We start from the raw sequence: 97,146 nt of genomic DNA on the forward strand, positions 1-97,146 counted from the left end.
GGCAACGCCGTCGAGCTCGCCGGTCTGCACCGCGACCTCAATGTCTTCCCAGGGCAGGGTGACCGGCACGACGCCGAACTGCGCCAGGAAGCGGCCGGCGGTCGGGAAGGTGAAGACGCGCTTGCCCTTCAGGTCCTCCAGCGAGCGGATCGGATCCTTGGTGGCGAAGTGGCAGGGATCCCACGCACCGGCGGAGATGTGCTTGACGCCGACCTTGGCGTATTCCTCTTCCCAGATCTCCTTCAGACCGTACTGGTTGAACAACACCGGCACGTCCAGCGAATAGCGGCTGGCGAAGGGGAAATAGCCGCCGAAGACGGTCACTTCCGTCGGCGAGGCCATGGAATCGTCGTCCGACTGCACCGCATCGATGGTGCCGCGCTGCATGGCGCGGAACAGTTCGCCGGTGGGGACGAGCTGATCGGCGAAGAAGAGCTCGATCTCCATCTGGCCGTTCGCCGCCTTGTTGAAGGCGTCGATATGCGGCTTGATGACGTGTTCGGCCAGCGCCGGGCCGGCGTAGGTCTGCAGGCGCCACTTGATCGGCGCCTGGCCGAGGACGGCGGGCGCGGCCAGCGTCGAAGCACCGGCGGCGGCAACGGTTCCAAGGCCGGCCTTCTTGAGAAAATCGCGTCTGTTTGTCATGGCTTCAAGTCCCCTTTTTTGACTGCAGTTCCGCGCTTGAAAGCGCTTCTTCTTGTTGTCACGCCCGCTGAGGCGGGGTGAAGATGCGGGCGCCTCGGCCCGCCTCCCAGCGCCTCGGCGCGGCGCGCAAGGCGATGTCAGCGTCCATAGATATACTCCGGAAGCCAGAGTGCGATCTGCGGAAAGATCATGATCAGCGCGAGCGCCAGCACCATCACCGCGACGAAGGGCGCGATGGACCCGTAGATGTCGCGCAGGGTGATTTCCGGCGGCGCCATGGCGCGCATCAGGAACAGGTTGTAGCCGAAGGGCGGCGTCATATAGGCGATCTGCGTGGTGATCGTGTAGAGCACGCCGTACCAGACCAGGTCGAAGCCCAGCGCCTGCACCAGCGGCACATAGAGCGGCGCGACGATGACCAGCATCGCCGTGTCGTCGAGGAAGGTGCCCATCAGCAGGAAGGAGAGCTGCATCAGGATCAGGATCATCCAGGGGCTCAGGCCGAGTTGCTCGGTGAAGAGGTTCTCGATCGCCTTGACCGCCCCCAGACCGTCGAACACCGCGCCAAAGCCCAGTGCCGCGAGAATGATCCACATAAACATGCAGGAGATCGCGAGCGTCTGGCGCACGCAGGTCTCGAACACCGTCCAGGTCATCCGCCGCTTGAGAATGGCCGCTGCAAAGGCCGTCATCGCGCCGATGGCGGAGCTTTCCACCAGCGAGGTCCAGCCGTTGACGAAGGGCACCATCATCGCGGCGAAAATGACGAGCGGCAGGATGCCGGCGGCGAGCAGCCGGTATTTCTCGGCGGTCGAGACGTCGCGATCCTCCGGCGGAAGCGCCGGGCCGAGCTTCGGATTAAGACGGCAGCGCACGTAGATGTAGACGATGAACATCGTCGCCATCATCAGGCCGGGCACGACACCGGCAAGCCAGAGCTGACCGACAGGCGCGCGGGCGATCATCGCATAGAGCACGAGCACGACGGAGGGCGGAACCAGGATCCCGAGCGAGGACCCCGCCTGGATCACGCCGGTCACCATCCGCTTGTCGTAGCCGCGCCGCAAGAGCTCGGGCAGGGCGATGGTCGCGCCGATGGCCATGCCGGCGACGGAGAGGCCGTTCATCGCCGAGACGAGCACCATCAGTCCGATGGTGCCGATCGCCAGACCGCCCGAGACCGGCCCCATCCAGACGTGGAACATCTTGTAGAGATCGTCGGCGATCTTCGATTCTGACAGCACGTAGCCCATGAAGATGAACATCGGCAGCGTGAGGAGCGGATACCACTTCATCAGCTTCATGGCGGCGGAGAAGGGAATGTCCGATCCGCCGGTGCCGTAAAGGGTGAGCGCGGCCACGGCCGCGACGCCGCCGATGGCGCCGAACACACGCTGACCGGTCATCAGCATCAGCATCATCGAGGCGAACATGAGAAGAGCGATCATCTCATAGGACATCAGATCTCTTCTCCGCGAATGCGCACGATATCCTTGAACAGCTCGGACACGGCCTGCAGCAGCATCAGGAAAAACCCGAAAATCATGATGAACTTGATCGGCCAGAGATACGGGCGCCACGCCGTCGGGCTGCGCTCGATGTAGCCGATCACCTCCGAGGCCGCCTCCGGCCCGCCGGTGACGAAGGCGACGATCAGGTCCTTGAAGAAGACGAAGGGCTCGCTGCCGAAATAGCCGAGCGAATAGGCGGTCGAGCCGACGCCGCCGTAGAGAAGCACGCCGAGGTAGAAGATCAGCAGGAACACCGTGAAAGCGTCGACCCAGGCGCGCTTCCTGAGCGACCAGGAGGCATAGAACAGGTCCATGCGCACGTTGGAGCCGAGCTGGATCGAATAGGGACCGCCGAGAATGTAATAGGCGACCATCGCGAATTGCGCGAGTTCCAGGGTCCACATCGACGGCAGGAAAAAGGTCTTGGAAATCGAGGACCACAGCAGGATGCCGATCATCACGAAGATGCCGAACATGATCAGCCGGCCGAGCCGCCGGTTGAAGGCGTCCACCGCGCGAATATAGAGGCGCATGGCGCTAAGCATGTTCGCTCCCCTGCCTGGCGTGCAGATGGTCGCGCGCCGCGCGCATCGCCCGCTCGAGCCGCTCGGCCCACAGGGTCTCGGCCGAGGCGGTCGCAAGTTCGTCGTTGCGGATCTCGACCATCGCCGAGGGCAGGCGGCGCGCCTCGCCGTGGCGGGCGAGCGTGTAGTAGACCCCGTCGGAGGGCGCATAGGGCTCGTTGTCGCCAAGCGGTTCGACGCCCTGCCGGCCGAGATCGGCGAGCATGCCCTCGGCAAGACGGCGGTCGATGTTCGACAGGATGCCGATCGGCCAGGGCCGGGCAATACCCTTGTAGACGGGCGTGAAACTGTGGATGGAGACGACCGCCGTCTCCAGCCCCTCGGCGGCACGGGCGTCAAGCAGGGCGGCGATCGCGGTATGGAACGGCGCATGAACCCGGGCGATGCGTGCGGCACGCTCCGCGTCGCTCAGGTCGCGGTTGCCGGGAATCTCGGTGATTTCGCTGACGCTCGGGATCAGGTCATGCGCGGCCGTATCGCGGTTGCAGTCGATCACCAGCCGCGACATGTCGGGATAGACCAGCGGCGCGTCGAGACGCTGGCTCAACTCCCGCGACACGCCGAGCGCGCCCGGGTCCCAGGCGATATGGGCGCGCAGCGCGGCTTCATCGAGACCGAGATCGCCGAGGTCGTCGGGCACACGGCGCGAGGCATGATCGCAGAGGATGACGAACGGACCGCGCCCGCTGCCGTTTTCCGTCTGGATCACGGAATTCGCCTCCGTTTTCCCGGTCGTTGGCGACGCCATTCTCACCCCCAATGTTCCGTGCCTCCCGCACGGTGACCTCATGGTCGGACCGACGCTCGCGCCCTGTTCCATTTATTACAGAATTGCGTAGCGGAGATCCTTCTGTATGATTTGATACACTCGCGTGACGGATGTCAATCGGGTATCAAAACGGGAGGCGCCGCGAACCGAATGACCAAATCCCTGGCAGAGGACATTCGCGAAAAACTCGGGTCCTGCACGGCGACGGAGCGGCGAGCGGCACTCGCATTGCTGGCAAATTACCCGGTGCTCGGCCTCGGCACCGTGGCGCAATTCGCCTCGGCCGCCGGCGTCAGTTCGCCCACCATCCTGCGCTTTGCCGCGCGCATGGGATTTTCCACCTATGCCGCCCTGCAGACCCGGCTGCGGACCGAGCTGGAGGACCAGCTCAAGTCGCCGCTCGCCAAGGGAGCGGAGAGCGCGGCGGAACCCGGCGTTCTCGATTTCGCGGATATCGCCTGCACCAATATCAGCGATACGTTCCGCCAGCTTCCGCGCACCGAACTCGAGGCCGTGGTTGCGCTGCTCGGCGACGAAAAGCGCACGCTCTACCTGCTCGGCGGCCGCTTCACCGACGCGCTGGCGCGCTACATGGCGGCGCATCTGCGCATCCTGCGCGGACGCGTCGTGCATGTCGCCGGCCAGGAGGGCAACTGGCGCGACTATCTCGTCGACATGGGCCGCAAGGACGTGCTGATCGTCTTCGACATCCGCCGCTACCAGTCGGACCTTGCCCGACTGTCGGTCGCCGCCGCCAATCTCGGGGTGACCATCGTGCTCGTCACCGACAGCTGGCTGTCGCCGATCGCCAGCGTCGCCACCCATGTGCTGCCGGCGCGCGTCTCGGTTCCCTCGCCCTGGGACAGTTCTGCCGCGCTGATGGTGATTGCCGAAACGCTGATTGCCGGCGTCACCGCCGCCGACCCGGAGCGCAGCAAACGGCGCATCTCCATGCTGGAGATCTACCGGGACGACGACGATCCCAAGCGCCGCAGCGGCAGGACCGGCGAGGTCCCGCCAAAGGACCTTGCGGACCCGCAGGCGTAAGCACGGAGCAGCCCTCCGCCGGGCCGACGGTTAGCGTGTCGCCGACACCGCCGGGCGCACCTGCGCCACGACATCGCGCACCACTGCGGTGAACAGCACAAGGTCCGGGGCCGGCGCTTCTCCGGCCCGCGTCGAGATGCCGACCGGGCCGAGCGTGATCCGCGTGTCGACGGGCAGCGCATGCAGCGTTCCGTCGGCGAGGTCGCGGGCGACGACGCCTTGCGAGATGATCCAGACCGCGTCGCAACCGAGCGTGAAGGCCCGACCGAAGGCGTTCGACACCGTCTCGATCCGGCGCGGGATCTGGCCGATGCCGTTGGCGACCATCAGCCGCTCGACGAGCGGGCGGATCGCTGCGGTGCGATTGGGAAAGAGCACCGGAAACTCCGGCAGCCGGGCGAGATCACCCGACCCCAGCAACGGATGCCCCGGACGCACCACCAATGCGACCTGTTCGGTGTAGAGCTGCTGGAAGCTCAGCCCCTGCATCGCTTCGGGCTGGCCGAGACGACCGATGACCACATGCAGGGCGCCGGCGCGCAACTGGTCGAGCATATGGCCGTTCGGACCCGTCACGATGTCGAGCGTGGCGCCGCGACCGTGCTCCAGATGCATCTCTGCGGCGCGCGGGATAATGCTCGCGGCCACGCTCGGCAACGCCCCGACGCGCAACAGCCGGTCGCTGCCCATGCGCGCCTGTTCCAGCCCGTCGAGCCCCTCGCGTAGCGCGGCGAGCGACAGGCTGGCGTAGTGCCGGAAGATCTCGCCCTCCGCGGTCAGCGACACGCCGGCCCGCCCGCGCTCCATCAGCACCGCCCCCAGCAGGCTTTCGAGTTCCTTCAGGGTCTTGGAAATCGCCGGTTGCGTCACCCCCAGGTCGGCTGCGGCATCCGTCAGGCTGCGCAGCCGCGCGATCGCCAGGAACGCCTCGAGATGGCGGAGTTTGATGCCCGAGGCGATCCGCATGCCTTGCCCTTTTCAGTTATACAAATCCGCGAAAATCTCATTTTACATTACCAATCATCACAGTCATGCTGAACCGCAATCGCAAGTCAGACGAGGCTTTCTGTGGACGCAGTCAAGAGAAACGAACGGATCCTGCATGCCGATCACCGGCGCGCGGTCGGGCAGGCGCCAACGCTGGCCTTTTCCAATTCCCTGGGCACCGACCTGCGGATCTGGGATGCCGTTGTCGCGCGCCTGCCGAAGGATCTCGGCATCCTGCGCTACGATACGGCCGGCCACGGGCTTTCGCCCTCCGGGACTGCGATGTCAATCGACGATCACGCCGACGATCTGGCCGCACTTCTCGACGCCAAGGAGATCGACCGTGCCGTTGTCGTCGGTCTCTCGGTCGGAGGGCTGATTGCCCAGGCGCTGGCGCAGCGCGCGCCGCAGCGCGTTGCCGGGCTGGTCCTGTCCAACACCGGCATGACGATCGGAACGGCGGAGATCTGGAACGCGCGCGCCGAGGCGATCCGCGCGGGCGGGATGGAGGCGATTGCCGACGCAACGATGGAACGCTGGTTCTCGCCGCGCTTTCGCGCCGGGAAACCCGAGGCGCTGCAACTCTGGCGCACCATGCTGGCGCATACGCCGCCGGCCGGCTACATCGACCTCGGTCTCGCCATTCGCGATGCCGACTACCGGGACGCGGCCGCGCGGATTTCGGTGCCGACGCTCTGCATTGCCGGCGCGCAGGACAGCGCGACCACGCCCGCCGTCGTGCGTGCCATGGCCGATGCCATCCCGCAGGCGCGCTTCGAGGAGATCCCCGATGTCGGCCATCTGCCCTGCATCGAGGCTCCGGGCGCGATGGCGGAGCTGATTTCGCGTTTCGTTTCGGAGGCCCTCACATGAGCCAACGCGATCTGGACGAGACCGGGCTTGCCACGCGGCGCGCCGTTTTGGGCGAGGCGCATGTCGCACGCGCGCAGGCCGCCACGACGGCATTCGACGCGCCGTTTCAGGACTATATCACCCGTGGTGCCTGGGGCGGGGTCTGGTCGCGCGACACGATCAGCCACCGCGAACGCTCGATGATCACCATTGCGCTGCTTGCCGCGCTCGGGCACGACGAGGAGCTGGCCATGCATTGCCGGGCGACGGCCCGCACCGGCGCAAGCGCCGACGACATCTGCGAGGCGCTGCTGCATGTCGCGGTCTATGCGGGCGTTCCGGCAGCGAACCGCGCCATCAAGATCGCCAAGGCGGTCTTCGCCGAACTGGAAGACACCGCCCGCGCGGCGGACGAGACGAACCGGGGGGAAGAATGACGGGACCGGACTTCTACAGGCGCGACCGGAGCGCGCATCCGCCGGCCTATGCGCCGGGCTACAAGAGCAGCGTGCTGCGCGCGCCGTTTCGCCCGCTGCATTCGCTAGAGCAGACCTCGCTCGAACGCAGCGGCCCGGCACTCGGCCATGCCCCGCTCGGTCCGCTCGACCATGACCTGATCCGCAACGCCGCCGTCGACGGCGATGCGCTCGGCGAGCGCATCTATGTGTTCGGACGGGTGCTCGACGAAAACGCCCGCCCCGTCCCCAATGCGCTGATCGAGGTGTGGCAGGCCAATGCCGCCGGTCGCTATGCGCATGTGAAGGACGGCTATCTGGCGCCGCTCGACCCGAATTTCTCCGGCTGCGGGCGCTGCGTCAGCGATGCCGAAGGGCGCTATCTGTTCCGCACCATCAAGCCAGGCCCTTACCCTTGGCCCAACAACGGCTCCGACTGGCGGCCGGCGCATATTCATCTCTCGATCTTCGGCGAGGCCTTCACGCAACGTCTCGTCACGCAGCTTTATTTCGAAGGCGATCCGCTGATCCCGCTGTGCCCGATCGTCAACACGATCCCCGACGCCACCGTCATCGAGCGGCTGGTCGCGCGCCTCGACATGCGCAACCAGGAGCCCTTCGACTGCCTGGCCTATCGCTTCGACATCGTGCTGCGCGGGCGGCGCCAGACCCACTTCGAAACCCGTCCGGAAGGTGCGTGATGCGCGAGAAACTCTTCGAAACCCCGTCGCAGACCGCCGGCCCCTACGTTCATATCGGCACGGCACCGCAATCCATCGGCCGCCCCGGCCTCGTCGGCCAGCCCGGTCCGGTGATCGCGAGCGACACAGGTCCCGCGATCACGGTCGAAGGGATCGTCCATGACGGCGCCGGCGCCCCCGTGCGCGATGCCATGCTGGAGATCTGGCAGGCCGACGGCGCGGGCCGGGTCGGGCCGCACGGGTTTTTCGCACGCGCGGTCGCAGATTTCGACAGCGGCCTCTTTCGCTTCCAGACAGTGCGGCCCGGCGCTCATGCTCAGGGCCATGCCCCGCATATCGCCTTGCTGATCTTCGCGCGCGGCATCAACATCCACCTGCACACGCGGATCTATTTCCCGGAAGACCGCGAGCTGATCGCAAGCGATCCGGACTTCGCCCGGCTTTCCCCCGAAGCCCGCGACACGCTCGTCGCCACACCCGGCGAGGGCGGTAACTACCGCTTCGACGTCCACCTGCAGGGACCGCAGGAAACGGTGTTCTTCGACATCTAGGCTCAAGCCGTCCCGGAGGGTGACTCATGGCGATCTCGCCGCTGGAATCTCCGCTCTACGCCGACCTGTTCGGCGATCCCGACACCGCCTGCCACTTCGAGGCGTCGGCCGAGATCGCCGCGATGGTCGAGGTGGAGGTCGCCCTTGCGACGGTTCAGGCCCGGCTCGGCGTCATCGCGGAAGCCGCCGCTCGGGAGATCGAGGCGGGCCTTGCCGATAGCGCCCCAGCGCCCGATGACATTTGTGCAGGCACGGCGGCAGCCGGCGTGCCGGTTCCAGCCCTTGTGGCGCATCTGCGCAAGCAGCTGCCGAAGGAGTGCGCCGACCATTTGCATTTCGGCGCGACGTCGCAGGACATCGTCGACACCGGGCTGATGCTGCGGCTTCAGCGCGTGCTTCAGCTGTTCGAGGCGCGGCTCGCGCGCCTGACGCACACGCTGGCAGCGCTGGCGGCACAGCATCGCGCGACCCCGATGGCGGGTCGCACGCGCGGACAGGTGGCGACACCCGTCACCTTCGGCCTCAGGGTCGCGAACTGGACCCTGCCGCTCGCGCGCGCACACCGCGACCTGCAGGCCCTGCGCCACGCCGGACTGCCCGTCCAGCTTGGCGGCGCCTCGGGCGATCTGTCGGCGATGGGGCCGGATGGCAGCGCCGTCGCCAAGGCGCTCGCCGAAAAGCTGGGGCTTGCTCCCGCTCCGCCCTGGATGGCGGAGCGCTGGCCGCTGATGCGGATCGCCGGCACGCTTGCCGGTCTTCTTGGCGCTCTGGAAAAGATCGGCGCCGACGTGATGCTGTCCACCCGCTCGGAGATCGGCGAGTTGCGCCTGTCGGCCGCCGGCGGATCCTCCACCATGCCGCAGAAGCAGAACCCGGTTGCCGCGGAAACCCTGATCGCGCTGACCCGCCATGCGGCAACATTGTCGACACAGATCACCACGGCTCCCGCCCATGCGGAAGAGCGCGACGGCGCCGCCTGGATGGGAGAATGGCTGGTGGTGCCTCCGTTTTTCACCGCATGCGGGGCTGCACTGCTGCGCGCTCAGGCGCTGGTCGACGCGATCGAGCCGCAAGGTGAGCGCATGGCGGAGATCGCCTTCGGCGACGGCGGTCTGGCGCTCGCCGAACGGTTTTCCTTCGCACTGATCCCGCATGTCGGGCGCGCCGGGGCTCAGGATCTGGTCAAGCGGGCCGCCCTGGAGACACGCGCGAGCGGGAAACCGCTCGCCGAAACGCTGAAGGCGATCAGCGACGCGCCGCTCGACTTCAGCGCGCTTGCCGAGCCGCAGCGCATCTGTGCGGCAGCGGCCGAGATGACAGACGCGATCCTTGCAGAGGTCCGCACGCTCGTGTCCTGACGGGACGCCTCAGCGCTGGCCCTTGAAATAGGGCTTGAGCAATGCGCGCGGGTAATCCGCCTTGCGCGCCACGACGACGAGCGCGGCAATCGACAGGATATACGGCAGCATCAGGAAGATCTGGCCCGGAACGAAGGCCCCGACCTCGGTCTGCAGCCGCACCTGAAAGGCATCGAAGGCGCCGAAAAGCAGCGCGCCGATCAGCGCCTTGCCCGGTCGCCAGGACGCGAAGACCGTCAGCGCGATGCAGATCCAGCCGCGGCCGTTGACCATGCCGAAGAAGAAGGCATCGAAGGCCGACATCGTCAGGAACGCACCGCCGAGCGCCATCAGCGCCGATCCTGCCACCACGGTTCCCATCCTGAGCGCCATCACCGACAGCCCCTGCGCCTCGACGGCGGACGGGTTGTCGCCAACGGCACGGATCGCAAGGCCGAGCGGCGTGCGATAGAGCACGAAGCCGACCGCGACCACGAGTGCGAGCGCCAGAAAGGTGAGCGCGGTCTGCTGGAACAACGCCGGCCCGAGGAACGGAAGATCCGACAGGATCGGGATATCGAGCGGCTGGAACGCCTCGATGCGCGGCGGCGAGGAAACGTCGGGAAGCGCCGTGCGATAGGTGTAGTAGCTGAGGCTCGTTGCAAACAGCGTGACGCCGATGCCCGAGACATGCTGCGACAGGCCGAGCGGCACGGTCAGGATCGCATGCAGCAGGCCGAAGGCCGCGCCGGCAAGGGCCGCAACCAGCACGCCGCCCCACAGGCCGGCGCCGAGCCAGGCCGCCATCCAGCCGGCCATGGCGCCGGCGGTGAAAATCCCCTCGATGCCGAGGTTGAGCACGCCGGCGCGCTCGCAGATCAGCGCACCGAGCACGCCGAAGATCAGCGGGGTCGCGATCCGTAGCGCGGCCGCCCAGAAATTCGCGGCCAGCAGGATATCCAGAATGTCGCTCATGCCGTGCCCCTTCCCGTCCCGGGCCGCACGATGCGCACCTTGAAGCGCACGAACAGGCCGGACACGAGGACGCAGATCAGCGAGGTCGCGACCACGAGATCCGCCAGATAGTTGGAAACGCCGATTGCCCGGCTCATGCTGTCGGCGCCGACGAAGACACCGGCGATAAAGAGCGCGGCCACGACCACACCGACCGGCGACAGACCGGCGAGCATGGCAACGACGATGCCGGCATAGCCAAAGCCCGGCGACAGGTCGGCGGTGAGATAGCCTTTCAGGCCCGCGACCTCGCCGACGCCGGCAAGACCGGCGAGACCGCCGCTCAGGAGCGCGACGCGCAGGAAGGTCGCCGTGACGGGAATGCCGGCGTGACGCGCGGCCTCCGGGTTCTCGCCGACGGCGCGGGTCTCGAAGCCCCAGACGGTGCGCTTGAGCAGGATGTGAACGCCGAGGGCGGCCACGAGCGCGAGGATTAATCCGGCATGGACCCGCATGCGGTCCATCAGTTTGGGCAGCATCGCCTCGTCGAGCATCGGCTCCGACTGCGGCCAGCCCATGCCCATCGGATCCTTCATCGGTCCTTCCAGCATCATCTGCACGAAGAGGATCACGACAAAGTTCAGGAGAAGCGTCGTCACCACCTCGTCCGCGCCGAGCCGCACCTTGAGGAGTGCCGGGATCAGCATCAAAAGGCCACCGGCCAAAGCGCCGGCGAGGATTACCGTCGGGATCAGCAGGGGACCGGGGAGCGCCAGCGCCCCGGTGCCGACGGCGACCGCAGCCAGCGCCCCGGCATAGAGCTGGCCTTCACCGCCGATGTTCCAGAGCTTCGCGCGAAAGGCGACGGCGGCGGCGAGGCCGGTGAAGATCAGCGGCGTGGCGCGGGCCAGCAGCTCCGACATGGCAAAAGCCGAGCCGAAAGCGCCCTTGGCCATCAGACCGTAGGCCTCGAGCACCGGAGCGCCGGCGGCGGCAATCGCCAGGCTGGCGACAGCAAGCGCCGCGATCGCCGCGACGACGGGCGCTGCGACACGGCGCAGGGGCGAGACATGCTCGCGCGGTTCGAAGCGGATCATGCTGCCGCGTCCTCCGTATGCTGACCGGCCATCATCAGGCCGACGGCGGCCCGGTCGAGCTCCTCGGCCGGGCGCGGCGGGCTCAGCCGGCCGCGATGAATGACGGCGATCCGGTCGGACAGGGCGAAAAGCTCATCGAGGTCTTCGGAAATCAGGATCACGCCGGCGCCGCGCCCGCGCGCCTCCAGCAAGCGGCGGTGCACGTCTCCGGTCGCACCGATATCGAGACCGCGCGACGGCTGGGCGGCAAGCACCACCGAGGGACTGGCGTCGAGCGTGCGCGCCAGCACGATCTTCTGGATGTTGCCGCCCGACAGCAGACGCGCGACGGCGGAGCCGCCCGGACAGCGGATATCGTAGCTGGCGATGGCCTCGACCGCGCGGTCGGCGATCGCCCGGAAGTCGAGAAAGCCGAACCTTTGGTAACGGGACGAGCGGATTTCCTCGATCACGAGGTTTTCCGCCACGCTCATCGCGCCGACAACGCCGTCGCGGTGCCGGTCCTCGGGAATGCGCGCCACGCCGGCGCGGATCATGTCGGCGGCGTCATGGGCGCGGATCTCGCGCCCGGCGAGGCGGATATCGCCGCTCGTCTGGCGTTCGAGCCCGGAGAGCAGCCTGGCGAGCATCGCCTGCCCGTTGCCGGACACGCCGGCGATGCCGAGGATTTCGCCGGCGCGCAACGCAAAGCCGATGTCGCTGACCGTGTCGCGACCCTCGCCGCAGGTGACAGCGGAGAGAGCAAGCAGCACCTCACCGGCCGCCTGCGGCTCGCGCCGGCTCATCGTCACCTCGTGTCCGACCATGAGTTCGGCAAGCTTTTGACGGTCGCAGTCGGCGGCGGGCAGATCCGCAACCTTGCGCCCGAGACGCAGCACGGCGATGCGGTCGGAGGCGGCAAGCACTTCCGCAAGCTTGTGCGAGATGAAGACAATCGCCAGCCCCTGTGCGGCAAGCGCCTTCAGTGTTTCAAACAGCGTCTCGGATTCCAGCGGTGTCAATACAGCGGTCGGCTCGTCGAGAACGAGCACACGCGCATCGCGATAAAGCGCCTTGAGGATCTCCACGCGCTGTTTTTCGCCCACGGAGAGACGCGAAATCCGCGCATCGAGATCGACGACCAGCCCCGAGCGGCGCATCAACTCCTGAAGTTTCTCGCGCGCGGCGCGCGAGGCGAGGCGTGCGGACAACAGCGGGGCCGTGCCGAGCACGATGTTTTCGAAAGCGGTGAGATTTTCCGCCAGGGTGAAATGCTGGTGCACCATGCCGATGCCGGCCTCCAGGGCGGCATGGGGAGACCCCGGTTCCAGCGGCACGAGGGTCCCGTCGGGACCGGCCACGCGGACCTCTCCCTCGTCGGCGACGTAATGGCCGAACAGGATGTTCATCAAGGTGGTCTTGCCGGCGCCGTTTTCGCCGAGAAGCGCGACAATCTCGCCGCGGCGAAGATCGAGGTCGACCGCCTCGTTGGCGGTGAGCGCACCGAACCGCTTGGTGATCCCCGACAAGGACAGCGCGATCGGCGGAGCTTCTTCAGGCACCGTCATGACAGCATTTCCCCAGACCCCGGAAACGGCGCGGACAGGAAGGGTCCGCGCAGGCAATCAGGAAGACGCGCCGCCGCGACGACAGGCATTGCGGCGGCGCAGAGCATTACATCGTCGACTTGGGTTCCGCGTCGTTGACATTCACCCGGAACAGACCGTCGAGAATGTCCTTTTCGACCTTGCGGGCCGCCTCGACGGAGGCCGCATCGGCCAGCGCCTCGTCGACGACGAAGCTTCCGCCGCCATAGGACATGTAGCTGTACTGGCCGTAGTCGGAGGGTTCGAAGCTGCCGCCTGCGACATCCTCGATCACCCGGTCGATGGTCGGCTCCATATGCCACAGCGCGCTGGAAATGATCGTGCCGGGATAATCGGAGGCGGTGTCGATGACGTTGCCAACGGCCAGAATGCCGCGTTCCTTGGCGGCATCCGACACGCCGAAGCGCTCGGCGTAGAGAATGTCGGCGCCCTTGTCGATCATCGCAAAGGCGGATTCCTTGGCCTTGGGCGGGTCGTACCAGGAGTTGATAAAGGTCACGAGGAACTTGACGTCCGGATTGACCTCGAGCGCGCCTTCCATGAAGGCGTTCATCAGCCGGTTGACCTCGGGGATCGCATAGCCGCCGACCATGCCGATGATGTTCGACTTGGTCGCATTGCCGGCGATCATGCCGGTCAGATAGCTCGGCTCGTGGATCCAGTTGTCGAAGACCGCGAAATTCGGCTTCGCCGGACCGAAGGACGAGCCCATCAGGAAGGCGGTGTCCGGATATTCCGCCGCCACCTTGCGCGCCGCGCGCTCCACGGCGAACGCCTCGCCGACGATCAAGTCCATGCCGGCTTCGGCATATTCGCGCATCACGCGCTCATAATCGGTGTTGGCGACATTCTCGGAGTAGGTGTAGGTGACGTCGCCGCGCTCCTTGGCGGCGGTCAGCGCCTTGTGGATGCGGCCGACCCACTGCTGTTCCACCGGGACCGTGTAGATCGCCGCCACCTTGAGCGGCTTTTCCGCGGCCACCGCCGGCTGGCCGAAGCCCGCCACAACAACCGCCGCAGCAAGACCCATCACGGCACGGCGCGTCCATGCAATACGGTTCAGGATTTCCATCTGACTCCCCCTGGCATTGTTCGTATGCCGAGATCAGCCCGATGCGGACACTTTGCCCAAACGCGCAAGAGCTGATCGCTTCTGTCGTTTCATGCATCCGAAATAATGCCAGTGTCGACGGGACCCTGGACGCCGGACGCTGACGGAATTGGATCATAAATCGGGCATGCTCACAACGCAGGCAGCGGCCTGCGCGGCATTTTTTTGAACAAATGGACAAAGTTTGATCGTTTGGTCAAAAAATGAGCCGGCTTCGGTGCAGGGCCAGGCCGGACATGGCGGCCTGAGGCGGAATCCGCGGCAAGCGCCCTCAGCTCACGCGTCGCGACCGCAGGCCACGCAGCGCCGCCTTCAGGTCCACCGCCCCGGTCAGATGCACGAAGGCCGCAAACAGCAGCATTCCGGCAACAACCAGCAGCGCCAGGGCGCCGAACCGGCCGAGCACCGACGCACCTCCAAGCCAGGGCGCGAGCAGTTGCGCGCCGGCATATATGCCCGCCCCCATCAGCACGCTCGCCAATGCCAGCAGCGGAAGACGCTTCAACGATCCGGCATCGAGGCGGAAATGCCCCCGCCGCCACAGGGTAACCGCCAGCAGGCCGCTGTTGACCCAGCCGGCGAGCGTGGTCGCAAGGGCGATGCCGACATGATCGAGAAAGGGCGCCAGCGCCAGCGCCCCGGCCACATTGACCACCATGCCGATGCCGGCGAACCACATCGGCGTGACCGTGTCCTCGCGGGCGAAAAATCCCGGCGAGAACACCTTGTTGAGCACGAAGGCGGGCAGGCCGGCGGCGAAGGCGATCAGCGCCGCCGTCGTCGCGCTGGCGGCCTCCGCGCCGAAGGCGCCGCGCTGATAGAGCACGGAGACAATGGCGTCCGGCACCACGATCAAGGCCACCGTCGCCGGCAGGGTGAGGGCCAGGGCGAATTCCATCGCCCGGTTGAGCGTGTGATTGGCGCTTGCATCGGCGCCGGAGCGCAGGGAGCGCGACAGGTCGGGCAGAAGCACGACGCCAATCGCGATGCCAACGACGCCGAGCGGCAGTTGATAGATCCGGTCGGCATAATAGAGGTAGGACACCGCGCCGGCCTGACCCGACGCGATGATCGTGCCGACGGCGATGTTGATCTGGGTGATGCCGCCGGCGGCGATGCCCGGAACGCCGAGCTTCCACAGCCGCTTGACCGAGGCGGTCAGGCGCGGGCGCTGCCAGGGAATGGCAAATCCCATGTGACGCACCGCGAAGACAAGCAGGGCGAGCTGGGCAATGCCGGCCACCGTGACACCACCGGCAAGCAGGATGCCGAGCGTCACCCCCGGCTGGACGTCGAAATACCAGATGCTCGAAAGCACCGAGATCATCACGACATTCAGCACGACGGGCGCAAAGGCAGCCGCCGCGAAACGCCGGTAGGTGTTCAGGATCCCGGAGAGGAATGCCACCAGCGACATGCACAGGAGATAGGGGAAGGTGATGCGCGACAGCAGCACGGCGAGATCGAACTTCTCCGGATCGGCCGTGAACCCCGGGGCGAGCAGATAGACGAGCGCCGGCATGAAGACTTGCGCTATCAGGGTGACGGTCACCAGCGTCCACAGGAAGGCGGCGAGGATTTCGCCGGCAAATTTCCGGGCGCCCGCGTCGCCGCCGTCCTCGACCGAACGGGCGAAGAGCGGCACGAAGGCGGAGTTGAACGCCCCTTCGGCGAACAGCCGCCGGAACAGGTTGGGAAGACGGAAGGCGACAAAAAAGGCATCGGCCACCGGACCCGCGCCGACGAAGGCCGCGATCATCACGTCGCGGGCAAACCCCAGCACGCGGCTTGTCATCGTCGCGCCGCCGACGGTCGCGAAATTGCGCAGGAGGCTCATCGCCGGAGGCCGTGCCCGCGGGACGACCCGGAAAAAGCAGTCAACATCCGAACCATCACGCCGCTCCAAGGCGCAGCTTGCGCCGCTTCGCCGGCTCGTCGCCGGCCTCCGCTTCCACCGCCTCGCGCAAACGGTCCCGGATCAGCTCCTGACGACCGATGTTGCCGACCTTCTGGCCGGTCAGATCGGTGACATAGAAGACATCGACCGCGCGCTCGCCGAAGGTCGCGATATGAGCGGAATTGATGTTGAGATTCAACGCCGAAATTGCGCGCGTCAGATCATAGAGCAGGCCGGGACGATCCAGGCCGGAAATCTCCAGCACCGTGTGACGGTTCGACCAGGAATTGTTGACCAGCACCTCGGCCTCGACGCGGAACGGTTTGGCGCGCGTGCGGGCCGCCGCCTTGTTCGCGACCTTTTCCGGCAGTTGCTCCTGGCCGCGCAGCGCCTGCTCGATCAGCCGGCAGATGCGCTCGCCGCGGCGCAGCTCATCCGCATCGTCCGGCAACTCCCGGGACATGAAGATCGTGTCGAGCGCGAATCCGTCGGTGGTGGTGTCGATCTGCGCGTCGACGATATTCGCGCCCGCCACGAAACAGGCGCCGGCAATGGTGGAGAGAAGTTTCGGGTGATCGGCCGCCAGCACGGTGATCTCGGTGACCTCCTCGAAGGCATGGGCAACGACGCGGGAGGAAAACCCCGACTTGCTTGCATCGGCCTCGCGGATCATGCGCGCATCGGCGATCTTGCGGTCCAGCGGCACCCGCAGCCAATAGGCCGGATAATGGCGCTCCAGATAGGCCTCGCGCGCCTCCGCGGGCCAGTCCGGCAGGGCCTCGGCCAGTTCGGCCTTGGCGGCGGCGACGCGCTGGTCGTGCGGCAGCAGGCTGTGGCCGCCGGTCAGCAGCGGCTCGCATTCATAGTAGAGCGTGCGCAGCAACTGGCCCTTCCAGCCGTTGAAGACATTGGGTCCGACGGCGCGGATATCGGCGACGGTCAGGATCAGCAGCAGCTTCAACCGCTCCAGGCTCTGCACCTCGCGGGCAAAATCCTCGATGGTCTTGCGGTCCGCGAGATCGCGCGACTGGGCGGTCGTGCTCATGTCGAGATGGTGCTCGACGAGCCAGGCAACCGTGTCGGTTTCGGAAGACGACAGGCCGAGGCGCGGACACAGCCGGCGGGCGATGCGCGCGCCGGCGACGGAATGATCCTCGGGACGCCCCTTGGCGATGTCATGCAGCAGCATCGCCACGAAAAGCACCTTGCGGTTCTGGATCGACTTGATCAGGTCGGTGGAAAGCGGGTGATCCTCGCCCGCCTCCCCGCGCTCGATCTCGCCGAGCACGCCGATTGAACGCAACAGGTGCTCATCGACGGTGTAGTGGTGGTACATGCTGAACTGCATCATCGCCACGACCTTGCCGAAGTCCGGCAGGAAGCGGCCGAGCACGCCGACCTCATTCATCTTGCGCAGGATGGTCTCCGGGTCGCTGCGCGAGGTCAGCACCTGCAGGAACAGCCGGTTGGCCTCCGCGTCCTCGCGCACCGCCGCATTGATCAGCTTCAGCGAGCGCCGAACCTTTTTCAAGAGCTCCGGATGCAGCATGACCGAATGCCGGTCGGCGATGGCGAACAGGCGAATGAGGTTGACCGGATCCTTCTCGAAGACGCCGTCGCCGGCCAGGTTCAGCCGCCCGTTTTCAATGACGAAATCCGGATGACCGGAGAGCACGCGGCGCTTGTGCCGGCCGGTGAGCTGGCCGATCAGCCGCGACAGCGGTTGCGGCTGCTTGGCGTGCTGTTCTTCCAGCGCGGCACAGAAGATCCGGGTCAGATCGCCGACATCCTTCGCGACGAGGAAATAATGCTTCATGAAGCGCTCGACGTCTTTCATCCCCGGATGCTGGGTGTAGCCGAGGCGGATGGCGATCTCGCGCTGGACGTCGAAGGACAGGCGCTCTTCCGGCCGCCCGGTCAGGAAATGCAGGTGGCAGCGCACGGCCCAGAGGAAATCCTCGCCCTTGCGGAAGCGGTTGAGGTCCGCACGGGAGAACACGCCGGCCTTCACCAGCCCGGTGCCGGAGCGCACGCGATAGAAGTATTTCGAGATCCAGAACAGCGTGTTGAGATCGCGCAGCCCTCCCTTGCCCTCCTTGACGTTGGGCTCCACCAGATAGCGCGAGGTGCCCTGCCGGCGGTGGCGCGTGTCGCGTTCGGCAAGCTTGGCGGCGATGAACTCCGGCCCCGTCCCGGCGACGACGTCCTTGTCGAAGCGGGTGACGAGGTCATCGTAGAGATCCGTGTCGCCCCACACGTGCCGGGCTTCCAGAATGGCCGTGCGAATGGTCATGTCGGTCTTCGACAGCCGCAGGCATTCCTCTACGTTGCGGGTCGCATGGCCGACCTTCAGGCCGAGATCCCAGAGCATGTAGAGAATATATTCGACGATCTGCTCGCCCCAGGGGGTCTGCTTGTAGGGCAGCAGGAACAGGAGATCGACGTCGGATCCGGGGGCAAGCGTGCCGCGCCCGTAGCCGCCGACGGCCACCACCGACATGCGCTCGGCCGCGGACGGATTTTTCGCCCGGTAGACGTGATAGATGGCGAAATCGTAGATCACGCGCAGGATCTCGTCCTGCACGTGGCTGAGCCGGGCGGCGCACAGGGTTCCGCCACCGTCCTCGAACAGCCGCTCCTCCACGATCTTGCGCGCGCTGCGCATCGCCTCCTTGAGGCGGCCGAGCACCTGGGAGCGGATCGCCGGATCCGAGCCATCGCCATCGGACCTGGCCGTCAGGGCGGTCAATTCCTCGCGCAGCGCGGTGGAATCGATAAGTGCGGCGAACGCCTCCACTGACTTGCTCATGATCTCGGTTCGGTCCTTCGCATTCGGAAATGACGGTTTTGCATGACCCTAAGTGCTGGCCGGGATCGGGTCGAGTCCGGGCTGGCGGTCAAACGCCGTCGCGTGCCGCGGCGGCCTTGAGCTGGTGCAAGAGATGCGCCAGGCTCTCGCGCGACAGCCCGGAAATCTTGGCGGCCAGAACATTGGCCAGCTCGGTCGCCTCCGGTTGCAGCCCGCCCGTGTCGATGGAGATCTTCGGATCCGACAGTTCGGCCAGCCGCTGCAGCTCTTCCGCCTCGTCCCAGATGACGTTGAAGAAGGCAATGATGCGCTGAACCATGAACCACGTCGGCCGGCCGCGCTTGCCATGCTCCAGCGCCGACAGATAGGCGGGCGACACCGACAGCGCCTCCGCCATCTGCGACAGGGTGATCCCCCGTTTCTTGCGGTGTTCGCGCACCCGCGCGCCGAAGGGCGTCATGTCCGGCCTCGACCAGCTTTTCGCACCCGCACATAGAGCGCGCCGCCGCCGCCGTGGCCGGCATGGGCCTCCTCGAAGCCGACGACCAGCGGGCGGAACTCGGCGAAGGACAGCCACTGCGGCACCACGCGGCGCAAAATGCCGCGGCCATCCGCGGACAGGCTGCCGCCCGGCCCGCCCTTGCCGGTGATCACCAGAACCAGCGAGCAGCCTTGCGCCTGCGCCTGGGAGAGAAAGCCGCGCAGGCGCACATGGGCTTCGGCCTGGGTCAGTCCGTGCAGGTCGATACGGGCGTCAATGGCGCGGGTGCCGCGGGCGAGCTTGCGCCTCTGGCGGGGTTCCAGCGGGGCGAGGGGGGCAAGCGGCGGCGGAGCCGGCGGGGATTTCGGGCGCATGCTCGCGACCGCGCGCGGCGCGGGCGGCGGCTTGCTCCCGGCAACCGGAGGCGGCGGCGGCGCCTCTTCGGCCGGCACGGGCTTTGCCCGGCGCGACGGCTCCAGCGGCGTCACATCCGCCGTTACCTGCGCCCAGAGCCTGCGCTCGTCCGGAGATGGCTGCCGTGCCCGCCGGCGCCGTCCGGTCATGGTCGCGGCTCCGTTTCGCCCGGCTGCTCACGCGGCACAAGCACGATCATCGCGGCCGCATGCTGAACGCCACCGGCCGCACGCCCGGCCGCCTCTCCGGTGCCGAAAAAGATATCGCCGCGCGCCGGGCCGACGATTGCCGACCCGGTGTCTTCCGCGATCATCAGCCGGCGAAATCTCCGCTCCTGCCCATCCGCAAGCGCCGGCAAGGTCGCCGAGACATAGACCGGCGTTCCATAGGTGTGGAGCGACGCGTCGACCGCGAGGCTGCGTCCGGCCACCAGCGGCAGGCCGGCCGCACCGATCGGGCCGTCATCCGGGTCGAGGTCCTCGATCTCGCGAAAGAAGATATAGGAGCGGTTGCGGCGCAGGACGCCGTCGATCTCCTGCGGGTTTTCGGCAAGCCAGTCGCGCAGGACGGACATTGTCACGGTTCCGGGCTCCGCGAGGCCGCGCTCGATCATCACCCGGCCGATGGGCGAATAGGGATGCCCGGTCTTGCCGGCATAGCCGACCCGCATGGCACCGCCCTCGTCCAAGCGGATGCGGGCCGATCCCTGCACGTGAATGTAGAAGGCGTCGACCGGGTCGGCGAGCCAGACGAGTTCCAGTCCGCGACCGTCGAGGGCACCGTCCATGATCGCGCCGCGATCCGGCGCCTCGACCAGACGGCCGGCCGCGTCCCTGAAGGCGTGGGTGAGGCCGGGCGGCAGGTCTTGCGTGCCGGTCGCGTCTGAGAGGGCGACGAGAGTGTCCGGCTTGCGCAGGAGCGGCGTGCGGTGGGTGGCGTCGGCTTCGCGCGCGCCGGCAAACTCCGGCTCGAAATAGCCGGTCACGAACCCGCTGGCCGCGATCCTGTGCGGCTGGAACGCGGCCTCGAAAAAGCGCCGGGCGGCATCGCTTCCGCCGGTTTCGGCCGCCGCGCGGGCCTGATCGCACAGCGCGACAAGGGCCGCGCCGGAGACGCCGAGCGCTCCGGTTTTCGGTGGATTGGCAGAGGCAGACCCGGTCCCGCAATGGCGCAAAAACGCGGCAAGCGCGGCCGCGTGATCGTCGTCACGCCAGCCTGGAACATCGGAAAAGGATAGTGCTTGCAGGGGCATGCCCGTCTCCGAACCGCCGGCGCGGGCCGGGACCGGTCCCGCCGTCATGACGGCGATCGCGAGACCGGCCGGCAGGGCGACCGAAAGACGGACGCGGACAGCCGCAAGGCCCACACCCATTGCGTCAGTCGACCGATTCGGTCGCCACCAGCTTCCAGTTGGGATCGCGCGAAGTGGTGTCGCGGGCGAAGGTCCAGATGTCGGTCACATCGCTGACGGCATTGGGATCGCCGTCGACGATGGCGCCGTCCCGGTCGCGGGTCGCGGAAATCAGCTCGCTGCGGAACTTCACGGTCACCTGCGCCGTGTTGCCCTTCATCGCCGCCTCGACGATATCCGCCTTGTCGATGCCGACGAAGGTGGATTCAATGGTTTCGCCGCGCGATTCCCGATCCGAGATCGCCGCGACGAACCCGTCGTAGACATCCTTTGACAGAAGGTTCTTCAGCGTCTTGCGGTCGCCGGCGGCAAAAGCGGTGACGATCATCTCATAGGCCGCACGCGCGCCCTGCACGAAGCTCTGCGGATCGAAGGAGCGGTCGGCGGACAGGATCTTGCGCAGCGCCTCGTTGAGGGCCGTTCCTTCCGGCGCGACCTTGTCGAGGGTCGCGCCTTCGCTTGCCTGTGACGGCCCGGAGGTCGGCGCCTGTCCGGGAAGCGGGATGATGTTGTCATCCGCCCGTGTCGACGTCTCGGCGGCATCGGCGTCCTGGTTGCGCGCGGAATAGGGGTCAAAGGGAGGACGTTCGTGTCCTGTCCGCTTGCCCAGAACGCTCCGCAATCTCAGGAAGATCACGACCGCCAGAACCAGAAAGATGATTGTTGTGACGTCGAACATGTGACCCATTTCGCATCCGGCCGGTTACTTTCACGAAACGTCGCAACGGCCCGTTGCAACGACGACTTGCCCAAAGCGGCGACGCGACAGGCCGAGTGGCGCTCCGCTGACATCCCAGACAAAGGGGTATGTAAGGTCCTCTTGAACCAACATCCAGCCTTGAGCACAAGAGCGCGTCGACGTTTTCGCCCCCCGATCACACATATTGCTCGCATTCGCGTCAATTGTTTCCTACCTCTGCGGGGAGGCCAAGGCCGGCCCGGCACGGAAAAACGCCGGCCGGCCGGCGAAAAACGCCCGTCCATGGCGCAGGGCGATCCTGCGTCGCCCAGTTGATCGTCACCACACAAAACCGTGTAGAGCCATGCCTGTCGGACTTCTCATTCTCGCACTTCTCATCGGCGTCCCGCTTCTGGAGATCGCCGTCTTCGTCGAGGTCGGCTCCGAGATCGGTGCCGTTCCGACGATCCTCCTGACCGTGCTGACGGCGCTCGCCGGCACCGTGATGCTGCGGTTGCAGGGCATATCGCTGCTAATGAAGATCCGGGCCGAGATGGATGCCGGCCGGGTACCGGGATCGGACCTGGTGCAGGGCGCGCTGATTGTCGTCGCCAGCATCCTGCTGCTGATCCCGGGTTTCGTCACGGATGCGGTCGGCCTGCTGCTCTTCGTGCCGCCGCTGCGCAGCGCGCTGGCCAACCTGGCGATCCGCAACGCCCGCGTCACTGTGGTCAACGCGGAGGCCCGCCGCGGCGGGGCGGAAACCGTTGTGGACCTTGAAGAGGGCGAATGGTCCGACAAGCCGGGCGACACCTCGGGCAGCCATGCCGGCGGCACGATCCGGGTCACCGACGAGCGCGACCGGGACGACGGGCGTTCTCCCTGGCAGGACAAGACCTGACCGGGGCGCGACCGATCCAGCGTTGAGATTAACCGGATATACACGCCGCGCCCCTAGCATTCCCGCGTTCAATCCGGCTGGGCGGGGCCTTTACGGGAGCGGGACAAGATGGCGTTGGACGGTACGCAACGGGTCGACTGGGTCGACACCGCCAAGGGATTTTGCATCATTTTCGTGGTGATGATGCATTCCACACTGGGCGTGCAGAATGCCGCCGGCGCCGAGGGCTGGCTCGGACTTGTCGTCGAGTTTGCCAGGCCGTTCCGCATGCCGGACTTCTTCATGATCTCGGGGCTTTTCCTGGCCCGGGTGATCGACCGCCCCTGGCGGACCTATCTCGACCGCAAGCTCGTCCATTTCGCCTATTTCTATGTCCTGTGGCTGACCATCCAGTTCGCCATCAAGGCACCGATGATGGCCGGAGAGGTGGGCTATGGCGGCGCGCTGGCGCAATATCTTCTGGCCTTCGTCCAGCCCTTCGGCACCTTGTGGTTCATCTACATGCTGCCGGTGATGTTCGTGATCACCAAGGCCCTGCATGCGACGCGCCTGCCCTGGCAGCTGGTGCTCGCCGGTGCGGCGCTGCTGCAGATCGCGCCAATCGCGACGGGTTCCGTACTGATCGACGAATTCGCCTCGCGCTATGTGTTCTTTTACGCCGGCTACATTCTTGCCCCGCAGGCCTTCCGGCTCGCGGCCTGGGCGCAAGATCACCTGGCCCCGGCCTTCGCCGGCCTGCTGGTCTGGGGTGTCATAAACGGCTGGCTGGTGTTCGCCGGATATGCCGATCTTCCGGTCGTGTCGCTGGCGCTCGGGGCAGCCGGCGCGCTTGCGGTCATCCTGTTTTCCGCGGGCCTCACGCGGCTCAGCCTCAACGGGTTCCTGCGGGTGTGCGGTGAGCATTCCATCGTAATCTATCTGGCGTTCTTCTTTCCCATGGCCGCCACGCGGATCATCCTGCTCAAGACCGGGATCATCACCGACATTGGAACGATCTCCGCCCTTGTCACGGCCGCCGGCGTGATCGCGCCGCTGATCCTGTTCTGGGCGATCAACCGCGTCAATTTCGGCCATTTCCTGTTCCGCCGTCCGGCATGGGCCCGGCTTGAGACGGACCCGCCCAGGCGCGGCGCGGCGCAAGCTGCGGAATAAGCCACAAAACGGCGCGTGCGGGCTTTCCTCGCCGCGCCAACGCGGGCATGATCCGCGCCATGTCGAACAGCGCCGCCACACCCAAGCTCACCGCCGACGACCATCTGATCCTGGTCGACGGCTCAACGTTCATCTTCCGCGCCTATCACGCGCTGCCGCCGCTGACGCGCAAGTCCGACGGCCTGCCCGTCGGCGCCGTCTCCGGCTTCTGCAACATGCTGTGGAAGCTGCTGCAGGAAGGCCTGACGCCGGAGGAGGGCGACGAGCCCACCCATATGGCGGTGATCTTCGACCATTCCGCCAAGACGTTCCGAAACGACATCTACCCCGAGTACAAGGCCCAGCGCCCGGAGCCGCCGGAAGACCTGATCCCGCAGTTCGGGCTGATCCGGGAGGCGACGCGGGCTTTTTGCGTGCATTGCATCGAGCAGGAAGGCTTCGAGGCCGACGACCTGATCGCAACCTATGCCCGGGCGGCGGCCGCCGCCGGCGCGCGGGTCACTATCGTCTCGGGCGACAAGGACCTGATGCAGCTGATCGGACCGCGCGTCGGCATGATCGACACGATGAAGAACAAGATCTTCGGCGTCGACGAGGTGCACGAGAAATTCGGCGTCGGGCCGGAGAAGGTGGTCGAGGTCCAGGCGCTTGCCGGCGACAGCGTCGACAATGTGCCGGGCGTGCCGGGCATCGGGTTGAAGACGGCGGCGCTTCTCATCAACGAGTTCGGCGACCTGGAGACACTGCTTTCCAAGGCCGACACCATCAAGCAGAACAAACGGCGCGAGAACCTGATCGAATTCGCCGACCAGGCGCGGATCTCCAGGGAACTCGTTACCCTCAAGGACGACGTGCCGGTGGTCGAGCCGGTCGAGGCGCTCGCCGTGACGCTGCCCGATGCGACGCGCACGCTTGCCTTCCTCAAGGCGATGGAGTTTTCCACGCTGACGCGCCGGGTGGCGGAGGCGACCGGAACCGATGTCACCGACATCGAGCCCGCGACCTTCGCCATTCCCGGCTGGGATACGCCAGACGGCAAGGGCCGGCAGGTAAAGGATCCCGCCGCCGAGGACGCGCCGGCAACCGGCAACGACACCTCCGCGACGGGCGACGACACCGGCGAAGGCTGGCGGCCGCAGACCGTGGCCGAGGCGGCGGCCGACGCCGCCAAGGCGACGCCGATCGATCATTCAGCCTATGAAACCGTGATGGATCTCGACCGGCTCAAGGCCTGGGTCGCGGAAGCAACCGAGCTTGGTCACGTCGCCGTCGACACGGAAACCACCTCGCTCAACGCCATGCAGGCGGATCTCGTCGGCGTGTCGCTGGCCACAGCACCCGGCAAGGCCTGCTACATCCCGCTCGGCCATGTCGACGGGGAGGGCGACCTGCTCGGCGGTGGCGCCCTGGTGGAGGGCCAGATCCCGATGAAGGACGCACTCGCCGTCCTGAAGCCGCTGCTGGAGGATCCATCAGTCCTCAAGATCGCGCAGAACATGAAATACGACTGGCTGGTGCTGCGCCGCTACGGCATCACCGTCGCGCCCTTCGACGACACGATGCTCTTGTCCTATGCGATCGACGCCGGCAAGGGCGGCAACGGCATGGACGCGCTGTCGGAGCGTTGGCTCGGCCATGTGCCGATCCCCTTCAAGGAGGTGGCGGGCTCCGGCAAGTCGATGATCACCTTCGACAAGGTGGCGCTCGACAAGGCGGCGGCCTATGCGGCGGAAGACGCCGACGTCACGCTGAGGCTCTGGCAGGTGCTGAAGCCCCGCCTGGCGGCGGAACGCATGGCCACCGTCTACGAGCGGCTGGAACGGCCGATGGTGCCGGTTCTGGCGCGCATGGAAGAACGCGGCATCTCCATCGACCGGCAGATGCTGTCGCGCCTTTCCGGCGATTTCGCGCAGTCGATGGCCCGCCTCGAGGAGGAAATCCACGGGCTTGCCGGCGAGACGTTCAACCTCGGCAGTCCCAAGCAGCTCGGCGACATCCTGTTCGGCAAGATGGGGCTTCCCGGCGGCAAGAAGACCAAGACCGGCGCCTGGTCGACCTCGGCCTCGGTGCTCGACGATCTGGCGGCGGAAGGCCACGAGCTGCCGGCACGGATCGTCGAATGGCGGCAGATGTCGAAGCTGAAGTCGACCTATTCCGACGCGCTGCCGGGCTATATCAACCCGACGACCAAGCGCGTGCACACCTCCTATTCGCTGGCGGCGACCACCACCGGGCGGCTGTCGTCGTCGGAGCCGAACCTGCAGAACATTCCGGTGCGCACCGAGGCGGGCCGCAAGATCCGCAAGGCCTTCGTCGCGGCCAAGGGCCACAAGTTGCTCTCCGCCGACTACAGCCAGATCGAGTTGCGCGTGCTCGCCCATATGGCCGATATCGCCCAGCTCAAGCAGGCCTTCGCCGACGGGCTCGACATTCATGCGATGACGGCGTCGGAAATGTTCGGCGTGCCGATCGAGGGTATGGACCCGATGGTGCGCCGCCGCGCCAAGGCGATCAACTTCGGCATCATCTACGGGATTTCGGCCTTCGGACTCGCCGCCCAGCTCGGCATCTCGCGCGGCGAGGCGTCGGACTACATCAAGACCTATTTCGAGCGCTTCCCCGGCATTCGCGACTATATGGAAGAGACGAAGAAATTCGTGCATGCGCATGGCTACGTCGAGACGATCTTCGGCCGCCGCGCGCATTACCCGGATGTGAACACCAAGAACCCGAACATGCGCGCCTTCTACGAGCGCGCGGCGATCAACGCGCCGATCCAGGGATCGGCCGCCGACATCCTGCGCCGCGCCATGGTGCGCATGGAAGAGCGGCTCGCAGCCTCAAAGCTCGACGCGCAAATGCTCTTGCAGGTGCATGACGAACTGATCTTCGAGGTGCCGGAAGGCCAGGTCGACGCCACCATCGAGCTGGTGCGCGACGTGATGGAATATGCGGCCGAACCCGCTGTGGCGCTCAAGGTGCCGCTGCAGGTCGACGCCCGCGCCGCCCACAACTGGGACGAGGCGCATTGAGCGGTTGCCCGGTCTCCCGCGCCCTCGTCGCGTGACTGACGCGCGTCAGCCGGAAGTGACGGAAAACCGTGCCTCCACTGCCGCAAGGCCCCGTTCCAGTGCGGCGGCGGCCTCGGCGCCGAGGTCGTCCGCCAGCTGCTGCTGAAACGAACGCGCGAGCTCGGCGAGCTCGGCATAGACTTTGGATCCCGTCGCCGTCAGCGTCAGCCATTCGATCCGCCGGTCGGCCTCGTCGACGCGCCGGCTCAGCCAGCCGCGCTCCTCCAGGGAGGCAACCGCGCGGCTCACCTTGGTCTTGTGCATGGTCGACTGCCGGCCGATCTCGGTCGCGGTGGTGCGCCCCAGCTGTCCGAGGATGGCGAAGGTGCGCCATTCCGGCCGGCTGATGCCATAGGCCTCGCGGTAGCGCGCGGCAAACCGGCGGCTGACAAGCTCGGAGGCCCTGACGAGCCTGTAGGGAAGAAACTCCTCGAGAAGCAGGCAGTCGGTCATCGCAATCCCCATTGAAGCCCCGGAAACGCGGCGGCGGAGAAATTTCCCGCGATCGCGCGTTGATAGTTACAAACTAAACAGTTACACATGCAACTATCAACTGTCTGAATTCAGGAGGGATCAGACATGCCACTCGACTACATGCCGGGCTTCGGCAACGACTTCGAGACGGAAGCGTTGCCGGGCGCCCTGCCGCAGGGCCAGAATTCGCCGCAACGCGCGCCCTACGGGCTTTATGCCGAACAGCTGTCCGGCTCGCCCTTTACCGCGCCGCGCGGCACCAACGAACGGTCCTGGCTCTATCGCATCCGCCCGTCGGTCAAACATTCCGGCCGGTTCTCGCCGCTTTCCCTGGACGGATGGAAAAGCGCGCCGCATGTCGACCAGCATTCGCTGCCGCTGGCCCAGTTGCGCTGGGACCCGGTGCCGATGCCGACGACGCCGACGGATTTCCTTGCCGGCATGAAGACCATGACGACCGCCGGCGACGTCCACACCCAGGTCGGCATGGCAACCCATGTCTATGCGGTCAACGCCGACATGGGCGACGACTTCTTCTTCAACGCCGATGCCGAGCTTCTGATCGTGCCCCAGGTGGGTGCCTTGCGGATCGCCACCGAGCTTGGCGTCATGGAGGTCGCGCCCAAGGAGATCTGCGTCATTCCGCGCGGCATGGTGTTCACCGTCTCGCTTCTTGACGGGGAAGCGCGCGGCTATGTCTGCGAGAACTACGGCGCGAAGTTCACCCTGCCCGATCGCGGACCGATCGGCGCCAACTGTCTCGCCAATCCGCGCGATTTCAAGACGCCGGTCGCGGCCTTCGAGGACTTGGAAAAGCCCTGCCGGCTGATCGTCAAATGGTGCGGCGGCTTTCACGCCACGACGCTTGAGGCCTCGCCGCTCGACGTCGTCGCCTGGCACGGCAACTACGCGCCCTATAAATACGATCTCACGACGTTTTCGCCGGTCGGCGCGATCCTGTTCGACCATCCGGACCCGTCGATCTTCACCGTGCTGACGGCGCCGTCGGGCGAGGAAGGCACCGCCAACATCGACTTCGTGATCTTCCCGGAGCGCTGGATGGTGGCGGAACACTCCTTCCGTCCGCCCTGGTACCACCGCAACATCATGTCGGAGTTCATGGGCCTGATCTACGGCCGCTATGACGCCAAGGAAGAGGGTTTCGTGCCCGGCGGCATGAGCCTGCACAACATGATGCTGCCGCATGGACCGGATGCCTTCGGCTTCGAGAAGGCGAGCCGCGCCGAACTGAAGCCGGAAAAGCTCTCCGGAACCATGGCCTTCATGTTCGAAACGCGGTTTCCCCAGCACCTCACACGCTATGCTGCCGAACTCGACAGCCTGCAGGACACCTATCTCGACTGCTGGTCGGGGCTCAAGAAACGCTTCGACGGCACGATCGAAGGCAACTGGGATTGATCCACATGAAACTTGCAACCCTCAAGGACGGCACCCGCGACGGCAAGCTCGTTGTCGTCAATTCCGCGCTGACGCGCTGCACCGAGGCGACCCATATCGCCCCGACGCTGCAGGCAGCGCTCGACGACTGGGACAAGGCCGCGCCGAAACTCGCAACCCTTGCCGAGAGCCTGGAACACGACGCCGTGCCCTCCATGCGCTTTCACGAGCATGACGCGCTGTCGCCGCTGCCGCGCGCCTACCAGTGGGCGGACGGTTCGGCCTACGTCAATCACGTGGAGCTGGTGCGCAAGGCGCGCGGCGCGGAAATGCCGCCCTCCTTCTGGACCGACCCGCTGATGTACCAGGGCGGCTCCGACAGCTTCCTCGCTCCGCGCGACCCGATCCGCATGGCCGACGAGGCCTGGGGCATCGACATGGAAGGCGAAGTGGCCGTGATCGTCGGCGACGTGCCGATGGGCGCAAGCCTCGATGAGGCGCGCGACGCCATCCGCCTGGTGATGATCGTCAATGACGTCAGCTTGCGCGGCCTGATCCCGGCGGAACTCGGCAAGGGCTTCGGCTTCTTCCAGTCCAAGCCGTCCTCGGCGTTTTCACCCGTGGCGGTGACGCCCGAGGCGCTCGGCGAGGCCTGGGACGGCGGCAAGCTGTCGCTGCCGCTTCATGTCGACCTCAACGGCAAGGCCTTCGGCCGGGCGGAAGCGGGCGTCGACATGACCTTCGACTTCCCGACGCTGATCGCCCATGCCGCCAAGACGCGCCCGCTCGCTGCCGGCACGATCATCGGCTCCGGCACGGTCTCCAACAAGCTCGACGGCGGTCCCGGCAAGCCGGTCGCCGAAGGCGGTGTCGGCTACTCCTGCATCGCCGAGATCCGCATGATCGAGACCATCGAGACCGGCGAACCGAAAACGCCCTTCATGCGCTTTGGCGACACCGTCCGCATCGAGATGCTGGACGCAGAGGGGCATTCGATCTTCGGCGCCATCGAGCAGACGGTCGAGAAATACACCCGCGGCTGACGCATCCGGCGCCCGCGACCACAGACACGAATTTTCAGGAGCCAACCATGGCCAAGGCATTCGCCTCCCAGGGCGACATGAGCGAAAAGAACATCTCCTTCACCGAAATCGGCGACGGCCTGTGGGCCTTCACCGCGGAAGGCGATCCCAACACCGGCGTGATCATCGGCGACGACAGCGTGATGATCATCGAGGCGCAGGCAACCCCGCGTCTCGCCAACAAGGTGATCGAGAAGGTCCGTGAAGTGACCGACAAGCCGATCACCCATCTGGCGCTGACGCATTATCACGCCGTGCGCGTGCTCGGCGCCTCCGCCTACAATGCGCCCAATATCATCATGAGCGAAAAGGCCCGCTCCATGGTGGTGGAACGCGGCATGGAAGACCGCGAGTCCGAGTTCATGCGCTTTCCGCGCCTGTTCCAGGGCTATGACAACGTCAATGACATTCCGCCGCTGACCTGGCCAACCATGACGTTCAACGACCGCATGTCGGTCTATCTCGGCAAGCGCCGGGTCGACCTGATGTTCCTCGGCCGCGCCCATACCGCCGGCGACATCGTCATGTATGTGCCCGACAGCAACGTGATGTTCACCGGCGACATCGTCGAATATCACTCGGCCTGCTACTGCGGCGACGGTCACTTCCACGACTGGCCGGACACGCTGGAAGAAATCCGCGCCTGGGATGTCGACGCCATCGCGCCGGGCCGGGGCGACGCGCTCGTCGGCAAAGAGATGGTCAATGCCGCGCTCGACTCCACCAAGGACTTCGTCACCTCGACCTACCGTCCGGTGGCGCAGGTCGCGCTGAAGGGCGGGTCGCTCAAGGAGGCCTGGGACGCGGCGCGCGCCGAATGCGACCCGAAGTTCTCCGACTACGCGATCTACGAGCACTGCCTGCCGTTCAACGTGGCGCGCGCCTATGACGAGGCCCGCGACATCGACACGCCGCGCATCTGGACGGCCCAGCGCGACAAGGAAATGTGGGAGGCCCTGCAGGGCTGATCCTGCGGGTTCCGCTCCGGTGGGCACCCCGCCGGAGCGGGACCCTGCCGCCGTTTCTCGGGAGGAAACATGACGAAAATCTTTGAAACGCCGCTTTACCCCTATCAGCGCTCGCCCGATCAAGACGCGGCAACGCCCGTCCGCCATCCGGTCGTCGTGCTCGGCGCGGGGCCGGTCGGACTTGCCGCCGCCATCGACCTGGCACAGGCCGATATTCCGGTCGTCGTGCTCGACGAGAACGACAAGGTGAGCTGGGGCTCGCGGGCGATCTGCTTCGCCAAGCGGCCGCTGGAGATCCTCGACCGGCTCGGCTGCGGCGACGAGATGGTCGACAAGGGCGTCGTGTGGAACCTCGGCAAGGTGTTCTTCGACGAACGCAAGGTCTACGACTTCAACCTCCTGCCCGAGGACGGGCACAAGCGGCCCGCCTTCATCAACCTCCAGCAGTATTATCTGGAGCAGTATCTGGTCGACCGCGTGCGCGCGCTGCAGGCGGACGGCAAGGCCATCGAGCTGCGCGGCGGCAACAAGGTCACGGCGGTCAAGCCGGACGAGAGCGGCGTGCGCCTCACCGTCGAAACCCCGGACGGTCCCTATCTGATGGACGCGGACTGGCTGATCGCCTGCGACGGCGCCGGCTCGCCGACGCGCACCATGCTCGGTCTCGACTTCCAGGGCCGGGTGTTTGAGGACAATTTCCTGATCGCCGACGTGGTCATGAAGGCGGACTTTCCGACCGAACGCTGGTTCTGGTTCGATCCGCCCTTCAACAAGGGCCAGTCGGCGCTTCTGCACAAGCAGCCCGACGACGTCTGGCGCATCGACCTGCAGCTTGGCTGGGACATCGACCGCGAGGCGGAGAAGGACCCGGCGAAGATCGCGCCCAAGCTGGAAGCGATGCTCGGTCCCGACACGGACTACGAGTTCGAGTGGGTATCGATCTACACCTTCCAGTGCCGGCGCATGGAGAAGTTCCGCCACGGCCGGGTGCTGTTTGCCGGCGATGCCGCGCATCAGGTCTCGCCCTTCGGCGCGCGCGGCGCGAATTCCGGCTTCCAGGATACCGACAACCTGATCTGGAAGCTGAAGCTGGTGATCGACGGCACCGCTCCGGAAGCCCTGCTCGATACCTATGACGACGAGCGAGTCTATGCCGCGGACGAGAACATTCTCAATTCCTCGCGCTCGACCGACTTCATCACGCCGAAAAGCCACGCCAGCCGCGTCTTCCGCGACGCGGTGCTGGATCTCGCCGAGCATCACGCCTTCGCCCGTCCGCTGGTGAACTCCGGCCGCCTGTCGCTGCCGGCGATCTACGACGGTTCGCCGCTCAACGGTCCGGATGTCGACGGTCTGCCGATCCGCTCGCGCCCCGGTGCGCCGGCAAGCGACGCGCCGCTTCGCGACGGCTGGCTGATCGACCGGCTCGGCGGCGGCTTCCAGCTCGTCACCATCGACACGCAAGCCCCCGATACGCTCGACGTCGACGGCATCACCGTGACCCGGCTCGCGCTGTCGGCGAAAGACGATCCGTCCGGCGCGCTTGCCGAGCGTTATCTGGGAGAGGCGCCCGGCGCCGTCTACCTGATGCGCCCCGACCAGCATGTCGCCGCGCGCTGGACATCCTTCGACGCCGACGCGGTCGCTGCCGCCGTCAAAACCGCCACAGCCCGGGCCTGAGGAGCGCATCATGACCGCACAAACGCACGACACGCTCACGCTTGAGCCCAACATCAAGGATCCGGACGGCTTCTACGCCGAGCTTCTCGCCACCCACGAGGGGCTGGACCGGGACGAGAGCGAGGCGCTCAACGCGCGTCTCGTCCTGATCCTCGCCAACCACATCGGCGACCGCGACACGATCCGCGCGGCGCTTGAAGCGGCGAAGCCGGCACGCTAACCGCCCGACGGCGGCCCGGAAGGAGAGGGCCGGACCGCCGCACAGGGTTTCTGCACGAACGCGGACGGGGCGTTCCTTCACCGACACGGACCTGAAAGGACCACCCATGAAAATCGAGCAGATCCACCACGTCGCCTACCGCTGCAAGGACGCCAAGGAAACGGTGAACTGGTATGTCGACAACCTGAACATGGATTTCGTTCTGGCGATCGCGGAGGACAAGGTGCCCTCCACCCATGAGCCGGATCCGTACATGCATGTCTTCCTGGATGCGGGCGCCGGCAATGTGCTGGCCTTCTTCGAGCTGCCGACCAAGCCGGAAATGGGCAAGGATCCCAACACGCCGGAGTGGGTCCAGCACATCGCCTTCAAGGTGAAGGACCGCGACACGCTGATCGCCTTCAAGGAAAAGCTGGAAAAGAACGGCATCGAGGTGCTCGGTGTCACCGACCATTCGATCTTCCATTCGATCTATTTCTTCGACCCCAACGGGCACCGCGTCGAACTGGCCTGCCCGGATCCGGCGGAAGACGAGATGCTGAAGAAGCTCGACGCGGTGAAATGGGACATGCTGGAGGAATGGTCGAAGACCAAGCGCGCGCCGCAGCATGCCGCCTGGCTGCACGCCAAGGAGCTGGACAAGTCCGGCGCCGCCTGACGCCGGTCCGGATGATCCGCATCCTTTGCAGCCCCGGTGCCAAGCGCCGGGGCTGTGACGTTTTCGCGCAATGCAAGACCGATGCGCGAGCCATTATGTATCGAATATCGAAACTAAACCGAACCGGGAGATGCCCATGACCCTCAGAATCGGCGAAACCGCCCCGAACTTCGACGTCGAGACCACGAACGGCAAGATCAACTTCCACGACTGGATCGGCGACAGCTGGGCCTTCTTCTTCAGCCATCCGGCCGACTACACGCCGGTGTGCACCACCGAGATGGGCCGGACCGCGCAGCTTGCCGACGAGTTCGCCAAGCGCAACACCAAGCCGATCGGCCTGTCGACGGATACGGTGGAAGAGCACAAGACCTGGATCCTGGACGTCAACGACACCCAGAACACCAATCTGACCTTCCCGATCGTCGCCGACCCGGACCTGAAGATCGCCAAGCTCTACGAGATGATCCACCCCTCCGAGAGCGAGACGGCCGCCGTTCGCAGCGTCTTCATCATCGATCCGAACAAGAAGATCCGCCTGACCATGACCTATCCGATGTCGGTCGGCCGGAACTTCGACGAGATCCTTCGGGTGATCGACGCGCTGCAGCTCGGCGACGCCAAGCGCGTCGCGACGCCGGCCGACTGGCGCCCGGGCGACAAGGTCATCATTCCGCCCTCGATCAGCAACGAGGACGCCAAGGACATCTTCCCGCAAGGCTGGGACGAGGTCCGCTCCTACCTGCGCCTGACGGAAGTCTGAGACAGGGTCACGACCTCAAGGAGCGCGCCGGATCGCCGGCGCGCTCATGCTCCCGCCGCAGCACTTGTGTGCAGCCATCGCACAGCCTGCGGCCTTGCCTCTCCGTCTGGCGTGATTTCACGAACCTCGATCTCCAGCCGCGTTGCCTGACCGTCCGCTCCGACGGCAAGCGCGAGGCTGTGCCCGCCGCCGCCGGGCCCGCCCAGCACCGTCTGACAAAACCGCCAGTCTTCCGGCCGGTCCTCCCGGTCGGCGCGAAACGACAGCGACCGCCCGTCCCCACCGGCGAAGCGAAAGGCGAAACTGTCGAGCGGGATCGCAAGTCCCATCCCCACCGCCTTGATGTAGCTTTCCTTCAGCGCCCAGAGCGCGAAAAAGCGGTCGTCGCGCGCATGACCCGGCAGCGCCTGCAGGTCCGCCACCTCGCAGGGCGCGAAAAACCGCTCCGCCACACCCTCCGACACCTGGCGGTTCATCGCCTCGACATCGATGCCAAGGCGCAGGCCGGTCCCGGCCGGGGGCGCCACGGCAAGCGCGATCATGCCGTCGCTGTGCGAGAGATTGAACACCGGCGCATCGGCAACGCCCGCCACATAGGGCTTGCCGTGGTGTGCCACGGCGAACCGCCAGTCCGCCGGTGCGATCCGCGGAACATGCCGTGACAGCGCATGGCGTTTCAGGGCGTGGGCGAGCCGGCTTTGACGGGCGTGGCGGGCGAAGCGAAAGCGGCCGGCGCGGTCCCGCTCCGCCTCCGACAGTGTCTTGCGCCAACGCACCTCCAGCGCCTCGACGGCGGGATCGCTGTCGCGCAGGAGGTAGACATGCACCTTCATCGCGCCCCGCGCGACCTCCATCCGCTTTCCATCTTGTTTTGCATCTTCATGATCTTCACCCGGGCTCGGCGCAAGGCACGCGGGCGCTCCTGCCCCCACCACCACGACCAAAGCCCAGCATCCGCATATTGACGAAGCGGCGCAACGCCATAGCTGCAGAAAGGTCGACAGTCGGGGAGATCTCGCTCATGCCCTATCGCGCCTGCACCCTTCTTGCCGGCCTTGGCCACGGCCTGGCGGCCGGGCTTCTCGGTGTCATCGCCCTTGCCGGATCAGGAGAACGGGCAACGGCGTCCGAGGCCGCCTGGACGGCCTTGGCGCGGCCAGGTGCCGTCGCCGTCATGCGCCATGCCCTTGCACCGGGAACCGGCGATCCGGCGGAGTTCACGCTTGGCGACTGCTCGACGCAGCGCAATCTGGATGCCCGCGGTCGGGCGCAGGCGGAGACGATCGGCGAGGCGCTGCGCGCCAGAGGCATTTCCTTTGACCAGGTCTTGACCTCGCAATGGTGCCGGTGCCGCGAAACGGCTACCCTCCTCGCCATGGGCCAGGTCGACGCGTTTCCCGCATTGAATTCCTTCTTTCAGCAACGCGCGCAACGCGAACCGCAAACCCGGGACACGCTGGCCTATCTCCGCGCCCTGCCGGAAGAGGACAGCGTGCTCCTCGTCACCCATCAGGTGAACATCACCGCGCTGACCGGCGTCTACCCGTCCTCGGGGGAAATCGTCGTCGGGCGCATCGGAACCGGCGGTTTCGAGGTCGCCGGCACGATTGAGTTCGCATATTGAGCCCACAGTCCGGTCCGGGGACATAGCGGGAGCAGTCGATCAGGCAAACCGGGCGGGACCGGCAGGACCCTGGCGACACTGCCTCGAGACTTCTGCTGTCGCTGGCCTTGAGGCCTTGCGCGAACCGATCTCAAACATCACCGGCAACGGGGCCCCGCATGCCAAATGGCGCAAACCACCGATCCGGAGTGCGAAACCGCGCATCCGGTCGAAAGTCTTTGTCATCCAAGTCATTGAAAAATGGCGCACCCGACAGGATTCGAACCTGTGACCTCTGCCTTCGGAGGGCAGCGCTCTATCCAGCTGAGCTACGGGTGCCTCGCGGCGCGAAGGTGCGCCGAACCGGACCGAGGGATAGCCGATCCGCCGAGGTGAGGCAATGGTTTTTCGCGATGCGGTTCGCCGGCGGCGCTGCGCCGCCGGCGCGGTCGAAACGCTCGTGGACGCCGCCGCAAAGATGTGTCCGGATCACGAATGCCGGGCCATCCGGCCGGCTGCGTCACCCCGAACCAACGGCCGAAGGTTTCGCGATCCGCGGGCCGTGGGCGCGGAGGCGGAGGCGCAAGGCGCCTGTCATCGACCGCAGGGCGATCCAGGGACTGCACGGCCCGGCCGCCGTCCGGTCCGGACAAAGGCCAGAGGCTCCGCCGTCATCTTTCGGGCGCGGTCGGAAGATATGAAAAAGGCGGCAGGACCGCCCCGCCGCCTCTTGAAGATTTTCAGTCCAGGCAGTGCCGATCAGAGATCGTAGCCCAGCATCTTGCCGACGGTGAAGACGTCCTTGTCGCCGCGTCCGCACAGGTTCATGACGATGATCTTGTCCTTCGCCATCGTCGGGGCGAGCTTCATCACCTGTGCCAGCGCATGCGCCGGCTCGAGTGCTGGAATGATGCCCTCCACCCGCGTCAGCAGCTTGAACGCCTCCATCGCTTCCGTGTCGGTGACGGGCAGATAGGTCACCCGGCCGCTTTCCTTCAGCCAGGAGTGCTCCGGCCCGATGCCGGGATAATCGAGCCCGGCCGAGATCGAATGGCCTTCCAGGATCTGGCCGTCGTCGTCCTGCAGCAGATAGGTGCGGTTGCCGTGCAGCACGCCCGGCTTGCCGGCGTTGAGCGAGGCGCAATGCTCCTCGCCCTCAAGCCCCTTGCCGCCCGCCTCGACGCCGTAGATCTCCACGCCCGGATCGTCGAGGAAGGGATGGAACAGGCCGATGGCATTCGAACCGCCGCCGACGGCCGCGACCAGCGCATCGGGCAGGCGGCCTTCGGCGGCCAGCATCTGCTCGCGCGTTTCCGCACCGATCACCGACTGGAAGTCGCGCACCATCTCCGGATAGGGATGCGGCCCCGCCGCCGTGCCGATCAGATAGTAGGTGTCCTCGACATTGGTGACCCAGTCGCGCAGCGCCTCGTTCATCGCGTCTTTCAGCGTGCCGGCGCCGGCCGTCACCGGAACGATCTCCGCGCCCAGAAGCTTCATGCGGAACACGTTCGGCTTCTGCCGCTCGACGTCGGTCGCGCCCATGTAGACGACACAGGGCAGGCCGAAGCGCGCGCAGACGGTGGCGGTGGCGACGCCATGCTGCCCTGCGCCGGTCTCCGCGATGATCCGCGTCTTGCCCATGCGCTTTGCCAGCAAGATCTGGCCGAGGCAATTGTTGATCTTGTGGCTGCCCGTATGGTTCAGCTCGTCGCGCTTGAAGTAGATCTTGGCACCGCCAAGCTCCTCGGTCAGGCGCTCGGCGAAATAGAGCGGCGAGGGCCGGCCGGTGTAATGGGTGTTGAGGTTGTCGACCTCCGCCTGAAAGGCCGGGTCGGCCTTGGCGTCCTCATAGGCCTGCTCCAGGTCGAGGATCAGCGGCATCAGCGTCTCGGCGACATAGCGGCCGCCGAAAATGCCGAAATGGCCGCGCTCGTCGGGACCCGAGCGGTAAGTGTTGGGATGGATGGTCATGCGGTCCGTCCTTGTTGCGCCAGTCGCCCGGGGGTCGGCATGTCCCCGGCGGGCCTGTCGGTTGCGCCCTGGCGTGCCGCCGCCACGAACGCATGAATGAGATCTTCGTCCTTTTCCCCGCGCGCGCGCTCCACGCCGGAGGATACGTCGACATCGGCCAGCCCGCCGATGCGGATCGCATCGGCCACGCTTCGCGGATCGAGCCCTCCGGAAAGCATGAGCGGAACGCCAAGGTCAAGGCCCTGCAGCAGCGTCCAGTCGAAGCTCGCGCCGTTGCCGCCGGGCAGATCCGCCCCCTTTGGCGGCTTGGCATCGAACAGCAGCCGGTCGACATGCCCCACATAGGGCAGGGCCGCGCGAATGTCATCGGCCTCGCGGATGCCCAGCGCCTTCATGATCCTGACGCCGTGGCGTGCCTTGAGGTCGGCGCAGCGCTGAGGCGTTTCCGATCCGTGCAATTGCAGCCAGTCGGGACGCACGCGGGCCATGATCGCGTCGATCGTCGCGTCATCCGCATTGACGGTTAGCGCAACGATCTCGGTCCTCCCGCGCGCCAGGTCGGCGAGCCGGGCGGCGGTCTCCAAATCAACATGACGCGGGCTCTTCTCGAAGAAGACCAGCCCGATCATGCCGGCACCGGCGGCAATCGCCGCCTCCAGCGTCGCGTCGGTCGACAGACCGCAGATCTTGATCAGGCCTTGCGCCATGTTTCCTGTCGCTTTCCGATATCGTCGCGAGAGATGCGGTGTCCCGGCGTGCCGCCCCCTGTCCGACGCGCCGGGACGGGGATCACGTCACATTATACGCGGCAATCGCCGCCATGTTGACGATATCGCTGTCCTTGGCGCCGATGGGCAGGATCTGCACCGGCTTGTCGAGACCGACGAGCAGCGGGCCGATCACCGTCGAGCCGCCCAGCTCCTGCAGCATCTTGGTGGAGATGGAGGCGGAGTGGAACGCCGGCATGATCAGCACATTGGCCGGACCGGTCAGACGGCAGAAGGGATAGGCTCCCATCTTGTCCATGTTGAGCGCGACATCCGCGCCCATCTCGCCGTCATACTCGAAATCCACCCGGCGCCGGTCGAGGATCTTCACCGCCTCGATCACCTTTTCCGACCGCTCGCCGCGCGGGTGGCCGAAGGTGGAATAGGCCAGCATGGCGACGCGCGGCTCATAGCCGAGCCGGCGCGCCACATGGGCGGCCTCTTCCGCGATGTCGGCCAGTTCCTCGGATGTCGGCATGTCGATCACCGCCGTATCGGCGACGAGCACCGTGCGGCCCCGGCACAGCGCCAGCGACACGCCGATCACCCGGTGGCCGGGCTTGGTGTCGATCACGTTGCGCACGGTGTCGAGCGCGACGGAATAGTTGCGGGTCAGGCCCGTCACCATGGCATCCGCATCGCCGCGCGCGACCATGATCGCGCCCCAGTAGTTGCGATCGTTGTTCACAAGCCGCTGGCAGTCGCGCTGCAGGTAGCCGCGCCGCTGCAGCCGGCCGTAGAGGAACTCGGCATAATCGCTGTTGCGATTGGAGAGCCTGGCGTTGTGGATCGAGATGCCGGCGCGCTCGATGTCGATGCCGGCGCCGGTCGCCGCCTCGCGGATCTCGTCCTCGCGGCCGATCAGGATCGCTTCGCCCAGCCCCTGGGCAACGAAGCTTGCCGCCGCGCGGATCACCGGTTCTTCCTCGCCCTCTGCGAAGACCACGCGCTTGGGCTGCTGGCGCACCTTGGAGAAGATGCGCTGCAGGGTGCCGGCAACGGGATCGCGGCGGGCCGAAAGCTGGTGGTGATAGGCCTCCATGTCGACGATGGGACGGCGGGCGACGCCGGTGTCCATCGCCGCCTGCGCCACCGCCGGCGGGATCGTCGAGATCAGGCGCGGATCGAAGGGCACCGGAATGATGTACTCGGGTCCGAACTTCGGCCGCGAGCCGCGATAGGCGGCGGCCACCTCGTCGGGCACCTCCTCGCGGGCGAGCTTGGCCAGCGCTTCGGCGCAGGCCACCTTCATCGCATCGTTGATGGTGGTTGCCTGAACGTCCAGCGCCCCGCGGAAGATATAGGGAAAGCCCAGGACGTTGTTGACCTGGTTGGGATAGTCGGACCGCCCGGTGGCGACGATGGCGTCGTCGCGGATGCGATGGGCTTCTTCCGGGGTGATTTCCGGGTCCGGATTGGCCATGGCGAAGATCACCGGGTTCGGCGCCATCACCCGCAGCATGTCCTCGGTGAGCGCGCCCTTGACCGACACGCCGAGGAAGACGTCCGCGCCCTTGAGCGCGTCATAGAGGCTGCGCGCCTCCGTCTCCACCGCATGGGCGGACTTCCACTGGTTCATGCCCTCGGTGCGGCCCTTGTAGATCACGCCCTTGGTGTCGCAGAGGATGATGTTGTCATGCGGCACGCCCATGGCCTTGGCGAGCTCGATGCAGGCAATGCCGGCAGCTCCCGCGCCGTTGCAGACGATACGCGTGTCTTCCGGTGTGCGGCCGGTCAGATGCATGGCGTTGATCAGGCCGGCGACGGCGATGATCGCCGTTCCGTGCTGGTCGTCGTGAAAGACGGGGATGTCCATCAGTTCGCGCAGGCGCTGCTCGATGATGAAACAGTCCGGCGCCTTGATGTCTTCAAGGTTGATGCCGCCGAAGGAGGGGCCGAGGTAGCGCACCGCATTGACGAAGGCATCGACGTCCTCGGTGTCGACTTCCAGATCGATGCTGTCGACATCGGCGAAGCGCTTGAACAGCACCGCCTTGCCTTCCATCACCGGCTTGGAGGCGAGCGCGCCGAGATTGCCGAGGCCGAGGATCGCGGTGCCGTTGGAAATCACCGCGACCAGATTGCCCCGCGTGGTGTAGTCGAAGGCGCGCGAAGGGTCTTCGGCGATGGCCAGCACCGGCACGGCGACGCCGGGCGAATAGGCCAGCGAGAGATCGCGCTGGGTGGCCATGGGCTTGGTCGGCGTGATCTCCAGCTTGCCCGGGCGGCCCTGCTGGTGAAACTGCAGCGCCTCCTGTTCCGTGAAGCTCACATTGCTCTTGCCCGATTTGTCCGTCGTCGGCATATAGCCCTCCAATTGCCCTGCCGCCCATGAAAAGCGGAGGCAGACATTATCCCCTGCAAATACAGCACTCAACCCGCCATGACATCGCCCCGGGCTGAAACCCTTCCGCCGATTTGCTAAACCGCGCTAGAACGTCCTCACCACAGGACAAGGGTGGATGCGACACCCGCTACCCGAACATGAAGGTCGCGAGCATGGTCGAGCAGGCAGGCGAACCCCGGACCGGCAAGGACGCGGAACCGGCGCGCGCGCAAGCCGCCCTGGCGCAGCCGACGCCGATGATGGCGCAATACATCGAGATCAAGACCGCCAATCCCGACTGCCTGCTGTTCTACCGCATGGGCGACTTCTACGAATTGTTCTTCCAGGACGCGGAAGACGCCTCGCGTGCGCTCGGTATCACGCTGACCAAGCGCGGCAAGCATCTGGGCGAGGATATCCCCATGTGCGGGGTGCCCGTGCATGCGGCCGACGACTACCTGCAAAAACTGATCTCGCTGGGCTTCCGGGTCGCCGTCTGCGAACAGACAGAGGATCCGGCCGAAGCAAAGAAACGCGGTTCCAAGTCGGTCGTCCGCCGGGAGGTCGTTCGGCTCGTCACCCCCGGAACGCTGACCGAAGAGCGCCTGCTGGAGGCGTCGCGCAACAACTTCCTGCTGGCGCTGGCGCGCGGTCGCAATGGATCGCTCGACGATGACACCGTCTATGCGCTTGCCTGGGTCGACATCTCCACCGGCGCCTTCAAGGTTACGACGAGCGAGGGCGCGCGGCTTGCCGCCGATCTCGCCCGCATCGACCCGCGCGAGATCGTCGTCGCCGACACGCTGCTCGACGACCCCGCCCTGCGCGCGCTGCTGGAGGAAAGCCCGGCGTCGCTGTCGCCCGTGCCGCGCAGCCTGTTCGACGGCGCGACCGCCGCCGACCGGCTGGCGCATTATTACGGCGTCGCGACGCTGGAGGCCTTCGGCCAGTTTACCCGGCTGGAAACCACGGCTGCCGCCGGCGCGCTCGCCTATGTGGAAAAGACCCAGTTCGGCGACCGCGCGCCGCTCGACCCTCCGGCGCGCGAAGGCGCCGGCGCGCGCATGCTCATCGATCCGGCGACGCGCGCCAATCTGGAACTGATGCGCACATTGTCCGGCGAACGCACCGGCTCGCTGCTCTCCGTCATCGACCGCACCGTGTCCGGCGCCGGCTCCAGGCTTCTCGCCTCCCGGCTTGCCAGTCCGCTGACCGATGTCGCGGAAATCCGCCGCCGGCAGGACGCGGTTGCCCGGTTTCACGCCGACACCTATCTGCGCGAACGCCTGCGGGCCCAGCTGAAGCAGGTGCCGGACATGGCCCGCGCGCTGTCGCGCATCTCGCTCAACCGGGGCGGGCCGCGCGATCTTCTGGCGCTGGCCCAGGGGCTTCAGGCCGCACTGGAAATCGCGGCATTGGTCCCGCGCGGCGACGACGGCCGTCTGGAAGAAGAAGAGCTTGAGGCGGCGCTGGCGCGCATCGACGCCGCCCCGCGCGATCTCTGCGCGGATCTTGCCCGGGCGCTGAAGGACGATCTGCCGCTTCTCGCCCGCGACGGCAATTTCATCGCCGAGGGCTATATCGAAGAGCTGGACGAGCTGCGCCGGCTCAGGGACGACAGCCGCAAGGTGATCGCGCAACTGCAGGGGAGCCTGTGCGAGGAACTCGCGGTCCGGGCGCTGAAGATCAAGCACAACAATGTGCTCGGCTGGTTCATAGAGGTGCCTGCGGCGCACTCCGACAAGCTGACCGGCGACCCGGCGCGCTTCATCCATCGCCAGACCATGGCCGGCGCCATGCGCTTCACCACACCGGACCTGGCGGATCTGGAAAGCCGCATCGCCAATGCGGCCGGACGCGCACTGGCGCTCGAGACGGCTGCCTTCGAGCGGCTGTGCGACGATGTGCTTGCCCGCGCCGATGCGATCAAGGGAGTGGCCGACGGTCTTTCGGTTCTCGATGTGGCCGCGGCCCTTGCCGATCTTGCGGAAGAAGACAATCACACCCGCCCGCTGGTCGATGACAGTCTCGCCTTCGACATTTCGGGCGGGCGCCATCCGGTGGTGGAACGGGCGCTGAAACAGACGAGCGGCGAGGGCTTCGTCGCCAATGATGCCGACCTCGGTCCGGGCGAGGGCGAGGACGGCGGCCGCATCTGGCTGATCACCGGTCCGAACATGGCCGGCAAGTCGACCTTCCTGCGCCAGAACGCGCTGATCGCCGTTCTCGCACAGATGGGCGCCTTCGTGCCGGCGACGCGCGCGCATATCGGCATCGTCGACCGGCTGTTTTCGCGCGTGGGCGCCGCCGACGATCTGGCGCGCGGACGCTCCACCTTCATGGTGGAAATGGTGGAGACCGCCGCGATCCTCAATCAGGCGGGCGAGCGCGCGCTGGTCATCCTGGACGAGATCGGCCGCGGCACCTCGACCTTCGACGGCCTGTCGATCGCCTGGGCGGCGATCGAGCATCTGCACGAAACCAACCGGGCGCGCGCGCTGTTCGCCACGCATTATCATGAGCTGACGGCGCTGTCGGCGCGGCTGCCGCGCCTGTCGAACGCAACGGTGCGCGTCAAGGAATGGGAGGGCGAGGTCGTCTTCCTGCACGAAATCGTCGCGGGTGCGGCCGACCGGTCCTACGGCATCCAGGTGGCGAAACTCGCCGGGCTTCCGGCCTCCGTGATCGACCGCGCCCGCGCGGTTCTGGCGCAGCTTGAGGAACAGGACCGGCAAACGCCGGCGAAACAGGCGATCGACGACCTGCCGCTGTTCGCCGCCATGACACCGCCCGCTCCCGCACCCGGGCCTCCGAAGCGCGATGCCGTGAAAGACGCCTTGGCCGAGATCGATCCCGACGACATGACGCCGCGCGAGGCGCTGGAAGCGCTCTACCGGCTGAAGCGCGAGGCGGCCAGAGACGGCAAGGGTTAGGCGCAACGACGCCGACGGATCACTCCGCCGCGCCGACGAGCCCCGTTTCCCAGCCGAGGATCGCGCGCTTGCGGGTCAAGCCCCAGTGGTAGCCGCACAGGCCGCCGCCGCTTCCCAGCACCCGGTGGCAGGGCACGACGAAGGACACCGGATTGCGCCCGACGGCGCGGCCCACTGCGCGGGCGGCTTTCGGTTTCCCCAGATCCTGCGCGATCCGCGCGTAAGTGGTCGCACCGCCAACGGGGATGCGCAGCAGCGCCTCCCAGACGCGGATCTCGAAATCCGTCCCGATCATGACGACGCGCAGCGGGGTTTCCGCCGACCAGCTTGCCGGATCGAACACGCGCCGCGCCAGCGGGGCGGTGGCGGCGGCATCTTCCAGATAATCGGCCGCGGGCCAGCGCCCGCGCATGTCGGCCAGCGCCTCCGCCTCGCCGCCGGGATCGCAAAACGCCAGACCGGCCAGTCCGTGTTCGCTCGCCATGACCAGCGCAAGCCCGAAGGGCGAGGGATGAAACCCGTAGCGCAGCGTGACACCCGCCCCCCTGGCGCGATAGACGCCGGGCGTCATCGCCTCATGGGTGACGAAGAGATCGTGCAGGCGCGCCGGACCGGACAGGCCGACCTCGTAGCTCGTCTCGAGCACCGTCGCCGAGCGTTTCAGCAGCGCACGGGCATGGTCCAGCGTCACCGCCTGCAGGAACTGTTTCGGCGTCAGGCCAGCCCAGCGCGAAAACACCCGCTGCAACTGGATCGGCTGCACGCCGGCCTCCGTCGCAAGCTCTTCCAGCTGCGGCTGCTCGCGCCAGCGTTCGGTGATCGCCTGCAGGGTCCGGCGCACCACGTCGTAGTCGTCGAGGCTCTGGTCCGGCGAGGCGGCGGGCGAAGAAACAAGGGTGATGGCGGGGCCGGTCGCGGTCATGGCAGGACACCTTCATTGTCTGTGCGACGACCCTATCGCCGGAGCGGCTGCCTCCGCCACCCGATTTGCGAGCGGATTCGCGGCGTGGGAGGCATCGTCTTGCTTCGGCCAAAAACCCGCGTCACTCTGCGGCAATCTTTCACGAGTTGACCGCAAAGAGATGACAGTGCAAATGCCCATCCGGCCTCTCTTCGATCCCCGCCGCGCCGCGCGCCTCCTGCTTGCCGCCATCACCGCCACCGCCGTTCTTCTCGCGCCACAGGCAGCGGCGGCCGAAACGCGCATCGTGTCGCTGAAAAGCTCGATCAAGGACGTGACGGTCGACAGCGTGAAGAGCGGAAACCGGACACTTAAGGAAGTCGGGCGCGGTTCGGGCATCCTCTTCGTCGAGGCCGGACGCGAGAGCGTGCCCTTCACCTGCGAGCAGGCCCTGACCATCAGCCTGTCGGACGGACGCTCGCTCTCGAAGACCTATGATCTTTGCGCCATCAACTATGTGGTCGACGTCGCCGCCACCGACCTTGCCGCGAAGCGCGAGACGGCAACGCGCATCGAGCGCAAGCTGGTGATGATCCAGACCGACGACGATACCGCCATCCGCGACGTCGCCATCGACGGGACCGCGATGAAGGTGCGCCGCCGCTCCAAGGCGCGGGTGTTCGTCGAGGTCGACGGCGACCCGAGGAACGGCGGCCAGATCGCCTGCCGGCGAAACCTGCGGCTCGTGCTTGCCGATGGCCGCATCCTGCAGGACGAGGTCGACATCTGCGGCGACTGGAAGGTGACCGTGAACACCAAGGCTGCGCTTGCGAGAGGCTCCGCCGGCGGCGTTCGCCAGGCCGTGCCCTCGGGATCGGGTCCCTCCGCGCCGCCGCTTGCCGGCGGCGTGCGCCGCCCGGACACAAGCCTGCGCGGCAGCACCGAGGAGAGCCCCCCACGCTCGCGCGACACCGCGGCAGGAGCGCGCGCACCGTCGCAAACCCCCGCCGGACCGTCCGAAACCGCCGACACATCCCCGGCACAGGCGCCGGAAGGCGCTGTCGACACCGCCGTCGTGCCCGTGTTTGAAAACCGCACCTGGTATGTGGAGCGCGAGGGCGGCGACAGCCTGTCGCTGATCTACGGCCGTCGCGAGACCGACGACCGCGGCTTTCTGGCGAGCTGTCGTCCCGGTTCCGGTGAAATCGACTTCGTGCTGCAAACGGCGGTCGACGGGCTTACGCCGGGCGGCACGGTCCCCGTGACGCTCTCCGCCCGCGACGAAACGCGCAGCTATACCGCGCGCGGGTCCTCCGCCAACACCGAGAGCGGCGAATCCGACGCAGTGGTCTCGCTGAGCGCAAACGACCCGATCTGGACCGCGCTGATCCGGGGATCGACCCTTGCCGTCGGCGTCGACGGCGACTGGGCCTACCGCGTGTCGCTGTCAGGCAGCGCCGGTCCGGTTCGCCAGTTCCAGGCGACCTGCGCGGTGCCCCGCCCGGAGGTGGTCGCCTCCGCGCCCCGTCAGCCGGAAGGCCTTTTGGGCGAGGATCCGCGCGGCCGTCCGAGCTGCCGGGAAGAGGGCTTCATCACCTCGATCGCCAGTGATCGCCCGGCCACGCTGGTCTTCCGCAACGAGCGCCGCCGGCCGGTGGTCGTGCACTGGCTCGACTTCAACGGCGAGCGCCAGACCCAGGCCCGCATTCCGCCTGGCGGCGAAATGGTCCAGCCCACGCTCGCCGGCCATCCCTGGCTCGTGACCAATCCGGCCGGGCAGTGTCTCGGCATCTATCTGCCGCAGGGCCGCACGCGGGTCGTGACGATCTCGCCGGGACGGCCCGCGCCCGCGCCGCTGCCGGAGCCCGACTATGTGGCCCCGGTCGTGCCGGCTCCGCTGTTTCCCGCGCCGGGCAACGATCTGGTGGAGATCAACTACGACTGCGACAGCGGCGCCTATCTGGCGGTGACCATCGACAACACCCGTCGCGTCGCCATCGTGCGGGAATCCGGCCTGTCGCCGGTGACGCTCGCGGATCGCTCCAACAGTGCCGATCTCTATTACGCCCAGCGCGGCTATGTGCTTTCGGGCGCCGGCAACCGGGTGACCTGGCAACGGCCGGGCGCCGCACCGCAGTCCTGCCGAGTCGTCAACTGAGGGCGAGGGACGGCCTGCGCGCTCACGAGGCCAGCGGTTCTGGAAAGGGACCGCCGGCCTTGGCCGTTGCCACAGCCTGCCGGAACGCGCCGGCAAAGCTGGTGCGGTCGTCTGGGTTGAGGAATCCGCCGACGTCGACGGATTGCCCGCGCGCCTTGACGGTGATGCGCACCACGCCCTCGTCGTCTTCCTCGCGCACCAGGAGCCTCGCCCAGAACGGATTGAACCGGTAGCAGGACCGCCGTCCCGCGGCGCTCACCTTCAAAATCGTGATCTGCGTGCGCGACACGCTGACCTGCTCATAGGCGCGCGCGGCCTTGTAGTTCCAGCGAAACGCCAGGAAGATCAGGAGAATATCCAGGCCGAGAAAGCCGAAGACCGGCCAGGCGCCCAGCGCGAGGAAAACAAGCCCGGCGACAAGGCAAATCGCGCAGACGACCAGCATCAGCACGCGAAAGCCGTTCGCCCCCAACGACCGGTAGGGGGTCAGTATGGCCGCGAAGAACGGCGGGTCGTCGTCCTGCGCGTCGCAACCGCCCGCGTCTGCAAGGTCTGTTTTCGGATTGCCGCTCGTCATGATGCAGCAGTATAGAGAAGCCATGAGCGAGAACCAGAGCGATCCCGTGAAAACACCTATGGCGTCGAGACCCTCGGGGAAGAAGTCCGCCGCAGTACCGGCCCGCAAGCGCACGCTGAAACGACCGCGCTACACCAGAGCCGAGATCCACGCGATCTTCGCCCGCTTCCATGCCGCGAACCCGGAACCGACCGGGGAGCTGCATTACGTCAATCCCTATACGCTCCTTGTGGCCGTCGCCCTGTCGGCGCAGGCCACCGACGTCGGCGTCAACAAGGCGACGCGGCCCTTGTTCGAAACCGTCGACACGCCGGAAAAGATGCTGGCGCTCGGCGAGGACGCGCTGCGCGAGGCAATCCGGACCATCGGCCTCTACAAGACCAAGGCCAAGAACGTGATCGCGCTGTCACGGATGCTGGTCGACGAGTATGGCGGCGAAGTGCCGCAAGACCGGGCGGCGCTGGAACGCCTGCCGGGTGTTGGCCGAAAGACCGCCAATGTCGTGCTGAACATCGCCTTCGGGCAACCGACCATCGCCGTCGACACCCATCTGTTCCGCCTCGGCAACCGGATCGGCCTCGCCCCGGGCAAGACGCCGCTCGACGTGGAGAAGTCGCTTGAAAAGGCGGTGCCGGCGGAATTCCTGCTGCACGCCCACCACTGGCTGATCCTGCATGGCCGCTACATCTGCAAGGCGCGCAAGCCGGAGTGCGAGAAGTGCCTGATCGCGGATCTGTGCAAGAGCCCGGAAAACACGCAACGCAGCTGACGCGGCTTGGCCGCGGCCGGGCGTGAGCATTCGCGAATGTCGAACAGGAAAACCGTCGCCGGGTCTGGCTGCCGCTGGGTCTAGCCCTTGCGGCGCAGCCGCACCACCACGTCGACGCGCACGATCTCCATCCCTTCCGGAGCTTCCGGAAGCCTGGCCATCGAAACGCCCGAGCCGGGAATGTCGATCACCTGATTGTCGCCTTCGATGAAGAAGTGGTGGTGATCGTCGGTGTTGGTGTCGAAATAGGTCTTGGTGCCCTCGACCGCGACCTCGCGCAGAAGGCCGGCCTGGGTGAACTGGTGCAGCGTGTTGTAGACCGTCGCAAGCGACACCGGGACATGCGCGGCTTCGGCTTCCTCATGCAGAAGTTCCGCCGAGATGTGACGATTTCCATGCGAGTACAGGAGCTCCGCCAACGCCACGCGCTGCCGGGTGGGACGCAATCCGGCTACCCGGAGCATGTCCCGAACTTCGCGCTGTCCCTCGATCTCGCTCACTCTGCCTCGCTCGCCAACTGGACACATTTTCGACTGTCCCCAACGTCACTGTCGACGTCAGGGCACCGACCGCGAGACTGCCGTCCCGCAACCGGCATCATGCCATCCTGCACGGTTTGTGCAAGGCCGTCACCTTATTCGGTGCCTTGCGGACCGGCTTGCCGGGCCGGTCTGACCGCACGTCAGTCGCGGATTTCTGCCACAGACGGGCCGTGATTTGCAAGCCTTGCGACAGTCCCTCACGCTGTGCCGTGGCAAACTCTCTCCGCGCCGCGCCGCCGAAAATCGCCCGCCTGCTGGAAAAACACCCCGCAAACGCCGATTTCTCGTTTGGAGCCGGGCTTTCGAAGCGCTAGGGCCTATGTTAGTAAGCGCTCCATAATCTCGACTTCGCCCGTCCGCCGGTTCTTCGTGACGGGATCGAAGCATCCATAACCTGCGGGAAGAATATGAACGTGCGGCAATCGAGCTACTCCTACGAAGAATTGCTTGCCTGCGGACGCGGCGAGACGTTTGGCCCCGGCAACGCGCAATTGCCGTTGCCGCCGATGCTGATGTTCGACCGGATCACGGAAATCTCCGAGACCGGCGGCGAACACGGCCTTGGCTGCGTGCGGGCCGAGCTCGACGTGAAACCCGACCTGTGGTTCTTCGACTGCCATTTCCAGGGCGACCCGGTGATGCCGGGCTGCCTCGGGCTCGATGCCATGTGGCAGATGACGGGGTTTTTCCTCGGCTGGCTCGGCGAACCCGGCAAGGGCCGCGCGATCTCCACCGGCGAGATCCGGTTTTCCAAGATGGTCACGCCGGACGTGAAGCTGGTGGAATACGGCGTCGACATCAAGAAGCTGCGTCGCGGGCGGCTGGTGCTCGGCATCGCCGACGGCTGGCTCAAGGCCGATGGCGAGGTCATCTACAAGGCCAAGGATCTGCGGGTCGGCCTGTTCAAGGCCGACTGACCGTTACGACCCGGCCCGATTGATCGCACGCGCGCCCCCTCCTATCTGCGGGAGGGTCGCGCAGCTTTTCGCCGTGGAAGCCGGACCTGCGGCCGGCGGCTGAAAGCTCGACAAATTCGACTGGTTTCGGACCAGATGCTCGCGCTTCGGCGGGCGGCATCCGGTCCGGCAAGGAAACTGGGCCCGTTGCAACTGGACGCAAGGGTGCCCGAAACAGACGGGAGACCGCAATGAGGCGGGTGGTTATAACCGGACTGGGCATCATTTCGTCGATCGGCAATTCGGCGGAAGAGGTCACCAAGAGCCTGCGCGACGGCACGTCCGGAATTTGCGCGGCACCGGAATACACCGAACATGGCTTCCGCAGCCAGGTTCACGGCATGCCGAAGATCGACCTGGCGGCCGAGATCGACAAGCGCCAGCTCCGCTTCATGGGCGATGGCGCGGCCTACAACTACCTCGCCATGCAGCAGGCAATCGCCGACAGCGGGCTTGAGGACACGGACGTCTCGCATCCGCGCACGGGTCTCGTCATGGGGTCCGGCGGACCGTCGACGAAAAACCTGTTCCAGGCGCATAAGACCGTGATCGAGAAGGGCTCGCCCAAGCGCATGGGTCCCTTCATGGTCACGCGCGGCATGAGCTCGACGAATTCGGCCTGCCTGGCCACACCCTTCAAGATCAAGGGCATCAACTATTCGATCACCTCGGCCTGTTCGACCTCGGCCCATTGCATCGGCGCCGGCGCCGAGCAGATCCAGTTCGGCAAGCAGGACATCGTCTTTGCCGGCGGCGGCGAGGAACTCGACTGGACGCTGTCGTGCCTGTTCGACGCCATGGGCGCGATGTCGTCGAAGTACAACGACACGCCGACCACGGCATCGCGGCCCTATGACGCGACACGCGACGGCTTCGTCATCGCCGGCGGCGGCGGTGTCGTCGTTCTGGAAGAGCTGGAACATGCCAAGGCGCGCGGCGCCAAGATCTACGCCGAGGTTACCGGCTATGCCGCCAATTCCGACGGCTACGACATGGTCGCGCCGTCCGGCGAGGGCGGCGAGCGTTGCATGCGGCTTGCGATCGAGACGCTTGGCGACCGCAAGGTGAACTACATCAACACCCATGGCACCTCGACCCCGGTCGGCGACATCGGCGAGATCGAGGCGATCCGCAAGGTGTTCGGCGACGATCAGCCGGTCGCGTCCTCGACCAAGTCGCTGACGGGTCACAGCCTCGGCGCCACCGGCGTGCATGAGGCGATCTACTGCCTGTTGATGCTGCAGCACGATTTCATCGCCGCGTCCGCCAACATCACGGAACTCGACCCGGCGCTCAGCCCCGACGAGATCGCGATGCAGCGGATCGACAATGCCGGTCTCGATACGGTGCTTTCCAACAGTTTCGGTTTCGGGGGCACCAACGCCTCCCTCGCGCTGTCGCGCTATCACGGCTGAGGGGGCCAGAATGTCGGAAATAATGAAAGGCAAACGCGGCCTGGTAATGGGCGTTGCCAATGATCACTCCATCGCCTGGGGGATCGCCAAGACGCTGGCCGACCACGGCGCCGAGCTCGCCTTCACCTATCAGGGCGAGAACTTCGGACGTCGGGTGAAGCCGCTGGCCGACAGCGTCGGCGCCGATCTGCTGCTGCCCTGCGACGTCGAGGACATCGACACGGTCGATGCCGTCTTCGACACGCTCAAGGAAAAATGGGGCAAGATCGACTTTCTGGTGCATGCCATCGCCTTTTCCGACAAGTCGGAGCTGCGCGGCCGCTACGCCGACACCTCGCGGGAAAACTTCATCCGCACGATGGTGATTTCCTGCTTCTCCTTCACCGAGGTTGCCAAACGGGCGGCCGCGATGATGAACGACGGCGGGTCGATGGTGACGCTGACCTATGGCGGCTCCAACCAGGTGATGCCGAATTACAACGTGATGGGCGTGGCCAAGGCGGCGCTGGAATCCTCCGTTCGCTACCTGGCGATGGATTTCGGCTTGCAGAACATCCGCGTCAACGCGATTTCGGCGGGACCTGTGCGCACGCTGGCCGGATCGGGCGTCTCGGACGCGCGCGTGATGTTCAACTACCAGAAGCAGCACTCGCCGCTCGGACGCACCGTCACCCACTATGAGGTCGGCGGCTCCGCGCTCTATCTCCTGTCGGATCTCGCCTCGGGCGTGACCGGAGAGATCCACTTCGTGGATTCAGGTTTCAGCACCGTCTCGATGCCGCGGCTCGATGCGCTGAAAACCCAGGAAGCGCGCGCGCAGAAGGTCATCGAAGACGTGTGATCTTGCACCGGACGCGGCCCGCGGGAGACACCCTGCGGGCCCGCGACGCTGCGGGCTTTCGCCCGCATCGATCAGGGGTGAATCCGGCGTCTCACTCCACCGTTTCGTCGGGATAGACGCCGAACAGCCGGGTCTGGTCGATCCAGCCGGAAAACCCGTCTCCCGACACCTCGCACCAGCCCTCCTTGCACTGCCCGACCTCGCCCAGCACCTTGGGCGACAGTTCGGCCACGACACGTGCATCCGAGCGCGGCTCCTCGCGGAGCGGGGTGATCATCGCGCTTTCCCAGGGGGTGACCAGAGCCGTCCGCCGTCCGGTCAGCAGCGAATGGAACACCCAGCCCTCCGAGCCTTCCCAGTCGCGGATCCGGCGCCAGTTCTCGAATTCCTGCACGATCTCGACCGGCAGTCCCGCCCGCACGAAGGTCCAGCCGATGCGATGGTCCCGGCTCGGGCCGACGCGGACATTGACCCGGTCCGATTTCAGGCTGACAAACCGCGGGACGGGAAAGCCGCTGGGACCAACGGTTCCCGACTGGGCCCCGGCGGGCGCAGTGGCGGCGACGGTCACGAGAAAAAGCGCGAAAAGGGACACGAGGCCGATCCTGGCGGCCGGGTGAAGTATCATTTCAATCGCTTCCTTTCTCCTGGATCGGCGTTGTCCATCCTTAACCCACACCGTCCGAATCGCACATTTTGATGGCATCTTGAGGGGGCGACTCCCAAAAGAGATCGCAGGTGTGCCAAAATCAATCAGCTGCAATCCCTTGTTTTGACCGGACCATCTGGTAAGGAGAACAACAGCGTTGTGCCGTCCTGTCTGGAAAGGACGCACTGTGGAGGATTCAGGGTTAAGGACCCCTCAATAAAGCGCGGAAGGCGAGGAGCATGCCGAAGAAGAAGCCGCTGGTCGTCGTGACACGCAAGTTGCCGGATGTCGTGGAGACTCGCATGCGCGAGCTCTTCGAAACCCGGCTCAACGATACGGACCGGCCGCTCAGCCAGGCGGAGCTGGTGGAGGCGGTGAAGACGGCCGATGTCGTCGTGCCGACCGTGACCGACCGCATCGATTCCGCCGTCCTGTCGCAGGCAGGTCCGAACCTCAGGCTGATCGCCAACTTCGGCAATGGCGTCGACAACATCGACGTCGTCACCGCCAACAACCGCGGCATCACCGTCACCAACACACCCGGCGTGCTGACGGAAGACACCGCCGACATGACCATGGCGCTGATGCTGGGCGTTCCGCGCCGCATCGCCGAAGGCATCAAGGTGATGGAGCACGGCGAGTGGGCCGGATGGTCGCCGACCTGGATGCTCGGTCACCGGATCTCGGGCAAGCGGCTCGGCATCGTCGGCATGGGCCGCATCGGCCAGGCGGTGGCGCGCCGCGCCAAGGCGTTCGGCATGTCGATCCACTACCACAACCGCCGCCGGGTGCCGGAAGCGACCGAAGAGGCGCTCGAGGCGACCTATTGGGACAGCCTCGACCAGATGCTGGCGCGCATGGACGTGGTTTCGGTGCATTGCCCGCACACGCCGGCGACCTACCACCTCTTGTCGGCGCGGCGGCTGAAGCTGATGAAGCCGGACGCCTATCTGGTCAACACCGCCCGCGGGGAAGTGATCGACGAGGCGGCGCTGATCCGTCAGCTCGAAGCCGGTCAGCTCGCGGGCGCGGGCCTCGACGTGTTCGAGCACGAGCCGGCGGTCAACCCCAAGCTGGTGTCCTCCGACAAGGTGGTGCTGCTGCCGCACATGGGATCGGCCACCATCGAGGGCCGCATCGACATGGGTGAGAAGGTGATCATCAACATCAAGACCTTCATGGACGGTCACCGTCCGCCGGACCGCGTGCTACCCTCGATGCTGTGAGGCGAGAGAAACTCCCAATGATCGTTCCAACGCCCGTGAAAAGGTCCGCTTTCGGATCGATTCGCGGGCGTTTTCATTGAGGATCGACGTGCAAGAGGCTCAGTCGGCGTCGTAGCGCCGCCAGAGCGCGGCCTCGCCCATGCCGGCGACGAAAGCGCGATGCGCCTCGATCTCGGCTTCGCCCAGCAACGGTGGCAACGGCCTGGGACGCGGACGCGCCGGCACGCGCGCGCGCCTGGATTCGGACCCGGAATAATCGGCCTCATCCTCCACCGACAGGGCAAGCCCGGCCTGTTTTCCGCCGATCAGCTCGATATAGACTTCCGCCAGGATCTCGGAATCGAGCAGCGCGCCGTGTTTGGTTCGCCGCGAATTGTCGATCCCGTAGCGCGAGCACAGCGCATCGAGCGAGGCCGGCGATCCGGGGTGCTTGCGCCGGGCGATCGCCAGGGTATCGAGCACCTGCTCGGCCGGGAACGGGCCGAGACCAAGCCGTCCGAGCTCCATGTTGATGAAGCCCATGTCGAAGGCGGCGTTGTGGATCACCAGCGTCGCGTCGTCGACGAACTCGAGAAACTCCTGCGCGACCTCGGCGAACTTCGGCTTGTCTGCCAGAAACTCTTCCGACAGTCCGTGCACGTTGAAGGCCTCGATGGGCATGTCGCGTTCGGGATTGAGATAGACGTGGTAGGTGCGCCCCGTCGGCACGTGGTTGATCAGCTCCACGCCGCCGATCTCGACGAGCCGGTCGCCGTTTCGCGGATCGAGCCCGGTGGTTTCCGTGTCGAAGGCAATTTCACGGCGCATGGCGGCAGGACTCTCTTGCAGGACCGCCAAACGCGGGGATCACCAGTGGCGATGCGATTGTCACCGGCACCAGTCTTGGCACGGCGGGCGGATCGCTCAAGCGGCGCGCGGAAAATCCACCGGAGATCCCCGGCTTTTCCACATGTGAGCGACACGCAGTCCGCTCAGCCCAGAGCGGCAAGGGCGCGCAGGATCGCTGCAACGCTGCGTTCGGCGTGGGACATGCCGTGGCCGGTGTCCACAAGGAAATGCGCGCGACGGCGCTTCTGCGCGTCGGGCATCTGCTTGGCCAGGATCGCGGCGAAGATTTCCTCGGTCATGCCGGGCCTCGCCAGCACGCGGGCGCGCTGCACCTGCGCATCCGCCGTAACGACGATGCTGGCGTGAACCCGCGCTTCGCCGCCGGTTTCAAACAGCAACGGAATATCCAGCACGGCGACGCGGGCGCCAGAGGCTTTCGCCGCCTGCAGGAAGGCGGTCTCGCGCGCGCGCACCAGCGGATGCACGATGGCCTCAAGCCGCTTCATCTCCTCCGGCTTGCCGATCACACGGGCACCGAGCGCCTTGCGGTCGACGACACCGTCGGTCACCGTTCCGGGAAAGGCGGCCTCGATCGCCGGCCCGCCTTCGCTTCGATAAAGAGCGTGGACGGCCGCATCCGCATCGTAAACGGCAGCGCCGGCGGCCGCGAACATGGCGGCCGTGGTCGATTTGCCCATGCCGATGGAGCCGGTGAGGCCAACGACAATCACGGCGAAACGCCCAGATCGGCCAGGACGAGCCTCCGCAATGCATCGTCAACCTCGGGTCGCACGCCGAACCAGCGCTCGAAGCCCGGCACCGCCTGATGAAGCAGCATGCCAAGGCCGTCGACGATCGGATGTCCCCTGTCCCGGGCCGCCTGCAACAAAGGCGTGACCAGCGGCGCATAGACGATGTCGGTCACCAGCGCCTCGACCGGCAGGGGAGACAGGTCCAGATCGAGCGGCGGCTGTCCTTCCATGCCAAGCGACGTCGTGTTCACGAGAAGATCGGTTCTCCCCAGGATGTCCGCCAGATAGTCCCAGGAAACGGCTTTTGCGACGGGAGCGAAACGGTCCGCCAGGTCCTGCGCTTTGGACAGAGTGCGATTGGCGATAAGCACCTTTTCCACACCACGGGAGGCCAATGCCCAGACAATTGCGCGTGCGGCACCGCCGGCGCCGAGCACGAGGGCGCTTTTGGTGCGCGCATCCCAGCCCGGCGCCTGTTGATCGAGGTTGCCGAGAAACCCGAGGCCGTCGGTGTTGGCACCCATCAACCGGCCACTGTCGTCGAGCCACAGCGTGTTGGCCGCGCCCATGGCCCGGGCCGCATCGTCCAGCTCGTCGCAGCAGGCTGCGGCCACTTCCTTGTGCGGGACGGTGACATTGCAGCCGACCAGCCCACTCTTTGCGAAGGCGCGATAGAATGTCTCTGCCGTCGCCGGTTCGACCGCGACACGGTCATAGGTACCGTCGATGCCGTGGTGCTTCAGCCAGTATCCGTGGATCAGCGGCGAGCGGGAGTGTGCGACCGGAAATCCGGTGATTGCGGCGCGACGGGTCATGCCTCGATGGCGCCCTGCTCGCGCAGCCTGGCCAGAAGCGGCAGCAGTGGCAGCCCGAGGACGGAGAAATAATCGCCGTCGATCGTCTCGAACAATTGCACGCCCGGCCCTTCCAGCTGATAGGCCCCGACACTGGTGAGGGCGACCTCGCCGACCTGGGCGAGATAGCGTCCGACAAAGGCCGGGCCGAAATCGCGCATCTTGAGCCGGACCGTTGCGACATGGCGCCACAGCGTTTCGCCATCGCGGGCCAGTGTGACAGCGGAATGCAACGCATGCGTCTTGCCGGACATGGCAAGCAACTGCCGGCGGGCAGCCTCCATGTCATCCGGCTTTGTCAGCCGGTTGCCCTCGAATTCCAGCACTTGATCGGCACCGATCACCAAGGCGCCGGGATGGCGTTCGCTGACGGCCTGTGCCTTTGCCTCCGCCAGCACCTCGGCGATGTCGGCGGGCGGAAAGCCGCTCTTCAGAAGCGGCTCCTCAATGGCGCGTTCGTCGACATCGGCGGGATCGACGATAATGTTTAGGCCGGCGTTGCGCAGGAGTTCGCCGCGGATGCGGCTTGCGCTGGCGAGAATGATTTCGGTCATGTCTGGGCCCGGAGTTTGGAAAACAAGGGATCGGATCGACGCAGGATTTCAGCTCCTTACGGCAATATCAGGGGGTCGGCGGTCGTTCCAGCGCGTTCTTGTGCGCCCGGTAAAGGCTCATGATCTCCGCCGCGGTCTCTTCGATGGAGCGGCGCGTGACATCGATCACCGGCCAGCCGCGTTCGGCGCAAAGCTTTCGCGTCGCCGCGATTTCGGCGGCAATGGCACGGCGGTCGACATAGCTCTCGTTGGCGAAATTCGCCGCGTTCAGCGACAGGATCCGGTTTTGCCGCACCTGCTGGATCCGTTCCACCGATGCGATCACCGCGACCACCATCGCCCGGCGCACCTCGAAAAGCTGATAGGGCAGCCGGATTTCGGGAACAATGGGAATGTTCGCCGCCTTGATCCCGCGATTGGCGAGATAGATGCAGGTCGGCGTCTTGGATGTCCGGCTGACCCCCAGAAGCACCACGTCGGCCTCGTCCAGATTGTCGGGAATCTGGCCATCGTCATGCATCATGGTGAAATTCAACGCGTCGATGCGATGAAAATACTCGGCATCCAGCGCGTGCTGGCCGCCGACCCGGCCGGTCAGCTGCACATTGAGATAGGACTGAAACACCGAGAACACCGGCGACAGGATGTTGACGCAGGGAATGCCGAGCGCGCGGCTTGCCCGTTCGAGCCGCTCGGCCAGTTCCGCATCGACCAGCGTGTAGAGGACGATCCCCGGCGTGTTCTCGATCTCGGCGATCGCCTTGTCGAGCTGGCGCAGCGTCCGCATCAGCGGATAGACGTGTTCAATCGCCTGCACATCTTCATATTGCGCCGTCGCGGCACGTGCCACGGTCATCAGCGTCTCGCCGGTGGAATCCGAAACCATGTGCAAATGAAAGAAGTTACGGGATTTTCCCAAGCTGTTATCCCCGTGTCACGGTTTTGATGTTCATAAAGGCCCCCGGTCTGGGCATAAGTTGGCAGCGGGCCGTCCACCATGCCCGAAGCGCAAAAACAATCAACAATTCACACCGCCGCGGGACCCGGATCCGAAAGCGTTCCCTGGAGTGGGGACAACCGGTTTGTTCCTTCGCCATCCCCAGAAAGGGCGCGTGCGACTCAAAGGTTAACAAGAAGTTAACCATAGCGCACCGGCTTGAAAAAATTATCGGAATCCGGGTTGTCACCGGTTGGCACGAGACTCTTTTCAGAGGAAACTCCTCGACAGCTTCGCCATGAATGAGTCATGTGGAGAGGTGTCGACAACCGGCAATCCCGGATGTCCACCGACAAACAAAAACAACAGAATCCAGATTCAGGATTCTTTTCTTTTTTTTAGAAGGGGGTGTTCGTGTCTCAGACAAGCTCGCGACGGGTCATGCGTGTGCTCGAAGGAGATCGGCTCTGGCCGCCTCCCGTCTGGATGATGCGTCAGGCCGGCAGATACCTTCCCGAATACCGCGAAGTTCGTTCAAAGAAGGTTAATTTTTTGGAATTCTGCTATGACACGGATCTGGCGACGGAGGTCACCCTCCAGCCCATCCGCCGTTATGGCTTTGATGCGGCAATCCTGTTTTCCGATATTTTCGTTGTCCCCGACGCGCTCGGATATCCCGTTCGCTTCGAGGAAGGCCGTGGACCGGTGCTCGATCCGCTCAGGTCCGGCCTGGTGGACCAGCTCGACCAGGGACGGGCGGAACAGCATCTTGATCCCGTGATCGCGACCGTGCGCCGCCTGCGGGCCGAACTTCCGGAAGAGACGACGCTTCTCGGCTTCTGCGGAGCCCCCTGGACGGTCGCTTGCTACTCCGTGGCCGGTCACACCACCCAGGACCAGATCGCCGCCCGTGTCGGCGCCTATCGCGATCCTGAGCTGATGCAATCCTTCATCGACCAGCTGGTCCCCGCATCCATCCGGTACCTGATCCGCCAGTTCGAGGCGGGTGCCGATGCGGTGCAGGTATTCGATACCTGGGCGGGCGTCCTCGACGATGCCGGTTTCGCGCGCTGGTCGATCGCCCCGACGAAGGCGATTGTCGCCGGCGTGAAAGCCGTGGTTCCGCATGCCAAGATCATCGGATTTCCCAAGGCATCGGCCGCGCGGCTGAAGACCTATATCGCCGAGACGGGCGTCGATGCCGTCGGTCTCGACTGGACGGTGCCGGGCGCGCTGGCGCAGGACGTGCAGCGCATGGTGCCGGTGCAGGGCAATCTCGATCCGATGCGTCTTGTGGCGGGAGGCGCCGCACTCGACGAGGGTGTCGACCAGGTGCTCAAGACGCTTGGCGACGGACCGCTTGTGTTCAATCTCGGCCATGGCGTCACGCCGGACGCGGATCCGGACAATGTGCGCCGCATGATCGAACGCGTCCGCGCGACGCCGGATCCCAGGGGCTGATCCGCGAATGCTCTATCTCTGGCTCAAGGCCCTTCACATCATGTCGGTGATCGCCTGGATGGCGGCGCTGTTCTATTTGCCGCGGCTGTTCGTCTATCACGCGGAAACCGAGACGGGCACGCAGCAAAGCGAAACCTTCAAGATCATGGAACGGCGCCTGCTCAAGGCGATCATGACGCCCGCAATGATCGCAAGCTGGGTGTTCGGCCTTTGGGTCGCCTATGAGGGCGGGTTTTTTCGCGACGGCTGGTTTCACGCCAAGCTCGCGCTGGTCCTGATCATGAGCGGCTATCACGGTTATCTGGCCCGCTGCGTCAGGGCGTTTGCCGACGACCAAAACACCCGCAGCCATCGGCACTACCGGATTGTCAACGAAGTTCCGACCGTGCTGATGGTTGTGATCGTCATTCTGGTGGTGATCAAGCCGTTCTGAGCGCGTGATCTGCGATCTGCCGCAGGGTCTGCCTCATGCAAGACTGATGTTGCGGAGATTTAATCCGAAAGAAGTACGGAATCCCGCTTGCTCTCGTTCAATTAAAAATGTAGTTTCCGGAAACCTCAAATCCATTGGGCATGGTCTCAGGGTTCTTTTGCGGACACGCTGCGAGATCAGGCCGGTTCGAGAAGCCGGCTTTCGACCCACGGAATTCCCAACCTTTCAGTCGTACGATCCACTTGCCCATCGCTGCATGCGGATCGATTGTACCCAGTCACTCCAGAAGAAGACTCTCCCTAGCCCATGCGGGAAATGAAACTCTCAGATCTCAAGATCAAGACACCGACCGAACTTCTTGCTTTTGCCGAGGAACATGCGGTCGAAAATGCGAGCACCATGCGCAAGCAGGAGCTGATGTTCGCGATATTGAAGCAATTGGCTGACCAGGATGTCGATATTATCGGCGAGGGCGTTGTCGAAGTGCTTCAGGACGGTTTCGGGTTCCTGCGATCCCCCGACGCCAATTATCTCCCCGGGCCGGACGATATCTATATTTCCCCCTCCCAGATCCGGCGCTTTTCTCTGCGCACGGGTGACACGGTCGAAGGGGAGATCCGCAGTCCCAAGGATGGAGAGCGCTATTTCGCGCTGCTCAAGGTCAACAAGATCAATTTCGAGGATCCCGACAAGGCCCGTCACAAGGTCCACTTCGACAACCTGACGCCGCTTTATCCCGACGAGCGGCTGAAGATGGAAGTCGAACTGCCGAACGGCAAGGACTTCACGGCACGGGTCATCGACCTGGTCGCGCCGCTTGGCAAGGGCCAGCGCGGGCTGATCACCGCGCCGCCGCGGACCGGCAAGACGGTTGTCTTGCAGAACATCGCCAAGGCGATCACCACCAATCATCCCGAATGCTATCTGATCGTGCTGCTGATCGACGAGCGGCCGGAAGAAGTCACCGACATGCAGCGCACGGTCAATGGCGAGGTCGTGTCGTCGACCTTCGACGAACCGGCGGTGCGCCACGTCCAGGTTGCCGAAATGGTGATCGAAAAGGCCAAGCGCCTCGTCGAGCACGGACGCGACGTCGTCATTCTCCTCGATTCGATCACGCGTCTCGGTCGCGCCTACAACACCGTCGTCCCGTCCTCGGGCAAGGTGCTGACCGGCGGTGTCGACGCCAATGCGCTGCAGCGTCCGAAGCGCTTCTTCGGTGCCGCGCGGAACATCGAGGAGGGCGGGTCGCTGACAATCATCGCCACCGCCCTGATCGATACCGGCAGCCGCATGGACGAAGTGATCTTCGAGGAGTTCAAGGGCACGGGCAATTCCGAGATCATTCTCGACCGCAAGATCTCCGACAAGCGCGTGTTCCCGGCGATCGACATCCAGCGCTCCGGCACCCGCAAGGAAGAGCTGCTGGTCGATCCGGTCCAGCTCAAGAAGATGTTCGTCCTGCGCCGTATCCTCAATCCGATGGGCACGGTCGACGCCATCGAGTTCCTGCTCGACAAGCTGCGCCAGACCAAGTCGAACGACGATTTCTTCGACAGCATGAACACCTGAACCGTTTGCGATCCCCGCGCGGGTCGCGCGGCGTCGGATTCACGTGGAACACCCGCAAGCGCGCTTGCGGGTGTTTTGCATTGTGTTTCACGTGAATCAGGCCGATTCGGTTGCGCAACAATGCAAGAGAGCGGATATGCCCGAATACACGCTGGAAACCGACCGCCTGGTGTTGCGTCCCTGGCGCGCGGAAGATGCCGCGCCCTTCGCCGCTCTCAACGCCGATCCCCAGGTGATGCGCTACTTTCCCGCGACCCTCAGCCGATCCGAGAGCGATGCCATCATTACCCGCGCGAGGGCCAAGGCGGAGAGCGACGGGATCTGTTTTCAGCCGGTAGAGGAGAAGGCCAGCGGGCGGTTTCTGGGATTTGTCGGGCTTAACCGAGCGGCGCCCGACGTACCCGTCCCGGATACGCTCGAGATCGGCTGGCGGCTTGCCCGCCATGCCTGGGGGCATGGGTTTGCGACGGAAGCCGCCATGGCCTGGCTTCGATTCGGTTTCGAAACCTTGCGCTTGCCGGAAATCATCTCATTCACGACCCTCGGCAACACACCGTCGCGGCGGGTGATGGAGCGGCTCGGCATGAGTGAAGATCCCGCCGGCGCCTTTGAGCACCCCGCGATTCCAGCCGGTCATCCGTTGCGACCGCATGTGCTCTACCGCCTGTCGGCCGGGCGGTTTAGCGACCGCGCAGGTCGCGGAGATGATCGGCCACATGGGCCGGGTCGGTAAGCGGCGGTCCGCAGCGGCCGGCCGTGCACAGGTAAAGCGTCGGTTTGCCGTCGACGAGGGTCTTGTTGGCGGCCGGGTGATGGTCCGGCAGGGATGCGTCTCCGGTCGCGACGGTGCGACGGATAATCGCCGGGTCGGCAAGCGCTAGAAGCGCACGATCGAAGGCCGGGTCCCGGGCGCCGGTTTGCGTCACGCAGACCGCAAGCACGCCATGTTCCAGCGTGTCCATCGCGTTCAACAATCCGGCCGTTCCGAACACGTTCTTCAGAATAGCTTGCGAGAACGCTGAAAAGATCTGCTCCGCCCGATCCCTGTAAATGTCGTCGCCGGTGAGATGCCAGAGCCTGACGAGCGCTTCTGCCGCCATGGCGTTTCCATTTGGCGTCGCTTCATCATAGGCGGAGTAGGGGCGCACGATCAGACCCTCGGCCGCATCCGAGGTCAGGTAGTAGCCGCCGCGTTCATGGCTGTAGTGGCTATGCAGAAGGTCAGCCAGCTGTTTCGCGTCAGCGAGGTACCCGTCCGCCGTCTGCGGCTCGGGGGCGGCTTCTGCAAGGGTCACGGCGGCGACCATCAGTGCGGCGTGGTCGGTGGAAAATCCCGGGGCGACCATCGTTCCCGCCCGATAGGCATGGGCAAGGCCGGTTTCGGTCATCATGGTATCGAGGATGAACCGATAGGTCCGGGCAGCGGCTTCAGACAGGGATTCACGTGAAACATGATCCGCGGCGCGGACCAGCCCCGCGATCAGCAGGCCGTTCCAGTCCGCCAGGATCTTGTCGTCACGCCCGGGCTGGGCTCGTGTGTTGCGAACCTCAAGAAGCCGTTCGCGCCATCCCTGGAGGGTTTCCTCATCCGTCGGGTCGTCGGTATCATCGGTCCGCGTCAGCCGGTTGGGAATGCTCTTTCCTTCGAAATTGCCGGCCGGGGAAATGTCATAGACCCGGTTGAAGGCAACGGCGTCGGCCCCGCCGAGGACGTCGACCACCTGGTCCGGCGTCCAGACGTAGGTCCTGCCTTCCTCGCCATCGGTGTCGGCATCGAGGCTTGCGGCATAAGCGCCGTCGACCCGCATCTCCCGTTCCAACCATGCGGCGGTCTCCTCGATTCGCCTGCGGAACAATGCATCATTGCCGGGGGTGAGTTCGGCGCTTCCGACCAGGGCCAGATGCGTCAGATACTGGGCATTGTCGTAGAGCATCTTCTCGAAATGCGGAACGAGCCAGCGCTCATCGACCGAATAGCGCGACAGCCCGCCGCCGATGTGATCGTAAATTCCGCCGTTGCTCATCCGCTCCAGCGACAGGATGCAGCCGTTGCGCGCGGCCCTGTCGCCGGAGCGAAGGGCCGCGCGCCAGACCAGCTCCATGACGCTTGCCTGGGGAAATTTGGGAGCGCCTTTCGTTCCACCGGAAACCGGGTCGATCATGTCCGCGAGCTTCAGCCCCGCCGTCGTGGCAAGACCCCTGGGGAGCGAGACGTCTTCGCCGGACGGAACGGTGCGAAGATGGGCCATCAGGCCATCGCGGTTTTGATCGATTCGGCTGCGATCCGACTGGTAGCTCTTGGAAACCGCCAGAAGGACATCGACGAAGCCGGGTCGACCCCAACGTGCCGTTTTCGGAAAATAGGTCCCGCCCCAGAAGGGCTCGGCTTCGCTGGTCAGGAACATGGTGAGCGGCCAGCCGCCCTGTTCGCCAAGCGCATGCAGCGCGTTCATGTAGATCTGGTCGATATCCGGGCGTTCCTCGCGATCGACCTTGATGTTGACGAAGTGGGTGTTCATCACCTCCGCGACATCCCGATCCTCGAAACTCTCGTGCGCCATCACATGACACCAGTGGCAGGCGGCATATCCGACAGACAACAGGATCGGTTTGCCGCTGTCGCGGGCCTCGGCAAGCGCCTCCGGGCCCCAGGGGCGCCAAGCCACCGGATTGTCCTTGTGCTGCAGAAGATAGGGGCTCGTGGCAGTGGCAAGGCGGTTGTCGGTCATGGGGCTTCCCGGTAAGAGGGGCGCAAGCGGCGCGGGCGCGGATCTGTCCGTCCCGCCACCGGCTTCACCAGAAGGTAAGGCGCTGGCACACGCCTGCAAGACAAATGCCCTTGTGACGGGCACCGGAGAGCGAAACGGGCATGACGCAGGATACCATCTATGCCCTGTCGAGTGGGGGTCTGCCCACAGGCGTGGCGATCTTGAGGATTTCAGGACCGGCGGCTCGAGTCGCTCTCGAAACGATGTCGGGCCGGCTCCCCGAGCCGCGTATGGCTTCGCTGTCCCGCCTGCGCGATCCGCAAACGGGAGACCTTCTCGATGCGGCCCTGTGCCTGTGGTTTCCGGGGCCGGCAAGCTTTACCGGCGAGGACGTGGTCGAGATCCAGTGTCACGGCGGCCGGGCGGTGGTGGCAGCCCTCCTGACGGCGCTCGGGCGGATACCGGGTTATCGGCCGGCGGAGGCCGGAGAATTCACGCGGCGGGCCTTCGACAACGACCGGCTCGATCTGCTGGAAGCCGAGGGGCTTGCCGATCTGATCCATGCGGAGACGGAGGCGCAGCGCCGTCAGGCCGTTTCCCAGATGGGCGGGGCGCTGGGGGCGGTCTATGACGGCTGGCGGAGCCGATTGATTCGGATGCGTGCCATGATCGAGGCCGACTTCGATTTCGCCGACGAAGACGATGTGCCGGGCAGCGTCGCGGACGGGATCTGGGCGGAGGCGGAACGGTTGCGCGACGAGATCGATGCCCATCTCGCGCGTTCGCGCGGTGCCGAGCGGTTGCGCTCGGGCGTCCAGGTGGCGTTGCTTGGCCGGCCCAACGCCGGCAAGTCGAGCCTGCTGAACGCCATCGCGCAGCGCGATGTCGCCATCGTTACCGAGGAGGCTGGCACCACGCGCGACGTGATCGAGGTGCATCTCGATCTCGACGGCTATCCGCTCACCCTGATCGACACCGCCGGCATCCGCGAGGCGGAAGGCCAGGTGGAGCGGGAGGGGATCCGGCGGGCTCTGGCGCGCGCCGCCGATGCCGATCTGGTGCTGTGGCTGACCGATCCCGATGCGCAGGCCGGGCACGCCCGCGCCGCTCCTGAGGTCTCCGCCCCGGTCTGGACGGTTGCCACAAAGCAGGATCTTCCAGGGGCAGCGCCTTCCGGCCGCGGCGGCGAGGGGGATGAACCGAGGTTCCGCCTGTCGGCGCTGACCGGAGAGGGTCTCGCCGATCTGATCTCGGCCCTGGGCGCCTTTGCCCGTGACGCCGTCGGCAGCACCTCCGATCCGGTGGCGACCCGCGACCGTCACCGTCGCTGGATTGCGGTCGCACGCGAGTCGCTGACGGCGGCGATTTCGGGCGGACGGCCGCTGGAATTGCGCGCCGAAGACCTGCGCACGGCTGCGGATGCCCTTGGGCGGATTGCCGGCCGGGTCGGGGTCGAGGATCTGCTGGACGTGATTTTCTCTGAATTTTGTATCGGCAAGTAAACGAGCGTTTCACGTGAAACAGCAGGAATCGGGGTTCGATTCAAAACCGTAATGAAGACTCTCCCGTAATGACCGCTGTTTCTCCGGCAAACTCGCGCGGATGGGCGGCTTAGGCCGGGTCGGCGCCCGATATTTGCGCTGTCGTTTCTGCCTGACTTGGCGGAAGTTGTTTTGACCGTGTCGTGGCGATTGGATATTCAAAGACCATAATTACCGCTTGGCGGTTTCCCGGAAACGCACCTCTATCGGGCGGCCGGTCATTCGGCGACGGTCTGTCCTTCAGGCCGGCGTGGTTCTCACGGGCGGGGAATCGTTTCAGGCTCGACAGCAGGACGAGGGGACTGGCGCAGCGGCGGCACTTCCATCCTGAGCAATCGGAGACGTGACTATGGCGGACGCGATGCGTTCGAAGGGATCGCAGCCGGCGGATCGACGCCTCGATGTGATCGTGATCGGCGGCGGACATGCGGGCTGCGAGGCAGCGGCCGCCAGCGCACGCATGGGCGCGCGCACCGCTCTGGTGACCCACAGCTTCGCCACCGTCGGCGTGATGTCCTGCAATCCGGCGATCGGCGGTCTCGGCAAGGGCCATCTCGTGCGCGAGGTCGATGCGCTCGACGGCTTGATGGGGCGCGTCGCCGACAAGGCCGGCATTCAGTTCCGGCTGCTCAACCGGCGCAAGGGGCCGGCGGTGCGCGGTCCCCGTGCCCAGGCGGACCGGGCGCTCTACCGCGCGGCGATGCAGGACGCGATCCGCGAGACGGCCAACCTCGAGGTGATCGAGGGCGAGGCGGCCGAGCTGCTCGTCGCCGACGGGCGGGCGACCGGTGTGCGTCTCGCCGACGGGCGGGAGCTTTCCGCCGGCGCCATCGTGTTGACCACCGGGACGTTCCTGCGCGGTGTCATTCATATCGGCGATCAGCGGATTCCGGCCGGCCGGGCGGGCGAACCGCCGGCGCGGCGCCTTGCCGCCTCGCTGCTCGATCATGGCTTCGAGCTTGGCCGGTTGAAGACCGGGACACCGGCGCGGCTCGACGGGCGCACCATCGACTGGGCCCGGCTTGAGGAGCAGAAGGGCGATTCGGTTCCGGAACCATTTTCCACCCTGACGGCGGCCATCGAGACGCCGCAGATTTCCTGCCACATCACCCGCACGACGCCGGAGACCCACGACATCATTCGCGCGAACCTGCAGCGCTCGGCGATGTATTCCGGCCATATCACCGGGCAGGGGCCGCGCTATTGTCCTTCGATCGAGGACAAGGTGGTGCGCTTTGCCGACCGGGACGGGCACCAGATCTTTCTCGAGCCGGAGGGGCTCGACGACCACACGGTCTATCCGAACGGGATCTCCACGTCGCTGCCGGAGGATGTGCAGCTGGCGTTCCTCAAGACCATTCCGGGTCTGGAGCGTGTCTCGGTGATCAAGTCCGGCTATGCCATCGAATATGATCACATAGATCCGCGCGAGCTTCGCCGCACGCTGGAGACCCGTCGGGTCGCCGGTCTGTTTCTCGCCGGCCAGATCAACGGCACGACCGGCTACGAGGAGGCTGCAGCACAGGGGCTGGTCGCCGGGCTCAATGCGGCGCGGGGCGTCAGCGGCGGCGCGGAAATCGTCTTCGGCCGCGATCAGGGTTATATCGGCGTGATGATCGACGATCTCGTGACCTGCGGCGTGTCCGAGCCTTATCGCATGTTCACCTCGCGCGCCGAATACCGGCTGTCGCTGCGTGCCGACAACGCCGACCAGCGCCTGACGCCGCTCGGGCTGGAGATCGGCTGCGTCGGTGCGATCCGTCGAGTCGCTTTCGAAACGAAATGCGCAAGGCTTGCCGAGACCCGTGCGGTGCTGGAAGGCCTGACGGCGACGCCCGAGGTCGGGCGTCGCGCCGGTCTGCCGATCAATCAGGACGGCGTGCGCCGCTCGGCCTTCGAGCTTTTGTCCTATCCCGATATCGATCTCGACCGGTTGGCGGCGCTGTGGCCGCAGGAGATCGCCGCGCTCGACCGCGCCAGCGCGGAGCAGGTGGCGATCGATGCGCTCTATGCGGTCTACCTGCAGCGCCAGGCCGCGGATATCGACGCGCTGCGCCGGGACGAGGCATTGGTGTTGCCGCAGGACCTCGACTATGCCGCCGTGCGCGGGCTGTCGAACGAGGCGCGGCAGAAGCTCGACGCGGTGCGGCCGGAAACTCTCGGCCAGGCGGCGCGGATCGACGGGGTGACGCCGGCGGCGCTCAGCCTGCTGCTGTCACATGTCCGCCGGCGCGCGGACCGGCCGGGGGCTGCCGCATGAGCCGCCCCGCCGCCGTTTCCGTCACAGACAGTCCCCAGGTTCTCCACGACGTTTTCCCCGTTTCACGTGAAACAGAAGATCGGCTGAGGATCTACGTTGATCTGCTGCTGCGCTGGCAAAAGGCGCAGAACCTCGTGGCGCCGTCCACCTTGCCGGATGTCTGGCGCCGGCATGTCGCCGACAGTCTCCAGGTGCTCAAGGCCGGAGAGGGCGCGCGCCAGTGGGTCGACCTTGGCAGCGGCGCGGGCTTTCCCGGGCTGGTGACGGCCATCGCCTTGATGCAGGACGCGAAATCGCAGGGCGACGCCCATGTGCATCTGGTGGAAAGCAACCAGCGCAAGGTCGCCTTCCTGCGCGCGGTGATCCGGGAGACCGGGTGTCCGGCGACAGTCCATGCCGAGCGCATCGAGGCTGTGGCGGAAGATCTGGCATCCTCCGGAGCCACGCCGATCCAGGCGGTTTCGGCCCGCGCGCTCGCGGATCTTTCGGTTCTCTGCGGCTTTGCGGAGCCCTTTGTGCGCCACGGTGCGCTGGCGATTTTCCACAAGGGGAAAAATTTTCGCGAGGAGGTCGCGCAAGCGTCTCACGCCTTCGACTTCGACATGGTAGAACAGAACAGCCTCATCGATCCCGACAGCCGGCTCTTGATACTCAAGCGGATCCGGCCGCGCGGCGCGACAGGGAAAGGTTAGATCCGGATGAGCATGCTTCCTCAGTCTCCGCGCGTTCTGGCGCTGGCCAACCAGAAGGGCGGCGTCGGCAAGACCACGACCGCCATCAACCTCGGAACGGCGCTGGCCGCCATCGGCGAACGCGTGCTGGTGGTCGACCTCGACCCGCAGGGCAATGCCTCCACCGGTCTCGGCATCGACCGGCGGGCGCGGGACCTGTCGACCTATGATGTTCTGACCGGCGAGTGTTCCCTGGCCGAAACGATCCAGGAAACCGCCGTGCCGCGCTTGTGGGTGGCGCCATCGACCATGGACCTTCTGGGTGTCGAGCTGGAGATCGCCTCGCGCTCCGACCGGGCGCATCGGCTGCGCTCCGCCGTGTCGGAGATGGCCCACGGCGAGCGTGGCAGCGAAGGCGGCTTCGATTTCACCTATGTGCTGATCGACTGCCCGCCGTCGCTCAACCTGCTGACCATCAACGCGCTGTCGGCGTCCCATTCGATCCTGGTGCCGCTGCAGTGCGAGTTCTTCGCGCTGGAGGGTCTCAGCCAGTTGCTGAGCACGGTCGAGCAGGTCAAGGCGGCGCTGAATCCGGAACTGTCCATCCACGGCATCGTGCTGACGATGTTCGACAGCCGCAACAACCTGTCCAACCAGGTGGTGGCGGATGTGCGCGAGACCATGGGCGATGCGGTCTATGACACGATCATCCCGCGCAATGTGCGGGTGTCGGAAGCGCCGTCCTACGGCAAGCCGGCGCTGCTCTACGATCTGAAGTGCTCCGGCAGCCAGGCCTATCTGCGGCTGGCGTCGGAGATCATCCAGCGGGAGCGGGCGCTGCGCGGTGTCGCTGCCTGATCGGGATACGGTGCGGTTGCATTGGATTCGGATGCGCAACAATTGGACTTGCGGACTTTCAAGGGAACACGCGCACGGGGCGCGCGCATGGGTGACGAGTGAGCGAAATGGCTGACGACGACGGTGGAAAGAAGAAGCGGCTCGGACGGGGACTGGCCGCGCTGATCGGTGAGGTCGGAACCGAGCCGCCCGCGGATCCGCGTCCGCCGCGCGACACGCGCCGGGTGCCGATCGAGTTCCTGACCGCCAACCCGCGCAACCCGCGCAAGAGCTTCACCGAGGCGGATCTCGACGACCTGACCTCCTCCATCCGCGAGAAGGGGATCGTCCAGCCGCTGCTGGTGCGTCCTGTGTCGGCCCGCGACAACGCCTATGAGATCATTGCCGGCGAGCGGCGCTGGCGGGCCGCGCAGCGCGCCGGCCTGCATGTCGTGCCGGTCGTGGTGCGCGATGTCACCGATCAGGAAGCGCTGGAACTGGCGATCATCGAGAACGTCCAGCGCGCCGATCTCAATCCGATCGAGGAGGGGCTCGGCTACGACCAGCTCGTCCAGGAGTTTTCCTACAGCCAGAGCGAACTGGCCAAGGTGATCGGCAAGAGCCGCAGTCATGTGGCCAACACGCTGCGCCTGCTCAAGCTTCCCAACTCGGTGAAGGACTATCTGGCGGAAGGCCTGCTGACGGCGGGCCACGCGCGTGCGCTGATCACGGCCGAGGATCCGGCAGCACTTGCCGAGCTCATCCTGGAAAAGGGCCTGAACGTGCGCGAGGCCGAGCGGCTGGCGCAGGACCCGGATGCTTTCGCCAAGAAGGTCGGGCCGAAAGGCAAGGTCGAAAAGGCCGAGAAGGACGCCGACACGCGGGCGCTGGAAAAGCGGCTGACCGATACGCTCGGCCTGAAGATCGCCATTGCCCACAAGCAGGACAAGGGCACGGGCGAGCTCAAGATCCGCTATGCATCGCTGGAGCAGCTCGACGAGATTTGTCGCATTCTCGGCGTTCCGTCCTGATTTCTCAAATTAAATCAATATCATAATATAAAGGCCGCCGGCGTTTCGGCGGCCGTCTTCGTGCTGCGGTCAAAGCCTTCGGTTGCAACCGTGGGTGCCGGGCGCTGAGCGGCGCTTTCTCGAAAAAAGGAAGAACGCCGTCAATTGATGTCGACGGCTTCGTCGGCCTCGAGGATGCGCCGCAGGCGGGCGAAGGCGAGGCGGATGCGCGATTTCACCGTGCCGAGCGGCAGGCCGGTGTCTTCGGCGATCTGGCTGTGCGACAGGCCGGAGAAAAACGCGCGGCGGATGAGATCGGCCTGTTCCTCGGGAAGCGAGGTCAACGCCTCGCGCACGCGGTCCTCGCGCAGGCGGGCATCGAGCTCGTCGTCCTGGTCCTCAGGTGCGGCGGGCCGCAGGCTCGGGTCTTCCTTGTCGAGCAGGGCCGAGCGGTCGCGCCTGAGCGCGTCGATCCGTCGGTTGCGGGCGATGCGGAACAGCCAGGTGGCGGCTGTCGCGCGGCTGGCATCGAAGAGATGCGCCTTGCGCCACAGGGTGATCATCACCTCCTGGGTCAGTTCTTCCGCCGAGGCGGCGTCGGCCCCCAGGCGTATGAGATAGGACTTCAGGCGCGGCGCGAAATGGTCGAACAATCCCGCAAAGGCGGTCTTGTCGCGTTGCTCTGCAACGCGGCGGATCAGGTCTGTCAGCGGGTCGGGCTTTGCCACGGTCTATGCGGCCTCACCCGTCCAAGGAAGCTGGTCGGCAGTGTTCCACATTGGTTGTCGTTTTCCATTCCTGCTTGCCGCGCCCGATATGCCGGTTCCCATGATCCACGGCTGGATACAGGTTCCGAACACCCGGAAACCGTCTTTCGATCCCTGCGGGCACAACAGCCCGCCATCACCGCATTCGTCAATAGCGTTTTGGTTTATCCCGCATTTCCGGTGATGTCACACTCTCGCCCGATTTGTACAGGCAGCGTGCTCTGCATCACGATCATACCGGGTTTTACAGGTCGCGCCACGTTAGCGCGCGTCTATCAACCCTTTCGTAACTTGCGGCGCGATAACCTTAAGACAAGGTAACCCCAACCTGGCAAGTTTGACCCAAATCCAACGGGAGCAGTAGCGGTTAGGAGATGATGCAGGCACGAACGCTAATTCCGGCCCTTCTTGCGCTTGTTTTCACGAGCGCGGCAGCGCTGGCGCAGACGCCGGCTCTGATCGGCCAGCACAGCGCATGGGCGACCTATTCCTACGGCGGTGCCAAGGGCAAGGTCTGTTACGCGCTTTCGAAACCCACGAAGCTCGCGCCGAGCGATCGCAATCACGGAGATGTGTTCTTCTTCGTGTCGAACCGCCCGGGTGAGAATGTCGACAACGAGCCGAGTGTGATCGTCGGCTATTCCTTCAAGGAGCAGTCGTCTGTTTCCGTTGATATCGACGGGCAGAAGTTCACGATGTTCACCAAGAAGGATGGCGCCTGGATGGCCAATCCGGCGGAAGAGCGCAAGCTCGTCGCCGCGATGAAGGCCGGACGGGAGATGGTCGTGTCGGGCGTATCGGCGCGCGGCACGCAGACGACCTACACCTATTCGCTGTCCGGCGTGACGGCGGCGATCGGCTCCGCGGACACGGCCTGCCGGTAAGGCTGGCGGGTTTTGGCGGGCGATCGGACTCGCATTCGCATGCGATGACGTATATCTAGACGTCCTGTCGAAAGGCGGTGGTTCAGGCCACCGCCTTTCGGCGTTGGCGGAGGCCTCTCGCGTTTCGGGGCATCCGCCGCGAGCCCCGGCATGTTAGGCTTTGGCCGCACGACGCCCAGAGGCCCTGCCGGAGCCGCACCCAGACAACGCACGAACCTTTGGAACCCGGATCATGACCGTGATCGACATCGATGGACCCGACAAGCGGCGCGGCACCTCGCCCGCCCCGGCAACGGCGGCACAGCCTGCGGAAAAGCCGACGCTGATCGGTCTCGACCGTGACGAACTGGCGCAGGCCCTTGCCGGCATTGGCGTTCCCGAGCGCCAGCTGCGCATGCGGGTCGCCCAGATGTGGCATTGGCTCTATGTGCGCGGCGTGTCGGATTTTGCCGATATGCTCAATGTTTCCAAGGATCTGCGCGCGCAACTCGCCGACGCTTTCACCATCGCGCGGCCCGAGATCGTCTCGGAGCAGATTTCCAACGACGGCACGCGCAAGTGGCTGTTCCGCTTCCCGCCGCGCGGGGCCGGCCGTCCGGTGGAGATCGAAACGGTCTATATTCCGGAAGAGGGGCGCGGAACGCTTTGCGTGTCCTCGCAGGTGGGCTGCACGTTGACCTGCAGCTTCTGTCATACCGGCACCCAGCGGCTGGTGCGCAATCTGACGGCGGAGGAAATCCTCTCGCAGATCCTGATCGCCCGCGACCGTCTCGGCGATTTTCCGCGCGGCTCGACGCCGGCCGATGCGGCGGTGCCGAGCGAGGGCCGGCTTGTCACCAACATCGTGATGATGGGCATGGGCGAGCCGCTCTACAATTTCGACAACGTCAAGAAGGCGCTGCTGATCGCGTCCGATGGCGACGGATTGTCGCTCTCCAAGCGGCGCATCACCCTGTCGACCTCAGGCATCGTTCCCGAAATCGCCCGCACCGGCGCCGAAATCGGCTGCATGCTGGCGATCTCGCTGCATGCGGTGCGCGACGACTTGCGCGACGAACTGGTGCCGATCAACAAGAAATGGAACATCGCGGCGCTGCTCGACGCCTGCCGCGCCTATCCGGGGCTGAACAACGCCCGGCGGATCACCTTCGAATATGTGATGCTCAAGGGCGTCAACGACAGTCTGGCCGATGCCCGCAAGCTGGTGCAGCTCCTGAAGGGCATTCCGGCCAAGATCAACCTGATCCCGTTCAACCCGTGGCCGGGGTCGGGGCACGAATGTTCCGACTGGGAGCAGATCGAGGCTTTCGCGGATGTGGTGAACAAGGCCGGCTATGCCTCGCCGATCCGCACCCCGCGCGGGCGGGACATCTTCGCCGCCTGCGGCCAGCTCAAGTCGGAATCGGAGCGCATGCGCGCCCGCGACCGGGCAGCGCTTGAGGCAGCACCCGCCGGGCAAAGCGCCTGAGTGACATGATCGATGCCGCCGCAGTCCTCGCCCAGACGATCCGTGTGGTGATCGCGCTGGTGCTTGCCTTCGTCGCGGCGGGCGTCTTTCTGGCCTTCGGCCTGTTTCAGGCCTGGACGGGGGACGCGCATCCGGCGGAGATCGGGGCCGCTGTCGGCGCCGGGCTCGTCGGGGCGAGCGTGATCGGCGGGTTGTCCTTCGTGCCGGCGCTGATTGCCGTCCTTTTTTCCGAAATGCTGCGGCTGCGCGGCATCGTGTTTCACCTTGCCGCCGGCGGACTGATCGCGCTCGCGCTTTGGGTCATGCAGGACGCCGGGGGACAGGCGGCGGGCGTCCAGAGCGCGCCCTCAGGCCTGCCGCGCGGCAGCCTCGTGGTGCTGGCGGCTGGCTTCGTCGGCGGCTTCGTCTACTGGCTCCTGGCGGGCCGTCAGGCCGGGTGTTGGCGCATGAAGACGCCATCGTCCCGCGACACCAGCGATCCTTCCGAATAGCTTTGCTGCGGATGCAGGGCGCCGTCAGGAGCGTTTGCGGCTCTTTGGCGTCAGCGCCTCGCGCGCAGCGTCCAGATGTTCGTCGCGCACATGGGCACGCACCAGCGCCAGAACGCCCATCAGCACGCTGGCGTCATCGGTAAAGCCGACGCCGAGCAATACGTCCGGGATCACGTCCAGAGGCATCACGAAATAGGCAAGCGCGGCCAGAATGGCGCCGCGCACCCGCGACGGCGTCGCCGGATCGAGCGCGCAGTAATAGGCGGCGATCACGTCTTCCATGAAGGGTATCTGGCCGGCGGCCTTGCGCGCGACATCGAAGATGCGCGCACGCACCTTGCGTTCGCGCTCCTCCTCGGGGCCGAGATATTCCGGATCGATACCGAGGTTGTCGTAGCTGGCCGCCATCTGTCATCCCTTTCGCGTCGAATGTCGCGGACAGGGGATATGTGGGGTGCGCGGCGGGCAAAATCAAAGCGCGCCGCGCGGCCCCCGTTTCCTCGGGTCCCGGCGATGGCCGGCCCGGTCAGTGGCGGAAGTGCCGCATGCCGGTGAAGACCATGGCAAGCCCGGCTTCGTCGGCCGCGTCGATCACGTCCTGGTCGCGCATGGATCCGCCCGGCTGGATCACGGCGGTCGCGCCCGCCTGGGCTGCGGCGAGCAGACCGTCGGCGAAGGGGAAGAAGGCGTCGGAGGCAACCGCCGAGCCTTGCGTGCGCGGCGCGTCCCAGCCGGCCGTCTTGGCCGCATCCTGCGCTTTCTGGGCGGCGATGCGCGCGCTGTCGATGCGGCTCATCTGGCCGGCGCCGATGCCCGCCGTTGCTCCGTCCTTCACATAGACGATGGCGTTGGACTTCACGTGTTTCGCCACGCGGAAGGCGAACTTGAGGTCCGCGAGCTCCTGTTCGCTCGGCTGGCGCTTGGTGACCACCTTGAGGTCGAGATCATCGACGACGCCGGTGTCGCGGTCCTGGACCAGCAGGCCGCCGGCCACCGACTTGACGATGCGGCCGCCGGCGCGCGGGTCGGCAAGGCCGCCGGTCAGGAGCAGGCGCAGGTTCTTCTTCGCCGCGACGATCCGGATAGCCTCGTCGCTGGCGTCGGGGGCGATGATCACCTCGGTGAAGATCTTGACGATCTCGGTCGCGGCGTCGGCGTCGAGCGGGCGGTTCAGCGCGACGATGCCGCCGAAGGCGGATACGGGATCGCAGGCCAGCGCCTTTTCATAAGCGTCCTTGAGACTGTCGCCGACGGCGACGCCGCAGGGGTTGGCGTGCTTGATGATCGCGACGGCGGCGGAGACGGCCGGATCGAATTCGCTGACCAGCTCGAAGGCGGCATCCGTGTCGTTGATGTTGTTGTAGGACAGCGCCTTTCCCTGCACCTGCCGGGCGGTGGCGACGCCGTTGCGGCGTTCCGGCGTGGTGTAGAAGGCCGCCTGCTGGTGCGGGTTCTCGCCGTAGCGCATTACCGAGGAAAGCTGGCCGCCCATGGCGACGTGGGCCGGCGCCGGCTCGCCGATCGCGCCCGCGAACCAGTTGGAGACGGCCGCGTCATAGGCGGCGGTGCGGGCGAAGGCCTTCTGCGCCAGCCGCTTGCGCAGCTCCAGCGGCACCTGGCCCTCGTTGTGGTCCATGGCGTCGATCACGCCGGCATAATCGGCCGGATCGCTGATCATGGTCACATAGGCGTGGTTCTTGGCTGCCGCGCGGGTCATCGCCGGTCCGCCGATGTCGATGTTCTCGATGGCGGTCGCGAAATCCGCGCCCTTCGCCACCGTGTCCTCGAAGGGGTAGAGGTTCACGCAGACGAGGTCGAAGCCCTCGATGCCGTGCTCGCGCATGGCCGCGGCATGGTCGGCATCGTCGCGGATCGCGAGCAGGCCGCCGTGGACCTTGGGATGCAGCGTCTTCACCCGTCCGTCCATGATCTCGGGAAAGCCGGTGACCTCGGAAATGTCGCTGACGGCAAGGCCCGCGTCGGCAAGGGCCGCCCGTGTGCCGCCGGTGGAGACCAGCGAAACGCCGCGCGCGGCCAGGGCCTTGGCAAAGTCGATGAGGCCCGTCTTGTCGGAGACGGACAGAAGCGCGCGCTTGACGGGGACCAGCTCGGGAACGGGAGTGCGTTTCGACACCACGGCCATGTGGATTTTCCTTCGGCGGTTGGGCATTGGGAGATGGCCCAAGCGCCTAGCATGAAGCGCCGATTTCGGAAAGGCGATGATGGGGGAAAGCCGCGAGAAAACGCGCAAGGCCCGGCGTTTTTCAGGCGTTTGGCGGCGCCGTCGGCCGGTTTTTGCGACTAGAGGTCGAGTTCTTCCGCGCCTGCATCGCTGACACGCCGGCGAACGGCCTGCGGGGCGGCCGTGCGGCGGAACTGCCAGGCGGCTTCGCGGCGGTGGGCGACGCGGCCGTAGACCACGATCTGCTCGCTGCGCCGGTGGCCGTAGGAATCCGACAGATAGATCGATTCCTCGATCACGGTTTCGCAGCCCGGCGCGACGAATTCCCAGGCCTCGCCATCGGGCGCGACGATCAGCACGGCGGTTCCCGCCCGAACGGTGCTCGCCTTCAGCGCCGGATGCAGATGAAAGCGCAGGGCGAATTCGTCGCCGCGCACGGCCTTTCCGGTCGGCATGAACCGGTCGATGCCGTCGAGCACGCTGCCGTCGGTCGCAAGCGTCAGCTCGCGCTCGTGCAGCAGGCGGTGGCTTTCCTGATAGCCGTTATGGCTGGCGATGACGCGCAGGCCGTCGGGGCCGTCGTCGCGGGTGACGGGCACCTGCGTCGGGCCGGCGACGATGGGCGCGCCGAGCCAGTCGCGGTAGCGCGGATCGGAGAGGAAGCGCGCGGAGGAGGTGTCGTCGATGGTCGCGGTCGAATGGGCGGCGGTGGAGCGCGAGACGGTGCGCCAGGTGCCGCGATCGGACGACGAGACGCCGCAGTTGACGATCAGCCGGGTGCGCCGGGAGGACATCTCGAAGGACAGGCAACCGGCATGGGCGTTGAGGCTGAGGGCCGGCGGCGGCGGGCAGCCGGTCTCCATCAGCACCACCGTGTCGCCGGCGCTGAGCCGCTGATAGCCGGAATGCGGCGCATTGCTCGGCGGGGCGCCGCGGGCATCGTCATAGGCAAGGATCGTGGCCACCAGATCCGCCGGGGTCGGCCCCATGCCGTTGAAATGGGCGAAGGCCCCGTCGCCATGGCGAAAGAAGCGGATCATCGGCATCATCCGGTCGATCGACTGCATCACCGCCTGGGGCGTCGGCAGGCCCTGCACCGTCAGCGCGTGGCGCACGGGCAGAAGATCGACGAGAATGTCTAGAAGCGCCGCCGGATTGCGCGACACATGGCCGCCGTCGGCGAGGATCTGGCGGGTCAGCTCCTGGTCGAGACGGCGCAGGCTCTGGCGCACGTAGCGTCCCTGTCCGGACATCGATACGGTGGCGGCGGCAACGGCGATGGCCGCGGTCAGCCGCGGCACGCCGTCGGGCGTCTCGTTCATCGTGCGCCGGAGATAACGGACCTGGCGCGCCAGGGAGCGCAGGAAGCGGCGGTAGAACTCGCGGTCGCAATCCTCAAGGATCAGCGGCGACTGTGACAGCCAGGCCAGCACCCGGCGCGCCACGACGGGCTGTTCCCAGCCGGTGTCGTGCCAATAGCCGCAAAACCGCATCCAGTCGTCGACGAGCGCGCGTGCGTTCTGGCGCGCGACCACGGTGTCGGCGGCCTTGAGGTGGCGCAGCCAGCCGAAGCCGTGCAGCGCCCGCGCCCAGTCGCGCGACGGCGGCTCGACCTCGAAGGGCGAGCGTCCGTTTGCCTCGATCTGTTGACCGGCGAAAACGAAGCGGCCGGCATAGATGTCGGCCGCATTGGTGCCGTCCGCCGTGCGCAGGTCCTGCGGCGCGATCAGAAGTCGCGCCGGCGCGCCGGAAAACGGTCGCCATCTGAACAGGGGTCCGCCGTGAACCCAGCGCAATATGGACTGCCAGGCCGTGTGCGCGAGAAGACGCCAGACCCGTGCCCGTTCGGCCACTGACAATAGCGTCATCTCGATCGGTTTCCCTCCAGCCCGCCGGGCGTTGCACTCGTTTCCTTTCGCGACGCATGTTCGCATTTGAAACGAGTCTTACGGATTAAGGTTAGCGATCCGTTACAACTTAATGCTCGATTCGACATGTATCTTTGGAAATCTGCCGGTTTATTCCGGTTTTTGGCTGGCCGCAGGGTCAGCCGCACGAGCGGCCGGCCGCAAACGACGGCAAGACGGGACCGGGAAACATGCCGCGACCGGCCGGTGGCGGCGATGTTACAGGGCCTTGTACATGTAGGTGGTGGAATGCAGCCGCTTGCCGTCGGGATCGAGCGCGAAACCGGGCACGATGCCCGCTTCCGTGTAACCGAGGGAGGCATAAAGGCTCTGGGCGGCGTCGCCTGTTTTCGTGTCGAGGGTGATCAGCGTCTTGCCCCGGGCCCTGGCGTGTCCTTCCAGCGCCTGCATCAATGACCGGGCAATGCCCCGTCGCCGGTGGTGCGGGTGCACCGCCATTTTCGAGACCTCGCAGCGATGCGGCTGATTGGGCGGAAGCCGCGTTTCAAGCTGCACGGTGCCGACCGCTGTATCGCCGGAAACGGCCGCCAGCAGCACCCGGTTACCCCGGCGAACCTGCGGAAACACGTTTTCCGTCCAGAAAGCCCGCGCGGCCAGCGGGTCGAGCGGCTGCAGGAAGCTGATCGCCGCGCCGGCATCCACGCTGGCGACGAGGATGGCGGACAGGGCGTCGAGATGCGCCTCGAGCGCGTCGCCGGACAAGGGGATGATGGAAACCTCGGGCACGGGGCGGGACGTGGTCTCGGGCATGGGCTCAGTCCAGCAGCAGCAGATAGGCGGCGGGCTCGGCGCCGGTTTCGAAGCGCGAGGCGCCGAAAAGCCGATAGCGCAGGCAGTCGCCCTGCGACAACGCGTAAGCCTGGCCGTCGATCTCGACATCGAGCCTGCCCTCCAGCATGACCAGATGGTGCTCCTGACCGGAGACCGGCGGCGTTTCATAGTCGATGCGGGTGTTTGCCTTCAGGTCGCAGCGGATCACCTCGGCGTTCAGGCCGCGGCTTGGCGGCGAGACGACCCGGCGCGTGAAACCGGCGTCGGCATCGGCCCATGTCGTCTGATCCTTGTGGGCGACAAGCGGCTGAAATCCGCCGTCGAGGGGGGCGAGCAGCCGGGTCAGGGTCAGGCCGAAGGCCGAGCAGAGCTTCGCCAGCACCTGCGTGTTCGGGCTGACCTCCGCGTTTTCGATCCGCGACAGCGTCGCCCGACTGACCGAACTCCGGTCGGCCAGCTCCTGCAGCGTCCAGCCCTCGCGGGTTCGCAGGGTGTGGATCCGCTCGGCAAGTCTGGCATCCTGGTCGATCACCATGGAAATTCTCATTTGTGAGCGATGCTCTCATAAATGGGATAATCGATGGCCGATCCTGCGTCAAGGGTCGCGACGAGCGTGCCCCCGGTCGAGACGGGTCGGCCGGTGATATCCGCAAGGAGCGGGCGATTTGTCGTCCTGGATCAGCCGGTCGCGTCCGTGGAGGCGCGGCGCACCAGCCTTGCGGCAAAGAAGCCGTCGAGCCCGCCGGCAGCCGCCGGATCGCGCGGGAGCGACGAGGGCAGCGTGCGCAGGTCTCCGGCGTCGGTCACCGTTCCCGCCACGCCGGTTTCCGCCTCGCGGATCGGCTCGCGGCGGAAGTCCGGATTGGCGGCAAGAAACGCCTCGATCTGCTTCTCGCCTTCAGCCGGCTCGAGCGAGCAGGTGCAATAGACGAGGGTTCCGCCGGACGCGAGCCAGGTCGCCGCCCGTGCAAGCAGCGATGCCTGACGCTCGGCGAGCGTGTCGATATCCTCCTTGCGCCGGTTCCAGGCAACCTCCGGGTGGCGGCGGATCGTACCGGTCGCGCTGCAGGGCGCATCGAGCAGGATCGCATCGAAGAGCTTCCCGGGATCGTATTCCAGCAGGTCGGCGGCCACCACCTCGGCCTGAAGTCCGAGCCTTTCGAGATTTTCCGACAGCCGCGCAAGGCGCTTCTTTGAGATGTCGAAGGCCGTGACCGACGCGCCGGCCTGGGCGAGTTGCGCTGTCTTGCCGCCGGGCGCGGCACACAGGTCGGCCACCCGCTTGGCCGAGACGTCTCCCAGCAGCTTTGCCGGCAGGCTGGCGGCGGCGTCCTGCACCCACCAGGCACCCTCGTCGTATCCGACAAGGGCTTCGATGCGCCCGCTGGTCTCCGCGAGGCGAACGGTGTCGCGCGCGACAATCTGCCCGCCGAGACGCTCGGCCCAGGCCTGCGGGTCGGCTTTTACGGTGAGGTCCAGATTGGGTTCATGCTGGTGCATGGCGGCGATCGCCAGCGCCGTTTCCTCGCCATAGGCCTTCTGCCAGCCGGCGAAGAGCCAGACCGGCGTGTTGCGCCAGACCTGCCCGGTCTTCTCCAGCAGTTCGGCGGAGTTGTCCGACATGCGCCGCAACACGGCGTTGACGAGACCCTTGTAGCGGCGGGTCACCGGATCGCGACCGGCGTCGGCAACGGCGATGTCGACGGCAGCCCGGTCGGGCACCTCCATGAACAGGATCTGTGCGCCCGCGACATGCAGGATGTTCATGACGGCGCCGGTCTTTTCCGGGATCGGACGCTCCAGCAGCATCTCGAGGGCAGCCGCGATCTGGCCGCGGCGGCGCAGCGCAAGGCCGAGGATGGCACGCACCAGCGCGCGGTCCTTGTCGCCGAGCGTGTGCAACTCGGGATGTCCGCGTGCGTCGTGAAGCTCCTCGTCGAGCGGCCGACGTCCGTAGATCACGCGGCCCAGCACCTCGGCCGCGATCTTGCGCGCCTTGAGGCCCGGGGTCTCGCGGCCAGTCGTCGACCGGTCCGCAGTCCCGCGCCCGGACTGGGGCGGACGGCGTTTCGCGTTCGGGGTCTTGCGGCCGGGCGGTCTGGAGGTCGGCACGATGGGGCGCGTCTTTCGGTTTGACGGACCGCCCGGTCTCTCGCGGGTGTCGCGGAGCGGGCGGTCGCGGGGTCCTGGTCAAGCGAGACTGCGCATATGCACCGCCGGGCGCGGTCTTCACAAGGCCGAAATCGCCCGACGGCCTGCGAAAAGGCGCCCGATCCTTTCGTCAGCCCCAGGGGCCGCGCGATGCCGGGCCGTCGGCGCGGGTGCCACCCGTCCCGGTGCCGCGCCGGCCCCAGGGGCCGGGAGGATCTGCCCGCACCGGACCCTCGAAGCGGGCCCCGCCCCCGCCGCCGGACGCCATCTCGCGCAGGGCGCGGATGCGGTTTTCGGTGTTGGGGTGGGTGGAAAATAGGTTGTCCATGCGCTCGCCCGAAAGCGGATTGATGATGAACATATGCGCGGTCGCCGGATTGCGTTCGGCATCCGGATTGTGGATGCGCGCCGCGCCGCCGGCGATCTTGTCGAGCGCGGAGGCAAGCCAGATCGGATTGCCGCAGATCTCGGCTCCCATCCGGTCGGCGGCATATTCGCGGGTGCGGCTGATCGCCATTTGCACCAGCATCGCCGCCATCGGCGCGACGATCATCATCACGATCACGCCGACGAAGCCGAGCGGATTGTTGTTGTCGCGGTTGCCGCCGAAAAAGAACGCGAAATTGGCGAGCATGGAAATCGCGCCGGCAATCGTCGCGGTGATCGTCATGATCAGCGTGTCGTGGTTCTTCACATGCGCGAGCTCGTGCGCCATCACGCCTGCAACCTCTTCGCGCGACAGCGAATTCAGCAGTCCGGTGGTGGCCGCGACGGCGGCATTTTGCGGGTTGCGGCCGGTGGCGAAGGCGTTGGGCTGGGGGTTGTCGATGAGATAGACCTTCGGCATCGGCAGGTCGGCCCGCGCCGCGAGCTCGCGCACCATGGCGAACAGCTCCGGCGCCTGGCGTTCGTTCGCCTCCACCGCATGGTGCATCCTGAGCACCATCTTGTCGGAGTTCCAGTAGCTGAACAGGTTCATGCCGGCGGCAATCACGAACGCGATCATCATGCCGGACTGGCCGCCGATGAAGAACCCGAGCCCCATGAAGAGCGCGGTCATCGCGGCAAGCAGAAGTGCCGTGCGGAAATAGTTCATCCGTTTCAACCTCGTCTGGCGGCGGTGCCGCGTCGCTCCCCGTCGTCTTGCCCGGGTGCTTCGGCCGGTGGCGTTGCAGGCCACCGGTATTGCGCCCTATATGTTGGCGGAGACGGTCCGTTGCGCAAGAGAGCGGGCCGCGTTTCCCGTGTCCCCCGCCCTTGCCCCGGCAACCGCGAAGGCCAGCAACCGCCATGTCCAAGACGACCGACCTCCAGGATCCGACCCCGCCGTCAGCCGCTTCCGTCGCGGATCCGGCAGCGGAGGCCCCCGCCCCGCGCCGCTTCGAGGATCTCCCCGCACCGGCACAGCGCGCCCTGAAGGAAGCCGAAGCCCGGCGCAAGGAGATCGACGCCCGCCAGAAGGCCTTTCCCCGGGAGATCGACGGGCGCGGCGGGCTGGAACCGACGCGCTATGAAGACTGGGAAATCAAGGGCATCGCCTGCGACTTCTGACCGGCGGACACCGCCGGGCGCGCGGTCTGTGTAAAGCGCGGCCGCTTTCGCTCCTTGGTTAATGAGGGATTTACCAACCGGCGATAGGCTTTGCGGACAAAACGAGACCGGTCGGGGTGGAGAACTGTTGCTTCCCCGAGAGCTGGTTGAATGATTTCAAGATCTTAGGTTCCGCGCGCGCCAGTTTGGCGTGGAACGGGAGAAGTCAGGTCCGCATGTCCGTGTCGCCCATTCGTTCTGCAGCCTCCGGCCCCGGCCTGCCGTCCGCCAATCCGTTCGAGCGGCTGGCGGCGCTGATCGAGGGCGTGCCTCCGGGCGCGGAGCCGATCGTGATGACCATCGGCGAGCCGCGTCATCCGATTCCGGCCTTCACCGGCGACATCCTGGCCGCCAATCTCGCCGACTTCAGCCGCTATCCGAACATTCGCGGTACCGACGATTTCCGCGCCGCCGTCTCCGGCTGGCTCGACACGCGCTATGGCCTTGGCGGAACGCTGGACAGCGCGCGCGGCGTCTTGCCGCTCAACGGATCGCGCGAGGGGCTGACCTTTGCCGCACTCGGCGCGCGCGATTATCTCGCCAAATCGACCGAGCGCCCGGCGGTGCTCATGCCCAATCCCTTTTACCAGACCTACGCCGCCGCCGCCCATGTGGCGGGTGCGGAGGCCGTCTATCTGGATGCCGGGGCGGAGACCGGGTTCCTGCCCGATCTGGACGCGCTCTCCCCGGCGCTTCTGGAGCGGACGATTGCCTTCATCTACGCCTCGCCGGCCAATCCGCAGGGCGCGGTCGCCGATCTCGCGACCTGGACGAAACTGATCGGCCTTGCCCGCAAGCATCGCTTCTTCATCATCGCCGACGAATGCTATTCGGAGATCTACCGCGACACGCCGCCGCCGGGCGTGCTGGAAGCCGCCCATGCGACGGGCGACGGCTTCGCCAATGTGGTCAGCCTGAATTCGCTGTCGAAACGGTCGAACCTCGCCGGTCTGCGCTGCGGCTTCGCCGCCGGCGATCCGGAGTTCCTGGCAAGCTGGTCGCGGTTTCGCGGGCTGGCCGCGCCGCAAGTGCCGATGCCGCTGCAGGCGGTGGCCGCCGCCGCCTATCGCGACGAGGCGCATGTCGCGGAAAACCGTCGTCTCTACAACGAGAAATACGCGAGCGCGGAGCGGATCCTCGGATCTCTCTTCGCCGATGTCGTGCCGGAAGGCGGGTTCTTTCTCTGGCTGGATGTGGCGCGCTGGGGCGGTGGCAGCGCGGTTGCCAAACGGCTCTGGGCCGAGGCCGGCGTGAAGGTCCTGCCGGGCGACGTGCTTTCGGTCGATGCCGGCTCCGGAAATCCCGGCGCCGATTTCATCCGTCTCGCGCTGGTCGACGATCTCGCCACCGTCGAGACCGGCCTCACGCGTGTCCGCAGCGTTCTGGGAGGGTCTTGAGATCATGCGTCGTGCCACCCCTGCCCGCTCCGGCCGTGCCGCGGCCCTTGGACTGGAAGATACCGAAGCGCCGCTGAAGCGGTTCCTGAAGCGCAACATGATCGGCGCGGCGGGTCTCGCCGTGATCGCCGCCAGCGCAGCGCTTGCCTCCGCGCTTGCCACCTGGTCGGTCACCGACCCGAGCTTCAGCCACGCCACCACCGCGCCGGTGCGCAATGCGCTCGGCTGGCCCGGTGCGGTGATCGCCGATTTCTTCATGCAGGCGATCGGGCTTGCGGCGGCCGTGTTCCTCGTGCCCGTGGTTCTGTGGGGCTGGCGGTTGCTGTCGGCGCGCGCGAGCCGCATCGCTGTTCGGCGTCTGGGCGCCTGGGTGGCCGGCACGCTTCTGGCCGCCGGGGCGCTTGCCGCCCTTCCCGTGCCGGCCAGCTGGCCGCTGCCGACCGGGCTCGGCGGGTTTCTCGGCGATTTCGTTCACATGATCCCGGCGATGCTGACCGACGATCTGACGCCCGGCATGGCGATGATCGTCGGCGGGCTCGGCCTTGGCGTTCCGGCCACGATCCTGATGCTGCGCGCCGCCGGCTGGCTCGGCCGCGGGCCGGCTCCTGTGCTGGAGCCGTTGCCGGAGCCGTCGCGCCATGCGCGCAGCGTCGGCGCGGTGCCGGACTATGATGCCGACGACGACGAGGACGATGACCATGGCGGCGGGCGCTGGCAGGCGCTGGTCGGTGGGGTCGCCCATTTGGGGCTGCTTGCCGGCGCGACCGCGCGCCGTCTCGTCTTTCGCCGGCGCGCCGCCAGGCGCGGCGACGAGGATTTCGATCTCCCGGCCTATGACGAGGACGACGACTGGGACGACGCGCCGCGCGTCAGCGTGGAGGACGACGATCCGGTCGGCCGGCACGGCGGGTTCTCCGCGCTGCGCCGCAAGCTCGCCGACCGCCTGATGCCGCCGGAAGACGACGGGCTTGATGCGTTCTATCCGCAAGGCGCGGATGCCGAGGTGGTGGCCGAGCCGGAACCGCCGGTGCCGAGCCTCGACGACCTGCCGGATTTCGACGAGGACGACGATCCCGACGGGCCGATGTCCACGCCGCTGCCGCGCGCGATTGCCGGTCCGGCGAGCCGGGACGAGCCGCCCGCGGGACGCGTGGTGCCGCCGGCGGCCCGTCCGCGCCCGGGCAAGCGGGTCGTGGCCGAGGCGCAGCCGTCGTTCCTGCGCCAACCCGGCGTTTATGAACTGCCGCCGCTGCATCTGCTTGCCGAGCCGAAGAACGGCGGCCGCCAGACCGCGATCAACACAGACGCGCTGGAACAGAACGCCCGCATCCTGGAAGGCGTGCTGGAGGATTTCGGCGTGCGCGGTGAGATCATCGAGGTGCGTCCCGGTCCGGTGGTGACGCTGTATGAGCTGGAGCCTGCCCCCGGCATCAAGTCGAGCCGCGTGATCGGCCTTGCCGACGACATCGCCCGCTCGATGAGCGCGATTTCCGCCCGTGTCGCGGTGATCCCGGGCAAGAATGCCATCGGCATCGAGCTGCCGAACCAGCGTCGCGAGATGGTGTTCCTGCGCGAGCTTCTGGCCGCCAGCGACTACGAGAAGAGCAAGGCGAAACTGGCGCTGACGCTCGGCAAGACCATCGGCGGCGAGCCGGTGATCGCCGATCTCGCCCGCATGCCGCATCTGCTCGTCGCCGGCACCACAGGTTCGGGCAAGTCGGTGGCGATCAACACGATGATCCTGTCGCTGCTCTACCGGCTGGAGCCGGAGCAGTGCAAGCTGATCATGATCGACCCGAAGATGCTGGAACTGTCGATCTACGACGGCATTCCCCATCTGCTGACGCCCGTTGTCACCGACCCGAAGAAGGCGGTCGTGGCGCTCAAGTGGACCGTCCGCGAGATGGAGGAGCGCTACAAGAAGATGTCGAAGATGGGCGTTCGCAACATCGACGGCTTCAACACGCGCGTCGCCCAGGCACTGGAAAAAGGCGAGACCTTCACCCGCACCGTCCAGACCGGCTTCGACCGCGAGACCGGCGAGCCGATCTTCGAGGACGAGGAACTGCCGCTGGAGAAAATGCCCTATATCGTCGTCATCGTCGACGAGATGGCCGACCTGATGATGGTCGCGGGCAAGGACATCGAGGGCGCGATCCAGCGTCTGGCGCAGATGGCGCGCGCCGCCGGCATCCATCTGATCATGGCGACCCAGCGCCCGTCGGTCGACGTCATCACCGGCACGATCAAGGCGAACTTCCCGACCCGGATCTCCTTCCAGGTCACCTCCAAGATCGACAGCCGCACGATCCTCGGCGAACAGGGCGCGGAGCAGCTTCTGGGCCAGGGCGACATGCTCTATATGGCCGGCGGCGGGCGCATCCAGCGCGTGCACGGGCCGTTTGTCGCCGACGACGAGGTCGAGCATATCGTCGCCCACCTGAAGCGTCAGGGCACGCCGCAGTATCTGGAGGCGGTCACGGCGGACGACGAAGTGTCCGACAGTCCCTACGACCAGCTTGCCGGCGGCGGCGGCGACGAGGGCAACGACCTCTACGACAAGGCGGTGGCGATCGTCCTGCGCGACAAGAAGGCCTCGACCTCCTACATCCAGCGCCGCCTGTCGATCGGCTACAACCGCGCCGCCTCGATCATCGAGCGGATGGAGCAGGAAGGTCTCGTCGGAGCCGCCAATCACGCCGGCAAGCGCGAGATCCTCGTCCAGAACGGGGTCGAGGACGATTTTTAAAATCGCCTCGTCGCAACTTCGCCACAGCCGCCTGCTAGCGCGGACACAGATTTGATGGCACGATTTCCCCGCCTCCCCGCGAGGCGGGTCCATTCGACGGAGCCTTGACGCATGACATTCGCCCGCCGCACGTTCCTGCGCCTTGCCACGATCGCGACCGTTGCGACCGCCCTGCTGTCGCCGCTCGATCCGGCCGGTGCCGCCGCGCTCAACGCGGAGCAGAAGAAGACGCTGGCCGAGGTCAACACCTACTTCAACTCGGTGAAGACCATGCATGGCGACTTCATCCAGTTCGGCCCGAACGGCGAGCGCGCCGAAGGCAAGTTCTACCTCGCCCGCCCCGGCAAGATCCGCTTCTATTACAATCCGCCGTCCAAGGTGGACATCGTCGCCGACGGCAAGTCGGTCTCGGTGAAGGATCGCAAGCTGGCGACCCAGGACATCTGGCCCCTGTCGGAAACGCCCCTGCGCTTCCTGCTGGCGGAACAGATCAATCTCGCCGCCGATGCCGATGTCGCCGGCGTGTCGGTCGAACCGGATCTGGTGACAGTGGTCCTTTCCGACGACACCACCTTCGGTTCGGGCAAGCTGACGCTGATCTTCGACGCGGAATCGACCGAGCTGAAGCAGTGGACCGTGACCGATGCGCAGGGCTACGACACGTCGGTCGCGATCTACAACACCACCGTCAACGGCCCGACCAACCCGAAGCTCTTCCGCATCGACTACAACGCCAACATGATGCAGCGGCGAAACAACTAGGCCCCACGAGCCTTGGACGCCGCCCCGCCCTCCGTCGCACGGCCCGCGACCAGCCCGCTCTGGGTGGACATTCTTGCGCGCCTGTGCGGCCCGCGCGGGGCACGGCTCGAGGTCGAGCCGCTTTACGGCTACGCCGGCGCGATCACGGCGGCCGACGGGCGGCGCTTCATCTTCAAGGGCACCAATTTCGACATCAATGGCGCCGGCGCCGCCGCGCTTGCCAAGGACAAGGACTATGCGTCCCGTTTCCTTGCCGCAGCCGGCCTGCCGGTCCCCCGCTCCCTGCTCCTGCACAGCCCGCGCCGGGTCGCCGCGCTGGCGCTGAAGAACCCGGCCGTTGCCGCGCGCCTGCCGCAGGTCGAGGCGGCGGCCGATTTCGCGCGCGCAGCCGGCTGGCCGGTCTTCGTCAAGCCGAACGAGGGTTCTGAGGGCGACGGCGTCACCCGGGTCGCCGATGAAGACGGGCTTCGCCGCGCGCTCGACGGGCTTTTTGCGGTTCACGAGCGTGTGCTGGTGCAACAGGCGGTCGCCGGTGCCGATCACCGGGTGATCGTGCTGGACGGTGCGGTGCAGGGCGTCTTCCGCCGCTCTCCCCTCTCGGTGACGGGCGATGGACGACACGGCATCGCGGAGCTTGCGCAGGCGGTCCTCGGCGGGTTTTCAGCAGGCGGCAAGGGCGCGCGGGTGATGCTCGCCGATCCGCGTATCGCGGCGCATCTCGCAGCGCAAGGCCTCACACTTGAAAGCCTGCCGAAGGCGGGTGCCCGCATCGAGCTGCTGCCCAATGCCAATCTGTCGACCGGCGGGGTCGCGCAAGACGTGACCGAGCGAGTCGGCGCGGACGTCGGCGATCTCGCGATCCGGACCGCTCAAGCGCTGGGCCTCAGGTTTGCCGGCGTCGATCTTCTGCTCGAAGGGTCAGACGCCACGGGTGCCTGGGTGCTGGAGGTCAACTCCGCGCCGGGCCTGTCCTATTTCCATCGTCTGGGAACCGCCGAAGCCGCCCGCGTCGAGGCGATCTACGCAGCGCTGCTCGACGCGATGCTGGACGGGTGAGCGCGGCGCCTTTTCCGCGTCCTATGCCCCGCGCTGCAACAAATCCGCGCGCAAAAATACCGAGGTCGGGCCGACGCGGTTCACATAGAGATAGCCCTGGTCGATCAGGAAGGCGTGGGCGCCGCTGGCCTGCACCTCCGGGATCGAGGCCGCATGGATCTCCACAGCGACGATCTTCGGCCGGTAGCGGGTGAAATCGAGCGAGCGCAGCACCTCCAGGTCCATCCCCTCGCAATCGACGTCCAGCAGGTCGATCTCGCTGTCGCGGTATTTCGTGCCGTCGATGATGTCGGTGAGCGTGCGCGCTTCCACCGTGAAGGTCGTTGCCCGTTCCAGCGCGCCGGCATTGTCGGCCTGCGACGTGGTGAAGGGGCTGAAATGGTCGCCGTGGAACGTCAGCGTGCCGGGCGCGTCGGAGACGGCCGCCTGCACCGCCGTGTCGCGCGGGCGCAGCCATTTGAAGGCGCGCAGCTTGTCGGCCTCCAGGTCGATCACGATCCCGCTCCAGCCGCGTTTGTAGAAGCGGAAGGTGTTGGAATATTTGGTTGGATGAAAGGCGCCGACGTCGACATAGACACCCGATTTCAGCGCCGCCTTGCCCAGCACCTCGCGAAACAGCAGCTCGATGGCGATGTCGTCGCCGAAATGGCCGAACGCGCGCTTGAAGTATTTGGTGAAGAGCGTCTTGCGCAGGTTCTTGAGCTGGCTGAACAGGGACACTTCGGTTTTGTCTCCAGGGTGCGGCGCTCATCGGCGGCCGGCAGGACCGGCGGAGGCATGATTTCATGCCGGGGTCGAATGCGAAAATGGCGGCCTGTGTGTTGCACAGGCCGCCATTTGGTTTCAGGTCACGGGATCTCGCCGGGCCTCAGGCTGCGACGAGATTGCGCAGCACGTAGTGCAGGATGCCGCCGGCACGCACGTATTCCAGCTCGTCCTCGGTGTCGATGCGGCACAGCACCTCGATGATCTTCTTGGTGCCGTCCTCGTACTCCACCTCGACGTCGACCATCTGGCGCGGCTTCAGCTCGGTCACGCCCTTGATCGTCACCTTCTCGGTGCCGGTGATGTTGTGGCTCTGCCAGCTCTCGCCGTCCTTGAAGGTGAACGGCAGGACGCCCATGCCGACCAGGTTGGAGCGGTGGATGCGCTCGAACGACTGGGCGATCACGGCGCGCACGCCGAGCAGGCGCGTGCCCTTCGCGGCCCAGTCACGCGACGAGCCGGTGCCGTATTCCTTGCCGGCGAAGATCACCAGCGGTGTGCCGGCGTCCTTGTATTCCATCGCCGCGTCGTAGATCCACTTCTTCTCGCCGTCCTTCATGGTGACGCCGCCTTCGACGCCCGGAACCATCTGGTTCTTGATGCGGATGTTGGCGAAGGTGCCGCGCATCATGATCTGGTGGTTGCCGCGGCGCGCGCCGTAGGAGTTGAAGTCCTTCTTGGCGACCTGGTGCTCCTGCAGGTAGACGCCTGCCGGTGCGTCGGCCTTGATCGAGCCGGCCGGGGAGATGTGGTCGGTGGTGATGGAGTCGAGGAAAAGCCCGAGAACGGATGCGCCCTCGATGTCTTCCAGCGGCTTCGGCTCCATCGTCATGTCTTCGAAATACGGCGGGTTCTGCACGTAGGTCGAGCCGGCCGGCCAGCTGTAGGTCATGCCGCCCTCGACCTTGATGCCCTGCCAGTGCTCGTCGCCCTTGAAGACGTCCGAATAGCGCTCGCGGAACATCTGCTCGTTGACCGACGAGCGGATGAGATCGGTGATCTCCGCCGTGGTCGGCCAGATGTCCTTGAGGTAGACGGGATTGCCGTCCTGGTCCTCACCGAGCGGCTCGGTGGTGATGTCGACGGTCAGGCTGCCGGCGATCGCATAGGCGACGACCAGCGGCGGCGAGGCCAGATAGTTGGCACGCACGTCCGGATTGACCCGGCCCTCGAAGTTGCGGTTGCCGGAGAGCACCGAGCAGGCGACCAGGTCGTTGTCGTTGATCGTCTTGGAGATCGCCGGGTCGAGCGGGCCGGAGTTGCCGATGCAGGTGGTGCAGCCGTAGCCGGTCAGGTTGAAGCCGAGCGCGTCGAGGTCCTTCTGCACGCCCGCCTTTTCCAGATAGTCGGTGACCACCTGGGAGCCCGGCGCCAGCGAGGTCTTGACCCACGGCTTGACCTTCAGGCCCTTGGCGAGCGCGTTGCGGGCGACAAGGCCGGCGCCGATCAGGACGCTCGGGTTCGACGTGTTGGTGCAGGAGGTGATCGCGGCGATCACCACGTCGCCGTCGGCAAGGCCATGGTCGTGACCGTCGACGTCGTAGCGCTGGTGAACCTCGCCGGTCACGCCGGTGGCGCCTTCGCCAACGAAGCGGGCTTCGCCGGTGGAGGCTGCCGGAGCGGTCGGGCTCTTGCTGCCGCCCTTGATCTCCTTGAGGGCCTCGGCGAACTTCGGCGCGGCTTCGGTCAGCGCGACGCGGTCCTGCGGACGCTTCGGGCCGGCGAGCGAGGGCACCACGGTGGAAATGTCGAGTTCCAGCGTGTCGGTGAAGAACGGTTCCGCCGTATCGGAGGTGCGATACATGCCCTGGGCCTTGGCATAGGCGTCCACGAGTGCGACGCGCTCGGCGTCGCGGCCGGTCGCCTTGAGATAGCTGATCGTGTCGTCGTCGATCGGGAAGAAGCCGCAGGTCGCGCCGTATTCCGGGGCCATGTTGGCGATGGTCGCGGCGTCTTCCAGGCTCAGGTTGTCGAGGCCGGGGCCGAAGAACTCGACGAACTTGCCGACGACGCCCTTCTGGCGCAGCATTTCCACGACGCGCAGCACGAGGTCGGTCGCGGTGATGCCCTCGTTCAGCTTGCCGGTGAGCTTGAAGCCGACGACCTCGGGAATCAGCATGGAGATCGGCTGGCCGAGCATGGCGGCTTCCGCCTCGATGCCGCCGACGCCCCAGCCCAGAACGGCCAGGCCGTTGACCATCGTCGTGTGGCTGTCGGTGCCGACCAGCGTGTCCGGATAGGCCAGCGTCTCGCCGTCCTCGTCCTTGGTCCAGACGGTCTGGCCGAGGTACTCCAGGTTGACCTGGTGGCAGATGCCGGTTCCCGGGGGAACGGCGCGGAAGTTGTCGAAGGCGGACTGGCCCCAGCGCAGGAACTCGTAGCGCTCGCCGTTGCGCTCGTACTCAAGCTCGACGTTCTTCTTGAAGGCGTCCTTGGTGCCGAAATAGTCGATCATCACCGAGTGGTCGATGACCAGGTCGACCGGCACCTGCGGGTTAATCTTCTTCGGGTCGCCACCGAGCTTGACGGCGGCATCGCGCATAGCGGCCAGGTCGACCACCGCCGGAACGCCGGTGAAGTCCTGCATCAGGACGCGGGCCGGACGGTAGGAGATCTCGTGGCTGGACTTGCGCGTCTTGAGCCATTCGGCGCAGGCGAGGATGTCGGCCTTGGTGACCGTGCGGCCGTCCTCGAAGCGCAGGAGGTTTTCCAGAACCACCTTCAGCGAGTACGGGAGGCGCGACACGCCTTCCAGACCGTTCTTCTCGGCTTCGGGGATCGAGAAATACGTGTAGGTCTTGTCACCGACCTTCAGCGTCTTCCTGGCTTTGAAACTGTCGAGCGATTTGGTCACGGCTGGCCATCCCTTCGTATCTCGTCGCGGCCGGCGCTGTGGCCGCGCACGTGCGCTAGAAAACTCTTGGCGCGCAGCGTGATCCGGTGTCCGGTCCGCGCGCGTGTTGGCGCCCGTATAACGAATTTTGCAGCGCGGTGCCAGCGCCGTGCGACGGGTTTCGCCTCGGCAAATGGGATAGGCCGTCGCCCGGTCCCGGCCGCATTCGCGCTTGATCCCGGATAGCCGGCCGTGCGATGCGAAACATTCCGGTGCGCATCGCGCGCCGTCCGGACCTGGATGACCATGCGTCTTGTTGCCGAAAATCTGTCTTGCGAACGCGGCGGACGCCGCGTGTTCTCCGATCTCGCGCTGACGCTTGAGGCCGGCCGGGCACTTGCCGTCACCGGTCCCAACGGGGTTGGCAAATCGAGCCTGCTGCGTGTGCTCGCCGGTCTGGTGCAGCCGGCCTCCGGCAGCATTCGCATCGAGGACGGCGATCCGGAGCTGAGCGCCGGCGAGCATTGCCACTATTACGGTCATCTCGACGCGCTGAAGCCGGCGCTGAGCGTTCTGGAAAATCTCGATTTCTGGACATCGTTTCTCGCGCCCGGGCGAACCGGTGCGCGGTGGCAGCCGATGACGCCGATCGAGGCGCTCGAAGCGCTTGGCATCGACCACGCGGGCGATCTGCCGGCCGCCTATCTGTCCGCCGGTCAGCGGCGCCGGCTGGCGCTCGCCCGGCTTCTGGTCGTCGCGCGGCCCGTGTGGCTGCTCGACGAGCCGACGTCGGCGCTCGATGCGGCGTCGGAAGCCCGGCTTGGCGAACTGATGAGCGATCATCTCGCCGCAGGCGGCATTATTGTCGCCGCCACCCACCAGACAATGCCGCTTGCCGAGGTCGGCACGCTGCGCCTCGAGGCGCCGGCATGAGCGGCTGGATGGGCGCCCTCTTCCTGCGCGAGCTGCGCCTGTCGCTCCGGGTCGGCGGCGGGGCGCTGATCGGCGTCTTGTTCTTTCTCGCGGTCATCACCGTCATTCCCTTCGGCGTCGGGCCGGATCTCAACCTGCTGGCGCTGATCGGGCCGGCGGTCCTGTGGATCGGCGCGCTGCTTGCCACGCTGCTCGGCCTCGACCGGCTGTTCCAGGCCGACCGCGACGACGGGTCGCTCGATCTGATGCTGATGGCCGGGCGCCCGCTTGAAGTGCTGGTGCTGGTCAAATGTCTGGCGCATTGGGTCGGCACCGGCCTGCCGCTGGTGCTGTCCGCGCCGGTTCTCTCGATCTTTCTCAATCTCGAACCGCTGGCGATCGGTGCGGTGGCGCTGACGCTTCTGGTCGGAACGCCGGCGCTGACGCTGATCGGCGCGATCGGCGCCGCGCTCACCGTGTCGCTGCGCCGGGGCGGGCTGCTCCTGGCGGTGCTCGTCGTGCCCTTCTCCATTCCGGTGCTGATTTTCGGAGTGAGTGCGTCCGGGGCGGCCGTCACGGAGCCGACGCCCTTCCTGACGCCCTTCCTGCTGCTGGCCGCGCTGACGCTGATTTCGGCGGTCGTCGGGCCGGTGGCGGCGGCGATGGCGCTGCGGTTTTCCAGCGACTGACGCGGCATCCGGCCGCGCGCGTCGCGTCTTCCATTGAAAGGCTGGCCGCGCGCCACTAGAAATACATCATGGCTATTCTCGACCTTGCCAATCCGACCCGCTTCCTGGCGCTTTCCGCGCGCCTGTTGCCGTGGCTTGCCGCAGCGTGCGTGATCGCCTTCGCTGTCGGTCTCTACATGACCTTCTTCGTCGCGCCCGACGATTACCAGCAGGGCGCCACGGTGAAGATCATGTATCTGCATGTGCCGGCCGCCTGGCTTGCGATGATGTGCTATTCGGTGATGGCGATCTCCTCGCTCGGCACCTTGATCTGGAAGCATCCGCTGGCCGATGTCTCGGCCAAGGCGGCCGCCCCGATCGGCGCCGCCTTCACGCTGATCTCGCTGATCACCGGCTCGCTCTGGGGCAAGCCGATGTGGGGCACCTACTGGGTGTGGGACGCGCGTCTCACCTCGGTGCTGGTGCTGTTCATCATGTATCTCGGGCTGATCGCGCTGTGGCGCACCATCGAGGACCCGATCCGCGCCGGCAAGGCGGCCGCCGTGCTGACCCTCGTCGGCGCCATCAACCTGCCGATCATCAAGTTTTCCGTCGACTGGTGGAACACGCTGCACCAGCCGGCCAGCGTGATCCGCATGGACGGGCCGACAATCCACCCGACGATCCTCTGGCCGCTTCTGGTGATGGCGCTGGCCTTTACCCTTTTGTTTTTCGTGATGCACCTGATGGCGATGCGCAACGAGATCCTGCGCCGGCGCCTGCGCACCATGCAGCTCCAGGCCGCGAGCGCGCGCGTCGGCGTGGCAACCCCGCAGGCGGCCGAATGACGGAATTCCTCGAACTCGGCCCCCATGCGGGCTTCATCATCGCCTGTTACGTCGTCACGCTTGTGGTGATTGGCGCGCTCTTCGTCTGGATCCTCGCTGACGGATCGCGGCTGCGCGCCCGGCTGGCGGCGATGGAGGCGCAGGGCGTGACCCGTCGCTCCGCCCGCGCCCGGAGCGCAGACGCCCGGGAGAGCGGATCATGAGCGAAGATACGGTTCCGCACGCCCCCGCGCCGCGCCGCCGCATTCCGCTGATGGCGCTTCTGCCGCTGGTGGTGTTCGCGCTTCTTGCGGTGTTGTTCCTGGTGCAGCTCCTGTCGGGCAAGGACACGTCCCAGGTTCCCTCCGCGCTGATCGACAAGCCGGCGCCGGAGTTCACGCTGCCGCCGGTCGCGGACCTCCGCGGCGGCGACGGCGCGCCGGTTCCCGGCGTTTCGCGCGCGGATCTGCTCGGCCAGGTCAGCGTGGTCAACATCTTCGCCTCCTGGTGCGCGCCCTGCCGTCAGGAGCATCCGCTGCTGGAGGATCTGGCCCGCCTCGACAAGGCGCAGATGATCGGCATCAACTACAAGGACAAGCCGGAGAACGCCCGCCGCTTTCTCGGCACGCTCGGCAACCCTTACGACCGCGTCGGCGCCGACGACAAGGGTCGCGCGGCGATCGACTGGGGCGTCTACGGCGTGCCGGAGACCTTCATCGTCGATGCGGCCGGCACGATCCGCTACAAGTTCATCGGCCCGCTGTCGCCGGAGAGCTACCGGGACGTTTTCCTTCCCGAGCTGGACAAGATCCTCGCCACGCCGAACGGATAGAGCGGCATGAGCGACACTCCCCTGTCCCCGACCTTCCGCCGCGCCCGGCCAAAGGGCGACACGCATGAGCGCGACATCTGCGACCGTTGCGGCTTCGTGTCATATGAAAACCCGCGCATTGTCGTCGGCTCGGTGGTGGTGCACGAGGGGCGCTATCTGCTCGGGCGGCGCGCCATCGAGCCGTCCTCGGGCCTGTGGACCCTGCCGGCTGGCTATCTGGAACTCAACGAAACACCGGAAGACGGGGCCCGGCGCGAGGCGCGCGAGGAGCTGTGCGCCGAGATCGAGCTTGAGGGCCTGCTCGCGGTCTACACCATCACGCGGCTGTCGCAGGTGCAGATGATCTACAAGGCCCGCTTCGACGGAGGCTTCGCCGCCGGGTCTGAGACGCTGGAGGCCGGGCTGTTTCACTGGGAGGAGATCCCCTGGGACCAGATCGCCTTCCCCTCCGTGCATTGGGCGCTCACCCACAGGCGCGATGTCGATGCCGGACGCGCGGTGGCGCCGCTGGCCAATCCGCCTGGCGAGACCGGGGCACTCGAGACCGGGCCCTCGAGATCGGGGAGATAACGCGCTGAGCGCTCCCGCGCCCCTCAAGGGGTCGTGAGTGGTCATTGAACGCGGGCCTGCCTATTGTGCCTCAGTCTTCGCAGTCTCGCACGCCGGCGAACTGCCGATCCGGTGGATCGGGGAGGTCGGCGTCAGGAAAGAACCGCGCAATGCCGATGTCCTTCGTTTCGCCGCGCCGCAGCCTGCGGGCGATGTTTGCCGTGCTGTTTCTGGCGCTGCCCTCGGTTGCCGGGGCAGCGGACGGACCGCGCGCGGTGGTGGAGCTTTTCACCAGCCAGGGCTGTTCGTCCTGTCCGCCGGCCGACCGCCTGATCACCGAGATTTCCGCCCGCGACGACCTGGTGACGCTGTCCTATCCGGTGGACTACTGGGATTATCTCGGCTGGCAGGACACGCTCGCCTCGCCGGCCAACAGCGCCCGGCAGCGCGACTACGCGGCCGCACGCGGCGACCGTGACGTCTATACGCCGCAGGTGGTGGTCAACGGCCAGCGCCACATGGTCGGCAGCGACCGACAGGCGCTGGAGGCGGCGCTCGCCTCGGTGCCGCCGCTGCCGGTCGATGTCGCGATCCTCTCCGAAAACGGGGTCCTCACGATCCGGGTTTCCGGCGACATGCCGGTTGCCAGCGGCATGGCCACCGTGCTGCTCGCCTTTGTCGCCGCGCCCGTTGCGGTGGACATCGGACGCGGCGAGAACCGTGGCAGCGAGATCGTCTACACCAATGTCGTGCGCAGCCTGCGCGCGGTCGGCATGTGGGACGGCGGCGCGCTCGAATTCCGTCTGCCGATGAGCGATCTGAAGAAGATGCAGGCGGAACGCTGCGCCGTTCTGGTGCAGATGGAAGACGGCGGCCGCCCGGGCCGGATCCTCGGCGCGGCGATCCGCTAGGTGTGGTTTCTCAGAAGGTCATTCACCCTTTGGAGGGGCGGCAGGCCGTTGAGAGCGGAGTGTTGTCTTGCCCGGTTGAACCAGTCAAGCCATCTGGGGAGGTCCGCGTTTCGGGCTTGCGATGTAGGATAGGCGAGGCCGTAGGCCCATTCGCGCAGGAGGGTCTGGATGAAGCGCTCGGCCTTGCCGTTGGTCTTGGGCGTGTAGGGTCGGGTGAAGATGTGGCGGATGCCGAGCCATCGCAGCGCCTTGGCGAAGCGGCGGGAGCGGTAGGCGCTGCCATTGTCGGTCATCACCCGCTCGGTCCGGATGCCGTGCGCACGGAACCAGCGCAGGGCGCGGAGCAGGAAGGC

Annotated in this window: 89 protein-coding genes and 1 tRNA gene (1 of these 90 running past the window's edge); 48 read left to right on the forward strand and 42 right to left on the reverse strand. The window is 66.2% G+C overall.

All coding sequences use genetic code 11. The features are described from left to right. From LC092_RS09750 to LC092_RS09765, 4 genes are all read right to left on the reverse strand, one after another. On the reverse strand, positions 1-645 hold the 5' portion of the coding sequence (locus LC092_RS09750) for a TRAP transporter substrate-binding protein (protein ID WP_224806327.1). 405 nt of this gene lie to the left of the window's left edge; only the first 645 of its 1,050 coding nucleotides appear in the window; its start codon is at positions 643-645; the stop codon falls past the left edge of the window. Positions 646-782: 137 nt separating this feature from the next. Next, on the reverse strand, positions 783-2,105 hold the full coding sequence (locus LC092_RS09755) for a TRAP transporter large permease (protein WP_224806328.1): 1,323 nt from the start codon (positions 2,103-2,105) through the stop codon (positions 783-785). After that, complete coding sequence (locus LC092_RS09760; protein ID WP_224806329.1) at positions 2,105-2,701, reverse strand: TRAP transporter small permease subunit; 597 nt, start codon at positions 2,699-2,701, stop codon at positions 2,105-2,107. Before LC092_RS09760 ends, LC092_RS09755 begins: the two co-directional genes overlap by 1 nt. Continuing rightward, positions 2,694-3,488: an N-formylglutamate amidohydrolase gene (locus tag LC092_RS09765; protein WP_224806330.1), complete on the reverse strand. Its 795-nt coding sequence runs from the start codon at positions 3,486-3,488 to the stop codon at positions 2,694-2,696. Before LC092_RS09765 ends, LC092_RS09760 begins: the two co-directional genes overlap by 8 nt. A 171-nt stretch (positions 3,489-3,659) precedes the next feature. Here LC092_RS09765 and LC092_RS09770 point away from each other — a divergent pair, with 171 nt between their 5' ends. Continuing rightward, positions 3,660-4,556 carry a MurR/RpiR family transcriptional regulator gene (locus LC092_RS09770; protein WP_224806331.1) on the forward strand — a complete coding sequence of 299 codons (897 nt, stop codon included), beginning with the start codon at positions 3,660-3,662 and terminating at the stop codon, positions 4,554-4,556. A 30-nt stretch (positions 4,557-4,586) separates the two neighbouring features. Here the strand turns inward: LC092_RS09770 and pcaQ are convergent, their stop codons facing one another. After that, positions 4,587-5,522 carry a pca operon transcription factor PcaQ gene (pcaQ, locus tag LC092_RS09775; protein ID WP_224806332.1) on the reverse strand — a complete coding sequence of 312 codons (936 nt, stop codon included), beginning with the start codon at positions 5,520-5,522 and terminating at the stop codon, positions 4,587-4,589. 102 nt (positions 5,523-5,624) lie between these two features. Here pcaQ and pcaD point away from each other — a divergent pair, with 102 nt between their 5' ends. From pcaD to LC092_RS09800, 5 genes are read left to right on the forward strand one after another with little or no spacing between them, the layout of a single operon-like run. Then, positions 5,625-6,416 (forward strand): 3-oxoadipate enol-lactonase, encoded by a 792-nt coding sequence (gene pcaD, locus LC092_RS09780; RefSeq protein ID WP_224806333.1) that lies wholly within the window; start codon positions 5,625-5,627, stop codon positions 6,414-6,416. After that, complete coding sequence (pcaC, locus tag LC092_RS09785; RefSeq protein WP_224806334.1) at positions 6,413-6,832, forward strand: 4-carboxymuconolactone decarboxylase; 420 nt, start codon at positions 6,413-6,415, stop codon at positions 6,830-6,832. Before pcaD ends, pcaC begins: the two co-directional genes overlap by 4 nt. Then, the gene (gene pcaH, locus LC092_RS09790; RefSeq protein ID WP_224806335.1) at positions 6,829-7,551 is read left to right on the forward strand and encodes a protocatechuate 3,4-dioxygenase subunit beta; all 723 of its coding nucleotides are present in this window, start codon (positions 6,829-6,831) and stop codon (positions 7,549-7,551) included. Before pcaC ends, pcaH begins: the two co-directional genes overlap by 4 nt. Then, complete coding sequence (gene pcaG, locus LC092_RS09795) at positions 7,551-8,102, forward strand: protocatechuate 3,4-dioxygenase subunit alpha (protein ID WP_263627077.1); 552 nt, start codon at positions 7,551-7,553, stop codon at positions 8,100-8,102. Before pcaH ends, pcaG begins: the two co-directional genes overlap by 1 nt. Positions 8,103-8,128: 26 nt before the next feature. Continuing rightward, positions 8,129-9,460 carry a lyase family protein gene (locus tag LC092_RS09800; RefSeq protein WP_224806337.1) on the forward strand — a complete coding sequence of 444 codons (1,332 nt, stop codon included), beginning with the start codon at positions 8,129-8,131 and terminating at the stop codon, positions 9,458-9,460. A gap of 9 nt (positions 9,461-9,469) precedes the next feature. On the opposite strand, the gene LC092_RS09805 is transcribed toward LC092_RS09800, so the two are convergent. The 10 genes from LC092_RS09805 to LC092_RS09850 form a co-directional block, all read right to left on the reverse strand. Beyond that, positions 9,470-10,414, reverse strand: a complete 945-nt coding sequence (locus tag LC092_RS09805; protein ID WP_224806338.1) for an ABC transporter permease — start codon at positions 10,412-10,414, stop codon at positions 9,470-9,472. Further along, positions 10,411-11,490, reverse strand: a complete 1,080-nt coding sequence (locus LC092_RS09810) for an ABC transporter permease (RefSeq protein ID WP_224806339.1) — start codon at positions 11,488-11,490, stop codon at positions 10,411-10,413. The genes LC092_RS09805 and LC092_RS09810 overlap by 4 nt, the downstream gene beginning before the upstream one ends. Further along, entirely contained in the window at positions 11,487-13,037 is a 1,551-nt protein-coding gene (locus tag LC092_RS09815) for an ABC transporter ATP-binding protein (protein WP_224806340.1), read from the reverse strand. The genes LC092_RS09810 and LC092_RS09815 overlap by 4 nt, the downstream gene beginning before the upstream one ends. A gap of 106 nt (positions 13,038-13,143) precedes the next feature. Then, entirely contained in the window at positions 13,144-14,148 is a 1,005-nt protein-coding gene (locus tag LC092_RS09820; RefSeq protein WP_224806341.1) for a BMP family protein, read from the reverse strand. A gap of 310 nt (positions 14,149-14,458) precedes the next feature. Next, the gene (murJ, locus tag LC092_RS09825) at positions 14,459-16,024 is read right to left on the reverse strand and encodes a murein biosynthesis integral membrane protein MurJ (RefSeq protein ID WP_224806342.1); all 1,566 of its coding nucleotides are present in this window, start codon (positions 16,022-16,024) and stop codon (positions 14,459-14,461) included. 55 nt (positions 16,025-16,079) lie between these two features. Further along, a complete protein-coding gene (locus LC092_RS09830; RefSeq protein ID WP_224806343.1) occupies positions 16,080-18,893 on the reverse strand; it encodes a [protein-PII] uridylyltransferase in 2,814 nt (937 codons plus the stop codon). A gap of 88 nt (positions 18,894-18,981) precedes the next feature. After that, entirely contained in the window at positions 18,982-19,353 is a 372-nt protein-coding gene (locus LC092_RS09835; RefSeq protein ID WP_224806344.1) for a helix-turn-helix domain-containing protein, read from the reverse strand. Further along, the gene (locus tag LC092_RS09840) at positions 19,350-19,937 is read right to left on the reverse strand and encodes a Smr/MutS family protein (RefSeq protein WP_224806345.1); all 588 of its coding nucleotides are present in this window, start codon (positions 19,935-19,937) and stop codon (positions 19,350-19,352) included. Before LC092_RS09840 ends, LC092_RS09835 begins: the two co-directional genes overlap by 4 nt. After that, on the reverse strand, positions 19,934-21,040 hold the full coding sequence (locus tag LC092_RS09845) for a murein transglycosylase A (RefSeq protein ID WP_224806346.1): 1,107 nt from the start codon (positions 21,038-21,040) through the stop codon (positions 19,934-19,936). The genes LC092_RS09840 and LC092_RS09845 overlap by 4 nt, the downstream gene beginning before the upstream one ends. Positions 21,041-21,164: 124 nt before the next feature. Further along, on the reverse strand, positions 21,165-21,887 hold the full coding sequence (locus tag LC092_RS09850; protein WP_224806347.1) for a Tim44/TimA family putative adaptor protein: 723 nt from the start codon (positions 21,885-21,887) through the stop codon (positions 21,165-21,167). Positions 21,888-22,242: 355 nt separating this feature from the next. Between LC092_RS09850 and LC092_RS09855 the strand changes: the two genes are divergently transcribed. From LC092_RS09855 to polA, 3 genes are all read left to right on the forward strand, one after another. Beyond that, entirely contained in the window at positions 22,243-22,779 is a 537-nt protein-coding gene (locus LC092_RS09855) for an FxsA family protein (RefSeq protein WP_224806348.1), read from the forward strand. A 108-nt stretch (positions 22,780-22,887) separates the two neighbouring features. After that, positions 22,888-23,931 (forward strand): acyltransferase family protein, encoded by a 1,044-nt coding sequence (locus LC092_RS09860; RefSeq protein ID WP_224806349.1) that lies wholly within the window; start codon positions 22,888-22,890, stop codon positions 23,929-23,931. 59 nt (positions 23,932-23,990) lie between these two features. Continuing rightward, the gene (polA, locus tag LC092_RS09865) at positions 23,991-26,963 is read left to right on the forward strand and encodes a DNA polymerase I (RefSeq protein ID WP_224806350.1); all 2,973 of its coding nucleotides are present in this window, start codon (positions 23,991-23,993) and stop codon (positions 26,961-26,963) included. Positions 26,964-27,008: 45 nt separating this feature from the next. On the opposite strand, the gene LC092_RS09870 is transcribed toward polA, so the two are convergent. Next, a complete protein-coding gene (locus tag LC092_RS09870) occupies positions 27,009-27,455 on the reverse strand; it encodes a MarR family winged helix-turn-helix transcriptional regulator (protein ID WP_224806351.1) in 447 nt (148 codons plus the stop codon). Between the two features lie 126 nt (positions 27,456-27,581). On the opposite strand from LC092_RS09870, the gene hmgA reads away from it, so the two are divergent. From hmgA to LC092_RS09905, 7 genes are all read left to right on the forward strand, one after another. Next, positions 27,582-28,895: a homogentisate 1,2-dioxygenase gene (hmgA, locus tag LC092_RS09875; RefSeq protein WP_224806352.1), complete on the forward strand. Its 1,314-nt coding sequence runs from the start codon at positions 27,582-27,584 to the stop codon at positions 28,893-28,895. 5 nt (positions 28,896-28,900) lie between these two features. Next, positions 28,901-29,917 carry a fumarylacetoacetate hydrolase family protein gene (locus LC092_RS09880; protein ID WP_224806353.1) on the forward strand — a complete coding sequence of 339 codons (1,017 nt, stop codon included), beginning with the start codon at positions 28,901-28,903 and terminating at the stop codon, positions 29,915-29,917. A 47-nt stretch (positions 29,918-29,964) separates the two neighbouring features. Further along, on the forward strand, positions 29,965-30,924 hold the full coding sequence (locus LC092_RS09885; protein WP_224806354.1) for an MBL fold metallo-hydrolase: 960 nt from the start codon (positions 29,965-29,967) through the stop codon (positions 30,922-30,924). A 69-nt stretch (positions 30,925-30,993) separates the two neighbouring features. After that, on the forward strand, positions 30,994-32,604 hold the full coding sequence (locus LC092_RS09890) for an FAD-dependent oxidoreductase (protein ID WP_224806355.1): 1,611 nt from the start codon (positions 30,994-30,996) through the stop codon (positions 32,602-32,604). 10 nt (positions 32,605-32,614) lie between these two features. After that, positions 32,615-32,824, forward strand: a complete 210-nt coding sequence (locus LC092_RS09895; protein ID WP_224806356.1) for a DUF2783 domain-containing protein — start codon at positions 32,615-32,617, stop codon at positions 32,822-32,824. Positions 32,825-32,930: 106 nt separating this feature from the next. After that, a complete protein-coding gene (locus LC092_RS09900) occupies positions 32,931-33,482 on the forward strand; it encodes a VOC family protein (RefSeq protein ID WP_224806357.1) in 552 nt (183 codons plus the stop codon). 136 nt (positions 33,483-33,618) lie between these two features. Then, a complete protein-coding gene (locus tag LC092_RS09905; RefSeq protein ID WP_224806358.1) occupies positions 33,619-34,245 on the forward strand; it encodes a peroxiredoxin in 627 nt (208 codons plus the stop codon). A 44-nt stretch (positions 34,246-34,289) separates the two neighbouring features. Here LC092_RS09905 and LC092_RS09910 read toward each other — a convergent pair whose 3' ends face one another. Next, positions 34,290-35,099, reverse strand: coding sequence for a 4'-phosphopantetheinyl transferase family protein (locus LC092_RS09910; protein WP_224806359.1), 810 nt, complete (start codon positions 35,097-35,099; stop codon positions 34,290-34,292). Between the two features lie 167 nt (positions 35,100-35,266). On the opposite strand from LC092_RS09910, the gene LC092_RS09915 reads away from it, so the two are divergent. Further along, positions 35,267-35,869: a histidine phosphatase family protein gene (locus LC092_RS09915; protein WP_224806360.1), complete on the forward strand. Its 603-nt coding sequence runs from the start codon at positions 35,267-35,269 to the stop codon at positions 35,867-35,869. A gap of 241 nt (positions 35,870-36,110) precedes the next feature. On the opposite strand, the gene LC092_RS09920 is transcribed toward LC092_RS09915, so the two are convergent. The 4 genes from LC092_RS09920 to LC092_RS09935 all read right to left on the reverse strand — a co-directional run bounded on the left by LC092_RS09920 (position 36,111) and on the right by LC092_RS09935 (position 40,894). Continuing rightward, positions 36,111-36,187, reverse strand: a tRNA-Arg gene (locus LC092_RS09920). Positions 36,188-36,607: 420 nt separating this feature from the next. Continuing rightward, positions 36,608-37,822 (reverse strand): tryptophan synthase subunit beta, encoded by a 1,215-nt coding sequence (trpB, locus tag LC092_RS09925; RefSeq protein WP_224806361.1) that lies wholly within the window; start codon positions 37,820-37,822, stop codon positions 36,608-36,610. Next, positions 37,819-38,529, reverse strand: coding sequence for a phosphoribosylanthranilate isomerase (locus LC092_RS09930; protein WP_224806362.1), 711 nt, complete (start codon positions 38,527-38,529; stop codon positions 37,819-37,821). Before LC092_RS09930 ends, trpB begins: the two co-directional genes overlap by 4 nt. A gap of 82 nt (positions 38,530-38,611) precedes the next feature. Further along, entirely contained in the window at positions 38,612-40,894 is a 2,283-nt protein-coding gene (locus tag LC092_RS09935; RefSeq protein WP_224806363.1) for an NADP-dependent malic enzyme, read from the reverse strand. Positions 40,895-41,088: 194 nt separating this feature from the next. On the opposite strand from LC092_RS09935, the gene mutS reads away from it, so the two are divergent. After that, positions 41,089-43,848, forward strand: coding sequence for a DNA mismatch repair protein MutS (mutS, locus tag LC092_RS09940; RefSeq protein ID WP_412103556.1), 2,760 nt, complete (start codon positions 41,089-41,091; stop codon positions 43,846-43,848). 19 nt (positions 43,849-43,867) lie between these two features. Here the strand turns inward: mutS and LC092_RS09945 are convergent, their stop codons facing one another. Further along, a complete protein-coding gene (locus LC092_RS09945; protein WP_224806364.1) occupies positions 43,868-44,770 on the reverse strand; it encodes a methylated-DNA--[protein]-cysteine S-methyltransferase in 903 nt (300 codons plus the stop codon). 172 nt (positions 44,771-44,942) lie between these two features. Here LC092_RS09945 and LC092_RS09950 point away from each other — a divergent pair, with 172 nt between their 5' ends. Next, positions 44,943-46,907: a hypothetical protein gene (locus LC092_RS09950; protein ID WP_224806365.1), complete on the forward strand. Its 1,965-nt coding sequence runs from the start codon at positions 44,943-44,945 to the stop codon at positions 46,905-46,907. A gap of 22 nt (positions 46,908-46,929) precedes the next feature. On the opposite strand, the gene LC092_RS09955 is transcribed toward LC092_RS09950, so the two are convergent. Further along, on the reverse strand, positions 46,930-47,508 hold the full coding sequence (locus LC092_RS09955) for a DUF2244 domain-containing protein (RefSeq protein WP_412103557.1): 579 nt from the start codon (positions 47,506-47,508) through the stop codon (positions 46,930-46,932). On the opposite strand from LC092_RS09955, the gene nth reads away from it, so the two are divergent. After that, on the forward strand, positions 47,507-48,253 hold the full coding sequence (gene nth, locus LC092_RS09960) for an endonuclease III (RefSeq protein ID WP_224806366.1): 747 nt from the start codon (positions 47,507-47,509) through the stop codon (positions 48,251-48,253). The two genes, LC092_RS09955 and nth, sit on opposite strands and share 2 nt — an antisense overlap. 80 nt (positions 48,254-48,333) lie before the next feature. Here the strand turns inward: nth and irrA are convergent, their stop codons facing one another. Next, positions 48,334-48,780: an iron response transcriptional regulator IrrA gene (gene irrA / locus LC092_RS09965; RefSeq protein ID WP_412103558.1), complete on the reverse strand. Its 447-nt coding sequence runs from the start codon at positions 48,778-48,780 to the stop codon at positions 48,334-48,336. 422 nt (positions 48,781-49,202) lie between these two features. On the opposite strand from irrA, the gene fabA reads away from it, so the two are divergent. The 3 genes from fabA (at position 49,203) to fabI (ending at position 52,007) form a co-directional block, all read left to right on the forward strand. Further along, positions 49,203-49,712, forward strand: a complete 510-nt coding sequence (fabA, locus tag LC092_RS09970) for a 3-hydroxyacyl-[acyl-carrier-protein] dehydratase FabA (RefSeq protein ID WP_224806368.1) — start codon at positions 49,203-49,205, stop codon at positions 49,710-49,712. Between the two features lie 230 nt (positions 49,713-49,942). Further along, the gene (gene fabB / locus LC092_RS09975) at positions 49,943-51,166 is read left to right on the forward strand and encodes a beta-ketoacyl-ACP synthase I (RefSeq protein ID WP_224806369.1); all 1,224 of its coding nucleotides are present in this window, start codon (positions 49,943-49,945) and stop codon (positions 51,164-51,166) included. Positions 51,167-51,176: 10 nt separating this feature from the next. Continuing rightward, a complete protein-coding gene (gene fabI, locus LC092_RS09980) occupies positions 51,177-52,007 on the forward strand; it encodes an enoyl-ACP reductase FabI (RefSeq protein WP_224806370.1) in 831 nt (276 codons plus the stop codon). Positions 52,008-52,098: 91 nt separating this feature from the next. Here the strand turns inward: fabI and LC092_RS09985 are convergent, their stop codons facing one another. After that, the gene (locus tag LC092_RS09985; RefSeq protein ID WP_224806371.1) at positions 52,099-52,635 is read right to left on the reverse strand and encodes an SH3 domain-containing protein; all 537 of its coding nucleotides are present in this window, start codon (positions 52,633-52,635) and stop codon (positions 52,099-52,101) included. A gap of 260 nt (positions 52,636-52,895) precedes the next feature. Between LC092_RS09985 and LC092_RS09990 the strand changes: the two genes are divergently transcribed. Next, entirely contained in the window at positions 52,896-53,882 is a 987-nt protein-coding gene (locus tag LC092_RS09990) for a 2-hydroxyacid dehydrogenase (protein WP_224806372.1), read from the forward strand. 99 nt (positions 53,883-53,981) lie between these two features. Here LC092_RS09990 and dnaQ read toward each other — a convergent pair whose 3' ends face one another. The 5 genes from dnaQ to LC092_RS10015 all read right to left on the reverse strand — a co-directional run bounded on the left by dnaQ (position 53,982) and on the right by LC092_RS10015 (position 57,789). Further along, positions 53,982-54,689 carry a DNA polymerase III subunit epsilon gene (gene dnaQ / locus LC092_RS09995; protein WP_224806373.1) on the reverse strand — a complete coding sequence of 236 codons (708 nt, stop codon included), beginning with the start codon at positions 54,687-54,689 and terminating at the stop codon, positions 53,982-53,984. Positions 54,690-54,853: 164 nt separating this feature from the next. After that, positions 54,854-55,441 carry a dephospho-CoA kinase gene (gene coaE / locus LC092_RS10000; RefSeq protein ID WP_224806374.1) on the reverse strand — a complete coding sequence of 196 codons (588 nt, stop codon included), beginning with the start codon at positions 55,439-55,441 and terminating at the stop codon, positions 54,854-54,856. After that, the gene (locus LC092_RS10005) at positions 55,438-56,277 is read right to left on the reverse strand and encodes a shikimate dehydrogenase (RefSeq protein ID WP_224806375.1); all 840 of its coding nucleotides are present in this window, start codon (positions 56,275-56,277) and stop codon (positions 55,438-55,440) included. The genes coaE and LC092_RS10005 overlap by 4 nt, the downstream gene beginning before the upstream one ends. Further along, positions 56,274-56,870 carry a Maf-like protein gene (locus tag LC092_RS10010; protein WP_224806376.1) on the reverse strand — a complete coding sequence of 199 codons (597 nt, stop codon included), beginning with the start codon at positions 56,868-56,870 and terminating at the stop codon, positions 56,274-56,276. The genes LC092_RS10005 and LC092_RS10010 overlap by 4 nt, the downstream gene beginning before the upstream one ends. 67 nt (positions 56,871-56,937) lie before the next feature. Continuing rightward, complete coding sequence (locus LC092_RS10015; RefSeq protein WP_224806377.1) at positions 56,938-57,789, reverse strand: pyruvate, water dikinase regulatory protein; 852 nt, start codon at positions 57,787-57,789, stop codon at positions 56,938-56,940. 432 nt (positions 57,790-58,221) lie between these two features. Between LC092_RS10015 and hemE the strand changes: the two genes are divergently transcribed. From hemE to LC092_RS10035, 4 genes are all read left to right on the forward strand, one after another. Next, positions 58,222-59,268, forward strand: coding sequence for a uroporphyrinogen decarboxylase (gene hemE, locus LC092_RS10020; protein WP_318245917.1), 1,047 nt, complete (start codon positions 58,222-58,224; stop codon positions 59,266-59,268). A gap of 7 nt (positions 59,269-59,275) precedes the next feature. Then, positions 59,276-59,701: a protoporphyrinogen oxidase HemJ gene (gene hemJ, locus LC092_RS10025; RefSeq protein ID WP_224806379.1), complete on the forward strand. Its 426-nt coding sequence runs from the start codon at positions 59,276-59,278 to the stop codon at positions 59,699-59,701. 306 nt (positions 59,702-60,007) lie between these two features. After that, positions 60,008-61,273, forward strand: coding sequence for a transcription termination factor Rho (gene rho, locus LC092_RS10030; RefSeq protein WP_224806380.1), 1,266 nt, complete (start codon positions 60,008-60,010; stop codon positions 61,271-61,273). A gap of 43 nt (positions 61,274-61,316) precedes the next feature. Next, positions 61,317-62,006, forward strand: coding sequence for a GNAT family N-acetyltransferase (locus tag LC092_RS10035; RefSeq protein WP_224806381.1), 690 nt, complete (start codon positions 61,317-61,319; stop codon positions 62,004-62,006). Here LC092_RS10035 and LC092_RS10040 read toward each other — a convergent pair. Then, a complete protein-coding gene (locus tag LC092_RS10040; protein ID WP_224806382.1) occupies positions 61,954-64,002 on the reverse strand; it encodes a thioredoxin domain-containing protein in 2,049 nt (682 codons plus the stop codon). The genes LC092_RS10035 and LC092_RS10040 overlap by 53 nt on opposite strands. A 140-nt stretch (positions 64,003-64,142) precedes the next feature. Between LC092_RS10040 and mnmE the strand changes: the two genes are divergently transcribed. The 5 genes from mnmE to LC092_RS10065 all read left to right on the forward strand — a co-directional run bounded on the left by mnmE (position 64,143) and on the right by LC092_RS10065 (position 70,321). After that, positions 64,143-65,483: a tRNA uridine-5-carboxymethylaminomethyl(34) synthesis GTPase MnmE gene (gene mnmE / locus LC092_RS10045; protein WP_224806383.1), complete on the forward strand. Its 1,341-nt coding sequence runs from the start codon at positions 64,143-64,145 to the stop codon at positions 65,481-65,483. 388 nt (positions 65,484-65,871) lie between these two features. Next, positions 65,872-67,782 (forward strand): tRNA uridine-5-carboxymethylaminomethyl(34) synthesis enzyme MnmG, encoded by a 1,911-nt coding sequence (gene mnmG / locus LC092_RS10050; protein WP_224806384.1) that lies wholly within the window; start codon positions 65,872-65,874, stop codon positions 67,780-67,782. Further along, a complete protein-coding gene (gene rsmG / locus LC092_RS10055) occupies positions 67,779-68,474 on the forward strand; it encodes a 16S rRNA (guanine(527)-N(7))-methyltransferase RsmG (RefSeq protein ID WP_224806385.1) in 696 nt (231 codons plus the stop codon). The genes mnmG and rsmG overlap by 4 nt, the downstream gene beginning before the upstream one ends. A gap of 6 nt (positions 68,475-68,480) precedes the next feature. Continuing rightward, a complete protein-coding gene (locus LC092_RS10060; RefSeq protein ID WP_224806386.1) occupies positions 68,481-69,311 on the forward strand; it encodes a ParA family protein in 831 nt (276 codons plus the stop codon). 107 nt (positions 69,312-69,418) lie between these two features. Next, positions 69,419-70,321 carry a ParB/RepB/Spo0J family partition protein gene (locus LC092_RS10065; protein ID WP_224806387.1) on the forward strand — a complete coding sequence of 301 codons (903 nt, stop codon included), beginning with the start codon at positions 69,419-69,421 and terminating at the stop codon, positions 70,319-70,321. Positions 70,322-70,461: 140 nt separating this feature from the next. Here the strand turns inward: LC092_RS10065 and LC092_RS10070 are convergent, their stop codons facing one another. Continuing rightward, positions 70,462-71,028 carry a sigma-70 family RNA polymerase sigma factor gene (locus tag LC092_RS10070; protein ID WP_224806388.1) on the reverse strand — a complete coding sequence of 189 codons (567 nt, stop codon included), beginning with the start codon at positions 71,026-71,028 and terminating at the stop codon, positions 70,462-70,464. Positions 71,029-71,441: 413 nt separating this feature from the next. On the opposite strand from LC092_RS10070, the gene LC092_RS10075 reads away from it, so the two are divergent. The 3 genes from LC092_RS10075 to LC092_RS10085 all read left to right on the forward strand — a co-directional run bounded on the left by LC092_RS10075 (position 71,442) and on the right by LC092_RS10085 (position 73,910). Then, on the forward strand, positions 71,442-71,951 hold the full coding sequence (locus LC092_RS10075; protein WP_318245918.1) for an invasion associated locus B family protein: 510 nt from the start codon (positions 71,442-71,444) through the stop codon (positions 71,949-71,951). 232 nt (positions 71,952-72,183) lie between these two features. Further along, positions 72,184-73,419, forward strand: coding sequence for a 23S rRNA (adenine(2503)-C(2))-methyltransferase RlmN (gene rlmN, locus LC092_RS10080; RefSeq protein ID WP_224806389.1), 1,236 nt, complete (start codon positions 72,184-72,186; stop codon positions 73,417-73,419). A 5-nt stretch (positions 73,420-73,424) separates the two neighbouring features. Further along, entirely contained in the window at positions 73,425-73,910 is a 486-nt protein-coding gene (locus LC092_RS10085; RefSeq protein ID WP_224806390.1) for a translation initiation factor IF-3, read from the forward strand. Positions 73,911-73,934: 24 nt separating this feature from the next. Here the strand turns inward: LC092_RS10085 and LC092_RS10090 are convergent, their stop codons facing one another. The 7 genes from LC092_RS10090 to htpX all read right to left on the reverse strand — a co-directional run bounded on the left by LC092_RS10090 (position 73,935) and on the right by htpX (position 82,038). Continuing rightward, on the reverse strand, positions 73,935-74,318 hold the full coding sequence (locus tag LC092_RS10090; protein ID WP_224806391.1) for a YkvA family protein: 384 nt from the start codon (positions 74,316-74,318) through the stop codon (positions 73,935-73,937). 118 nt (positions 74,319-74,436) lie between these two features. Further along, positions 74,437-76,053 carry a bifunctional phosphoribosylaminoimidazolecarboxamide formyltransferase/IMP cyclohydrolase gene (gene purH, locus LC092_RS10095; RefSeq protein ID WP_224806392.1) on the reverse strand — a complete coding sequence of 539 codons (1,617 nt, stop codon included), beginning with the start codon at positions 76,051-76,053 and terminating at the stop codon, positions 74,437-74,439. Positions 76,054-76,211: 158 nt separating this feature from the next. Then, on the reverse strand, positions 76,212-77,960 hold the full coding sequence (locus tag LC092_RS10100) for a heparinase II/III family protein (protein WP_224806393.1): 1,749 nt from the start codon (positions 77,958-77,960) through the stop codon (positions 76,212-76,214). 258 nt (positions 77,961-78,218) lie between these two features. Further along, a complete protein-coding gene (locus LC092_RS10105; RefSeq protein WP_224806394.1) occupies positions 78,219-78,770 on the reverse strand; it encodes a GNAT family N-acetyltransferase in 552 nt (183 codons plus the stop codon). Between the two features lie 4 nt (positions 78,771-78,774). Beyond that, positions 78,775-79,326 carry a helix-turn-helix domain-containing protein gene (locus LC092_RS10110; protein WP_224806395.1) on the reverse strand — a complete coding sequence of 184 codons (552 nt, stop codon included), beginning with the start codon at positions 79,324-79,326 and terminating at the stop codon, positions 78,775-78,777. Positions 79,327-79,469: 143 nt separating this feature from the next. Next, positions 79,470-80,903, reverse strand: a complete 1,434-nt coding sequence (locus LC092_RS21275) for an RsmB/NOP family class I SAM-dependent RNA methyltransferase (protein WP_224806396.1) — start codon at positions 80,901-80,903, stop codon at positions 79,470-79,472. Between the two features lie 169 nt (positions 80,904-81,072). Next, positions 81,073-82,038: a zinc metalloprotease HtpX gene (gene htpX, locus LC092_RS10120; RefSeq protein ID WP_224806397.1), complete on the reverse strand. Its 966-nt coding sequence runs from the start codon at positions 82,036-82,038 to the stop codon at positions 81,073-81,075. A 194-nt stretch (positions 82,039-82,232) separates the two neighbouring features. On the opposite strand from htpX, the gene LC092_RS10125 reads away from it, so the two are divergent. The 5 genes from LC092_RS10125 to LC092_RS10145 all read left to right on the forward strand — a co-directional run bounded on the left by LC092_RS10125 (position 82,233) and on the right by LC092_RS10145 (position 88,496). After that, positions 82,233-82,493, forward strand: a complete 261-nt coding sequence (locus LC092_RS10125) for a DUF1674 domain-containing protein (protein ID WP_224806398.1) — start codon at positions 82,233-82,235, stop codon at positions 82,491-82,493. A gap of 215 nt (positions 82,494-82,708) precedes the next feature. Then, positions 82,709-83,929 carry an aminotransferase class I/II-fold pyridoxal phosphate-dependent enzyme gene (locus tag LC092_RS10130; protein WP_224806399.1) on the forward strand — a complete coding sequence of 407 codons (1,221 nt, stop codon included), beginning with the start codon at positions 82,709-82,711 and terminating at the stop codon, positions 83,927-83,929. A gap of 4 nt (positions 83,930-83,933) precedes the next feature. Continuing rightward, entirely contained in the window at positions 83,934-86,678 is a 2,745-nt protein-coding gene (locus LC092_RS10135) for an FtsK/SpoIIIE family DNA translocase (protein ID WP_224806400.1), read from the forward strand. A gap of 111 nt (positions 86,679-86,789) precedes the next feature. Continuing rightward, positions 86,790-87,440: an outer-membrane lipoprotein carrier protein LolA gene (locus tag LC092_RS10140; RefSeq protein WP_224806401.1), complete on the forward strand. Its 651-nt coding sequence runs from the start codon at positions 86,790-86,792 to the stop codon at positions 87,438-87,440. Positions 87,441-87,452: 12 nt separating this feature from the next. After that, positions 87,453-88,496, forward strand: coding sequence for an ATP-dependent carboxylate-amine ligase (locus LC092_RS10145; RefSeq protein WP_224806402.1), 1,044 nt, complete (start codon positions 87,453-87,455; stop codon positions 88,494-88,496). A 21-nt stretch (positions 88,497-88,517) separates the two neighbouring features. On the opposite strand, the gene LC092_RS10150 is transcribed toward LC092_RS10145, so the two are convergent. Then, on the reverse strand, positions 88,518-89,216 hold the full coding sequence (locus tag LC092_RS10150; RefSeq protein WP_224806403.1) for an FkbM family methyltransferase: 699 nt from the start codon (positions 89,214-89,216) through the stop codon (positions 88,518-88,520). A gap of 148 nt (positions 89,217-89,364) precedes the next feature. Further along, complete coding sequence (gene acnA, locus LC092_RS10155) at positions 89,365-92,115, reverse strand: aconitate hydratase AcnA (protein ID WP_224806404.1); 2,751 nt, start codon at positions 92,113-92,115, stop codon at positions 89,365-89,367. A 285-nt stretch (positions 92,116-92,400) separates the two neighbouring features. Here acnA and ccmA point away from each other — a divergent pair, with 285 nt between their 5' ends. The 7 genes from ccmA to LC092_RS10190 all read left to right on the forward strand — a co-directional run bounded on the left by ccmA (position 92,401) and on the right by LC092_RS10190 (position 96,793). Beyond that, positions 92,401-93,027: a heme ABC exporter ATP-binding protein CcmA gene (gene ccmA / locus LC092_RS10160; RefSeq protein ID WP_224806420.1), complete on the forward strand. Its 627-nt coding sequence runs from the start codon at positions 92,401-92,403 to the stop codon at positions 93,025-93,027. 8 nt (positions 93,028-93,035) lie between these two features. After that, positions 93,036-93,695: a heme exporter protein CcmB gene (ccmB, locus tag LC092_RS10165; RefSeq protein ID WP_224806421.1), complete on the forward strand. Its 660-nt coding sequence runs from the start codon at positions 93,036-93,038 to the stop codon at positions 93,693-93,695. Positions 93,696-93,763: 68 nt separating this feature from the next. Then, positions 93,764-94,522, forward strand: coding sequence for a heme ABC transporter permease (locus LC092_RS10170; protein WP_224806405.1), 759 nt, complete (start codon positions 93,764-93,766; stop codon positions 94,520-94,522). Then, positions 94,519-94,725 carry a heme exporter protein CcmD gene (gene ccmD / locus LC092_RS10175; RefSeq protein ID WP_224806406.1) on the forward strand — a complete coding sequence of 69 codons (207 nt, stop codon included), beginning with the start codon at positions 94,519-94,521 and terminating at the stop codon, positions 94,723-94,725. The genes LC092_RS10170 and ccmD overlap by 4 nt, the downstream gene beginning before the upstream one ends. After that, the gene (locus LC092_RS10180) at positions 94,722-95,333 is read left to right on the forward strand and encodes a DsbE family thiol:disulfide interchange protein (protein WP_224806407.1); all 612 of its coding nucleotides are present in this window, start codon (positions 94,722-94,724) and stop codon (positions 95,331-95,333) included. Before ccmD ends, LC092_RS10180 begins: the two co-directional genes overlap by 4 nt. A 6-nt stretch (positions 95,334-95,339) precedes the next feature. Then, positions 95,340-95,903 (forward strand): NUDIX hydrolase, encoded by a 564-nt coding sequence (locus LC092_RS10185; RefSeq protein ID WP_224806408.1) that lies wholly within the window; start codon positions 95,340-95,342, stop codon positions 95,901-95,903. A gap of 149 nt (positions 95,904-96,052) precedes the next feature. Further along, on the forward strand, positions 96,053-96,793 hold the full coding sequence (locus tag LC092_RS10190) for a DUF1223 domain-containing protein (protein ID WP_224806409.1): 741 nt from the start codon (positions 96,053-96,055) through the stop codon (positions 96,791-96,793). On the opposite strand, the gene LC092_RS10195 is transcribed toward LC092_RS10190, so the two are convergent. Next, positions 96,790-97,146, reverse strand: a 357-nt coding sequence (locus tag LC092_RS10195; protein ID WP_224806410.1) for an integrase core domain-containing protein, incomplete at its 5' end; no start/stop codon positions are given. The two genes, LC092_RS10190 and LC092_RS10195, sit on opposite strands and share 4 nt — an antisense overlap.

Origin of the sequence: Stappia stellulata, from assembly GCF_020176715.1 — a bacterium.
In the GTDB taxonomy this organism is placed as follows: Bacteria; Pseudomonadota; Alphaproteobacteria; order Rhizobiales; family Stappiaceae; genus Stappia.

Bases quoted from the DNA above. Each gene is read 5' to 3' on its own strand.
- pcaC (WP_224806334.1), top strand. From the start codon at position 6,413: ATGAGCCAACGCGATCTGGACGAGACCGGGCTTGCCACGCGGCGCGCC.
- ccmB (WP_224806421.1), top strand. From the start codon at position 93,036: ATGGGCGCCCTCTTCCTGCGCGAGCTGCGCCTGTCGCTCCGGGTCGGC.
- fabI (WP_224806370.1), top strand. From the start codon at position 51,177: ATGTCGGAAATAATGAAAGGCAAACGCGGCCTGGTAATGGGCGTTGCC.
- LC092_RS09810 (WP_224806339.1), bottom strand. From the start codon at position 11,490: ATGATCCGCTTCGAACCGCGCGAGCATGTCTCGCCCCTGCGCCGTGTC.
- LC092_RS09930 (WP_224806362.1), bottom strand. From the start codon at position 38,529: ATGGCGCAAGGCCTGATCAAGATCTGCGGTCTGTCGACCGACGCGACG.
- LC092_RS09915 (WP_224806360.1), top strand. From the start codon at position 35,267: ATGCCCTATCGCGCCTGCACCCTTCTTGCCGGCCTTGGCCACGGCCTG.
- LC092_RS09815 (WP_224806340.1), bottom strand. From the start codon at position 13,037: ATGACGGTGCCTGAAGAAGCTCCGCCGATCGCGCTGTCCTTGTCGGGG.
- rsmG (WP_224806385.1), top strand. From the start codon at position 67,779: ATGAGCCGCCCCGCCGCCGTTTCCGTCACAGACAGTCCCCAGGTTCTC.
- murJ (WP_224806342.1), bottom strand. From the start codon at position 16,024: ATGAGCCTCCTGCGCAATTTCGCGACCGTCGGCGGCGCGACGATGACA.
- htpX (WP_224806397.1), bottom strand. From the start codon at position 82,038: ATGAACTATTTCCGCACGGCACTTCTGCTTGCCGCGATGACCGCGCTC.
- polA (WP_224806350.1), top strand. From the start codon at position 23,991: ATGTCGAACAGCGCCGCCACACCCAAGCTCACCGCCGACGACCATCTG.
- LC092_RS09880 (WP_224806353.1), top strand. From the start codon at position 28,901: ATGAAACTTGCAACCCTCAAGGACGGCACCCGCGACGGCAAGCTCGTT.
- LC092_RS10060 (WP_224806386.1), top strand. From the start codon at position 68,481: ATGAGCATGCTTCCTCAGTCTCCGCGCGTTCTGGCGCTGGCCAACCAG.
- LC092_RS09905 (WP_224806358.1), top strand. From the start codon at position 33,619: ATGACCCTCAGAATCGGCGAAACCGCCCCGAACTTCGACGTCGAGACC.
- LC092_RS09835 (WP_224806344.1), bottom strand. From the start codon at position 19,353: ATGACGCCCTTCGGCGCGCGGGTGCGCGAACACCGCAAGAAACGGGGG.
- LC092_RS09900 (WP_224806357.1), top strand. From the start codon at position 32,931: ATGAAAATCGAGCAGATCCACCACGTCGCCTACCGCTGCAAGGACGCC.
- LC092_RS10130 (WP_224806399.1), top strand. From the start codon at position 82,709: ATGTCCGTGTCGCCCATTCGTTCTGCAGCCTCCGGCCCCGGCCTGCCG.
- LC092_RS10085 (WP_224806390.1), top strand. From the start codon at position 73,425: ATGATCGATGCCGCCGCAGTCCTCGCCCAGACGATCCGTGTGGTGATC.
- mnmE (WP_224806383.1), top strand. From the start codon at position 64,143: ATGACGCAGGATACCATCTATGCCCTGTCGAGTGGGGGTCTGCCCACA.
- LC092_RS10065 (WP_224806387.1), top strand. From the start codon at position 69,419: ATGGCTGACGACGACGGTGGAAAGAAGAAGCGGCTCGGACGGGGACTG.
- LC092_RS09870 (WP_224806351.1), bottom strand. From the start codon at position 27,455: ATGACCGACTGCCTGCTTCTCGAGGAGTTTCTTCCCTACAGGCTCGTC.
- LC092_RS10140 (WP_224806401.1), top strand. From the start codon at position 86,790: ATGACATTCGCCCGCCGCACGTTCCTGCGCCTTGCCACGATCGCGACC.
- fabB (WP_224806369.1), top strand. From the start codon at position 49,943: ATGAGGCGGGTGGTTATAACCGGACTGGGCATCATTTCGTCGATCGGC.
- purH (WP_224806392.1), bottom strand. From the start codon at position 76,053: ATGGCCGTGGTGTCGAAACGCACTCCCGTTCCCGAGCTGGTCCCCGTC.
- LC092_RS09765 (WP_224806330.1), bottom strand. From the start codon at position 3,488: ATGGCGTCGCCAACGACCGGGAAAACGGAGGCGAATTCCGTGATCCAG.
- LC092_RS09800 (WP_224806337.1), top strand. From the start codon at position 8,129: ATGGCGATCTCGCCGCTGGAATCTCCGCTCTACGCCGACCTGTTCGGC.
- pcaG (WP_263627077.1), top strand. From the start codon at position 7,551: ATGCGCGAGAAACTCTTCGAAACCCCGTCGCAGACCGCCGGCCCCTAC.
- mnmG (WP_224806384.1), top strand. From the start codon at position 65,872: ATGGCGGACGCGATGCGTTCGAAGGGATCGCAGCCGGCGGATCGACGC.
- ccmD (WP_224806406.1), top strand. From the start codon at position 94,519: ATGACGGAATTCCTCGAACTCGGCCCCCATGCGGGCTTCATCATCGCC.
- LC092_RS09850 (WP_224806347.1), bottom strand. From the start codon at position 21,887: ATGGGTCACATGTTCGACGTCACAACAATCATCTTTCTGGTTCTGGCG.
- LC092_RS10125 (WP_224806398.1), top strand. From the start codon at position 82,233: ATGTCCAAGACGACCGACCTCCAGGATCCGACCCCGCCGTCAGCCGCT.
- hemJ (WP_224806379.1), top strand. From the start codon at position 59,276: ATGCTCTATCTCTGGCTCAAGGCCCTTCACATCATGTCGGTGATCGCC.
- LC092_RS10010 (WP_224806376.1), bottom strand. From the start codon at position 56,870: ATGACCGAAATCATTCTCGCCAGCGCAAGCCGCATCCGCGGCGAACTC.
- ccmA (WP_224806420.1), top strand. From the start codon at position 92,401: ATGCGTCTTGTTGCCGAAAATCTGTCTTGCGAACGCGGCGGACGCCGC.
- LC092_RS10100 (WP_224806393.1), bottom strand. From the start codon at position 77,960: ATGACGCTATTGTCAGTGGCCGAACGGGCACGGGTCTGGCGTCTTCTC.
- irrA (WP_412103558.1), bottom strand. From the start codon at position 48,780: ATGTGTCCAGTTGGCGAGCGAGGCAGAGTGAGCGAGATCGAGGGACAG.
- LC092_RS09855 (WP_224806348.1), top strand. From the start codon at position 22,243: ATGCCTGTCGGACTTCTCATTCTCGCACTTCTCATCGGCGTCCCGCTT.
- LC092_RS10190 (WP_224806409.1), top strand. From the start codon at position 96,053: ATGCCGATGTCCTTCGTTTCGCCGCGCCGCAGCCTGCGGGCGATGTTT.
- LC092_RS09820 (WP_224806341.1), bottom strand. From the start codon at position 14,148: ATGGAAATCCTGAACCGTATTGCATGGACGCGCCGTGCCGTGATGGGT.
- LC092_RS09805 (WP_224806338.1), bottom strand. From the start codon at position 10,414: ATGAGCGACATTCTGGATATCCTGCTGGCCGCGAATTTCTGGGCGGCC.
- LC092_RS10135 (WP_224806400.1), top strand. From the start codon at position 83,934: ATGCGTCGTGCCACCCCTGCCCGCTCCGGCCGTGCCGCGGCCCTTGGA.
- LC092_RS09770 (WP_224806331.1), top strand. From the start codon at position 3,660: ATGACCAAATCCCTGGCAGAGGACATTCGCGAAAAACTCGGGTCCTGC.
- LC092_RS10105 (WP_224806394.1), bottom strand. From the start codon at position 78,770: ATGCCCGAGACCACGTCCCGCCCCGTGCCCGAGGTTTCCATCATCCCC.
- LC092_RS09945 (WP_224806364.1), bottom strand. From the start codon at position 44,770: ATGACCGCGACCGGCCCCGCCATCACCCTTGTTTCTTCGCCCGCCGCC.
- LC092_RS09910 (WP_224806359.1), bottom strand. From the start codon at position 35,099: ATGGAGGTCGCGCGGGGCGCGATGAAGGTGCATGTCTACCTCCTGCGC.
- LC092_RS09830 (WP_224806343.1), bottom strand. From the start codon at position 18,893: ATGAGCAAGTCAGTGGAGGCGTTCGCCGCACTTATCGATTCCACCGCG.
- LC092_RS10005 (WP_224806375.1), bottom strand. From the start codon at position 56,277: ATGACCCGTCGCGCCGCAATCACCGGATTTCCGGTCGCACACTCCCGC.
- fabA (WP_224806368.1), top strand. From the start codon at position 49,203: ATGAACGTGCGGCAATCGAGCTACTCCTACGAAGAATTGCTTGCCTGC.
- LC092_RS09955 (WP_412103557.1), bottom strand. From the start codon at position 47,508: ATGGCTTCTCTATACTGCTGCATCATGACGAGCGGCAATCCGAAAACA.
- mutS (WP_412103556.1), top strand. From the start codon at position 41,089: ATGGTCGAGCAGGCAGGCGAACCCCGGACCGGCAAGGACGCGGAACCG.
- LC092_RS10090 (WP_224806391.1), bottom strand. From the start codon at position 74,318: ATGGCGGCCAGCTACGACAACCTCGGTATCGATCCGGAATATCTCGGC.
- LC092_RS09755 (WP_224806328.1), bottom strand. From the start codon at position 2,105: ATGTCCTATGAGATGATCGCTCTTCTCATGTTCGCCTCGATGATGCTG.
- LC092_RS09935 (WP_224806363.1), bottom strand. From the start codon at position 40,894: ATGCCGACGACGGACAAATCGGGCAAGAGCAATGTGAGCTTCACGGAA.
- LC092_RS10170 (WP_224806405.1), top strand. From the start codon at position 93,764: ATGGCTATTCTCGACCTTGCCAATCCGACCCGCTTCCTGGCGCTTTCC.
- LC092_RS10180 (WP_224806407.1), top strand. From the start codon at position 94,722: ATGAGCGAAGATACGGTTCCGCACGCCCCCGCGCCGCGCCGCCGCATT.
- dnaQ (WP_224806373.1), bottom strand. From the start codon at position 54,689: ATGCGCCGTGAAATTGCCTTCGACACGGAAACCACCGGGCTCGATCCG.
- LC092_RS09890 (WP_224806355.1), top strand. From the start codon at position 30,994: ATGACGAAAATCTTTGAAACGCCGCTTTACCCCTATCAGCGCTCGCCC.
- LC092_RS09950 (WP_224806365.1), top strand. From the start codon at position 44,943: ATGCCCATCCGGCCTCTCTTCGATCCCCGCCGCGCCGCGCGCCTCCTG.
- hmgA (WP_224806352.1), top strand. From the start codon at position 27,582: ATGCCACTCGACTACATGCCGGGCTTCGGCAACGACTTCGAGACGGAA.
- LC092_RS09840 (WP_224806345.1), bottom strand. From the start codon at position 19,937: ATGACCGGACGGCGCCGGCGGGCACGGCAGCCATCTCCGGACGAGCGC.
- LC092_RS10040 (WP_224806382.1), bottom strand. From the start codon at position 64,002: ATGACCGACAACCGCCTTGCCACTGCCACGAGCCCCTATCTTCTGCAG.
- LC092_RS09860 (WP_224806349.1), top strand. From the start codon at position 22,888: ATGGCGTTGGACGGTACGCAACGGGTCGACTGGGTCGACACCGCCAAG.
- LC092_RS09985 (WP_224806371.1), bottom strand. From the start codon at position 52,635: ATGATACTTCACCCGGCCGCCAGGATCGGCCTCGTGTCCCTTTTCGCG.
- LC092_RS10075 (WP_318245918.1), top strand. From the start codon at position 71,442: ATGATGCAGGCACGAACGCTAATTCCGGCCCTTCTTGCGCTTGTTTTC.
- pcaQ (WP_224806332.1), bottom strand. From the start codon at position 5,522: ATGCGGATCGCCTCGGGCATCAAACTCCGCCATCTCGAGGCGTTCCTG.
- LC092_RS10185 (WP_224806408.1), top strand. From the start codon at position 95,340: ATGAGCGACACTCCCCTGTCCCCGACCTTCCGCCGCGCCCGGCCAAAG.
- trpB (WP_224806361.1), bottom strand. From the start codon at position 37,822: ATGACCATCCATCCCAACACTTACCGCTCGGGTCCCGACGAGCGCGGC.
- LC092_RS09895 (WP_224806356.1), top strand. From the start codon at position 32,615: ATGACCGCACAAACGCACGACACGCTCACGCTTGAGCCCAACATCAAG.
- LC092_RS09885 (WP_224806354.1), top strand. From the start codon at position 29,965: ATGGCCAAGGCATTCGCCTCCCAGGGCGACATGAGCGAAAAGAACATC.
- LC092_RS09845 (WP_224806346.1), bottom strand. From the start codon at position 21,040: ATGCCCCTGCAAGCACTATCCTTTTCCGATGTTCCAGGCTGGCGTGAC.
- LC092_RS09760 (WP_224806329.1), bottom strand. From the start codon at position 2,701: ATGCTTAGCGCCATGCGCCTCTATATTCGCGCGGTGGACGCCTTCAAC.
- LC092_RS10110 (WP_224806395.1), bottom strand. From the start codon at position 79,326: ATGGTGATCGACCAGGATGCCAGACTTGCCGAGCGGATCCACACCCTG.
- LC092_RS09990 (WP_224806372.1), top strand. From the start codon at position 52,896: ATGCCGAAGAAGAAGCCGCTGGTCGTCGTGACACGCAAGTTGCCGGAT.
- rlmN (WP_224806389.1), top strand. From the start codon at position 72,184: ATGACCGTGATCGACATCGATGGACCCGACAAGCGGCGCGGCACCTCG.
- pcaH (WP_224806335.1), top strand. From the start codon at position 6,829: ATGACGGGACCGGACTTCTACAGGCGCGACCGGAGCGCGCATCCGCCG.
- rho (WP_224806380.1), top strand. From the start codon at position 60,008: ATGCGGGAAATGAAACTCTCAGATCTCAAGATCAAGACACCGACCGAA.
- nth (WP_224806366.1), top strand. From the start codon at position 47,507: ATGAGCGAGAACCAGAGCGATCCCGTGAAAACACCTATGGCGTCGAGA.